The 109,813-nt window shown below is 64.1% G+C and carries 118 protein-coding genes, 2 tRNA genes and 2 pseudogenes (2 of these 122 only partly in view); 61 read left to right on the plus strand and 61 right to left on the minus strand.

The genetic code is table 11. The features are described 5' to 3' along the window. The 4 genes in view from SynRS9909_RS11280 to SynRS9909_RS11295 are tightly spaced (at most 14 nt apart) and all read left to right on the plus strand, a layout consistent with a single transcriptional unit that may run on beyond the window. Nucleotides 1-457 carry the 3' portion of an alpha/beta hydrolase gene (locus tag SynRS9909_RS11280; protein WP_007101612.1) on the plus strand. The gene continues 290 nt to the left of window position 1, outside the view, so the window shows 457 of its 747 coding nt (coding positions 291-747); its start codon lies off the left edge, out of view; its stop codon occupies nt 455-457. Then, entirely contained in the window at nt 457-1,227 is a 771-nt protein-coding gene (locus SynRS9909_RS11285; protein WP_007101611.1) for a methyltransferase domain-containing protein, read from the plus strand. Before SynRS9909_RS11280 ends, SynRS9909_RS11285 begins: the two co-directional genes overlap by 1 nt. Next, nucleotides 1,224-1,883 carry a dethiobiotin synthase gene (bioD, locus tag SynRS9909_RS11290; RefSeq protein WP_007101610.1) on the plus strand — a complete coding sequence of 220 codons (660 nt, stop codon included), beginning with the start codon at nt 1,224-1,226 and terminating at the stop codon, nt 1,881-1,883. The genes SynRS9909_RS11285 and bioD overlap by 4 nt, the downstream gene beginning before the upstream one ends. A 14-nt stretch (nt 1,884-1,897) precedes the next feature. Next, complete coding sequence (locus tag SynRS9909_RS11295) at nt 1,898-2,053, plus strand: hypothetical protein (RefSeq protein ID WP_007101609.1); 156 nt, start codon at nt 1,898-1,900, stop codon at nt 2,051-2,053. Nucleotides 2,054-2,058: 5 nt separating this feature from the next. Here SynRS9909_RS11295 and SynRS9909_RS11300 read toward each other — a convergent pair whose 3' ends face one another. Genes SynRS9909_RS11300 through SynRS9909_RS11310 form a run of 3 tightly spaced genes read right to left on the minus strand, consistent with a single transcriptional unit; the run spans nt 2,059 to nt 3,086 of the window. Next, a complete protein-coding gene (locus SynRS9909_RS11300) occupies nt 2,059-2,307 on the minus strand; it encodes a hypothetical protein (protein WP_038001855.1) in 249 nt (82 codons plus the stop codon). 40 nt (nt 2,308-2,347) lie between these two features. Beyond that, complete coding sequence (locus SynRS9909_RS11305; RefSeq protein ID WP_007101607.1) at nt 2,348-2,548, minus strand: DUF3143 domain-containing protein; 201 nt, start codon at nt 2,546-2,548, stop codon at nt 2,348-2,350. Next, nucleotides 2,517-3,086: a J domain-containing protein gene (locus SynRS9909_RS11310; protein ID WP_116431396.1), complete on the minus strand. Its 570-nt coding sequence runs from the start codon at nt 3,084-3,086 to the stop codon at nt 2,517-2,519. Before SynRS9909_RS11310 ends, SynRS9909_RS11305 begins: the two co-directional genes overlap by 32 nt. 59 nt (nt 3,087-3,145) lie before the next feature. On the opposite strand from SynRS9909_RS11310, the gene rsmG reads away from it, so the two are divergent. Further along, complete coding sequence (gene rsmG / locus SynRS9909_RS11315; RefSeq protein ID WP_007101605.1) at nt 3,146-3,898, plus strand: 16S rRNA (guanine(527)-N(7))-methyltransferase RsmG; 753 nt, start codon at nt 3,146-3,148, stop codon at nt 3,896-3,898. 29 nt (nt 3,899-3,927) lie between these two features. Here rsmG and SynRS9909_RS11320 read toward each other — a convergent pair whose 3' ends face one another. From SynRS9909_RS11320 to SynRS9909_RS14070, 6 genes are all read right to left on the minus strand, one after another. Beyond that, a complete protein-coding gene (locus tag SynRS9909_RS11320; RefSeq protein ID WP_038001103.1) occupies nt 3,928-5,148 on the minus strand; it encodes an aldo/keto reductase in 1,221 nt (406 codons plus the stop codon). Beyond that, nucleotides 5,145-5,540 (minus strand): ferredoxin, encoded by a 396-nt coding sequence (locus tag SynRS9909_RS11325; RefSeq protein ID WP_038001101.1) that lies wholly within the window; start codon nt 5,538-5,540, stop codon nt 5,145-5,147. The genes SynRS9909_RS11320 and SynRS9909_RS11325 overlap by 4 nt, the downstream gene beginning before the upstream one ends. 15 nt (nt 5,541-5,555) lie before the next feature. Beyond that, a complete protein-coding gene (locus tag SynRS9909_RS11330; RefSeq protein ID WP_007101602.1) occupies nt 5,556-5,948 on the minus strand; it encodes a DUF1257 domain-containing protein in 393 nt (130 codons plus the stop codon). Beyond that, nucleotides 5,948-6,151 carry a DUF2997 domain-containing protein gene (locus tag SynRS9909_RS11335; RefSeq protein ID WP_007101601.1) on the minus strand — a complete coding sequence of 68 codons (204 nt, stop codon included), beginning with the start codon at nt 6,149-6,151 and terminating at the stop codon, nt 5,948-5,950. Before SynRS9909_RS11335 ends, SynRS9909_RS11330 begins: the two co-directional genes overlap by 1 nt. Before the next feature lie 104 nt (nt 6,152-6,255). Beyond that, on the minus strand, nt 6,256-7,062 hold the full coding sequence (locus tag SynRS9909_RS11340) for a HEAT repeat domain-containing protein (protein ID WP_007101600.1): 807 nt from the start codon (nt 7,060-7,062) through the stop codon (nt 6,256-6,258). 15 nt (nt 7,063-7,077) lie between these two features. Beyond that, nucleotides 7,078-7,203: a hypothetical protein gene (locus tag SynRS9909_RS14070; RefSeq protein WP_255479150.1), complete on the minus strand. Its 126-nt coding sequence runs from the start codon at nt 7,201-7,203 to the stop codon at nt 7,078-7,080. Nucleotides 7,204-7,248: 45 nt separating this feature from the next. Here SynRS9909_RS14070 and SynRS9909_RS11345 point away from each other — a divergent pair, with 45 nt between their 5' ends. Continuing rightward, the gene (locus SynRS9909_RS11345; protein ID WP_007101598.1) at nt 7,249-8,550 is read left to right on the plus strand and encodes an MFS transporter; all 1,302 of its coding nucleotides are present in this window, start codon (nt 7,249-7,251) and stop codon (nt 8,548-8,550) included. 7 nt (nt 8,551-8,557) lie between these two features. Here SynRS9909_RS11345 and rlmN read toward each other — a convergent pair whose 3' ends face one another. The 7 genes from rlmN to rpsT all read right to left on the minus strand — a co-directional run bounded on the left by rlmN (nt 8,558) and on the right by rpsT (nt 20,649). Then, nucleotides 8,558-9,610, minus strand: coding sequence for a 23S rRNA (adenine(2503)-C(2))-methyltransferase RlmN (rlmN, locus tag SynRS9909_RS11350; protein WP_007101597.1), 1,053 nt, complete (start codon nt 9,608-9,610; stop codon nt 8,558-8,560). Continuing rightward, a complete protein-coding gene (locus SynRS9909_RS11355) occupies nt 9,607-9,759 on the minus strand; it encodes a high light inducible protein (protein ID WP_038001099.1) in 153 nt (50 codons plus the stop codon). Before SynRS9909_RS11355 ends, rlmN begins: the two co-directional genes overlap by 4 nt. A gap of 71 nt (nt 9,760-9,830) precedes the next feature. Further along, nucleotides 9,831-13,925: a DNA-directed RNA polymerase subunit beta' gene (locus SynRS9909_RS11360; RefSeq protein WP_007101595.1), complete on the minus strand. Its 4,095-nt coding sequence runs from the start codon at nt 13,923-13,925 to the stop codon at nt 9,831-9,833. A gap of 49 nt (nt 13,926-13,974) precedes the next feature. Beyond that, nucleotides 13,975-15,879, minus strand: a complete 1,905-nt coding sequence (locus tag SynRS9909_RS11365; protein ID WP_007101594.1) for a DNA-directed RNA polymerase subunit gamma — start codon at nt 15,877-15,879, stop codon at nt 13,975-13,977. Nucleotides 15,880-15,928: 49 nt separating this feature from the next. Further along, nucleotides 15,929-19,222, minus strand: coding sequence for a DNA-directed RNA polymerase subunit beta (rpoB, locus tag SynRS9909_RS11370; protein WP_007101593.1), 3,294 nt, complete (start codon nt 19,220-19,222; stop codon nt 15,929-15,931). 266 nt (nt 19,223-19,488) lie between these two features. Further along, entirely contained in the window at nt 19,489-20,274 is a 786-nt protein-coding gene (locus tag SynRS9909_RS11375; protein WP_007101592.1) for a TatD family hydrolase, read from the minus strand. Between the two features lie 72 nt (nt 20,275-20,346). After that, a complete protein-coding gene (rpsT, locus tag SynRS9909_RS11380; RefSeq protein ID WP_038001097.1) occupies nt 20,347-20,649 on the minus strand; it encodes a 30S ribosomal protein S20 in 303 nt (100 codons plus the stop codon). Between the two features lie 159 nt (nt 20,650-20,808). Between rpsT and hisD the strand changes: the two genes are divergently transcribed. After that, on the plus strand, nt 20,809-22,101 hold the full coding sequence (gene hisD / locus SynRS9909_RS11385) for a histidinol dehydrogenase (RefSeq protein ID WP_007101590.1): 1,293 nt from the start codon (nt 20,809-20,811) through the stop codon (nt 22,099-22,101). Between the two features lie 9 nt (nt 22,102-22,110). Here hisD and rpiA read toward each other — a convergent pair whose 3' ends face one another. Together rpiA and SynRS9909_RS11395 are read right to left on the minus strand one after the other, a co-directional pair. After that, nucleotides 22,111-22,806 carry a ribose-5-phosphate isomerase RpiA gene (gene rpiA, locus SynRS9909_RS11390; protein ID WP_007101589.1) on the minus strand — a complete coding sequence of 232 codons (696 nt, stop codon included), beginning with the start codon at nt 22,804-22,806 and terminating at the stop codon, nt 22,111-22,113. Nucleotides 22,807-22,863: 57 nt separating this feature from the next. After that, the gene (locus SynRS9909_RS11395) at nt 22,864-23,973 is read right to left on the minus strand and encodes a trypsin-like peptidase domain-containing protein (RefSeq protein ID WP_083774479.1); all 1,110 of its coding nucleotides are present in this window, start codon (nt 23,971-23,973) and stop codon (nt 22,864-22,866) included. A gap of 102 nt (nt 23,974-24,075) precedes the next feature. On the opposite strand from SynRS9909_RS11395, the gene grrP reads away from it, so the two are divergent. Both grrP and grrA read left to right on the plus strand, forming a co-directional pair. Further along, the gene (gene grrP, locus SynRS9909_RS11400) at nt 24,076-24,993 is read left to right on the plus strand and encodes an extracellular substrate binding-like orphan protein GrrP (protein ID WP_007101587.1); all 918 of its coding nucleotides are present in this window, start codon (nt 24,076-24,078) and stop codon (nt 24,991-24,993) included. 73 nt (nt 24,994-25,066) lie between these two features. Next, on the plus strand, nt 25,067-25,432 hold the full coding sequence (grrA, locus tag SynRS9909_RS11405) for a GrrA/OscA1 family cyclophane-containing rSAM-modified RiPP (RefSeq protein WP_007101586.1): 366 nt from the start codon (nt 25,067-25,069) through the stop codon (nt 25,430-25,432). Nucleotides 25,433-25,445: 13 nt separating this feature from the next. Here the strand turns inward: grrA and SynRS9909_RS11410 are convergent, their stop codons facing one another. After that, on the minus strand, nt 25,446-26,480 hold the full coding sequence (locus tag SynRS9909_RS11410; protein WP_007101585.1) for a mechanosensitive ion channel family protein: 1,035 nt from the start codon (nt 26,478-26,480) through the stop codon (nt 25,446-25,448). 39 nt (nt 26,481-26,519) lie between these two features. After that, nucleotides 26,520-29,198: a glycosyl hydrolase family 18 protein gene (locus tag SynRS9909_RS11415; RefSeq protein WP_255479151.1), complete on the minus strand. Its 2,679-nt coding sequence runs from the start codon at nt 29,196-29,198 to the stop codon at nt 26,520-26,522. Between the two features lie 193 nt (nt 29,199-29,391). On the opposite strand from SynRS9909_RS11415, the gene SynRS9909_RS11420 reads away from it, so the two are divergent. The 7 genes and pseudogenes from SynRS9909_RS11420 to SynRS9909_RS14075 form a co-directional block, all read left to right on the plus strand. Next, entirely contained in the window at nt 29,392-29,661 is a 270-nt protein-coding gene (locus SynRS9909_RS11420; protein ID WP_007101583.1) for a hypothetical protein, read from the plus strand. A gap of 97 nt (nt 29,662-29,758) precedes the next feature. Further along, on the plus strand, nt 29,759-30,922 hold the full coding sequence (grrM, locus tag SynRS9909_RS11425) for a cyclophane-forming radical SAM/SPASM peptide maturase GrrM/OscB (protein WP_050752489.1): 1,164 nt from the start codon (nt 29,759-29,761) through the stop codon (nt 30,920-30,922). 116 nt (nt 30,923-31,038) lie between these two features. After that, nucleotides 31,039-31,506, plus strand: a complete 468-nt coding sequence (gene rimP, locus SynRS9909_RS11430) for a ribosome maturation factor RimP (RefSeq protein ID WP_007101581.1) — start codon at nt 31,039-31,041, stop codon at nt 31,504-31,506. Between the two features lie 49 nt (nt 31,507-31,555). Further along, a complete protein-coding gene (gene nusA / locus SynRS9909_RS11435) occupies nt 31,556-32,947 on the plus strand; it encodes a transcription termination factor NusA (RefSeq protein ID WP_007101580.1) in 1,392 nt (463 codons plus the stop codon). Further along, on the plus strand, nt 32,944-33,225 hold the full coding sequence (locus SynRS9909_RS11440) for a YlxR family protein (RefSeq protein WP_038001092.1): 282 nt from the start codon (nt 32,944-32,946) through the stop codon (nt 33,223-33,225). Before nusA ends, SynRS9909_RS11440 begins: the two co-directional genes overlap by 4 nt. A gap of 62 nt (nt 33,226-33,287) precedes the next feature. After that, the gene (gene infB / locus SynRS9909_RS11445) at nt 33,288-36,599 is read left to right on the plus strand and encodes a translation initiation factor IF-2 (protein ID WP_007101578.1); all 3,312 of its coding nucleotides are present in this window, start codon (nt 33,288-33,290) and stop codon (nt 36,597-36,599) included. A 20-nt stretch (nt 36,600-36,619) separates the two neighbouring features. Next, a pseudogene (locus SynRS9909_RS14075) lies at nt 36,620-37,177 on the plus strand (low-complexity tail membrane protein); the annotation flags it as partial. 30 nt (nt 37,178-37,207) lie between these two features. Here the strand turns inward: SynRS9909_RS14075 and SynRS9909_RS11450 are convergent. Next, complete coding sequence (locus tag SynRS9909_RS11450; RefSeq protein ID WP_370587903.1) at nt 37,208-37,477, minus strand: DUF3493 domain-containing protein; 270 nt, start codon at nt 37,475-37,477, stop codon at nt 37,208-37,210. Between the two features lie 29 nt (nt 37,478-37,506). Here SynRS9909_RS11450 and SynRS9909_RS11455 point away from each other — a divergent pair. Both SynRS9909_RS11455 and SynRS9909_RS11460 read left to right on the plus strand, forming a co-directional pair. Beyond that, nucleotides 37,507-37,579: transfer RNA gene (locus SynRS9909_RS11455), tRNA-Thr, on the plus strand. A gap of 47 nt (nt 37,580-37,626) precedes the next feature. After that, nucleotides 37,627-38,742 carry a DUF389 domain-containing protein gene (locus SynRS9909_RS11460; protein WP_007101576.1) on the plus strand — a complete coding sequence of 372 codons (1,116 nt, stop codon included), beginning with the start codon at nt 37,627-37,629 and terminating at the stop codon, nt 38,740-38,742. Nucleotides 38,743-38,854: 112 nt separating this feature from the next. Here the strand turns inward: SynRS9909_RS11460 and psbA are convergent, their stop codons facing one another. Continuing rightward, complete coding sequence (gene psbA / locus SynRS9909_RS11465; RefSeq protein WP_007100687.1) at nt 38,855-39,934, minus strand: photosystem II q(b) protein; 1,080 nt, start codon at nt 39,932-39,934, stop codon at nt 38,855-38,857. A gap of 163 nt (nt 39,935-40,097) precedes the next feature. Here psbA and SynRS9909_RS11470 point away from each other — a divergent pair, with 163 nt between their 5' ends. The 4 genes from SynRS9909_RS11470 to SynRS9909_RS11485 all read left to right on the plus strand — a co-directional run bounded on the left by SynRS9909_RS11470 (nt 40,098) and on the right by SynRS9909_RS11485 (nt 41,569). Beyond that, nucleotides 40,098-40,238: a hypothetical protein gene (locus SynRS9909_RS11470; protein ID WP_007101575.1), complete on the plus strand. Its 141-nt coding sequence runs from the start codon at nt 40,098-40,100 to the stop codon at nt 40,236-40,238. A gap of 33 nt (nt 40,239-40,271) precedes the next feature. After that, nucleotides 40,272-40,625, plus strand: a complete 354-nt coding sequence (locus SynRS9909_RS11475; protein WP_007101574.1) for a hypothetical protein — start codon at nt 40,272-40,274, stop codon at nt 40,623-40,625. 105 nt (nt 40,626-40,730) lie between these two features. After that, entirely contained in the window at nt 40,731-41,108 is a 378-nt protein-coding gene (locus tag SynRS9909_RS11480) for a hypothetical protein (protein WP_007101573.1), read from the plus strand. A gap of 89 nt (nt 41,109-41,197) precedes the next feature. Beyond that, a complete protein-coding gene (locus tag SynRS9909_RS11485) occupies nt 41,198-41,569 on the plus strand; it encodes a hypothetical protein (protein WP_007101572.1) in 372 nt (123 codons plus the stop codon). Here the strand turns inward: SynRS9909_RS11485 and SynRS9909_RS11490 are convergent. Then, nucleotides 41,548-42,546, minus strand: coding sequence for an aspartoacylase (locus tag SynRS9909_RS11490; protein ID WP_007101571.1), 999 nt, complete (start codon nt 42,544-42,546; stop codon nt 41,548-41,550). The two genes, SynRS9909_RS11485 and SynRS9909_RS11490, sit on opposite strands and share 22 nt — an antisense overlap. Between SynRS9909_RS11490 and SynRS9909_RS11495 the strand changes: the two genes are divergently transcribed. The 3 genes from SynRS9909_RS11495 to SynRS9909_RS11505 are packed head-to-tail and all read left to right on the plus strand — an operon-like array spanning nt 42,545 to nt 46,097. Next, on the plus strand, nt 42,545-43,531 hold the full coding sequence (locus tag SynRS9909_RS11495) for a glutathione S-transferase C-terminal domain-containing protein (protein ID WP_007101570.1): 987 nt from the start codon (nt 42,545-42,547) through the stop codon (nt 43,529-43,531). The genes SynRS9909_RS11490 and SynRS9909_RS11495 overlap by 2 nt on opposite strands. Further along, nucleotides 43,528-44,190: a DUF2301 domain-containing membrane protein gene (locus SynRS9909_RS11500; RefSeq protein WP_007101569.1), complete on the plus strand. Its 663-nt coding sequence runs from the start codon at nt 43,528-43,530 to the stop codon at nt 44,188-44,190. Before SynRS9909_RS11495 ends, SynRS9909_RS11500 begins: the two co-directional genes overlap by 4 nt. Then, nucleotides 44,187-46,097, plus strand: a complete 1,911-nt coding sequence (locus SynRS9909_RS11505) for an ABC-F family ATP-binding cassette domain-containing protein (RefSeq protein ID WP_007101568.1) — start codon at nt 44,187-44,189, stop codon at nt 46,095-46,097. Before SynRS9909_RS11500 ends, SynRS9909_RS11505 begins: the two co-directional genes overlap by 4 nt. On the opposite strand, the gene SynRS9909_RS11510 is transcribed toward SynRS9909_RS11505, so the two are convergent. After that, complete coding sequence (locus SynRS9909_RS11510; RefSeq protein WP_038001088.1) at nt 46,078-46,563, minus strand: hypothetical protein; 486 nt, start codon at nt 46,561-46,563, stop codon at nt 46,078-46,080. The genes SynRS9909_RS11505 and SynRS9909_RS11510 overlap by 20 nt on opposite strands. A gap of 163 nt (nt 46,564-46,726) precedes the next feature. On the opposite strand from SynRS9909_RS11510, the gene SynRS9909_RS11515 reads away from it, so the two are divergent. Next, complete coding sequence (locus tag SynRS9909_RS11515) at nt 46,727-46,945, plus strand: CP12 domain-containing protein (protein ID WP_007101565.1); 219 nt, start codon at nt 46,727-46,729, stop codon at nt 46,943-46,945. 86 nt (nt 46,946-47,031) lie between these two features. Here the strand turns inward: SynRS9909_RS11515 and SynRS9909_RS11520 are convergent, their stop codons facing one another. Together SynRS9909_RS11520 and obgE are read right to left on the minus strand one after the other, a co-directional pair. Further along, nucleotides 47,032-47,214: a hypothetical protein gene (locus SynRS9909_RS11520; protein ID WP_007101564.1), complete on the minus strand. Its 183-nt coding sequence runs from the start codon at nt 47,212-47,214 to the stop codon at nt 47,032-47,034. Between the two features lie 93 nt (nt 47,215-47,307). Next, on the minus strand, nt 47,308-48,297 hold the full coding sequence (obgE, locus tag SynRS9909_RS11525) for a GTPase ObgE (RefSeq protein WP_007101563.1): 990 nt from the start codon (nt 48,295-48,297) through the stop codon (nt 47,308-47,310). Nucleotides 48,298-48,357: 60 nt separating this feature from the next. On the opposite strand from obgE, the gene SynRS9909_RS11530 reads away from it, so the two are divergent. After that, nucleotides 48,358-49,587, plus strand: a complete 1,230-nt coding sequence (locus tag SynRS9909_RS11530; RefSeq protein WP_007101562.1) for an ABC transporter ATP-binding protein — start codon at nt 48,358-48,360, stop codon at nt 49,585-49,587. Nucleotides 49,588-49,604: 17 nt separating this feature from the next. On the opposite strand, the gene SynRS9909_RS11535 is transcribed toward SynRS9909_RS11530, so the two are convergent. Beyond that, complete coding sequence (locus SynRS9909_RS11535; protein WP_186593847.1) at nt 49,605-52,004, minus strand: endonuclease MutS2; 2,400 nt, start codon at nt 52,002-52,004, stop codon at nt 49,605-49,607. Then, nucleotides 51,998-52,369 carry a VOC family protein gene (locus tag SynRS9909_RS11540; protein ID WP_038001842.1) on the minus strand — a complete coding sequence of 124 codons (372 nt, stop codon included), beginning with the start codon at nt 52,367-52,369 and terminating at the stop codon, nt 51,998-52,000. The genes SynRS9909_RS11535 and SynRS9909_RS11540 overlap by 7 nt, the downstream gene beginning before the upstream one ends. Nucleotides 52,370-52,497: 128 nt before the next feature. Between SynRS9909_RS11540 and SynRS9909_RS11545 the strand changes: the two genes are divergently transcribed. Then, nucleotides 52,498-53,805: an NHLP bacteriocin system secretion protein gene (locus tag SynRS9909_RS11545; protein WP_007101559.1), complete on the plus strand. Its 1,308-nt coding sequence runs from the start codon at nt 52,498-52,500 to the stop codon at nt 53,803-53,805. 120 nt (nt 53,806-53,925) lie between these two features. On the opposite strand, the gene SynRS9909_RS11550 is transcribed toward SynRS9909_RS11545, so the two are convergent. From SynRS9909_RS11550 to SynRS9909_RS11570, 5 genes are all read right to left on the minus strand, one after another. Then, nucleotides 53,926-55,626, minus strand: coding sequence for a TolC family protein (locus tag SynRS9909_RS11550; RefSeq protein ID WP_007101557.1), 1,701 nt, complete (start codon nt 55,624-55,626; stop codon nt 53,926-53,928). Nucleotides 55,627-55,655: 29 nt separating this feature from the next. Continuing rightward, complete coding sequence (locus SynRS9909_RS11555) at nt 55,656-55,898, minus strand: hypothetical protein (RefSeq protein WP_007101556.1); 243 nt, start codon at nt 55,896-55,898, stop codon at nt 55,656-55,658. Between the two features lie 11 nt (nt 55,899-55,909). Next, nucleotides 55,910-56,155, minus strand: a complete 246-nt coding sequence (locus tag SynRS9909_RS11560) for a hypothetical protein (protein WP_007101555.1) — start codon at nt 56,153-56,155, stop codon at nt 55,910-55,912. A 76-nt stretch (nt 56,156-56,231) separates the two neighbouring features. Then, on the minus strand, nt 56,232-57,233 hold the full coding sequence (gene hemB / locus SynRS9909_RS11565) for a porphobilinogen synthase (RefSeq protein ID WP_007101554.1): 1,002 nt from the start codon (nt 57,231-57,233) through the stop codon (nt 56,232-56,234). A 56-nt stretch (nt 57,234-57,289) separates the two neighbouring features. Next, a complete protein-coding gene (locus tag SynRS9909_RS11570) occupies nt 57,290-58,264 on the minus strand; it encodes a DnaJ C-terminal domain-containing protein (RefSeq protein WP_007101553.1) in 975 nt (324 codons plus the stop codon). A gap of 135 nt (nt 58,265-58,399) precedes the next feature. Here SynRS9909_RS11570 and SynRS9909_RS11575 point away from each other — a divergent pair, with 135 nt between their 5' ends. The 3 genes from SynRS9909_RS11575 to SynRS9909_RS11585 all read left to right on the plus strand — a co-directional run bounded on the left by SynRS9909_RS11575 (nt 58,400) and on the right by SynRS9909_RS11585 (nt 60,820). Further along, nucleotides 58,400-58,774, plus strand: coding sequence for a hypothetical protein (locus SynRS9909_RS11575; protein ID WP_007101552.1), 375 nt, complete (start codon nt 58,400-58,402; stop codon nt 58,772-58,774). 82 nt (nt 58,775-58,856) lie between these two features. After that, nucleotides 58,857-60,521: a SulP family inorganic anion transporter gene (locus SynRS9909_RS11580; protein ID WP_007101551.1), complete on the plus strand. Its 1,665-nt coding sequence runs from the start codon at nt 58,857-58,859 to the stop codon at nt 60,519-60,521. Nucleotides 60,522-60,562: 41 nt separating this feature from the next. After that, nucleotides 60,563-60,820, plus strand: coding sequence for a Nif11-like leader peptide family natural product precursor (locus SynRS9909_RS11585; RefSeq protein ID WP_007101550.1), 258 nt, complete (start codon nt 60,563-60,565; stop codon nt 60,818-60,820). On the opposite strand, the gene SynRS9909_RS11590 is transcribed toward SynRS9909_RS11585, so the two are convergent. Beyond that, nucleotides 60,813-60,974, minus strand: coding sequence for a hypothetical protein (locus SynRS9909_RS11590; protein WP_162858316.1), 162 nt, complete (start codon nt 60,972-60,974; stop codon nt 60,813-60,815). The genes SynRS9909_RS11585 and SynRS9909_RS11590 overlap by 8 nt on opposite strands. 398 nt (nt 60,975-61,372) lie before the next feature. On the opposite strand from SynRS9909_RS11590, the gene SynRS9909_RS11600 reads away from it, so the two are divergent. Together SynRS9909_RS11600 and SynRS9909_RS11605 are read left to right on the plus strand one after the other, a co-directional pair. After that, entirely contained in the window at nt 61,373-62,530 is a 1,158-nt protein-coding gene (locus SynRS9909_RS11600; protein ID WP_038001085.1) for a class I SAM-dependent RNA methyltransferase, read from the plus strand. A gap of 22 nt (nt 62,531-62,552) precedes the next feature. Next, nucleotides 62,553-62,771, plus strand: a complete 219-nt coding sequence (locus tag SynRS9909_RS11605) for a hypothetical protein (protein ID WP_007101547.1) — start codon at nt 62,553-62,555, stop codon at nt 62,769-62,771. Here the strand turns inward: SynRS9909_RS11605 and SynRS9909_RS11610 are convergent. Continuing rightward, entirely contained in the window at nt 62,737-63,153 is a 417-nt protein-coding gene (locus SynRS9909_RS11610; protein ID WP_007101546.1) for a phage holin family protein, read from the minus strand. The two genes, SynRS9909_RS11605 and SynRS9909_RS11610, sit on opposite strands and share 35 nt — an antisense overlap. Further along, nucleotides 63,150-63,629: a YqjD family protein gene (locus SynRS9909_RS11615; RefSeq protein ID WP_007101545.1), complete on the minus strand. Its 480-nt coding sequence runs from the start codon at nt 63,627-63,629 to the stop codon at nt 63,150-63,152. Before SynRS9909_RS11615 ends, SynRS9909_RS11610 begins: the two co-directional genes overlap by 4 nt. Nucleotides 63,630-63,729: 100 nt before the next feature. On the opposite strand from SynRS9909_RS11615, the gene smc reads away from it, so the two are divergent. Further along, nucleotides 63,730-67,341 (plus strand): chromosome segregation protein SMC, encoded by a 3,612-nt coding sequence (gene smc / locus SynRS9909_RS11620; protein WP_038001083.1) that lies wholly within the window; start codon nt 63,730-63,732, stop codon nt 67,339-67,341. Nucleotides 67,342-67,403: 62 nt separating this feature from the next. Further along, nucleotides 67,404-68,456, plus strand: a complete 1,053-nt coding sequence (locus tag SynRS9909_RS11625; protein WP_038001840.1) for a PRC-barrel domain-containing protein — start codon at nt 67,404-67,406, stop codon at nt 68,454-68,456. A gap of 3 nt (nt 68,457-68,459) precedes the next feature. Here the strand turns inward: SynRS9909_RS11625 and msrB are convergent, their stop codons facing one another. The 3 genes from msrB to SynRS9909_RS11640 form a co-directional block, all read right to left on the minus strand. Then, entirely contained in the window at nt 68,460-68,864 is a 405-nt protein-coding gene (gene msrB, locus SynRS9909_RS11630; protein WP_007101542.1) for a peptide-methionine (R)-S-oxide reductase MsrB, read from the minus strand. Nucleotides 68,865-68,892: 28 nt separating this feature from the next. Continuing rightward, nucleotides 68,893-70,152: a hypothetical protein gene (locus tag SynRS9909_RS11635; protein WP_007101541.1), complete on the minus strand. Its 1,260-nt coding sequence runs from the start codon at nt 70,150-70,152 to the stop codon at nt 68,893-68,895. A gap of 65 nt (nt 70,153-70,217) precedes the next feature. Further along, nucleotides 70,218-70,299, minus strand: a tRNA-Leu gene (locus SynRS9909_RS11640). Between the two features lie 110 nt (nt 70,300-70,409). Between SynRS9909_RS11640 and accC the strand changes: the two genes are divergently transcribed. After that, a complete protein-coding gene (accC, locus tag SynRS9909_RS11645; protein WP_007101540.1) occupies nt 70,410-71,753 on the plus strand; it encodes an acetyl-CoA carboxylase biotin carboxylase subunit in 1,344 nt (447 codons plus the stop codon). 9 nt (nt 71,754-71,762) lie between these two features. Here the strand turns inward: accC and SynRS9909_RS11650 are convergent, their stop codons facing one another. Next, nucleotides 71,763-72,092, minus strand: a complete 330-nt coding sequence (locus SynRS9909_RS11650) for a YggT family protein (protein WP_007101539.1) — start codon at nt 72,090-72,092, stop codon at nt 71,763-71,765. Nucleotides 72,093-72,169: 77 nt separating this feature from the next. Between SynRS9909_RS11650 and psbX the strand changes: the two genes are divergently transcribed. The 4 genes from psbX (at nt 72,170) to SynRS9909_RS11670 (ending at nt 74,340) form a co-directional block, all read left to right on the plus strand. Next, a complete protein-coding gene (gene psbX, locus SynRS9909_RS11655) occupies nt 72,170-72,292 on the plus strand; it encodes a photosystem II reaction center X protein (protein WP_007101538.1) in 123 nt (40 codons plus the stop codon). A gap of 81 nt (nt 72,293-72,373) precedes the next feature. After that, a complete protein-coding gene (locus SynRS9909_RS11660; protein ID WP_007101537.1) occupies nt 72,374-73,270 on the plus strand; it encodes a Ycf66 family protein in 897 nt (298 codons plus the stop codon). Between the two features lie 99 nt (nt 73,271-73,369). Further along, nucleotides 73,370-73,855 carry a hypothetical protein gene (locus SynRS9909_RS11665; protein ID WP_050752487.1) on the plus strand — a complete coding sequence of 162 codons (486 nt, stop codon included), beginning with the start codon at nt 73,370-73,372 and terminating at the stop codon, nt 73,853-73,855. Continuing rightward, nucleotides 73,852-74,340: a hypothetical protein gene (locus tag SynRS9909_RS11670; RefSeq protein WP_007101535.1), complete on the plus strand. Its 489-nt coding sequence runs from the start codon at nt 73,852-73,854 to the stop codon at nt 74,338-74,340. The genes SynRS9909_RS11665 and SynRS9909_RS11670 overlap by 4 nt, the downstream gene beginning before the upstream one ends. 40 nt (nt 74,341-74,380) lie before the next feature. Here the strand turns inward: SynRS9909_RS11670 and SynRS9909_RS11675 are convergent, their stop codons facing one another. From SynRS9909_RS11675 to SynRS9909_RS11685, 3 genes are read right to left on the minus strand one after another with little or no spacing between them, the layout of a single operon-like run. Next, on the minus strand, nt 74,381-74,578 hold the full coding sequence (locus SynRS9909_RS11675) for a chlorophyll a/b-binding protein (RefSeq protein WP_007101534.1): 198 nt from the start codon (nt 74,576-74,578) through the stop codon (nt 74,381-74,383). Nucleotides 74,579-74,587: 9 nt separating this feature from the next. Further along, nucleotides 74,588-76,579 (minus strand): ABC transporter ATP-binding protein/permease, encoded by a 1,992-nt coding sequence (locus tag SynRS9909_RS11680; RefSeq protein ID WP_050752622.1) that lies wholly within the window; start codon nt 76,577-76,579, stop codon nt 74,588-74,590. Nucleotides 76,580-76,604: 25 nt separating this feature from the next. Beyond that, on the minus strand, nt 76,605-76,946 hold the full coding sequence (locus SynRS9909_RS11685) for a histidine triad nucleotide-binding protein (protein WP_007101532.1): 342 nt from the start codon (nt 76,944-76,946) through the stop codon (nt 76,605-76,607). Nucleotides 76,947-77,047: 101 nt separating this feature from the next. Between SynRS9909_RS11685 and SynRS9909_RS11690 the strand changes: the two genes are divergently transcribed. Then, on the plus strand, nt 77,048-78,583 hold the full coding sequence (locus SynRS9909_RS11690; protein WP_007101531.1) for a YifB family Mg chelatase-like AAA ATPase: 1,536 nt from the start codon (nt 77,048-77,050) through the stop codon (nt 78,581-78,583). 5 nt (nt 78,584-78,588) lie between these two features. On the opposite strand, the gene SynRS9909_RS11695 is transcribed toward SynRS9909_RS11690, so the two are convergent. The 5 genes from SynRS9909_RS11695 to def form a co-directional block, all read right to left on the minus strand. Beyond that, nucleotides 78,589-78,726, minus strand: a complete 138-nt coding sequence (locus SynRS9909_RS11695; RefSeq protein ID WP_162858315.1) for a hypothetical protein — start codon at nt 78,724-78,726, stop codon at nt 78,589-78,591. Between the two features lie 106 nt (nt 78,727-78,832). After that, entirely contained in the window at nt 78,833-79,003 is a 171-nt protein-coding gene (gene rpsU / locus SynRS9909_RS11700; RefSeq protein ID WP_006043142.1) for a 30S ribosomal protein S21, read from the minus strand. 49 nt (nt 79,004-79,052) lie between these two features. Continuing rightward, nucleotides 79,053-79,670 (minus strand): DUF3747 domain-containing protein, encoded by a 618-nt coding sequence (locus SynRS9909_RS11705; protein ID WP_007101530.1) that lies wholly within the window; start codon nt 79,668-79,670, stop codon nt 79,053-79,055. A gap of 65 nt (nt 79,671-79,735) precedes the next feature. Then, nucleotides 79,736-79,933, minus strand: a complete 198-nt coding sequence (locus tag SynRS9909_RS11710) for a hypothetical protein (protein WP_007101529.1) — start codon at nt 79,931-79,933, stop codon at nt 79,736-79,738. A gap of 3 nt (nt 79,934-79,936) precedes the next feature. Beyond that, complete coding sequence (gene def / locus SynRS9909_RS11715) at nt 79,937-80,542, minus strand: peptide deformylase (protein ID WP_007101528.1); 606 nt, start codon at nt 80,540-80,542, stop codon at nt 79,937-79,939. Between the two features lie 92 nt (nt 80,543-80,634). On the opposite strand from def, the gene SynRS9909_RS11720 reads away from it, so the two are divergent. Further along, nucleotides 80,635-82,611: a prolyl oligopeptidase family serine peptidase gene (locus SynRS9909_RS11720; protein WP_007101527.1), complete on the plus strand. Its 1,977-nt coding sequence runs from the start codon at nt 80,635-80,637 to the stop codon at nt 82,609-82,611. Here SynRS9909_RS11720 and SynRS9909_RS11725 read toward each other — a convergent pair. Both SynRS9909_RS11725 and mtnA read right to left on the minus strand, forming a co-directional pair. Continuing rightward, the gene (locus SynRS9909_RS11725) at nt 82,535-83,200 is read right to left on the minus strand and encodes a class II aldolase/adducin family protein (RefSeq protein WP_038001835.1); all 666 of its coding nucleotides are present in this window, start codon (nt 83,198-83,200) and stop codon (nt 82,535-82,537) included. The two genes, SynRS9909_RS11720 and SynRS9909_RS11725, sit on opposite strands and share 77 nt — an antisense overlap. 11 nt (nt 83,201-83,211) lie before the next feature. Further along, nucleotides 83,212-84,318 (minus strand): S-methyl-5-thioribose-1-phosphate isomerase, encoded by a 1,107-nt coding sequence (mtnA, locus tag SynRS9909_RS11730; protein WP_007101525.1) that lies wholly within the window; start codon nt 84,316-84,318, stop codon nt 83,212-83,214. A 65-nt stretch (nt 84,319-84,383) separates the two neighbouring features. On the opposite strand from mtnA, the gene SynRS9909_RS11735 reads away from it, so the two are divergent. Then, a complete protein-coding gene (locus SynRS9909_RS11735; RefSeq protein WP_007101524.1) occupies nt 84,384-85,403 on the plus strand; it encodes a metallophosphoesterase in 1,020 nt (339 codons plus the stop codon). A 45-nt stretch (nt 85,404-85,448) separates the two neighbouring features. Here the strand turns inward: SynRS9909_RS11735 and SynRS9909_RS11740 are convergent, their stop codons facing one another. The 5 genes from SynRS9909_RS11740 to SynRS9909_RS11760 form a co-directional block, all read right to left on the minus strand. Further along, entirely contained in the window at nt 85,449-86,750 is a 1,302-nt protein-coding gene (locus SynRS9909_RS11740; RefSeq protein ID WP_007101523.1) for a SufS family cysteine desulfurase, read from the minus strand. After that, on the minus strand, nt 86,747-87,925 hold the full coding sequence (locus tag SynRS9909_RS11745) for a SufD family Fe-S cluster assembly protein (protein ID WP_038001073.1): 1,179 nt from the start codon (nt 87,923-87,925) through the stop codon (nt 86,747-86,749). The genes SynRS9909_RS11740 and SynRS9909_RS11745 overlap by 4 nt, the downstream gene beginning before the upstream one ends. 2 nt (nt 87,926-87,927) lie before the next feature. Then, nucleotides 87,928-88,716, minus strand: coding sequence for a Fe-S cluster assembly ATPase SufC (sufC, locus tag SynRS9909_RS11750; protein WP_038001071.1), 789 nt, complete (start codon nt 88,714-88,716; stop codon nt 87,928-87,930). A gap of 69 nt (nt 88,717-88,785) precedes the next feature. Next, nucleotides 88,786-90,228 (minus strand): Fe-S cluster assembly protein SufB, encoded by a 1,443-nt coding sequence (sufB, locus tag SynRS9909_RS11755; RefSeq protein WP_007101520.1) that lies wholly within the window; start codon nt 90,226-90,228, stop codon nt 88,786-88,788. 5 nt (nt 90,229-90,233) lie between these two features. Next, nucleotides 90,234-90,593, minus strand: coding sequence for a ferredoxin-thioredoxin reductase catalytic domain-containing protein (locus SynRS9909_RS11760; RefSeq protein ID WP_007101519.1), 360 nt, complete (start codon nt 90,591-90,593; stop codon nt 90,234-90,236). 256 nt (nt 90,594-90,849) lie between these two features. Here SynRS9909_RS11760 and SynRS9909_RS11765 point away from each other — a divergent pair, with 256 nt between their 5' ends. From SynRS9909_RS11765 to SynRS9909_RS11800, 8 genes are all read left to right on the plus strand, one after another. After that, nucleotides 90,850-91,923, plus strand: coding sequence for a class I fructose-bisphosphate aldolase (locus tag SynRS9909_RS11765; RefSeq protein ID WP_007101518.1), 1,074 nt, complete (start codon nt 90,850-90,852; stop codon nt 91,921-91,923). Between the two features lie 67 nt (nt 91,924-91,990). After that, nucleotides 91,991-92,632, plus strand: coding sequence for an iron-sulfur cluster biosynthesis transcriptional regulator SufR (gene sufR / locus SynRS9909_RS11770; protein WP_007101517.1), 642 nt, complete (start codon nt 91,991-91,993; stop codon nt 92,630-92,632). Further along, complete coding sequence (locus SynRS9909_RS11775) at nt 92,625-93,002, plus strand: hypothetical protein (protein WP_007101516.1); 378 nt, start codon at nt 92,625-92,627, stop codon at nt 93,000-93,002. The genes sufR and SynRS9909_RS11775 overlap by 8 nt, the downstream gene beginning before the upstream one ends. A gap of 30 nt (nt 93,003-93,032) precedes the next feature. Further along, on the plus strand, nt 93,033-93,653 hold the full coding sequence (locus tag SynRS9909_RS11780) for a phycobiliprotein lyase (RefSeq protein ID WP_007101515.1): 621 nt from the start codon (nt 93,033-93,035) through the stop codon (nt 93,651-93,653). A gap of 114 nt (nt 93,654-93,767) precedes the next feature. Beyond that, the gene (locus SynRS9909_RS11785; RefSeq protein WP_007101514.1) at nt 93,768-94,529 is read left to right on the plus strand and encodes a phycobilisome rod-core linker polypeptide; all 762 of its coding nucleotides are present in this window, start codon (nt 93,768-93,770) and stop codon (nt 94,527-94,529) included. Between the two features lie 161 nt (nt 94,530-94,690). Then, nucleotides 94,691-95,761: a DUF4912 domain-containing protein gene (locus tag SynRS9909_RS11790; protein WP_007101513.1), complete on the plus strand. Its 1,071-nt coding sequence runs from the start codon at nt 94,691-94,693 to the stop codon at nt 95,759-95,761. Between the two features lie 10 nt (nt 95,762-95,771). Next, nucleotides 95,772-95,957, plus strand: a complete 186-nt coding sequence (locus tag SynRS9909_RS11795; protein WP_007101512.1) for a hypothetical protein — start codon at nt 95,772-95,774, stop codon at nt 95,955-95,957. Nucleotides 95,958-96,046: 89 nt separating this feature from the next. Next, a complete protein-coding gene (locus SynRS9909_RS11800) occupies nt 96,047-97,441 on the plus strand; it encodes a phosphatidylserine/phosphatidylglycerophosphate/cardiolipin synthase family protein (RefSeq protein WP_050752621.1) in 1,395 nt (464 codons plus the stop codon). 32 nt (nt 97,442-97,473) lie between these two features. Here the strand turns inward: SynRS9909_RS11800 and SynRS9909_RS11805 are convergent, their stop codons facing one another. Together SynRS9909_RS11805 and SynRS9909_RS11810 are read right to left on the minus strand one after the other, a co-directional pair. Then, the gene (locus SynRS9909_RS11805) at nt 97,474-97,824 is read right to left on the minus strand and encodes a type II toxin-antitoxin system VapC family toxin (RefSeq protein ID WP_240307752.1); all 351 of its coding nucleotides are present in this window, start codon (nt 97,822-97,824) and stop codon (nt 97,474-97,476) included. A 5-nt stretch (nt 97,825-97,829) separates the two neighbouring features. After that, the gene (locus SynRS9909_RS11810; RefSeq protein WP_007101509.1) at nt 97,830-98,024 is read right to left on the minus strand and encodes a type II toxin-antitoxin system VapB family antitoxin; all 195 of its coding nucleotides are present in this window, start codon (nt 98,022-98,024) and stop codon (nt 97,830-97,832) included. A 122-nt stretch (nt 98,025-98,146) separates the two neighbouring features. On the opposite strand from SynRS9909_RS11810, the gene SynRS9909_RS11815 reads away from it, so the two are divergent. Genes SynRS9909_RS11815 through SynRS9909_RS11830 form a run of 5 tightly spaced genes read left to right on the plus strand, consistent with a single transcriptional unit; the run spans nt 98,147 to nt 99,557 of the window. Beyond that, entirely contained in the window at nt 98,147-98,401 is a 255-nt protein-coding gene (locus tag SynRS9909_RS11815) for a type II toxin-antitoxin system Phd/YefM family antitoxin (RefSeq protein WP_007101508.1), read from the plus strand. Further along, nucleotides 98,385-98,786: a type II toxin-antitoxin system VapC family toxin gene (locus SynRS9909_RS11820; RefSeq protein ID WP_007101507.1), complete on the plus strand. Its 402-nt coding sequence runs from the start codon at nt 98,385-98,387 to the stop codon at nt 98,784-98,786. Before SynRS9909_RS11815 ends, SynRS9909_RS11820 begins: the two co-directional genes overlap by 17 nt. Continuing rightward, on the plus strand, nt 98,783-98,905 hold the full coding sequence (locus SynRS9909_RS14080; RefSeq protein ID WP_255479152.1) for a hypothetical protein: 123 nt from the start codon (nt 98,783-98,785) through the stop codon (nt 98,903-98,905). Before SynRS9909_RS11820 ends, SynRS9909_RS14080 begins: the two co-directional genes overlap by 4 nt. A 35-nt stretch (nt 98,906-98,940) precedes the next feature. Then, the gene (locus SynRS9909_RS11825; protein WP_007101505.1) at nt 98,941-99,171 is read left to right on the plus strand and encodes a type II toxin-antitoxin system Phd/YefM family antitoxin; all 231 of its coding nucleotides are present in this window, start codon (nt 98,941-98,943) and stop codon (nt 99,169-99,171) included. Then, nucleotides 99,168-99,557 (plus strand): type II toxin-antitoxin system VapC family toxin, encoded by a 390-nt coding sequence (locus SynRS9909_RS11830; RefSeq protein WP_007101504.1) that lies wholly within the window; start codon nt 99,168-99,170, stop codon nt 99,555-99,557. The genes SynRS9909_RS11825 and SynRS9909_RS11830 overlap by 4 nt, the downstream gene beginning before the upstream one ends. 29 nt (nt 99,558-99,586) lie before the next feature. Here the strand turns inward: SynRS9909_RS11830 and SynRS9909_RS11835 are convergent, their stop codons facing one another. Continuing rightward, nucleotides 99,587-100,243: a LytTR family DNA-binding domain-containing protein gene (locus tag SynRS9909_RS11835; protein ID WP_083774519.1), complete on the minus strand. Its 657-nt coding sequence runs from the start codon at nt 100,241-100,243 to the stop codon at nt 99,587-99,589. A 34-nt stretch (nt 100,244-100,277) separates the two neighbouring features. Continuing rightward, on the minus strand, nt 100,278-101,402 hold the full coding sequence (locus tag SynRS9909_RS11840; RefSeq protein WP_186593726.1) for a sensor histidine kinase: 1,125 nt from the start codon (nt 101,400-101,402) through the stop codon (nt 100,278-100,280). A gap of 169 nt (nt 101,403-101,571) precedes the next feature. Between SynRS9909_RS11840 and SynRS9909_RS11845 the strand changes: the two genes are divergently transcribed. After that, nucleotides 101,572-104,961, plus strand: coding sequence for a VCBS domain-containing protein (locus SynRS9909_RS11845; protein ID WP_071933952.1), 3,390 nt, complete (start codon nt 101,572-101,574; stop codon nt 104,959-104,961). A 50-nt stretch (nt 104,962-105,011) separates the two neighbouring features. Then, entirely contained in the window at nt 105,012-105,992 is a 981-nt protein-coding gene (locus tag SynRS9909_RS11850; RefSeq protein ID WP_186593727.1) for a tetratricopeptide repeat protein, read from the plus strand. Between the two features lie 31 nt (nt 105,993-106,023). Here the strand turns inward: SynRS9909_RS11850 and SynRS9909_RS11855 are convergent. Then, nucleotides 106,024-107,612: pseudogene (locus tag SynRS9909_RS11855) on the minus strand (IS3 family transposase). A 34-nt stretch (nt 107,613-107,646) separates the two neighbouring features. Here SynRS9909_RS11855 and SynRS9909_RS11860 point away from each other — a divergent pair. After that, nucleotides 107,647-108,528, plus strand: coding sequence for a sulfotransferase (locus SynRS9909_RS11860; RefSeq protein ID WP_186593728.1), 882 nt, complete (start codon nt 107,647-107,649; stop codon nt 108,526-108,528). Further along, nucleotides 108,525-108,956, plus strand: coding sequence for a hypothetical protein (locus SynRS9909_RS11865; protein ID WP_038001062.1), 432 nt, complete (start codon nt 108,525-108,527; stop codon nt 108,954-108,956). Before SynRS9909_RS11860 ends, SynRS9909_RS11865 begins: the two co-directional genes overlap by 4 nt. On the opposite strand, the gene SynRS9909_RS11870 is transcribed toward SynRS9909_RS11865, so the two are convergent. Next, entirely contained in the window at nt 108,937-109,176 is a 240-nt protein-coding gene (locus SynRS9909_RS11870; protein WP_007101498.1) for a hypothetical protein, read from the minus strand. The genes SynRS9909_RS11865 and SynRS9909_RS11870 overlap by 20 nt on opposite strands. A gap of 112 nt (nt 109,177-109,288) precedes the next feature. Here SynRS9909_RS11870 and SynRS9909_RS11875 point away from each other — a divergent pair, with 112 nt between their 5' ends. Continuing rightward, nucleotides 109,289-109,813, plus strand: partial view of an alpha-D-glucose phosphate-specific phosphoglucomutase gene (locus SynRS9909_RS11875; RefSeq protein WP_007101497.1) — the 5' portion only. It continues 1,134 nt past the right edge of the window; only the first 525 of its 1,659 coding nucleotides appear in the window; it begins with the start codon at nt 109,289-109,291; its stop codon lies beyond the right edge, outside the window.

The raw sequence follows: 109,813 nt of genomic DNA on the forward strand, positions 1-109,813 counted from the left end.
GCCAGCCGGCGCCGCCGGTCGCGCGCTGCGCTCCGCCCTGATGGGGATGCACAACGCCCTGGGGAGCGATGGGGAGCGGGCCATGCTCGAACGCTTTCTGGCGCGTGCGGCCCTGCCCGCCCCGGCGTCGGCCCTGCCGCCAGGGCCATGGCAGACAGGGCTCACCCCAAACGGGCGGCGACGCCTCGATCAGGACCTGCAGCGGCTGCTGCACACCAGCGGCTTACCGGCGGGCTTCCCCCGGACGGCTCGGGTGCTGGTGGTGGACGCAGCCGATGATGCGATTGTGGCGCCGGAGGCCCGTCTGGAGCTGCTCGAGCAACTTCAGGACCATCTCGATCGCCCCCCCGAGCACTGGACATTGCACGATGCGGGCCACGCTCTGCTGGTGCCCGACCTGCTGGTTCGGGTGCAGCACTGGCTGGACGCGTCGCCGGCGCCGGGGCCGACGACGTGATGGAGCTCTCCCCCGGGGAGAACCCCTGGCGACACCAGGTGCTGCAGCGTTTTGACCGGGCTGCGCCCCATTACGTCGAGCATGCCGGACTGCAACGGGCCGTGGCCTGGCGTCTGGCCGGCCTCTGCCGCCGCCGACCGTTGCCACGTGGACACTGGCTGGATCTCGGGGCGGGGACGGGGATGCTGGCCGATGCCCTCGAAACCTTGCATCCGGGCCAGTCCGTTGGCCGCCTCGATGGCAGCGAAGCGATGCTGGCGCGCCAGAGCCAGCGGCATGACACGCAGAGGTGGGACCTGCAACAAGGGCTGCCACCCTGGCCTGATCGTCCCCAGGTGCTGGCCTCCAGCTTCTGCCTGCACTGGCTCGACGATCCCTGCCTGCGCATGCAGCAGTGGTATGAGGCGCTCGCCCCTGCCGGCTGGCTCGCCCTCGCCCTGCCGGTGAACGGCAGCTTCCGGCAGTGGCATCAGGCAGCCAGGGCAGCCGGACAGAGCTGCACCGCCCTACCTCTGCCAACCGCCACCAGCCTGCTCGAAGCTGTCCCGGCCAGAGCCGTGCGGCACCGGTCCCTGCATCGCTTCACCACACAGGCCCGCAGCGTGGCCGCCCTGCTGCGACCGATGCGCCGCGTTGGCGCCGGCAGCACCCCGGTGGAACCGCTGGGGGTGCGTGCCTGGCGACAGCTGGGCCGTCACTGGCCCGCCCCGGAGTCCGACGGACAGGTCAGACTGACCTGGATGATTCAGATCCTGCTGCTGCAGCGATGAGCGAGCGCCCCCGCGGTGCACCCCGGCTGGTGGTGTGCGGCACCGACACCGATGTAGGCAAAACCGTGGTGAGCGCGCTGCTGGTGCAGGGGCTGGGGGCCTGGTATTGGAAACCGGTGCAGAGCGGCCTGGAGCAGGGGGGGGATCGCGCCTGGCTGACGGCTGTGCTCCAGCTGCCGATGGAACGGCAGCTGCCGGAGGCCTATGCCTTTCAAGCAGCCGTCTCGCCCCACTGGGCTGCCGAGATGGAGGCGCAGATGATCGATCCGGACCGCCTCGTGCCACCCGAGACGAACGGCCACCCCCTGGTGATCGAGACCGCCGGGGGACTGCACGTGCCCCTCAATCGCCACTGGCTGCAGATCGATCAGCTGGAACGGTGGCACCTGCCGGTGGTGCTGGTGGCGCGCAGCGGCCTCGGCACGCTCAATCACACACTCCTGAGCCTGGAAGCGCTGAAGCGACGCTCCATCCCGGTGCTGGGCCTGTTCCTCAACGGCCCGCTGCATGCCGACAACCCCCGCACCCTGGAACAGTTCGGCGGTGTTCCGGTGTTGGCCCAGATGTCAAGACTTGATCCTCTCGATGCCGCCAGCCTGCAGGACACATGGCAACGGCAGGAGCTGGGGCCTAAGTTCGAGCGACTTCTGCTCTGACAGCACCCTCTGCCATGACCAGCCGCCAGACCTGGGCCACCGTGGCCGTGATCCTTCTCTGCGGTGGCATCCTGGTGCTGTTCACCGACGTGGAGGTCGGACTGGTCCGCTGGTTCAACTGTGGGCCACTGTCGACCAGCTCCGAAGACAGGAGCGAAGTCTGCCGCTGAAGCGCTCAACCCAGAGGCCTGGACCGCAGTGGACAGGACCCATGGCGCATGGCCACGTGGCGCACCGCCATCGGCAGCGTCCAGCCCTGGCGCAGCTGCTCATGGATCTGGTCGATCTGAGACGGTGACCAACCGGCCATTTCCAGCCGCACCTTGATCGAGGGCCAGAGGCCTTCAGCAAAAACATCCCGCCGTCCGAGGGCGGGCGTGATGAACCGCTTGGACAGGCGCGGAGAGGTGGTGGTTGCGGCCATGACGATCGGCCCGATCAACGCCCCCATCATGACGCCCCGATCAGGGACCGGCTCGCATCGCCGCCTCCACATCCAAACGGGGCAATCCGTAGGGGAAGGTTCGCTGTGAGCTGTGGCCAGAAGCCTGCCAACTGACGCAGAGATCCTCCTGCTCCAGACGAATCTCCGCCGACCACTCCGGCTGATGCCAACTCCACACGCAGGGATCGTCACCGCTGCGGCTGGCCCCCAGGCTCTCCAACCAGAGCTCCAGAGAGCGCAGAGAATGCTGATTCAGAGGGGTCTGGCCCGGCGGCAGGGCGGTCATCACGTCGGGAAAGCGGTTCGAACTGATCCCAAGTCTGCTCCTGCTGCAGCCAACTGGGCGCCACCTGAAGTTCCACACCCCGAAGCCAGGCACCGCCCACACCGAGCAGCAGACAAAGCAACAGAGCCGCCACCAGCATCACAATCGACAACCATTCCCCTCCCGAGAGCGGGCGGCGCACGCCGACGCTCCCCCAGCCGGAATCGGCAGAGACAGCATCGGGAGGCGACACGGGAGCCACGCTGACCGTTGCCTGCAGACCCGCGTCGTAACGGCGGCGCTGCACCGGATCGGCCAGCTGGGCGTAGGCCTCACAGAGTCGCTGAAACTCCTGTGCCGCCTGCTCCTGTGGTAAGGCGGTGGTGTCGGGGTGCAGCGCCTTGCTGCGGCGGCGAAACGCACGGCGCAAAGCATCGGGATCGGCCTCTGGAGGCACGGCCAACACGTCGTACAGGGTCCGGTTGTCTGCCACGCCCGGCTCAGAGCCTTCCACCGGCAGGCATCCTAGGGAGAACCGCCGTACGGAACGCCATGGCGACACCGTCCCGTTTTGACGGTCCCGGTCCCGATCTGTGGCAAGCCCTCGGCTGGACGCCGTCGACCTGGCAGCTGGAGCAGTTCGTCACCTTGCAGGAGGAACTGCGCAGCTGGAATCAACGGGTCAATCTCACCCGCCTGGTGGAGGGGGCTGATTTCTGGGTGGCCCAGGTGCTCGATAGTCTCTGGCCCCTGCTCAACGAACTTCAGGCCCCGCAGACGCCGCTCCGCTGCATCGATGTGGGAACCGGCGGTGGCTTTCCCGGCCTGGCGGTGGCGATCGCCCTGCCCGGGGCCCGGCTCACCCTGGTCGATTCCGTCGGTCGCAAGACCGCCGCAGTGATGGCCATGGCCGACAGCCTTGGTCTGGCTGATCGGGTGCAGGTGCGAACCGAACGGATTGAGCGCACGGGCCAGGACCCCGCCTGCCGCGGCCGCTTCGATCGGGCGATGGCGCGGGCCGTCGCCTCCGCCCCCGTGGTGGCGGAATATCTGGTGCCTCTGCTGCAGAAGGACGGCGAAGCGCTGCTCTATCGCGGTCGCTGGAGCGCAGCCGATGCACACCTACTCGGCAACGCCCTGCAGCCGCTCAACGCCAGTCTGCTGGCCTGTCAACAACGGGACCTTCCAGCTGACAAAGGACCGCGCCACCTGTTGCGGCTGCGTCCGCTGGCGACCTGTCCAGCCACCTACCCCCGCGCCGTCGGGATCCCTGCCAAGCTGCCCCTGGGCACCTCAGCGGACTGACAAACCGAAAGGCGATGGTGCGGCGGTGTTCAGGCGCTGGACAGCCTCTCGCTCACGACACCACCCACCCGGGTCCGTAGAGACCGCAAGATGGAGGGAATCTGCCTCGCCCAGGGGCTGGCGCCAACCGCAGCGAGCAGCTCCGCCTCCGACACGTTCTGATCGAGCGGATCAGCATTGGCACCAGGGAACCAATGGCTGCCTTGGCCGAGGAGGCCATAGCGGGCGCGGGCATAGCCCTCCAGCCCCCAGGCCTCCACCAGCCCATGCAGCCAGAGCAGCACTGGCACATTGATACCTCCAGGCGTCTGATCCCAGGACGGCAGGCCCCGATGCCAGCTCTCCAGCCAGGCGGATCCGAGGGCCTGCCTGGCGGCATCCTCCAGGCGCCGCTCCACCGGGGGCAGCAGCTGATCCACCTGATCGAGCCGATCCACCGCCTCCAGATGGAGGTCGAGATCGCCGGGGCAGGCGGCGCCAATGCTGATCGTGTGGACGCGGGGATCTCGCAGGCAGAACAGATCGTTGAACACGATCGGATGCAGGGGCTCACACAACGCCTGAAGACGGGGCGATGGCGTGTGCAGATGCCCGCCTTTGTCGGTGGGGCTGATGATGAACACCCCCATGTCGTGCTGCGCTGCCGCCTCGATCGCCGGCTCGTTGTCCTGGCGGATGTAATACCAATGCAAATTCACATAGTCGAAGGCATCACTGCGAATCGCCTCGACGATCAGATCAGTGGGTCCATGGGTGGAGAACCCGACATGGCCCACCCGGCCAAGCTGTTGCCAACGCCGCACCACCTCCAGGCAGCCGCCGGGGCGCAGGGTCTGTTCCAGATGGTCCGGCCGGTTGATGCCATGAATGGCCAGAAGATCGATCCGGGCCCCGCCCAGTCGTTCCACGCTGAGGCTGAGCTCCTGCTCGAAAGCCGCCGCATCGTTCCCGGGGGGAATCTTGGTCTGCAGAATCCGTTGCGCATCAGGCACCTGAGGCAGCGCCCAGCCCAGCTGGCGCTCGGAGCTGCCGTAATGGCGCGCGGTTTCCACATGGTGAAAGCCGCAGGCCACGGCGCGGCGCAGGGTGGCCTCCAGCTGTTGCTGCGACGCATGCGTGATCGCATCAGCGGCGAGATCGGTCCAGCTCTGCTGAAAGCGCATACCTCCCAAGGAAAGGATCGGCATCGGTAGCTCCGTCCTGCCGAAACGGCGGGTGGGCAGAGCGTGGCACCGCACGGTATTGCTCATGAGGCTCGGGGCCGTTGACGCTTCGGGCGCGCCAGCGAAGGAAGCCCCATCGGCAGCAGCTCCATAGCATCGAGGCGAGCCTTGAGCGCATCAAGCTCCTCAAAGGCGACCCAGTGAATGCAGTCCACCGGGCAGGTGTCGATCGCCTCCTGAATGCAGGCGGTGCTGTCGCCGTCCTGCCGGATCGCGCGGGAACGTCCGAGCCGCGGTTCAATTGCAAACGTATTGCCAGCCACGTGGGCGCAATAACGGCAGCCGATACACGCGGCCTCATCCACCCAAACGGCTTTCTCCCGAAGTGCTCCTCCCAGCAGCGGCTCCTGACCGTTGCGTGACTCAGGAGCAGTGACCGGGGCGCGGTAGGCAGCCGATGGTTCGATCGAAGAGGACACCGAGAGAAAGCCTGCTCAGGCGTCCCAACGGGTCACCACCAGCTCGATGGAACCGTCCTGACAGCTGCGCTGTTCACTCACCGTGAAGCCTTCATTTGTACTGGCCGTCAGCACGGTGTTGAGGGCATACCGCTGGGTGAGCCGGGAGAGGAAGCGCTCCACCGGCACGGGCTGGCGCCAGAGGTCGAGGTCCGTGACCAATTCATAGGCCCCGGTCGCGGCATTCCAACGGAACCCGAGATCGCCGCCGTCCTGCAGGGTCACGGCCAGGTCAGCGTCGATGGTCTGGCCGTGATAGCCGCGCACGGGGCGGGAACCGGATTCCGGCTCGTAACCAAGATCGCGCAGGGCAGCCATCAGCGGTTCACGCTGACGGAGCTCGGTTCTGACGGTGCTGAAATGGGACATCAGACGTGCTCGACAGGAACGGTTTGGATCTGTTGGGCGTTGGTGCTGTAGGCCTCAGGGGTGGATTCACGACGCACCACCGAACCCAGTGCCGCTTCAAGGCGTTCAGTGAGAGCGAGACAGGCCTCACCCTCCACTCCTTCGACTCGCTCTTCGACCCGACCATCGGCATGGATCCGGAATCGGAGTGTGCGCTGGGGCATGCACCATCACCATGGCAGCCAGGATGCTAGGCAAACTCAATCCGGGCTGACGCTCAGCTGTAACAGGAGCCGGCTTCTACGCCATCCGGCTTCTTCTGATTCGCTCAGAGCAACCCTTCGTCCACCAGGGTCTGCAGCCGATCGAGGATGTCAGGGTTCTCGAGCTGCTCCAGGGCCGTCCGGGCCTCATCACGCACCGACGTCTCCTGATCATGAAGCAGGGCATTCACCAAAGCTTCCACCACATCAGCTCGGCGCGGTTCCACCAATTGATCCACCAGTCGACCGAGCGCCCAGATGCAGTTGCTGCGCACCACCGGCTCGCTGTCGATCCGCAGACTGATGAGCAGCTGACCTGCGGCCAGATCGGCCTTGGCGGGTGAGGTGATGCCCGCCTCCGCCAATGACACGGAGGCCCACAGACGCACCGAGGCCACATCCACCTGCAGAGAACGGATCAGGGGATTGAGGACGGGAGCATCGGGGTAGTTCCCCAGGCTCCAGGCCGCGGCCTTGCGCACATAGGCATTGCTGTCGACCTCCAACAGCTGCAGCAATGAGGCCACAGCCAGCGGTGAGGGATTCCGTCCCAGGGCGTACACGGCACTCATACGCACCACCGGACAGGCCTCACGCAGCAAAGGCAACAGCAGAGGAACGGAGCGGGGATCCCGATGTTCACAGAACACCCTCAGACCCTGGAGTCGCTGCTCATGCCCCTGGGCAAGCCAGAGCAGGCCTTCATCGCATTCTCGGGCGATATGAAGCGCATCATCCTCAAGGTCCTCGACAGCAATGTCATCGAGGGGGTCCCCGAGGAGCTCCGCCGCCAACTCACGCGCCAACACATCGGGGTCAATCGACAGGTTGACCAACCCGTCATCAACGTCTGCAGTGCGTCGCTCAGCCATGCCGTGATCGTAATCTCAGCCGACCGGGGCCGGAGCCAGCATGTCGCCGGGGAGCCAGATGCGGGCGCTCACGGCAACAAGGGCTACGGCAAACAGGGCCACGATCAGCACGGGCAACAGGGTGGTGCGAAAAAAGGACATGGCGGCAAGGTTTTCGACCATTCTGCGCGGACAGCGAGCAGCAGCATGAGCGTCAGCACTGGCGAACGGCCCCCTTCCGAAGCACTTCAGGCGGGTGCCTGGCGCCGCATCCTGGCCGTCGGGGTGGAAGGCTTCGCCAGTGGGCTGCCCCTGATGTCGATCAGCACCCTGTTGCAGGGGTGGCTGACCGCCAGCGGTGTCCCCGTTGCCATGGTGGGCCTGCTCGGGCTGACGGAGTTGCCCTACACCCTGAAGCTGTTCTGGGCCCCGTTGATGGATCGCTGGGCGATTCCCTGGCCCGACCGGCGGCGGGGCTGGATGGCCCTGCTTCAGGTGCTCCTGGGGATCGGCCTCCTCAGTTTCACCCGTCTGCAGCCAAGCGCCTCGCAGGCGGTCGTGTTGACGATCGGGCTCACAGCCCTGGGGGTCGCCATCCTCAGCGCCTCCCAGGATGTGGTGCTGGATGCCTATCGCACCGATCTTCTGCCCCAGGCGGAACGGGGAGGAGGAGCCGCGGCGGCGACGCTCGGATATCGCGGTGCGATGTTGTTCATCGGCGCCGGAGGATTCCTGATCGCCGGCCGTTTCGGCTGGCAGGCTGCCTTCGCCACCGCCGGCCTTCTGATGCTGATGATCGCTCCGATCACCGTGCTGGCACCTCGGTTGCAGGCGATTCACCATCCCGTGCCCAACCTGCGTGAAGCCGTGCTCGGGCCAGCCCGTGAATTTCTCGGCCGCACCGGACCACGACGGGCCCTCCAGATCCTGGTGCTGGTGATGCTCTATCGCTGGCCCGATGGACTGCTGGGGCTGATGGCGGTGCCCTTTCTGATCCAGAGCGGCTTCGCGCCCGAAACGATCGGGGCCGTTCAGGGGGGCTGGGGGATCGGTGCTGCCATGGCCGGCACGGCGGTGGGCGGCGCCTGGTTCTCCAGGCTTGGCCTCAACCGAGCACTCTGGGTGTATGGCGTGATCGGCGCCTTCAGCAATCTGGCTTACTGGGCTCTGGCCCGCTTCGGGGGGGGCTTCCAAGGTCTGTTGGTTGCCGTGAGCGTGGAGAACTTCTGCAGCGGCATGGTGGTGAGCGCCTTCCTGGCTCTGCTGATGAGTCTGTGCAACCCGCGCTTTTCAGCAGCCCAGTACGCCCTGCTCTCCGGGATCTATGCCCTCAGTCGCTCCGTTCTGTCGACTCCCGGAGGCCTGATCGCCTCCCAGGTGGGGTGGAGCAGCTTTTTCGGCCTCACGGTCGCGGCCGCCGTGCCCTCGCTGCTGCTGCTCACGGTCGTGGCGCCCTGGCGAGAGCGATTGCCACGGGGAGCCTTCGATCCCGATCGGGATGACACCTGAACCCCGCTCAGAGCGAGCGCCGGCGGAGTTGGCCGCAGGCGGCGTCCTGATCAAGCCCGCGGCTGGCCCGAAGGCTGACGGCGACGCCGCGGCGCTCCAGGACCCGCCGAAACCCATTGATGCGTTCCGCTGAGGGGCGTTGAAAGGCTCCCTCCTCAATCGGGTTGTAGGCGATCAGATTGACGTGGCTCTGAAATCCACCGACCCGGTCGGCCAGCTCTTCGGCATGCGTTGGAGCGTCATTAAGACCGCCGAGGAGAATGTATTCAAAACTGACCCGGCGCCCGGTCAGCTCCAGGTAATGGCGACAGTCCTGCAGCAGGTCATCGTAGGGATAGGCATGGGCGGTGGGAATGAGTTCCTCCCGCAGGGCCTGATTGGGGGCATGCAAGCTGACCGCCAGCGTGAACTGGGCCCGGCCAAGGCGAGCCATCGCTAATTCGGCGAGCTGGGGCAGGGTGCGGGGCACCCCCACCGTGCTCACGGTGATGCGGCGCTGCCCGATGCCGAGATCGTTGTGCAGACAACGGATCGCCCCCAACACCGCGTCGATATTGAGCAAGGGCTCGCCCATCCCCATGAACACCACGTGGGAAGGGCGGCGATCCATGACCGCACGAACACTGAGCACCTGGTCGACAATTTCATGGGTCGCCAGGGAACGCTGCAACCCACCCTGGCCGGTGGCGCAGAACCGACAGGCCATCGGACAGCCGACCTGGCTGGAGACACAGACCGTGAGTCGCTGGTCGGTGGGAATGCCGACTGTCTCGATCAATTCACCATCATCGGTCTGCAACAGCAGCTTGGTGGTGGCATCCGCCGCCACACGCCGGTCCTGCTCCTGCAGTCGACCGATCCTGACCCCCTGCGCCTCGAGGGCGAGACGCCAAGCCTTGGGCAGCACGGTGATGGCAGCGAGAGTCTCGGCTCCCTTGGCATAGAGCCAGTCATGCAATTGCCGACCGCGAAAGGCGGGCTGCCCCTGGGCAACGGCCCACTGCTCGAGTTCCTCAGCACTGCGTCCGAGCAGGGTCTCAGGCCGCACCGGAACAGTCACCAGATCAGCAATCCATGCCCAAGCTTGAACTCCACAGCCACAAGGGCAATGAACCCGAGCATGGCAAGCCGACCGTTCAATTTCTCGGTGTGACCGTGAAAGCCGTAACGGGGCAGACGCCGCATCGGGCTTCGTGAAGGCTCAAGCATGGCTGATCAGCGGCGCGACCACCAGTCTGGACGGGGCAGGAGCTCTGATGTGAGCGCCGCAGGAGAGCGGCTCACTCATCACTGAGCAGCCCCTCTTCCTGCAGACCTTCCACCGCTTCCGCATCCACCACCTGTTCCTCAGCCAACTCCTCATCGCCGGCGGGGCGAGCGAAGGCGGCGAAATTACTGGAGGCATCGATACCGTGGCGGCTTCGGGTCGCTTCCAGATCTTCATCGCTGGGATCGTCGAGGACCGCAGCAGCATTGGTGGTGGATGCGGCCGGCATCTCCACGGTGTAATCCGGGCGCAGGTTTTGCATCCGGCGATAGCCGGCCGGATCTTCCGAGAGGATGTCGGGATGGGGGCCGGCCTCGGCGCGCAACTCCTCTTCAAAGCCACTGAAACCCGTGCCGGCAGGAATCAGGCGGCCGATGATCACGTTCTCCTTGAGACCGCGCAGCCAGTCACTCTTGCCCTCGATGGCCGCTTCCGTGAGCACCCGGGTGGTCTCCTGGAAGGAGGCGGCAGAGATGAAGCTGTCGGTGTTGAGGGAGGCCTTGGTGATACCGAGCAGCACCGGGGTGAACTCGGCCGGAGCGCCACCGGTGATCGCCATCGCCTGATTGGTGTCTTCCACCTGGCGCAGTTCAATCAGCTCGCCCGGCAGCAGGGTGGTGTCACCGGCATCTTCGACACGCACCTTGCTGGTCATCTGCCGCACGATCACTTCAATGTGTTTGTCGTCAATCGACACACCCTGAGATTTGTAGACGTTTTGCACTTCGGTCACCAGTCGGTGCTGAAGATTGGCAATCGCCTCCTGTGCCGCATCCATCAAAGGCTTGCGACTACGCAAATCCTCAAAGAAGCACTCGAGCAATTCGTGGGGATTGATCGGACCATCGGTGAGCAACTCACCGGCCGAGACCTGCTGGCCGTCGCTCACCATCACATTGCGACCGAGAAGAATCGGATATTCCGCCACAGCATCGTCGGCTTCGATCACCGTGACGGTGGTGGATTCATCGTCTTCCCCCTGCTTGATCTCCACCGTGCCGGGCTTCTTGCAGAGAATCGCTGATTCGCGCGGACGCCGCGCCTCCAGCAACTCCTCAATCCGGGGCAGACCCTGCACGATGTCGCCGGTCTTCTGACGTTCAAACACCAGCAGGGCAAGGCCGTCGCCCCGTTGGACAAGATCACCGTCGCGAACGTGCAGCACCGAATCGGGCGAGATCATGTAAGGACGCCCCAGGCGCAGGGTCACAGACTGGCCCTCCACAGCCTCCACCTCACCACAGCAACCAGCGGCCTGACCGGCGCTGATCTCATCACCGTCGACGATGCGCTGCCCCACGGTGACGGTGGGCGTGCCAGTGGTGCTGAGGCTGACCGTGTCCTCCTCCCGCTCCACGATCAAACGACGCACCGGTTCACCATCCAACTCTTCGGGCATCTGCACCACACCCTGCTGTTTGCAGAGAATCTGGGTGGTGGCCACCACATCGTTGGCTTTGATCGACTGCCCGTCCTCCACCTGCAGCTCGGTGTGCGTCGAGCCGTGGCTGGAGTCGGAGATGGTGTCACGCCGCACCAGGATGCTCTCCAGAATCACCAGCTGGAGACGCTCGATCGTCTTGGCCCGCTTGTCGGGAACGGCTTCCACATCCACCGTCATCTGCGGCGTGGTGTCGAAGGTTTCCAGCATCAACTGGGTGCGGAGCAGCTCCACGCCCTCCACCGACTTCACGAGTTCTCCGTCCTTGAACGCCAGGCGCTGAGAGGCTTTCACCCCCAGGTGGGGGCCCTTGGGTTGCTTCACATGGGACAACTCGGGCAAGTGCGCTTCATTGGGAATGGTGTATTCCTCAACGGGCCGCAGCAGCAGCCCCTTGCCCTCTGGAGTTTCCACGGTCTGAACAAAGACCATGGCATCACTGCTGATGCCTTTGGCAATCGTCTCACCGGGGTTCACCATCACACCGTCACCCTCAAAACGCTCCAGCGCTTTTTTGTCGGAGCAGAGGTGGAAACTGCCACTGCGCACGATGATCTCGCGCAGAATGTCATTCTTCTGCGTCACCGTCACAATGCCGGCGGTCTGGCTGAAGATGTCCTTCACCACCTCGGTACCGGCTTCGATCCACTGACCGTCTTCGATCATCAACAGGGAGATGTCCTTGTTGATCTCGTGGGTTTCCTGAGGAATCCAGAGCAGGGTGCCCCCCTTGTTCACCTCGTAACCGTTTTTGGCGGAACGCGCTTTCTTGATGGCCAGGCCGGGCGCAAAGCGCACCAGACCGCCCGTCTGCGTGCGGAAGCGATCGTCTGCCAGCTCAGCGACGACCTCACCATGGCCGATCTTGCTGCCGGGGATCGTGTTCAGGCGATAACGGGTGCCGTCTTTGGCCTCCAGATGCCAGATTTCACCGGCATGGGTGGATTCGCCCAGCAGCTTGAAATCCTTGAGCGTCATCGCCGTGGTGACGATCTGCACCTCGCGTGAATCACCGAGGGAGTCGCGCAAGCGCACATCACCGCCATATTCACTGGCCTGGCTTGCTTCGGCCAACACCTGCCCCTCGGTCACCTGGGCACGAACCTCCACAACCGGACGGGCATTGGGAGGCAGGTTGTAGACATCACCAGCCAGTACCCAGAGGCGTCCCAGCCTCTGGGCCTTGCGCGTGATGTTGCCCTGGCGATCCGTGACCTCTTTCGGCTGAATCACCTTCTCGTAGCGCACCTGACCGGCGAGATCGCAGATCACATCCTTGGTGGCTTTCTCCACACTCTTCTTCACCGCACCAGCGGCGATCTGAGCCACCGTCACGTCAGCAGGAATGTCCTGACCGTGATCAACGAACAGCAGCGAACCATTGGTGACTTCGATTTTCTGTGCTTTGCCCTTACCACCACTGGGCTTGATCGTGAGCGTGAAATCCACCTCGGCCTGCTGGGCATTGACGCCATGGGGGGTGCGGTAGGGGCGCAGCCTGGCCTTAGGACCGAACTCCACCGTGCCTTCAAGGGTGGAACGCACCACACCGGTTTCAGCGGTGGACACACCGCCGGTGTGGAAGGTGCGCATCGTGAGCTGGGTTCCCGGCTCACCGATGGATTGGGCGGCAATGATGCCAACGGCTTCACCGAGATCCACCAGCTCGTTGTGGGCCAGTGCCCAGCCGTAACACTTACGGCAGACCGAACGATTGGCCTCACAGGTGAGGGGCGACCGCACACTCACGGCCACCACACCGGCCGCCTCAAAACGCTTGGACAGCGGCGGATCGATTTCAGCATCACGTTCAGCGAGCACTTCACCATTCGCACCCACCACCTGAGCGGCAGTGAGACGACCGACCAGACGGCTGCCGAAACGGCCATCTTCAGCCTTCACCAGAATCGATCGGGTGGTGCCACAGTCGTCTTCCCGGACAATCACGTCCTGGGCGACGTCCACCAGTCGACGGGTGAGGTAACCGGAATCAGCGGTGCGAAGAGCCGTATCCACCAGGCCTTTCCGTGCCCCGTAAGACGAGATCACGTACTCGGTGACCGTGAGTCCCTCACGGAAATTGGTGCGGATCGGCAGGTCGATGATCTCCCCCTGCGGATTGGCCATCAGACCGCGCATGCCCACCAGCTGACGCACCTGCGACATATTTCCGCGGGCACCGGAGTTGGCCATCATCCAGACCGAGTTGAGCGGGTCGTTTTGGTTGAAGTTCTTTTTGACCGCATCCACCAGACGCTCATTGGTCTCGGTCCAGGTGTCGATCACCTTGGTGTGACGCTCCACCTCCGTGATCTCACCGAGGCGATACGACTCCTCCGTGGCCGTGATCAGTTCTTCCGCCTGGCCGAGCAGATCCTGCTTCGCTTCGGGGACCTTGAGGTCATCCACCGAAATCGAAACGGCAGCCTGCGTGGCATAACGAAAGCCCAGATCCTTCAGCTGGTCGGCCATGGCGGCCGTGGCAGCGGTGCCATGGGTTTTGTAAGCCCAGGCCACGAGCTGCTTCAACCCCTTCTTATCCACCACCCGATTGCGGAAGGGCGGCGGCGTTTTCGCCAGTGCTGGCGAGCTGGTCGTGGCAGCTGCAGCTTTCGCCTTGGCGGCCTTGCTGGAGGACTTGCGGGATTTGGAGGGGGTGGAGGTCATGAGCGCGATCGGATCGGAGTAAGGAGACAGACGTTGCGAAAGAAGGGCTTCAGGTGGCCGCCACCGCGTCGATGATCGTGTGATTCATCACCACACGGCCGACGGTTGTGAGGATGTAACGACTAATCAAGGCACCGTCTTCATCAAAACGATCGCGACGGAAACTCCACTGTTCAAAGCGTGTGCCATCGCTGAGGGTTTCGCTCTGGATGGGCTCTTCACGCTCGTCATCGTCCTCCACTTCACCGTTGAAGCGGACCCAGACCCAGTCGTGCAAACCGATGCGCTTGTCTTCAAAGGCATGAATCACATCTTCAAGTCCAGCGTAGGTGCGGGAGCGATCGCCGAACTCCACAGGCTTTTGATCGGGCTGTAACGCCGTCAGGTAGTAGGCGCCAAGCACCATGTCCTGCGACGGCGTGATAATCGGATCACCCGTTGCCGGAGACAGAATGTTGTTACTGGCGAGCATGAGCATGCGCGCCTCGGTCTGGGCCTCGATCGCCAGAGGAACATGCACGGCCATCTGGTCACCGTCGAAGTCGGCGTTGAAGGCAGGACAGACGAGGGGGTGGAGCTGAATGGCTCGTCCGTCGACCAGCTTGGGCTCAAAAGCCTGAATCCCCAGACGGTGCAGTGTCGGCGCGCGGTTGAGCAGGATTGGATGCCCATCGATCACCTCCTGCAGCACCTGCATCACCTCGTCATCGGCACGCTGAATCAACTTCTTTGCCGCTTTGATGTTGTTGACGATGTTCTGGCGGATCAGGCGATGGATCACGAACGGCTGGAACAGTTCGATGGCCATTTCCTTGGGAAGACCGCACTGATGCATCTTTAACTTCGGACCCACCACAATCACAGAACGACCGGAGTAGTCGACCCGTTTACCGAGCAGGTTCTGACGGAAGCGTCCCTGCTTGCCCTCAATAATGTCGCTGAGAGATTTGAGGGGTCGATTATTGGCACCAACGACAGTGCGACCTCGACGCCCATTGTCAATCAGGGCATCAACAGCTTCCTGCAACATCCGCTTTTCGTTGCGAACAATGATCTCAGGAGCAAGAATCTCCTGGAGACGCGCCAGGCGATTGTTGCGGTTGATGACCCGACGATAAAGATCATTGAGATCGGAGGTGGCGAAACGGCCACCATCGAGTTGCACCATCGGGCGCAGATCGGGCGGAATCACCGGAATCACATCCAGCACCATCCATTCTGGACGGGCATTGGTGGCGATGAAGTTGTCGATCACCCGCAGGCGTTTGATCAACTTGGCCCGCTTCTGGCCCTTGCTGCCGGCGATCTCCTCGCGCAGCTGCTCAGCGACGGCCTCGAGCTCGAGGTCTTCGAGCAGCTGCTTGAGAGCCTCAGCACCGATGCCCACAACGGGCTCGTTCTCAATCTCAGAATCCTCGGCGTAGATCTCGTCTTCGATCTCAAGCCACTCGTCTTCCGTGAGCAGCTGCTTGTATTTGAGATCCTTGTGATCACCGGGATCGAGCACCACATAGCAGTTGAAATACACGATCTGCTCCACATCCCGCAGGGGCATGTCGAGCAGGATCGCCACGTAGCTCGGGATCCCCTTCAGGTACCACACGTGAGACACAGGAGCCGCGAGCTTGATGAAGCCCATGCGGTGACGACGCACCCGGCTCTCGGTGACCTCCACGCCGCAGCGTTCACAGACGATGCCGCGGTGGCGCACCCGCTTGTACTTGCCGCAATGGCATTCCCAGTCTTTGGAAGGACCAAAAATCTTTTCGCAGAACAGCCCGTCCATTTCGGGCTTGAGGGTGCGGTAGTTGATTGTTTCGGGTTTGGTGACCTCACCCACCACCTGGCCATTGGGCAAGGTGCGCTGACCCCACTCCATCACCCGATCGGGGGATGCGAGCGTGATCTTGACGTAATCGAAGTGGTTTTCGGTGCGGAGGTTGCTGTTGGTCATGGGCGGTTAAGGGAGAAGGAGCGGTCTGTCGGTGTGAACATCGGATCCGTCAGTCTTCGTCGTAATCCGCAACCCCGAGTGATTCGTAGGTGGGACGACTGGGGGTGCTGCGACGAGGATTCACGTCTTGCATCAGATCCACTTCCTTGCCTTCATCGGTGAAGACCGCGATATCAAGACCGAGGGACTGCAGCTCTCGCATCAGCACCTTGAAGGATTCCGGAGTCCCAGGACGGGGGATCGGCTTGCCCTTGACGATGGCGTTGAGCGCCTCGTTGCGGCCCTGCATGTCATCGGATTTGACCGTGAGCAGTTCCTGCAGGGTGTAGGCAGCGCCGTAGGCCTCGAGCGCCCACACCTCCATCTCACCGAGGCGCTGACCACCCTGTTGGGCCTTACCACCGAGGGGCTGCTGGGTGACCAGGGAGTAGGGGCCAGTGGAGCGGGCGTGGATCTTGTCATCCACCAGGTGCACCAGCTTGAGGAAGTGGGAATACCCCACGGCAACAGGCTGATCAAAGGGCTCACCGGTGCGGCCGTCACGGAGCAGCAGCTTGCCGGGGTCATCCGGGTTGTAGATCCAGTCTTTGCCGGGCTGGCTCGCAGCCTCCTTCAAGAAAGCCTCCACGGTCTGCTGCGACTTCTCATCCCCATACATCTCATCGAAGGGCACCACCTTGACGCGGCAATCGAGGTTGGAGGCGGCCCATCCCATCAACAGCTCAAACACCTGACCCACATTCATGCGGCTCGGCACACCGAGGGGATTGAGAACAATGTCCACCGGGGTGCCATCGGGCAGGTAAGGCATGTCCTCCCGAGGAAGGATGCGGCTGATGATGCCCTTGTTGCCGTGGCGTCCGGCCATCTTGTCGCCCACCTGGATCTTGCGGCGCTGCGCCACATAGACCCGCACGACCATGTTGGCGCCAGGCGGCAGTTCATCGCCCTGCTCACGGGTGTAGATGCGCACGTCAACGACGCGGCCTCGTTCCGTGCTGGGAACACGAAGGGAATTGTCGCGGACGTCGCGGGCTTTTTCACCGAAGATCGCGCGCAGCAATTTCTCTTCCGGCGGCTGATCCGACTCCCCTTTCGGCGTCACCTTGCCCACCAGAATGTCGCCACTTTCAACGAAAGCGCCGATGCGAATGATGCCCATCTCGTCCAGGTTGCCGAGGCTCTCCTCGGCAACATTGGGGATTTCACGGGTGATCTCTTCAGGTCCGAGCTTGGTCTGCCGAGCCTCGATCTCATACTTCTCAATATGCACTGAGGTGTAGAGATCCTCATTCACCAGACGCTCACTCACCAGAATCGCGTCCTCGTAGTTGTAACCCTCCCAAGGCATGTAAGCGATCAGCACGTTTTGGCCCAGGGCAATTTCGCCACCTTCACAGGCGGAGCCATCGGCCAGCACCTGACCCACGATCACCGGATCGCCCTGGCGCACAATCGGGCGCTGGTTGAGACAGGTGTCTTGGTTGGAACGTTGATACTTCTGAAGGAAATGGGTGTGATCCACACCTTCCTCGTCACGCACAACGATGGCCGTGGCATCGACAAAGGTGACGGTGCCGTTGACGCGTGAGATCGGCACCATGCCGGAGTCGCGGGCCACCTGGGTCTCAAGACCGGTGCCCACCAATGGACGCTCGGGACGCAGCAGGGGCACAGCCTGGCGCTGCATGTTGGAGCCCATCAGGGCACGGTTGGCGTCGTCATGCTCCAGGAAAGGAATCAGGGAGGTCGCCACAGAAATCACCTGCACAGGCGAGAGCTGCACGTAATCCACCTGCTCCGGCGGCACTTTTTCAAAGTCCTGGCGATACCGCACAGGAATCAGATCCGCCAGGATCTGTCCCTCCGCGTCGGTGGCGACGTCACCGGGAGCGACCCGACACTCATCTTCCAGATCCGCAGAGAGATAGATCGGATCACCCTGCTTGAGCACACGACCGTTGTCGACTTTCCAGAACGGGGTTTCGATAAATCCGTACTCATTCACTCGTGCGTGGGTGGCGAGTGAATTAATCAATCCCGCGTTAGGGCCTTCCGGCGTCTCAATCGGGCAGAGGCGACCGTAGTGGGAGGGATGGATATCCCGAACGGCAAAACCGGCGCGCTCACGGGTGAGGCCGCCTGGGCCAAGGGCCGAAATCCGGCGCTTGTGGGTGAGCTCGGCCAGGGGATTGGTCTGGTCCATGAACTGGCTCAGCTGGCTGGAGCCGAAGAACTCCTTGATCGCCGCCACCAAGGGCTTGGGGTTCACGAGCTGGGCGGGAGTGAGCGAATCGGTTTCACCCACGGTCATCCGCTCCTTGATGATCCGCTCCAGGCGATTCAGGCCAACGCGCACCTGGTTCTGGAGCAATTCACCCACCGATCGCACCCGGCGGTTGCCCAGGTGGTCGATGTCATCCAGGCTGGCGCCACCCACATCCAGCTCGAGGTTGATCAGATAATCCAGGGTGGAGAGCACATCCTCGTGGGTGAGGGTGCGCACCGTATCAGGGATGGTGAGACGCAGCTTTTTATTGATCTTGTAGCGACCCACCCGACCAAGGTCGTAGCGTTTGGGGTCAAAAAAGCGGGTCTGGAGAAGCTGTTGCCCCCCACTCACCGAGGGAGGCTCACCCGGACGCAATTTCTTATAAAGCTCAAGCAGGGCCTGATCTTCCGAGCTGATGCCCTCATCATTCGCCGCCTCGATCGACTTGCGATAGTACTCAGGATGGCGCAGCTTGTCGACAACATCATTGTCGGACAACCCCATGGCACGCATGAGCACATGGGCATTGATCTTGCGCGTTTTATCAACGCGCACATGCAACAGATCGTTTTTATCGGTCTCGAATTTGAGCCAGGCACCCCGGTTGGGGATCACACTGGCGTTGTAGGTGCGACGACCGTTTTTATCCTGCTCATCCTTGAAATAAACACCGGGGCTACGCACGATCTGATTGACGATCACGCGCTCAGCACCATTGATGATGAAGGTGCCCCGCTCGGTCATCAGCGGCAGCTCGCCGATGAACACTTCCTGCTCCTTGATCTCCCCGGTCTCCTTGTTGACCAGACGGCAGGTCACATACATCTGAGACGCGAACGTTGCATCGCGTCGCTTCGCCTCCTCCACATCGTGGCGGGGACGCTTCAGCCGGTACTCGCTACCAACGAAATGAAGCTCGAGCTTACCCGTGTAATCGGTGATCGGAGAAAAACTCTCCAGCTCCTCAATCAGACCTTTTTCCAGGAACCACTTAAAGCTGGCCCGCTGCACCTCCACCAGATCGGGCAGGTAGGTGGCGGTCTTGGCGACCTGAATCGCGCTGCTGCTCATGCGGAGACCTGCAGTGAGTGAAGGGGAACAGAAGGCCTGAACGGACAGCCGGACGATCCAGGACACACCGAGACATCAAAGCGGCGGCAGCCTTCCTGGTGGGGAAGACACTGCCGCGCGCAGGGGTCTCAGAGATCTCGGGGGCGAACGGCTGACGTCGTCAATGCACCGGAAGGGAATAAACGCCTCGGGAGCCTCAGCACAGAAAACGCGCTTTGGCCAGGCCAATAAATCATCTTACACTTCCGCAGTCCGTGCCATCCAGGTCAGGGAAGGCCGAACAGACGGCGGGCATTGGCGCTGCTGATCCTGGCCACCTCCTCGAAAGACTGGCCCCGTAGTTCGGCCACCCGCGCCGCCACGGACGCAACGAAGGCCGGCTCATTGCGCTTGCCGCGCCGAGGCACGGGCGCCAGGAAGGGGCAATCGGTCTCTACCAGAAACCGATCCTCCGGCACCTGACAGGCACAGGCATGGGTGGCTTCTGCCTTGGGGAAGGTGACCGTGCCACTGAAGCTGATGTCAAAACCGAGTTCGAGAAACGCCTCCATCTCTTCCGGAGTTCCGCCCCAGCAATGCATCACCCCCCGGGGACAGGCGGCACGATCACGGCGTTCCCGCAGTTCGCGCAGCATCGGCTCGGCGGCATCGCGGCAGTGGATGATCACCGGCAGATTCAGCTCCACCGCTAGATCGAGCTGGGGTCTGAGAACGGCGAGCTGTTGGTTGAGGTTTGTCTCCCGATACAGATCAAGGCCAAGCTCACCGATGGCCACCACTCGAGCATCCTCCAGGGCAGCACGGCGAAGCAGGGCTGCGGTGCCATCGGTCCAGTGCTCCGTGTCGAGCGGATGGACACCAACGGAATAGCGGAGTTCGGGAAACCGGTCGGCAAGGGCGCGAATCGCAGGAATCTCACTGGGTTCGACACAGGCGTGCAACAGCGACACCACACCCGCGTCCCGCCAGCGCTGGGCAACCTCGTCGAGGTCCTGGTCAAAATTTCGAAAAACGATGTGACAGTGACTGTCAATCAGGGTGGGAGTCGTCACAAGGACCGGAAACGCGCCTTCCGATCCATTGTGACGACAACGATGAGGCGTTGAGGGAACAGCCCAGCCCGGTCAGCCTGCGCTGGTGGGCTCGATCGCTTTCCTCACCGCCGAGCTGAGGCGCGACTTCTGGTGAGCGCCGTTGTTGCGATGGAGAACGCCGCACTTCACAGCTTTATCGATTTTGCTGAAGGCCGCATTCATGCTGGCCTGAACCGTGGCCTTCGCCTCCTCGCCTGCAGTGGCGTCGTAGTCGGAGCAGGCCGTAAAGCAGCGCTTCATCAAGGTGCGCAGCGCCGATTTATACGACTTGTTGCGCAGGCGGTTGCGCTCGGCGATCTGAACGCGCTTCTTGGACGACTTGTTATTGGCCACAGAGGCGGAATAAGGCTTGACAATCAACGACCATAGCCCAGCGAGGTGCTCGCTTCAGGCGCGACACCCTCAGGCCAGACGAGGCAGGTTCTAGCTTGAACCGATTGCGTTCCCCTGCGTTCAGCGCCGATGACTCGAACGAGCAGCCAGGCTCCCTCCATGGTCACCCTGCGCTGCCTCAGCGAGGCTGGCGAAGCCGCCGCGGAGCTGGACCGCCTGGCGGCGCGCACCGGAGGCGAGGCCCAACAGGCCGCGCAGGCCACCGTGGACTCCATTCTTGAGCGGGTGCGTCGCGATGGGGACCGTGCCCTCGTGGAACTCACCCAGCAACTGGATGGTTTCAAGCCGGAACCGCTGCGCCTGGAGGCGGCAGAACTCGCGCAGGCCTGGGGGGCCACGCCCGCCAACCTGCGTGACGCCCTCGAACTGGCCCATCGCCGCATCCAGGACTTTCACGCCCGGCAGAAACCCCAGGACCTCGCCTTTGAAGGGGTGCACGGTGAGCGGCTGGGACGACGCTGGCGACCGGTGCAACGGGCCGGACTGTATGTGCCCGGTGGGCGAGCCGCGTACCCCAGCACGGTGTTGATGAATGCCGTTCCGGCGCGCACGGCAGGCGTGGAACGACTTGTCATGGCGACGCCGGCGAACCGAAGCGGCGAGGTCAATCCGGTGGTGCTTGCGGCGGCTCACCTCGCCGGTGTGCATGAGGTTGTGCGGGTGGGAGGCGCCCAGGCCATCGCCGCCCTGGCCTTCGGCACCGAAACCCTGCCCCGGGTGGATGTGATCACCGGGCCGGGCAACCTCTACGTGACCCTCGCCAAGAAAGCTGTGGTGGGCCAGGTGGGAATCGATTCCCTCGCAGGCCCCAGCGAAGTGCTGATCATTGCCGATCACACCGCCAGGCTCGACCATGTGGCCGCAGACCTCCTGGCGCAGGCGGAACATGATCCCCTCGCCGCCGCCATTCTGCTGACCACGGAAGCCGACCTGGTGGCAGCCCTGCCAGCGGAACTCGAACGGCAACTCAGCGACCACCCCCGGGCGGCAATCTGTCGTCAGTCGCTCGCAGACTGGGGTCTGGCCGTGGTCTGCGACACTCTCGAGACCTGCGCAAGCCTCAGCGATCGGTTCGCACCGGAGCACCTGGAACTGCTGGTGGAACGCCCGGAAGCGCTGGCTGATCGCATCCAGACAGCCGGGGCGATCTTCATCGGCCCCTGGTCACCAGAAGCTGTTGGGGATTACCTGGCCGGCCCCAACCACACCCTGCCGACCTGCGGCACAGCCCGGTTCAGTGGGGCCTTGAGCGTGGAGACCTTCATGCGGCACACCTCGATCATTGCCTTCAACCAAGCCGCCCTGGAGGCGACCGGCGGTGCCGTGATCGAACTCGCCCGCAGTGAAGGCCTCCACAGCCATGCCGATTCGGTCCAGCGGCGGCTGAGCTGAAGCCGATCCTCAGCCTTGCCGCTCGAGCCGGCGGACGCCGGCCACCCCATCGGTGACCTCACCGACCAGCACCTCATCGGCCAGATCCACAAACAAACCGTTCTCGAGCACGCCGGGAATGTTGTTGATCGTCTGCTCCAGAGCGCGGGGGTCAGCAATGCCTTCGCCGAAGCGCACATCCAGCACCAGATTCCCCTGATCCGTCACCACGGGACCGGCTTTGCGGGTGGCCATCCGCAGCTCTGCCGCCCCACCCAGGCTGGCGAGACGCGCCTGAACCTGCCTCCAGGCTCCCGGGAGCACCTCCACGGGCAGCAGAAAGCCCAGGTTGAGGCGGTCCACCAATTTGGTGGCATCCACCACAACGATGAAACGCTCGGCGCGAGCGGCAACCAGTTTCTCCTGCACGTGGCAGGCACCGCCGCCCTTGATCAGTTGAAACGCCGGGTCCACTTCATCGGCTCCGTCGATGGCCAGGTCGATGCGCTCCACCGCATTGAGACTGCGCAGCGGGATTCCCAGCTCAGCCGCCAACACCTCGCCTTGAAACGACGTGGTGACACCGACGATGTCGCGCAGCTCACCGGCGGCCAGCTTGGCGCCAAGACCCTGGATCATCAGTGCGGCCGTGGAACCGGATCCCAGGCCGAGCACCATGCCGTCCTGGATCGCATCCACGGCGGCGGCGGCCACGGCCTGCTTCATCTGAGTCTGAAGATCCACCGGCGTCGAGCGGAAACTGGCGAGACCGTAGCAAGGGTTTCAGCCCAGGCCCGGAAGCGGTTCCGGTCGCACTGAGAGTTGCAACGACTCGCCGTTGCGGAGCACCTCCAGGGGCAGCGGCTCGCCGATCTGCGCCTGATCCACCTCCTGAAGCAGGGTCTGGGGATCACTCACAGGGTGCTGTGCCGCCGCGACCACCAGATCACCGCGCCGGAGTCCCGCCCGCTGCGCCGGACTATCGGGAAGCACGGTCTGCACCAGGGCACCGGAACGCTCCGGCAGCTGCACCAGCGCATTGGGATCCCGGTTGTGCTCCCGCGCCACCCGGGCGGTGAGGGGCACCAGCTGAAGACCGAGATACGGGTGTACGACCTGACCATCGGCCACCAGTTGATCCACCACGCGCCGGGCGAGATTGATCGGAATGGCGAAGCCGAGACCGGCCCCGGGGCCAGAACGCACCAGGGTGTTGATGCCGATCACCTCGCCCGCCGCATTCACCAGCGGGCCACCGGAATTGCCCGGGTTGATCGCGGCGTCGGTCTGGATCAGATCGAGACGCTTATCGGAAAAGCCAAGGCTGCTGATATTGCGATGCAAACTGCTGACAATTCCGAGCGTGACGGTCCTTTCGAGGCCATAGGGGGTGCCCAAGGCAATCGCCCAGTCGCCCACCTGCAGGGCTTCGGAATCGCCGAGATGGGCCGCCACCGGTCGATCACCTGAGGGCAGCCGCACAAGAGCCAGATCCGTGACCGGATCCGTGCCGATCACCCGGCCATCCCGTTGCTCCCCATCGGGAAGCGTCACGGTGACGAGGTCGGCGCGCTCCACCACGTGGGCATTCGTGAGGATCAACCCCTTGGCGTCAATCACCACGCCCGATCCCTGGCCCCGCTCCCGTTCCGGACCCATCCCCGGTTCGCCAAGAAGATCGCGCAGCAGGGGGTCGATCAGGGTGGGGTCGTAGGGCTGACGCTGGACGCGGCGCTCGGTATCGATCCGCACCACAGCCGGAGCCACCTGCCGCACGGCCTCCGCCACGAAGCTATGGGGCGCATCCACCGCCGCAGCCACAGCAGCCGAGGGGCTGCCGGTCCAGAGCAGCAGCACCAGCCACAGAGCCACCAACCGAAGCAACCACCCCATCGTCAACGGCAAACACGGGAAACCCCACGCTAGGGGCCGGGTGAGCGTGGACGAAATCACCGGGAGTGCCTATCCATTGAGGGTTGTCAGCCCACGGGCTTCATGGCCTTGCTCCGCCGCCCACTCCTCACCTTGCTCGCCATGGGCAGCACCCTCCTCGTGGCCTGCCAGAAACCCAAGGCCAACGACACGACCCCAACCACGTCCACCAATCCAGACGCGGCTCCGAGTGGTCAGCTGCGCGCCGTGGTGATTGGCGATGAGCTGCCGATGGTCCGCAAGACCGACACGGGCTTCGACGGACTCAGCTTCGTGGTGCTGGAGGCGATCCGCGACCAGCTGAATGCGGAACAAGGCGAAGGCCAGGCCGCGGTGACCTTGACCACCGCCAACGCCGCCGATGTGGAGAGTGGTCTGGAGATGATCCGCAGCGGCAAAGCCGACATTGCCTGCGGTGTGGGCTTCTCCTGGGAACGGCAGAAACAGTTCGATTACACGCTCCCCTTCGCCTCCAGCGGCATCCGCCTGCTGGCCCCGACCACGATCGATGGCACCCCGCAAAGCCTGGAAGGCCAGACCATCGGTGTGGTCGCCAACAGCGTGGCGGCCTCCGTTCTGGCCAACAACGTTGAGAACGCCAGCTTCCAGAGTTTCGCCACTCCGGCCGAGGCCCTCAAAGCCCTGAAGAAGGGCGATGTGAAACTGCTAGCCGGCGACAGCCTCTGGTTACGGGCCAACCAGAACGAGGCTGCCCCGAATGACGTGATTGTGCCGGCCGTGCCCTACGCCAGGGCGGCGATCGGCTGCATCGTGGGCGAATCGTCCTCGTCCCTGCTCGACACCAGCAACATCGCCATTGGTCGCTTGCTGCAGGCCTACGTGGATGGCAACCCGGAAGCGCGCAAGGAGATCAACGCCTGGATCGGCCAAGGCAGCGCCATCGGTCTCACCGACAGGCAGATCGGTCACTACTACCGGATGGTGCTGTCAACGGCGGCTGAATTCCAGCCAACCCCTTGAGCCTGGCTCGAGCTGAACAATGCTTGGCTCGCGTCATTTTGTCGTTTCCTTCCATCCACCACCCGCCTCAGCCATGAACAAAGTCACCCTTCTCAGCTTCTGCACGTTGATGGCAGCCAGCGCGGTCTGGCAGCAGCCTGCCGCAGGCTCCGGAGTGTTCAGCCAGCCCGACTGGACCAATCCCCTGGAGCAGCGCATCCGCAGGCTCCCGATCAGCAAACCCGGGCTCGGTGATGCCAACACAACAACCCTGGCGCGTTACTGGGGCAACGGTGGCGGCAGGGGTTGGGGCAACGGCGGCGGCCGGCGCTGGGGGAATGGCTGGGGCAATGGTTGGCGCAACGGCGGCTGGGGCAATGGCGGCTTCCGGAATGGCGGCTGGGGGAACGGAGGAATCGGCTGGGGCAATGGCGGCGGCGGCGTGATCCTGAACTGGTGAGCCACCCTGGCGATCAGCCCTGGAGCAGGGTGCGGGTTGGGAACGGCATCGAGGCGCCACAGCGTTCGACGGCTGCCCCGATTTCCAGCAACACTTTCTGCTGCAGGGCCCAGGCCTCCGCCAGGCTGGCCCCCTTGGCGTGACAGACCAAGCGGAGATTGAGACTGGAATCGCCGTATCCGATGAAATTAACGGCCAGGGTGCGGACCGGATCCACATCGACATCCGCTTGGAGCCATGCCTCCAATTCAGCCGTGAGGGCTTGGATCTTCTCACGATCAGCGTAATTCAGACCAAATTCAATCCAGATCCTGCGGTGATCAATTTCACTGATGTTGATCACTGGCTTGGCACTGAAGATCGCATTGGGCACAAACAGTGGTTGGCGATCAACAGAACGAAGACGGGTGTAAAACCAGCTGATATTTTCCACCGTTCCCGACAGCCCATCAGAGGGCAGATCGATGAAATCTCCCACCACAAAGGGACGATTGACATAGAGACCAAGGCCGCTGAGGGAGTTGGAAATGATGCTCTGGGCACCGAAGCCGATGGCAGCGGCACCAAAACCACCAGCCGTGATCAACACGGCCGCTGAAATGCCAAGGATGCGCATCACCTGCAGAACCAGGATCAGAACCGCAAGACTGAGCAGCAGCTTGCCGAACACATCCAATAAAAAGATTCGATCCCTGGGCTGCATCCCGGGCAGCAGGTGTTCACCATAACGATCAGGTTGACGGCCGATCTCCGTTTTCCAACGCAGAAGCGTCCAGGAGACGCCGACCACCGCGAAGAAGGCACGGCTCTCGAGCCCATCACGGGGAAGGTCAATGATTTCAGGGTCGAGCAAGGTGCCGACCCACCAACCCAACGCCGCCAGGATGCAGGTGACACTCACACTGAGCCGACTGGAGAGCAGCAGGTTGCGGCGGAGCGAGCCTGACGCGAAACGCCCTGCCAGTAGGTCGATGCCAATCCAGAGAGCCAGGGCCAGCCCCAGGCCTGTGAGCGGAATCTGCAGGTCGAACGGTAACGGCGTGATCACAGCGGGCCGAGCGAAACGAGCGGACCCTACCAATGGCGCTCAGACCAGGGACGTGAAGTCACTGAGTCCGAATTGACCATCGCCACCGAGCACCGCGTCAAAGGACACCCCCCGATTCAGCACGTCCTCGGGCGCCACACCGGCGCGCAGCAGATCGGATGCGGCTGCAAGCAGACTGTCATCACCACTGCTGTCATTGGAAAGAGCCCAGAACATCAGCCCCCCCAGGCCCTGGGCTTCGACATAGGCCGCTTTGCCGGCGATGGTGGCCGCCGTTTCGACTGAACTCCAGACCCCGGTCTGTTCGTTGTAAGCGAAGGCCGCTTTGGCGTCGTCGTCCCAGATCAGGTCATAGGAGCCATCCTCAATGCCGGTGAGCAGATCCTTCTGGTCGTAGCTCCCGGCCTCGAAGGATCCCGGAGCCATCCGAGCGGCACCGCTCTCACCGAGTCCGTACCGATCTCCCGGGTCCACACCGCCCCAGGCGCGGGTGTAGGCAGGAGCGCCAAGCACCACCTTGCTGAGATCCACACCATTGGAGCGGAATTGCTCCACAGCCGTCAGCACGTCATAACCACCGGGGTCGTTGGTCATGGCCGCTTGATGACCGGTCAGCGACTCCCAACCACCATGGAAGTCGTATGCCATCACATTGTAGAAATCAACGGAAGGATCGATTCCCGGCAAATTGAGATTGGCCAGCTTGTCTGCTCCACCGGCGGTCGCAATTGAAATGGAATAGCTCTCGCCACTACGCTGCTCGAGCGCATCAAGTTTCTGACGCAAGAGAGACAGCGTCAGCGCAAAGTTGGCGCCATCCTCAGCGCTGGCAGCATTGCCAGCCAGCCCACCACCGCCGGGATACTCCCAGTCAAAATCAACGGTATTAAAGAAATCATACTTCTCCAATGTCAGAATCACATTGTCGGTGAACTGCTCCCGCCCAGCGGCATCATCCAGCGCGAGGCTGAATTCATCCGACAAGGTCCAGCCGCCAAGGGCAAGGCCGAGATTGAGGCTTGGATTCAGCTGCTTCAACAGATCCAACTGACGCAAATTGCCAGCCAATGCGGTGGAGCTGTCCCAGCCCACCGGCACTCCACGCACTGACACCGAGCCATCAGCGTTGGTGCTGACCTGAAAATCGCCACTGTCGCGATAGGCCTGCAGGCGACTCTCTGGCAAAGCCGACCACTCGGAAGCCGTGAAGGTGCGATTCACCTGCTCATCAACCGAGAAGCGTTTATCGGTGGCCGCCCAGACATCAAAGAGATTAATGTCACCATTGGCCTTGACATCAAAGAAACTGTAGTTGAGGTGGGTCAACTGTTCAGCCTTGATGTCCTGCACCAGGAAATCGCGGGCATAAATCCCCCATTCCTCGAAGTAGGCCACCACCCGCTGACCCTGATCAGTCATCGGCTTCGAGCTCGGGAGCTCTGGGCTCGGGGCATCCGGTGTCTCGGCCTCGAGCGGATCTTCTGAGCCGGGATCCGGCTGTTCTGGCACCGGCAGTTCTGGCGTGACTGCCACCGGCGGAGCCTCGGGCTCCGATTGTTCCGGCACTGGCGGAGCCTCACCGGCAAAGAACAACGCATCCGTGAGGGCTCCACTCGTCGGCAGGCCCTCGCTCTCCGCGTTGAAACTCACCTCGATGCTCGCACCGGCGGCGATGCTGCTGTTCCAGGACGCTGGCGTCAGGGTCACGCGGTACGTTCCATCCGCCAGTGCCTCAACCTGGGCATCCCCGGCCCAGCTCTGGAATGCACGATGCGGGGTGATGAAACTGATCGACCAGTCCTCCACCGCCTGATCGCCCGTGTTGGTGATCGTGAGTCGGCCGCTCATCCCGCCCCAGTAGAGAGTGCCCCCCACCGACACGCTCAGCGGATCTGCGGGGTCCATACCGCTGTGGTCCATGGCGCTGTGATCCATGGCGTTGTGGTGCATGGCGTTGTGATCCATGGGTTCCGATGGCGACAGCCCGAGAGCAACCTGCGACGTTGTATCGGTGCCGAGACGGGTCTGGGAACCATCGGTGCTCGCAGCACCGACAGCCTCTGGTGTGAGAAGAATTGTGCGATCGGCAAGGCTGAGGTCGGCGGCTTCAAAACCGAACACAGCCTCGAGATTGTCTTCCTCGATCTGATCAAAGTGGAACACGAGATTCCGCCCGACAAGGTCCGTGCTTTCCACGCCGACCAGGAGAACACTCTGACCCGATGGCTGCACGGAAATCAACAAGCCATCCGCGGTGTCAACCGCCGAAAGACGCTCTCGTGTGCCGAGATAGAGAAAATTCAACTGATCCCTGGAGGGATCAAAACCCTCCACCCGCTCCTGCACACCGAACTCATGGGAGCGCACATACACAGTGCGCTCCGGATTGGGCCATGTATTCCCAGGACCAACCCCCAATTCCCAGGAGAGCACGCCACCAATGTCCTCGCGCAGATGCTCATTACCAACCGGAGCGATGTTCTCCAAAGACAACTGATCCCATCGAATCGGCTGACCCGCCTCATCCAGGATCCTCTGATAATCAGCGTCCTGCCAAGGGTTCACGATCACAGCCGAGCCATCAGGGAGCTTGCCCAGGATCAAACCGTGCACGGAGATCTCACCGAAATCCAAACGGTCGCGCAAAGGGTCAAACCCGTGCAGATCGCTTCCAGAGGGATTGACACTGACGTCACGGCCTCCCAGCGAAAGAGACATCACAAGGCGATTCATCTGTTCCTATCTTCATCCTTCAGAGAGGAGGATTGCCACATCTCCAATAAAAGTTTCTGCCAACACTTTGCGGCGCCTCAGCCAGCATTCAGGCCATTCTCAGAAAGGCCTCGTCGCGCTGCCCGCGAGCAAGCGCCCATCATTCGGTTTAGCTTGCTGAGCGAGCAAGAGCACAGCCATGCCCGACCCCTCCAGCACCCGTCTCCGCTGCGAGCTCTGCCAGGTGGAGATCGACCGCCAGCCTGGACTCCCGGATCAGGTGCTGTTCAGCCGGGGGCCCAGCGGCAGCCGCAGCAAACTCTGGGCACGCGTCTGCCAGTACCTCACCTCCGCTGAACAGAAAGGACGTTGCATCAATCAGGACCCCATGCTGCGCGGCGAAGAAAAGCCTGGAGACCGCTACGAGGACCTACCGGCGATTGATCTGGGCAACCAAGCGGCGGGGTGATCCCTCCACCGTTGTGGACAGACCAGAGAAATCTCCCTAAGCAGGGACTGTGGCGGCCTGTGGGTGTGAGCTGATGATGGGAACGATGCCAACGGCCATGCCTCACCAGGTCGAACAAGCCAACCTGCAGACGTCCGACTGCGGGCCGATCGGCCTCCTGGTGATCCAGGCCACATCACTCTGCAATCTCGACTGCGACTACTGCTATCTCCCGGATCGACAGAAACGCCATCTCTTCGATCTCAACAAGCTCCCCACGCTGCTGCAACGCATCTACGAAAGCCCCTATTGGGGGCCGGAGCTTTCGATTCTCTGGCACGCCGGTGAACCACTGACCCTCCCGCCCTCCTATTACGACGAAGCGTCACGACTTCTGAAGCTCCACACGGCTGATCTGCGAGCACAAGGGGTGAGGATCGAACAACATGTGCAAACCAATGCCACGCTGATCAATCGCGAGTGGTGCGACTGCTTTCAACGCAACCAGATCATCGTGGGGGTCAGCCTCGATGGTCCCGAGGACATTCACGACGCCCATCGTCGATTTCGCAATCAACAGGGCTCCCATGCCCTCACCATGCAAGGAATTCGCACACTTCAAGAGCAAGGCGTGCCCTTCCATGCCATTGCTGTGATCACCAGCGCCGCTATGAAGGAGCCGGAACGGATGTATACCTTCTTCCGCGATCATGGCATTCATCAGCTTGGCTTCAACGTGGAAGAGCAGGAGGGCGTCCACACCCATTCGTCCATGCAAGGGCGCGATCGAGAAGAGCAATACCGACACTTTCTGACCTGTTTCTGGAACTACAACCGTCGCGATGGATTTCCGATCCATCTGCGCGAGTTTGACCAGATTCTTGGTCTGCTTCAGGGAGAGCAACGTTTGACTCAGAATGAAATGAATCGGCCCTACGCCATCCTCAGCGTGGATGCATCGGGCGCTTTCTCAACCTTTGACCCTGAACTGCTGTCTGTTCAAACAGAACGCTATGGGCTGTTCAACCTCGGCAACATCGACACCGTCTCGCTTGAGGCGGCGACCAACGCTGCAACCTTTCAGACGTTGTGGCACGACATGCGCTCTGGCATGCAGCGTTGCCGTGACAGCTGCGAGTACTTCGGCTTCTGTGGAGGCGGCAATGGCAGCAACAAATACTGGGAGCACGGCACCCTGAACGCCAGCGAGACCTGTGCCTGCCGCTTTTCCAGCCAGATTCCGGTGGACGTGGTGGTGGAACGACTGGAGGCGGAAGGCTGATCCACCCGAACGGCCATCGCCTACATTCGATCCAGGCCTGGTGAGTTCCTCTCTCCGGGAGGGTGATCCCTGCATCCACCATCGGGCCTGCGCCCGAGACACCTTCCCCGTCTGCCTTGCCCCATCCACTTCTGCCGGATCTCACCGCCGTGGCAGCCTCCACGGCTCAGGCCCACGGTTTCGAGCTGGCCGATGTGCAAGTGATGACGCACCTGCAGCCGATGACGCTGCAGATTCAGATCCGCCGCTCCAACGGTGATGACGTCAGCCTGGATGACTGCGCCCGGCTGAGTGCTCCCATGGGCGACGCGATCGACAACGCCGCCCTGCCCATCGAGGCGTATGTTCTGGAAATCAGCAGCCCCGGCATCGGAGATCAGCTCCAGACCGATCGGGACTTCCGGACGTTTCGCAGCTATCCCATCGAAGTGATCTATCGCGATGACGAAGGCGGGGAGCAACGGCAGCAGGGTTCCCTGCTCGAACGCACCGATGAGCACATCCATCTGAATGTTCGGGGCCGCATCAAACGGATCTCCCGTCAGGCGGTGATCGCCGTCCAGCTCACCAGTCCGTCGGGCTGAACCAGCAGCACTCTCGACCCTCCCCACCCCTTTCCACTGATCCGCACCGATGGCACTCGTTCTCCTTCCCGGCCTCAGCAACCTGATCGATGACATCAGCGAAGAAAAAAAACTGCCTCCCCAGGTGGTGGAAGCGGCTCTGCGGGAAGCCTTGCTCAAAGGCTATGAGCGATACCGCCGCACCCTGTATCTCGGGATTAGCGACGACCCCTTCGACGAGGAATACTTCAGCAATTTCGATGTCGCCCTCGATCTGGAGGAGGAGGGGTATCGGGTGCTCGCCAGCAAAATCATCGTGGAGGAGGTGGAAAGCGACGACCACCAGATCGCCCTTGCCGAAGTGATGCAAGTCGCCGATGACGCCCAGGTGGGCGACACCGTGGTGCTGGATGTCACACCGGAAAAGGAAGACTTCGGTCGCATGGCCGCTGCCACCACCAAACAGGTGCTGGCCCAGAAACTGCGCGATCAACAGCGCCGGATGATTCAGGAGGAATTCGCAGACCTGGAGGATCCCGTGCTCACGGCACGGGTGATTCGCTTCGAGCGCCAGTCGGTGATCATGGCGGTCAGCTCCGGGCTGGGACGACCGGAGGTGGAGGCTGAACTGCCGCGGCGCGATCAGCTGCCCAACGACAACTACCGGGCCAATGCCACCTTCAAGGTCTTCCTGAAGGAAGTGAGTGAAGTGCCACGCCGGGGTCCCCAACTGTTCGTCAGCCGGGCCAATGCGGGTCTGGTGGTGTACCTGTTTGAAAACGAAGTACCCGAGATTCAGGAAGGTTCCGTGCGGATCGTGGCTGTGGCACGGGAAGCCAATCCGCCCTCCCGATCTGTCGGGCCGCGCACGAAAGTGGCTGTCGACAGCATCGAACGGGAGGTGGATCCGGTGGGTGCCTGCATCGGCGCGCGGGGTTCGCGCATTCAGCAGGTGGTGAACGAGCTGCGGGGCGAGAAAATTGACGTGATCCGCTGGTCAGCCGACCCCGGGCAGTACATCGCCAATTCCCTCAGCCCGGCCCGCGTCGATGTGGTGCGTCTCGTCGACCCCGAAGGACAACACGCCCACGTGCTGGTGCCACCCGATCAGCTGAGCCTGGCGATCGGCCGCGAGGGCCAGAACGTGCGACTGGCAGCGCGATTGACCGGTTGGAAAATCGATATCAAGAACGCCGCCGAATACGACCAGACCGCGGAAGATGCGGTGGTGGCGGAATTGATCTCCCAGCGGCAGGAAGAGGAAGCCCTGCAGCGGCAAGCGGAGGAGCGACTCGCAGCGGAGCAGGCAGCCCGGGCCGAGGAGGATGCCCGTCTGCGGGAGCTCTATCCCCTGCCGGAAGACGCCGAAGATTATGGTGAAGACGAGACCGAGGCAGTGGCAGAGGAGCCTGCTGACAACGTCCAGGCCGATGGGGAAAACAACGAGGACGGAACCCGGTGAAGACTCCTCGCCCCGTCCTGCGTCGCTGCGTAGCCTGTCGTCAATTGCTGGATCGCCGCCAGCTCTGGCGCGTGATCCGCGACCACCGGGATGGGGTTCTCCTCGATGTTGGGATGGGCCGATCGGCTTATCTCTGTCCTAAGGAGACCTGTCTGGAGGAGGCGCGCCGACGCAAACGTTTGCAGAAGGCCCTGCGTTGCCAGGTGCCCGACAACGTTGTTGAGGTGCTGCAGGAGCGGCTCTCCCTTCATCAGGGCACAGCCGCTGAGGCAAGATGACCATTGGCCCCACCTGGGTGGAGCCCCGAGGCACACCGTGCCCGGACCGACCGGAGACCTGAATGACCAGCAGCGGCAAAGTCAGAATTTATGAGCTGTCCAAGGACCTTGGCCTGGACAACAAGGACGTGCTTGATGCCGCTGAAAAGCTGTCCATTGCGGCCAAGAGCCACAGCAGCTCCATCAGCGACGGGGAGGCCACAAAGATCCGCAATCTGTTGAGGCAGGGTGGCCAGGCCGCTGCAGCTGCTCCGAGCAAGCCCACTGCCGGCAAAGCCATCCTCTCCGTGCGCAAGGCGGAGGCTCCCTCCTCCCGGCCAACCCGACCGGCCGAGCCAGCCGCAGCGAGTCAACCGGAGGGCTCACGCCAACCGGCGTCACCTCAGAAGCCTGCACCGCAAAAACCCGCTCCCCAGAAGCCTGTCGCCCAGCAACCGCTGCCCCAAAAGCCTGTGGTCCGCCAGCCCCAGGCCAAACCGGCAGCTCCAGCGCCTGCGCCGGCCCGTCCGGCTGCTGCCAGTCCGAAGCCCCAGCCACCCGCCCCACGTCCGGCCGCGCCCAGCCCAAGACCGGTGCAGGCCAAAGGCGGCGGCGCCGGTCGACCGAGTGCGCCAGCACCGGTGAAACGCACCGCCCCGGCACCCCAGCGTCCTGCCAAACCAGAGCTGGTGGGTCGTCCCCAATCCAACAAGCCAGCGGCGGGCGCCCCGGCTCGCCCCCAGGGGCAGCGCCCGGGTGTCAGCCCCCGGCCCGTGGCTCCTTCGGCCCAGAACCAGCGCCCAGCGATGCCCCAGAGGCCGGGAGCGCCGCAACGACCGGGTGCACCGCAACGGCCAGGGGCGCCGCAGCGGCCGACGTCCCCTCGCGGTGGCGCCCGCCCCAATGCCGGGCGACCGGGCCAACCCCGTTCCGGTGGTGGTCTGGAGCTGGTGGGCAAACCGATCCGCAGGGATGGCCCTGGCGGCAGCGGTGCTAGCGGCAGAGACGGCAATGCCGGCGGCCGTCCCTCGGCACCGCTGAGGCCCGGTTCCCCCGGTGGCATGCGGAAGCCCGTGGCTCCGGGCGAGCTCATGCAGCTGCAGAAACCGTCCGGTCGCCCTGGGGCACCACCACCGCGCCGTCCGGACGGCACTGCAGTCGCCCCCCGCGGCCAGGGAGGCGAGGCAGGCAAGGCCGTGCCGCCGGTGAACCGGCCGAATGCCCCCTCACCGACCGCACCTCCCCGTCGCCCTGGTTACCGCCCCGGCCCTGGAGCCGGCGGTCAACGTCGCCCCGGACGACCCGATTGGGATGACAGCGCCAAGTTGGAAGCGCTGCGCAGTCGCTCCCCCCAGAAACAGCGGCAAAAAGTGCACATCATCGGGGAAAACGATGATGCACTCACGGCCGAAACCGGTGGTTACGCCGGCGAGCAGCAGGCGATGGTGCTGTCGGCGAGCCTGGCCCGCCCTGCCAAACCACGCTCCCAGCAGAAGGCCACACCCAAACCGGTGGCCGCCATGCGCAAGCGCCGCAAGGAAACCACCCGTCAACGGCAACGGCGTCGGGCCATGGAACTGCGCGCCGCCCGCGAAGCCAAACAGGTGCGGCCGGAGATGCTGATCATTCCGGAAGACAACCTCACGGTGCAGGAACTGGCCGACATGCTCAGTGTCGAAAGTTCCGAAATCATCAAATCCCTCTTCTTTAAAGGCATCATCGCCACGGTCACCCAGACCCTCGACATGCCGACGATCGAGACGGTGGCGGAGGAATTCGGCGTGCCTGTACTTCAGGACGACGTCGAGGAAGCGGCCAAAAAGACTGTGGAGATGATCGAAGAGGAGGATCTGGCCCACCTGATCCGCAGGCCTCCCGTGGTCACGGTCATGGGACACGTCGACCACGGCAAGACCAGCCTCCTCGATGCGATCCGCAAAGCGCGCGTGGCGGCCGGCGAGGCCGGTGGCATCACCCAGCACATCGGTGCTTACCAGGTGGAGATCGAGCACAGCGGCGAACCACGCCGCATCACCTTCCTCGACACACCGGGCCACGAAGCCTTCACCGCCATGCGCGCCCGCGGCACCAAGGTGACCGACGTGGCCGTGCTGGTGGTGGCGGCCGATGACGGTGTCCGCCCCCAGACCCTGGAAGCGATCAGCCATGCCCGGGCCGCTGAGGTGCCGATCGTGGTGGCGATCAACAAGATCGACAAGGAAGGGGCCTCACCCGACCGGGTCAAACAGGAGCTCTCGGATCAGAACCTGCTCGCCGAGGAATGGGGTGGCGATGTGGTGATGGTGCCCGTGAGTGCGATCAAGGGCGAGAACATCGACAAACTGCTGGAGATGATCCTGCTGGTCACCGAGGTGGAAGACCTGCAGGCCAACCCCGACCGCCTGGCGAAGGGCACCGTGATCGAAGCCCACCTCGACAAGGCCAAGGGCCCTGTGGCCACATTGCTGATTCAGAACGGCACCCTGCGCACCGGCGACGTGGTGGCGGCGGGGCCTGTGCTCGGCAAAGTGCGCGCCATGGTCGATGATGCCGGTGCCCGTCTCAAGGCAGCCGGACCTTCCTGCGCGGTCGAAGCGCTCGGTTTCAGCGAAGTGCCTACGGCCGGCGATGAATTCGAGGTCTACCCCGATGAGAAATCCGCCCGGGCTGTGGTGGGTGATCGGGCTTCCGATGCCCGCGCCACCCGCCTGGCCCAGCAGATGGCCTCGCGCCGTGTGTCGTTGGCGGCCATGTCTGGCCAGGCCAGCGAAGGGGAGCTCAAGGAACTCAACCTCATCCTCAAAGCGGATGTTCAGGGCAGCGTGGAGGCGATCCTCGGCTCCCTCGAGCAATTGCCCAAGGACGAGGTGCAGGTGCGCGTGCTGCTCTCGGCACCGGGTGAGATCACCGAGACCGATGTGGATCTGGCCGCCGCCTCCGGTGCCGTGATCGTGGGCTTCAACACCTCGATGGCCTCGGGCGCCAAACGGGCCGCAGACGCCACCGGTGTGGACGTCCGCGACTACGACGTGATCTACAAGCTGCTGGAAGACATCCAGATGGCGATGGAAGGCCTGCTGGAGCCGGAAATGGTCGAGGAATCTCTTGGCGAAGCCGAGGTTCGGGCCGTGTTCACAATCGGCAAGAGTGCCGTGGCTGGTTGCTACGTCACCAACGGCAAGTTGCAACGCAACTGCAAAGTGCGGGTGCATCGCGGCAAGGAGATCGTGTTTGCGGGCGATCTCGACTCATTGCGTCGCAACAAGGACGACGTTAAGGAGGTGGCCACCGGCTTCGAGTGTGGTGTGGGCTGCGATCGCTTCGCGAACTGGCAGGAAGGCGACCGGATTGAGGGCTTCAAGATGGTGACCCAGCGCAGAAAGCTCAGCACCTGACCCCTCGCCCCCAGCCACCCGTGAGTCCACGCCGCGAGCCCCTGCTCTGGCTTCAGCTTCTCGCCATCGGTGCGATTCCTCTGGAGCTGCTCCTTCTGCGCCTGGTTCTGGCCGGATCCGATCTCGGCCCCGTTCCGGCTCTGGAGCGTTTGCTCTGCTGGGGCTTGGCCGCCCTGGCACCAGGCTTGCTGCTATGGCGCCAACCCGCCGACTGGGGCTCCCTGCTGCTGGTGCGACTGCCGCTCGAAGGCCGCACGACGGAGCAACGGCAACTGAGCAGCCTCCAAGACCATGCCCTGGTTCGGTTCGGCGGCGCGGTCGGTGTGCTGACCCTGTTGCCCCTGTTCTGGTGGCTCGATCGGGATGCCCTGCTGGTGGAGACCCTCTCTCCACTCCATGGCAGCGCTCGCCTCACCTGTCTGCTGGTCGCCCTGCCGCTCCTGGCTTTGCTCGTGTGGCACTGGCATCAACTGATCCAGAGCATCTGGTTCCTCAGTCGGTCCGCCGAAAGCGTCGACGCGATCACGCCCCTCGACACCGCTGCACTGATGCGCTCCAGGATCTCTCCCGGACTGAGCGTGTTGCGGCTGTCAGCGCTGGAGTGGGACTCAGTCGAGGCGGGAGCGGTCGAACCAGAGCAATCCGGCGAAGAGAACAAGAGCCCCGAGTTGGATGCCGAGATCTCCGAGCGGAACGTCGTTGCCGCTGCTGAGGCGCAGGGCCATGACAGCGCTCCCCAGACCAGCGGAGCCGAAGAGGGCGAGCCAGAGGAGCCGACGGAGCCCCCGCCAGGGAGTGCGTGATTCCTGGAGCAAGCGCTGCCGGAGCACCGGGTCCAGTGTGCCTTTGCCCTTCTGATCGCCCAAGGGACTGTTCACGCAATGCTGAATGTTAAGTTCCTCCAAGTGCCGATGTAGCTCAGCTGGTAGAGCAACGCTTTCGTAAAGCGTGGGTCGCGTGTTCAAGTCACGTCATCGGCTTCCCGCCACCACCAGCCCAAACTGATTGCTGACCTTCCCTTTGTGGAATGCGCAGCAGTGAACCGCCCCGACTGGATCGTCTCAGCCGGGGGAATCAGCGTGATGCGGCCCTGAATGAGGCCTTTGTCGTCCTTTCCATCGGCGCCAGCCTGATTGCCACGCTGGGCCTTCTGGCCAACAGCGCCGATGTGGTGATCGGGGCCATGGTGGTGGCTCCCTGGATCAAACCCCTACGAGCCGGCGCCTTTGCGGTGCTGCTGGGCGACGTTCCGCTCCTGGTCCGAGCGCTACGGACCCTCCTGCTGGGCGCTGGCACCACCCTGGTGTTGGCCGCGCTTCTCGGCACGGTGGCCGGCCTGCCCCGGTTCGGCAGTGAGGTGATGGCGCGCACATCGCCCAACCTGCTCAATCTGGGGATTGCCCTGGTGGCCGGTGCGCTGGCCACTTACGCCAATCTCAGCAGGGATGCGGTGAGCTCCCTCGCGGGTACAGCGATCGCGGTGGCTCTTGTGCCTCCGGTGTGCGTGATGGGGCTGCTCCTGGCACATCAGCAATGGGCACTGGCGACCGGGGCTGGCTTGCTCTTTGCCACCAACCTGCTGGGTGTGCTCACCGGTGGCGTGGTCTTGATGGCCTGGAAGGATCCACTCCTGAGGCAACAACTACGTCGCAGTCACCTGAGCGTGGCCAACTTTGCCCTCACCGGCTTGCTCTTGATCCCCCTGGGAACCAGCTTCCTTGGGCTGCTGCGCAATGCCAGGCGGGAAAGCACCCGCGAAACGGTGCAACTCACGATCGAGACCTTTCTCAAACGCCAAACCGTGACCTTCGGCGAGGGCAAGGAAGTGGAGCTGGAGACACTGGAGATTGACTGGGATCCAAACCCGCCGGTCATTCGTGCGCTCGTACGGGTGACAGATCCGACTCTGCCAACTTTCAAACAGGTGTCGGCGGTTCAGGACGAAATCAACCGGCGTCAGCTCTATCGCTTCCAGCTGGTGGTGCAACGCACCGCGGTGGATGTGGTGGGCCCGGAAGAAGCACCCAATCCCAGCACGGTTGCTGAAGACAGCGTGTTGCAATCCATCCCACCAACGTTCCCACCGTTGCTTTCGCCGCCACCACTGCCGGCTGCACCGCCAGAGCCACAGCAGAACAATTGAAGATCCAACAGAGGGGAAGAATCCAACAAAAAGCCCCCACCTTGCGGTGAGGGCTTTCCGATTCAGTTGACCTGAATCGTTATTGTTCGCTAAGGAACGTTTTGACTTCAGATCAACCGATGGCGGGAGCCTGCAGAGCCACGGGGGTGGACTCAGCAGCAGCCAGGTCGAGGGGGAAGTTGTGAGCGTTGCGCTCGTGCATCACTTCCATGCCGAGGTTGGCGCGGTTCAGCACATCAGCCCAGGTGTTCAGGACGCGGCCCTGACCATCAAGGATGGACTGGTTGAAGTTGAAACCGTTCAGGTTGAAGGCCATGGTGCTGACGCCCAGGGCAGTGAACCAGATGCCGACCACAGGCCAGGCAGCCAGGAAGAAGTGAAGGCTGCGGCTGTTGTTGAAGGAGGCGTATTGGAAGATCAGGCGACCGAAGTAACCGTGGGCAGCCACGATGTTGTAGGTCTCTTCCTCTTGGCCGAACTTGTAGCCGTAGTTCTGGGACTCGCTCTCGGTGGTTTCACGCACCAGGGAGGAGGTCACCAGGGAACCGTGCATGGCGGAGAACAGGGAACCACCGAACACACCGGCCACACCCAGCATGTGGAAGGGGTGCATCAGGATGTTGTGCTCAGCCTGGAACACCAGCATGAAGTTGAAGGTGCCGGAGATGCCGAGGGGCATGCCGTCGGAGAAGGAGCCCTGACCGAAGGGGTACACCAGGAACACGGCGGAGGCAGCAGCCACAGGAGCGCTGTAAGCAACGCAGATCCAGGGGCGCATGCCGAGGCGGTAGGAGAGTTCCCACTCGCGGCCCATGTAGCAGAAGATGCCGATCAGGAAGTGGAACACAACCAGCTGGTAAGGACCGCCGTTGTAGAGCCACTCATCGAGGGAGGCCGCTTCCCAGATGGGATAGAAGTGCAGGCCGATGGCGTTGGAGGAGGGCACAACAGCACCGGAGATGATGTTGTTGCCGTAGATCAGGGAGCCGGCGACGGGCTCACGGATGCCGTCGATGTCGACGGGAGGCGCTGCGATGAAGGCAACGATGAAGCAGGTGGTGGCAGCCAGCAGGGTGGGGATCATCAGCACACCGAACCAACCCACATAGAGGCGGTTGTTGGTGGAGGTGACCCACTCACAGAAGGACTGCCAGCCATTGGCGCCGGAGCGCTGCTGAATGGTGGTGGTCATGAGAACGGGAAAGAAAACTCCGAAGAGCAGTTACGGAAGGGCAGGGATGCCCTGCCAAAACCGACTGTAACGGAAGATTGCGGGATGTGTGCGGCTGTTCATGAAGCGGGGCGGGGGCTTCAGGATCGCTTAAGGTTCTTACGTCAAGTCTCTGGAGACTCAAGTGGTTCTGATTCGCTGGCTTCATGCCGGGCGACGTCTCGAGGAGACCGTGCCGATCGCGCAAGCACGCCACAGGCGGCACGAGCTCGAAGCCCAGGGAGCCGTGATCTATTGGAGTGAGCGACTGGCCAGCCAGATCTGAACACCCAGACTGGGGCCTGTTCTCGATCGATCCATGGCCCGACGCGCCCCGGGGGATCGTCCCCACACCCGCCTGGCTGGAGTGGCCTGCCTCGCCGTGACCGTGCTGGGACTGAGCGCCTGTGACCGCGGCAGCAAGCCACCGAGCCAGGCCAGTCAGGCGGAAGCGATCAACCGCCTGGAACTTCGGATGGAGCAGTTGGAGCGTCGCCTCGGACAACAGCTCCCTCCCCCGACGGATCCAAGCGACAAAGCCCCGGCTGGACCGGTGAAATCCCTCACCCTGAGGGTCGGAACCGTCGATGACCGGCTCCGCATCTATTGGGCCGATGGCAGCACCAGCGACCTCCCCTGCACCAAAGAGCAATCCACCTGGGCCTGTGGCTGATCCAGAGCAGCGCAGCCACCTGAGGCAGCGAGCCGTCACATGCCGTCACAGGTCGGTCATCACCTCGTCAGGTCTTGGCCTGAACCACCAGGCAAGGTTGAATCCATGACAACTCCGACTCTGATCCGCACCGGTGCCGCCGGTCTTCTTGGCCTGATGGCGCTGGTGCCAGTGCCGCTCCGGGCCCAGAGCAACGGCGCTCTGCCCCTTGCTCAACCCAAGGCGGCGAACCTGGCGCGCATGCGCGCCGAAGCCCTCAACGGCGGGCTCTCGCTCTATCGCGCCGATCAATGCATGTATGAAACCGGGGCGCCGGCCTGCCTGCTCTCCAAAACCCAGCGGGGGTTTCTCTTCCGATTCCAAGGAGGAGCGCCGGGCTGGCAACAGAGTTCACCACCCGATCCATCCCTGGAAACCGAGGTGCTGGTTTCGCCCAGTGGCGATCAGATTCTGGCCGTGCCCTACAACGGCCCGATTCGCTGATCCATGCCCTGGACGCGGCGCCCGTATCACACTCAGTTGACAATTTCGTTGCTTGCTCCAATCAATGGGGGGCGATTTCTGCCCTCGCGATGAATTTCCGGTCCCTGTCCGCTGCTGCCGCCCTCGGTGGAGCCTCTTTGCTCAGCCTCACCGCCCCTGTTCAGGCCCAGGCGCCTGTGCCCGCTGCCCAGGTGCGTGCGCTCAACCTGGCCCGCAACACGGCCGTGCGTGAAAACGGTGGTCTCACCATGTACCGCCCCCAGCCCTGCATGTTCAACACCGGCGACGGCGGCGGCGAGTGCATGATCAGCAACACCGCCCAGGGCTTCACGTTCAAGTTCCTCGGCGGCAAGCCCGGCTGGCCCGAAAACGGCAGTAACCCCACCACCGAAACCGAAATCCAGATTGCACCCGACGGTCGCAGCGTCAATCAGATCATCTACAACGGCTCCCCCCGCTGAGCCCAGATCAGCAGATCCTGCAAAGCCCCTGGCGCCTCCGGGCTCAGGGGCCATTCCTCTTTTGAGGTGACACTGAGAGCAATCGCTTTTTCGGCATAGGCCGCCTCATTGATGAACACGGGCACCACACCGTCGGGCCCCGAATAGCTGATCGTGTCGCCGGCGGCCGTTAGAAACAGAGGGTCACCACGACGTATTGGCGACCAATCGCGCCCCTGCAGCTCAGGATGAATCAGGGCATCGGCGCGCCCCTGCGGATCACGAGGCAGGTCGAGACTGCCGAGATGGCGGTGCACCACCAAGCGCTCTGGGGTGAGCATGCGCCCGTTCCAGGCAGCAGCAATCAAGTGGAGGGCGGCTTGAAGCACCAGCTGGGTCTGCTCAATGATGCGCGCCGATAACACCATCTGCGGCACAGGACCGATCTCAATCACCAGACCGCAGGGCCAACGCTCCACCAGGAAACCCTGTTGGGCGGGATCCCCCTCATGCAGGTAAATCGGCAGGCCGAGCCTGGCTTGGAGAGCCGCGGCCAGAGCCAGATCCGGCAGACGCCGGCCGTACACCACCAGCGAGCTACCCATGGCCGCCGTGGTGCTGTGCAGATCCAGGGCGAGAACACAGGCCTCAGAGCCTCCAGGGCCGTAGCGATGCAGCAAGGCACGGGCCCGCTCGATTTCCTGATCCCGAGGCGCAGACGCATCCGGCTCCAGCCATTCGGGGCGGAAGCTCCGGTTCAGATCGCGGTCGACGTAACGGCGACCCAGGCGCTGGGCCTCCGGATTGCCGATCACGGGCACCACATCCAAACCGTGCGACTCCAGCAGGCCGGCAGAGCGCTCCCACTGCTGCAGCAGCCAAGGGGCGTTGACCTCGTTGCCATGGGTCCCTGCCACCACCAACACCCGCGGCCCCGCCATTCCGTCTCCTCCGGTATGGCCAGCGTCGCCGAGAATGCAGGCAAAAGGAAGCACCATGGCGATTCCGCCCGCAATCGTGGCCGGAGCCCGCGCCGGTTGGCACTGGCAGTGGAAGCGACTGATGCAAGGCCTGGCCCCGGCTGATGCCGCTGGCCACTACCGAAGACCAGCCAGCGATCGCAGCGTGGTGGCTGCTCCCGATCCAGCCGACCTGGCCGGGCGCAGCGGGGCCACCCTGCCCAGGTTGATCGTGGGACGCAGTTGCCCCTGGGCCCATCGCACCTGGCTGGTGCATCGCCTGCGTCGCCTTGACAGCACCCTCACCTTGCTGATGGCCCGGGCCGACCATCGCAAAGGGCTTTGGCGCCTGGATCCAGCCTGGCTGCACTGCGACACCCTGTTGCAGCTCTATCAACACTGCGGTTGCCCTCCCAGCCATCGAGCCACCGTGCCCGCCCTCGTGGATCCGGGCCGCAACGACAAGCATCCGGCCCGGCTGCTGGGCAATGACAGCGCGGGCCTCTGTCTGGCCCTGAACCGCTGGCCAGCCCCGCAGGATGCTCCCGACCTGGCACCAGAACCGCAGCGTGCTGCGATTGAGCGCTGGCAGACGCTCTTGCAACCTCGGGTGAATGACGGCGTCTACCGCTGCGGATTCGCGCGCACCCAGGCGGCCTATGACCAGGCCAGCGCCGCTCTGTTTGAAGCCCTGCAGGAGGTGGAGCAGGCCCTGAGTGGCGCTGGTCCCTGGCTCTGCGGTGATCAACTCACCCTGGCGGATGTGCGCCTTTTCCCTACCCTGATCCGCTGGGAGGCGGTCTATGCCCCCCTGTTCGGCTGCAGCGCCCAACCCCTCTGGACCCTGCCGGCACTCTGGCGCTGGCGACAGCGCTTCTATGCCCTGCCAGGGGTGGCCGACACCTGCGATGCCAGCATCTGGCGGCAGGATTACTTCGGCGCCCTGTTTCCCCTGCATCCGAGCGGCATCGTTCCCGCGGGATTCGAACTGAGCAAACTGGTGAAGGCCGTTCCGCCTGAATGAGCATGAGTGAGCCATCCGCCAGTGCCCTTGAACAAGACATATTCGAAGGGGTCTACGGCCGCTACCGCATCACCGCTGAGGATGCCCGAGAGGTTCAGCGCTACCGGCAATCGCTGCTGCTGTGCGGGATCGCCTTTGCCGGCGGCATGGGGCAATGGATGACCTGGGGGCCAGCCCATGTGGGGCTCTGGCTTCTGCCGCTGGCCACGGGTCTCGGCCTGGCCCTGCACTGGATTCACATCTATCTACGACCGTTGCACCGCGCGCTCCAGGGTCTCTGGGGGATCGGCTGCGTCGGCCTGAGCTGGCTGGCACTGCAGAGCGGTTCGGAACCGATGCTCGCCAGCGTCAGGGCCGAACCGGTGTGGATCTGGGCGATCGGCCCCTTCTTCGCCGCCCTGGCCGGGGTGGGCTTCAAGGAGTTCTTCTGCTTCCGCCGCCCTGAAGCGATCGGCCTCACCCTGCTCTTGCCCCTGGCCCTGCTGGGGCATCTGAGCGGCCTGATGGGTGCGGCGATGAGCGGCGGTCTCCTGGCGCTGGCGGCCGTTCTGCAACTGGTGCTGGCCCTGCGCAAATTCGGGGGGCCGGCTGCCGCGGATGTGGGCGATAAGAGCGTGTTTGCTTATCTGGAAGCACAGCGGATGGCCGGGAGCGCGTGAGTCTGATCAGCCTGGTGGGGGCGGCGAAGGATTTCGGCATCCGCACGCTCTTTGCCGATCTCACCCTGCACATTGGCGACCGGGACAGGCTGGGGCTGATCGGCCCGAACGGCGCTGGAAAGTCCACCCTGCTCAAGGTGCTGGCGGGGGTGGAGCCCCTGGGGTCCGGGGAACGCCGCTGCTCGCCGCGCCTGCGGATCGAACTGGTGGGGCAGGAGAGTGCGGTGCAACCGGGGCTGACCGTGCTCGAGCAGGTGCTCGCCGGCTGCGGTGAAAAGCGTGATCTGCTGCTGCGCTTCAACGCCCTCAGTGAAGCGGTGGCGGCCAACCCCAACGACGGAACCCTGTTGTCGGCATTGGGGCAGCTGAGTGAGCGCATGGATGAGGCGGAGGCCTGGGGCCTGGAGCAGCAATGCCAGGAAGTGCTGCAGCGCCTGGGGATCAGCGATCTGCAACGGCCGGTGGAAGCCCTCTCGGGTGGGTATCGCAAACGGGTCAGTCTGGCGTCAGCCCTGGTGGCCTGCCCAGACGTGCTGCTGCTGGATGAACCCACCAACCACCTCGATGCGGCTGCCGTGGAATGGCTGCAGTCGTGGCTTGATCGCTATCCGGGCGCCGTGGTGCTGGTGACCCACGACCGCTATGTGCTCGATCGGGTCACCAACCGGATGGTGGAAGTGGAGCGGGGTGAGGCCCGTAGCTATGCCGGCAACTACAGCACCTATCTGCAACGCAAAGCGGAGCAGGACGCGGCCGATGCGGCCTCTGCAGCCAGCTTCAAAAGCGTGCTGCGCCGCGAGCTGGCCTGGTTGCGCCAGGGCCCGAAGGCGCGAAGCACCAAACAGAAAGCGCGGTTGCAGCGGATCGAAGCGATGCGGGAAGCGCCGACCCGCCAGGCCCGCAAGCAGCTGGAGATGACGAGTGTGAGCCGGCGCATCGGCAAAATCGCCATCGAAGCGGAGCAGATTCGCGTCACCGCCGATGGCACACCGGATGGCACCGTGCTGCTGGAGGACTTCACCTACAGCTTCAGCCCGGAGGATCGGATCGGCATCATCGGTCCGAATGGCAGCGGCAAATCGACCCTGCTCGATCTGATCGCCGGACGACGACAACCCAGCTCCGGCCAGTTACGCCTGGGCGACACCGTCCACCTCGGCTATCTCGATCAGCACACCGAGGCCCTCAGCAGCGGCAAGGGTCTGGAACGCAAGGTGATCGACTTCGTGGAGGAAGCGGCCAGCCGCATCGATCTCGGCAGCGAGCAGCTCAGCGCGTCCCAGCTGCTCGAGCGTTTTCTGTTTCCACCCGCCCAGCAGCACAGCCCCCTCAGCAAACTCTCGGGAGGGGAGCGGCGGCGGCTGACCCTCTGCCGCTTGCTGATCCAGGCACCGAATGTGCTGTTGCTCGACGAGCCCACCAATGACCTCGACGTGCAGACCCTGAGCGTGCTCGAGGATCTGCTGGACGATTTCCGCGGCTGTGTGGTGGTGGTCTCCCACGACCGCTATTTCCTCGACCGCACGGTCGATCGCCTGTTCTGCTTCGAGCAGGGTCGCCTGGAGCGCTTTGACGGAAATTACAGCGCCTTTATGGACCAGCGGCGGGAGCAGGAACGGCTCGCCAGTCAGGAGCGACCCACCCCCAGCCGCCGCCCCGAGGCGCAGGGATCCTCAGCGAAGCCAGACCAGGGGCCACGGCGGCGCAGTTTCAAGGAATCGCGCGAACTGGAAGCCCTCGACCGGGAGCTGCCTGAGCTGGAGCAACGCAAGGCCGCACTGGAATCAGCGCTCAGCACGGCAGGGAGCGACGACCTCACCCGTCTGAGCGAAGAACTCGCCGCCGTGCATCAGCAGCTGGAGCAGACCGAAGAACGCTGGCTGGAACTCAGCGAACTGGCTCCCTGATCTCGGTGCTGACACCGCGGCGGCGGCGGCGAGGATGGGGAAGCTCCTGAAGAAGAGCTGGGTTCGGCCATTCACAGCTGAGCACCGGTGAGGATCGGCCTTGCCAGGGCGCCGGGCGCACGCGGCCACCGGCTGCTTCCGCCAGCTTCATCGCCGTGGGGCGGTAATCATCGGCGGAGCGATGCAGAGCCATCTGATCGCCCATCCGACGCAGATAGAGGTCGTGGGACCAGAGCACCTGATTGTGCTCAAACGCTTCGCAGGCCTGGATGATCGAGTCGAACCGCTGACTGACCAGACCGGAGGGTGCGCATTGCTTCCACTCCAGGATTTCGTGAAACGACAGCCCCGAGCGCCACTGCCGTTGCTCGGAGAGATAACAGAAGCATTCGGGCCCATTGATCCAGAACATCCGCCCTTCCTCGTCCATGAAATGACGGCCCTGCCGCTGCCTGATCCGAACCATGCCCTGCGCCTCAGCTTCATACAGAGCTGGTAGCGCCCATGGGCGAATCCTGACAAGTGGGCTGTTACGGAAAGGCAGTGGCACCTCACCCCCAGTGCTTCAAGGCGGATCAGCCGTATGGTGTGCGCGTTGCCTGCGTGCGGCGCTCACGACCGCGGATTTCATGAAATCAATCGACGAGCACATCCAGAAGGATCAGTCGGAAATCGAGGCTGCCCGCGCTGAGGGCAATGAAGCCAAGGTCCGTCATCTCACCGAAGAAATTCAGTCGCTTGAGGAGTACAAAGAGCACCATCCCGGCGACAACCACGACCCCACGTCGTTGGAGGTATATTGCGACGCCAATCCGGATGCTCCTGAGTGCCGGGTGTATGACGACTGAGTCGGCTCCCTGCCAGCACCAGCGTTGCGGACGCTGAACCCAGGGCCTGCAGGCAAGACCTGCAGGCTTTTGTTGTGGTCCGACGCTCAGAGCTCCTCGTCAAATTCAGACGGGCTGCCGGTGAGGGAACACACCACCGCCTCCTCATCTTTCATGGCACGCACCTCGGCGATCGGGCGCCCCATGCGGCGCAGTTCGTCGATCTGCTCTTCGGTCTGACAGCGGGCGATCACCGCACCCTGGGCATCGAAACAGGTGAAGAAAGTCATCCGTTCAGGACTCACTGCTCCCGTTATCGCCCTGAAAACGATGGCCCACAAGCGGGGATGTGAGCCGGAACACCGCCAAGAGAGGCTGCCGACTCAGACCCCGAGCTCCTGCCAGACCCGATCCAGCAAACGATCCAGCCCCTGGCCCATCGCTGCGGAGATAAGCAGCACCGGCCGACCGCTGGCCTGCTCCAAACGCATCACCTGCTCGTCGCGACCGGCCTCATCCAGCAACTCCAGTTTGTTGAGCACCAGCAGTCGGGGCCGCTCCACCAGGCCATGGCCGTAGGCCGCAAGCTCCTTCTCCACCACCCGCAGATCGCTGACGGGATCCTCTGAGCCACCGTCCACCAGGTGAATGAGCAATCGCGTGCGCTCGATATGCCGCAGAAAATCATGCCCGAGCCCCGCCCCCTGGGCTGCCCCGGCGATCAGGCCTGGAATATCGGCAAACACGGTGCCATCACCGGTGGGGCGGCGCACGACGCCGAGGTTGGGCACCAGGGTGGTGAAGGGGTAATCAGCGATCTTGGGCCTGGCGGCCGAGAGCACACTGATGAGGGTGCTCTTGCCGGCATTCGGCAAGCCGATGATCCCCACCTCGGCCAACAGCTTGAGTTCGAGCTGCAGCGGCCACTCCTCCCCATCGCGACCCTCCGTGCATTTCTCCGGAGCGCGGTTGCGATTGCTCAGGTAATGGGCATTGCCGAGGCCGCCACGGCCACCGAAAGCCACCACCAGCTGCTCACCCGGGTCCGTGAGATCGCCGAGCAGGATGCCGGTCGTGAGGTGGCGCACCTCCGTGCCGCAGGGCACCCGGATCACCAGATCCATGCCGGAGGCACCCGTGCAGCGATTCGGACCGCCGCGGCGACCATCCGCTGCAGGGAAGAGGCGCTTGTATTTGAAGTCGAGCAGGGTCTGCAGGTTGGCGTCAGCCTCGAGAATCACGTTGCCGCCATGGCCACCATCTCCCCCTGAGGGTCCTCCGGCCGGCACATATTTCTCGCGCCGGAACGCCACGATCCCATCGCCGCCGCGGCCCGCACGAACCGTGATGCGCGCCTGATCGATGAACTGCACAGGGAGCCTCGGGCGTGGCCAACCATCAACCCTAGGATCGCGGCGAACGGGACAAGAGCAGTGGCCGGGGTTCGCTTCGAGGCGCTCAGCAAGACCTACCCGGCGCGCGCCGGCGGAGAGCCGGTTCCGGTGATCCGCAGCCTCGATCTGGCGATCGATGACGGTGAATTTCTGGTGCTCGTGGGCCCGTCTGGCTGTGGCAAAAGCACCCTGCTCAGGCTGCTGGCCGGACTCGACACGCCCAGCGCCGGCGAAATCCTTGTCGGAGACAGACCGGTGAGCCTGCTCAGACCGGCGCAGCGCGATGTGGCCATGGTGTTTCAGAGTTACGCGCTGTACCCCCATCTCAGCGTGCGCGACAACATCGGCTTCGGCCTGCGACGCAGCCACCCCCGCACGTTCTGGCAACAGCTGCGGGATCAGGGGCATCGCAGCACCCGTCACCTGCCCAGCCCGCTGCGGCTGTCGTCCCCACGCGAACACCGCATCGAGGCACGCACCAGGGACGTGGCCCGAGCCCTGGAGCTGGAGCCTCTGCTCAATCGCCGCCCCAAGGAACTCTCCGGCGGGCAGAAACAACGGGTGGCGCTCGGACGGGCGATGGCGCGCCAACCGGCCGTGTTTCTGATGGATGAGCCCCTCAGCAACCTCGATGCCAAGCTGCGCGCCAGCACCCGCACCCAGATCGTGGATCTGCAGCGGCAACTGGGCACCACCACGCTGTACGTCACCCACGATCAGGTGGAAGCGATGACGATGGGCCACCGGATTGCGGTGCTCAACCAGGGGCGCCTGCAGCAGCTGGGCACCCCGATGGAGCTCTACCGCTGGCCATCCAACCTGTTCGTGGCCCAGTTCATCGGCAGCCCGCCCATGAACGTGCTGCCGATCCGCGTGGCTTCAGGCAACACTTTGCTCCTGGGAGAACGTCGCCTCAGCCTCGAAGGCCCCCTCAGTGCCGCCCTGCCCGCTCTGGAGGGGCAGCAGCTCTCCGCTGGTCTTCGTCCTGAGCAGCTGCGCCTGGCCCCGGCCACCAACCGCAATCTGCCAGCGGAAGTGAGCCACAGCGAAGTGCTGGGCAACGAACAACTGCTCACCTGCCGCCTGCTCGATGGCCAGCATCTCGTGCAGGTGCGGGCCGATCCGGATCTGACGGTGCGCAGCGGCAGCCGGGTCCACCTCGAACCCGATCCAAACGGCTGGCGCCTTTTCGATCAGCACGGTGAAGCGATCCCGGTGCCTGACACCGCCCCACCAGCCCCCCGTGAACCCACCCTGCCGGAGCTGTAGGCCCCAGGCATGAGCCCTCAGCGAGGCCAGACCACACTGCAACCGGCACCGCCGTCTCCCTGCTCGGCATCACACACCTTCTCCACATAGGGCACGGTGCCCAGCCAGGCACGCAGGCCCCGTTTGAGGCGGCCACTGCCGACGCCATGGATCACCCAGACCGGCCCAGAGGCACTGCGCAGCACCTCCTCCACCGCCGACTCGGCTTCATGCACGCGCATGCCGCGCACATCGACGGTGTTGCGGGAGGTGCGCACCTGGGCGCCACCCCCCCCGGCACGGGCCTTGACCTTCACCACAGGCGGTGGCGGCGCGGGGCGACGGCCATCCAGGCTTTCCACCGCCGCCAGATCCACTGTGCTGCGCAGCACCCCGCAGCGGACGCTGAGCTGACAACCATCGTCGGAAATGGCGAGCACTTCGGCCGCTTTGCCCAGGGACAGCAAGCGGATCCGCTCCCCCACCTCAGGGCGCCAATCGCGATGCTCACGCCGTTCCGGGCGGGGTTTGTGGTCGGCCTCCAGACGCCGCAGGCGTTGACCCGCCTGCCGCGCTGTTTCACCATCCGCCTTGCCGTCGCGCAGCCGCCGGATCAACCGCCGCACCTCCTTCTGACCATCACGAATCGAGGTCTCCAGGCGCTGGCGGCCCTGCTCCTGGCGCTGAGAAGACTCCTGCCGCTGCCGTTCCCAGCGCGCCAGCAGTTCTTCATGCAGCAATTCCGTGCGGGCCAACAGGGCTGCCGCGTCCTCCGCCGCCGCCTGCTGGCGCTGACGCTGATCCTCCAGCCCGCGGATCACAGCATTCACATCCCCCTCGGCACGAGGGGCCAGAAGCTCCTGCGCCTGCGCGATCACGTCAGCATCCAGACCCAGGCGCGTGGCGATCGCCAGGGCATTGCTGCGACCGGGAATGCCCCAGAGGAGGCGATATGTGGGTGAGAGGGTGTCGCTGTCGAAGGCGACCGAAGCGTTCTCGAAGCGGGGATCGCTGTATTTGAGTGCCTTCAGTTCCCCGAAGTGGGTGGTGGCGATCGTGAGACGGGCCCGATCGGCGAGGCTGCGCAGCAGCGCAGTCGCCAAGGCGGTGCCTTCGCTGGGATCGGTGCCGGCCCCCACCTCATCGAGCAGCACAAGCGCCGGTGCCGCTCCGCTGTGGAGCGCCTCGAGGATCCGCCCGATCCGCTTCACATGGCCACTGAACGTGGACAGGCTCTGCTGCAGCGACTGCTCATCACCGATGTCGGCCAGCACCTGGGCACACCAAGGCAACGAGGGGCGGCCGGAACAGGGCAGCCACAGACCGGCTCGGGCCATCAGAGCCGCCAGGCCAATGCTCTTCAGGGTGACGGTCTTGCCGCCGGTGTTGGGGCCTGTGATCGCCACCACCCGCAGGTGGCTCGACACCTCCACGCTGATCGGCACCACGGCACCACCGCCTGCGCGGCGCTCCTGCCACACCAGCAGGGGATGGCGCAGGTCGTGGAGCACCAGGGGCGCCTCCGGGTCGGCCTCCAGCTGCGGCGGCACGGCGCCGAGCCACTGGCCATAGCGAGCCCGCGTCAGGCTCAGGTCCAACACCAGCAACACCGCACCGAGGCGGGTCAGCGCCTCCCCCTCCGCCGCGACAGCGGCGCTGAGCTCGGCGAGCACCCTCTGCTCCTCCTCCCGAATCCGTCCCTCCAGGTCGGCGAGGCGATTGCCGAGATCCACCACCTGACGGGGTTCCACAAACACCGTGCTGCCGGAAGCGGAGCTGTCATGCACCATGCCGGGGCATTGGGCCACAGCCCCCGCCTTCACCGCCAGGACCGGCCGACCATGCCGCTCGGCGATCACCGTGTCCTGGAGCTGGGATGCCCAGCGACGGATCACCTCCTGCAGCCGATCGCGACGCTGCTGGCGCACGGTCTGCCACTGGCCCCGCAGACCCGCCAACACCGCACTGGCGCGATCGGCCACCCGCCCCCCCTCTTCAAGGGAAAACTTCAGGCGCTGCTCGAGATCGGGAAGGGTGGCCACATCCTTCAGCAGCGCCGTGCAGCGGGGACGCAGCTCCGGGTCATCGATCTGACGCCGCAGGCGCCGAGCCGCCGCCAGGGTGTCGGCGACCGCCAGGAGCGCCTCACCATCCGCGGTGCCCCCCTTGCAACAACGCAGCAGCACCGGCTCGAGATCATGCACCCCCTGAAAACTGAGGCCCCCGTCCACCACCCCATCCAGACCAGCCAACTCGATGCTGCGCGCCAGGCGCTCCCGGCTCTCGCGCAGGTCGGATGGCAGCGGCTCATCCAGGCATCGCCGTTGCCCGGCTGCCGTGCTGGCGAACTGGGCGAGGTGCTGACAGAGGCGGGGCCACTCGAGCAGCTCCAGGGTGTCGTGCCACAGATCAACGCGGCGATCAGGCCCGCTCAACAGCCGATCCCCCCCGGCGGTTCGTAGAGCATTTCCAGCCAGTTCCCCTCGGGATCCTGCAGATAAAAAGAGGCTGTGCCATCGCGGTGATCATGCACGGCGCCAACCGACACGCCAGCGGCCTGGAGCCGGTCGTGCACCGCATCCACCTCAGCCCGATCGCGGAAGTGGAAGGCGAAATGGGGACCGGCGGCCCTGTACTCCGGACTCAGCAAGGCGATTCCAGCCGATCGGTCGGGCCACTGGAGATAACACCAATCGGCTGCATCCCAACTCAGCGTCAAGCCGAGCTGCTGATAAAAGGCCTTGGCCCGAGCCATGTCCTCGACCCGCACCGCCACGTGCCCGAGGCGATGCACCGCCTCCATTGGACTCTCAGCCATCGGCTCGCTGAACGATCGCCGATCCATTCTCGGGCCTGGCCATCGCATTCCGGGGCCTCCCGCCTGCACGACAGAGTGTTTTGCGGGAAGATGGCTCAAGCCGAACGACTACGGTGACCAGCGGCGGCCTCAAGAGCTGGCTAATCGAACAATCGCAGGACAGCTACGGTCAGGTGCGCCTAAGCCTGATCGGCCTCTGGAGCCTCACCGGCCTCTGGGCTTTGTTCTGGCCGGTCCCCACCGAAGTCACCGGCCGCGGCGTGATGATCGTTCCCGGCGGCGCCACCCTGATCGACAGCCGGGCTGAAGGGCAAATCCGTCAGCTGAATGTCTCGGTGGGCGATGCCGTGCGCCGTGGCGATGTGCTGATGGTGCTGGATCAACCGGCACTCGAACAACAGCTGCAGCTGCAGAAAAAAGACCTGCGCGAGCTGATCCAGATCAATGCCGACCTCAATCGCCAGGACGCCATCCGGCTCACTGATGCCCGTCTGGTTCGTGACACCGCCCTGCGGCAGCTGGATCGCGAACAAGCACAACTGGAGCAACTGCAGGCCACCTACGCCCAGAAGCAAGCCGATTTTGCCCATCTGGCCCAGCGCGAGGTAGTGGCGCCTCTGGCCAAGGAGGTGGTGGCCACCTCGGATCGCAACACCCAGCTCACCGTGGACCTCGACAACCTCGCCATCCGGCGCAAGGAGGTGGTGAATGCCTACAGCAAGGTGCAGCTGGCGATCGACACCGAACAACAGCAGCGGCGCTTCCGCATCGACAATCTGCGCCGGGAGATCACCGTCACTGAGGCCAAGCTGCGATACCAAGCCGACTTGATCGCCAAACGGGACGGCACCGTGATCGACCTGCAGGTGATCCAGGGCCAGACCGTCAAACCAGGGCAGCGGCTCGGCACGATCAGCAATACCGCCGCAGAGCGGACTGGCCAATCCCCTGAGTTGCAGGCTGTGGCCTACTTCCACCCGGCCGATGCCCGTCGCCTCCAACCGGGGCTGGGAGTGGAGGTGGTTCCCGACTGGCAGCAGCGCGGCCGCTTCGGGGGGATCCGTGGTCGGGTCAGCCGGGTGAGCCTGCTGCCCGCCACCCCGGAAGACATCAACACCACCGTCGGCAATCCGCCCCTGGCTGAATCGCTGGTGTCAAAAGGCCCGGTGATCCGCACGGAGATCGACCTGGGCACCAGTGCCAGCAGCTTTGACGGCTACCGCTGGACCCTGTCCAAAGGCAGCAGCGTCTTCCCGATCCGTGAAGGCCTCACGCTCAAGGCCCATTCCTACGTGGAGTGGCGCACCCCCGTGAGCTATGCGCTGCCGATCCTGCGGGACCTCACCGGCTCCTACCGCACACCCCGCCTCGATCAACAACAGGATCAACCGGACAGACGCCAGCGGGGGACCCTGCCATGAGACGGGAATGGCCCTTTCTCGCCCTCGCCCTGGTGCTGCTAGTGGTGCTGCTTCAGGCCGATGCCCCCGAGGTTTGGTTCTGGTTCATCGCCCTGCTCGTGCTGCTCACCTGGCGCACGCTCAACCTCCGCTACCGGACACGGCTGCGTCAGATGGCGGAGCGACGGAAGAAGCGGGTCGAGGCGCAGAAAGAGGAAGCGCGGATGCATCATCAGGGCCGCTCGGCAGAGTGATCGAGACCGAGGGCGTTGCGGCGACCGGCTGGAGCTGCCGCAACATGCGGGCGTAGCTGATGTTGGAGAGGGTCATCGACTCAGCGATCCCCTCCATCGACGCCGTCAGCAGAGTGATCGTGTCGCTGACATCGGTGTAATCAGCCAGACCGAGTTCATAACGGGCCCTGGCATCGCGGAACGCCTCTCTGGCCGCCTGGTAGGAGGCTTCCGCCGCCACCAGCTGACTGAGCGACGCGCGGTAGTCGTAGAAGGCGGTTTCCAGCTCCTGACGGATGCGATTGCGTTCCGCCGCCAGCTGCTGCAGCACCGCCTCCGCAGCCGAACGGCTGGCTGTCGCTTCCGCCGAGGCGGTGCCTGCATCAAAAAAGCGCCAGTGCAGGCGCAATCCCGCGATCCAATCGGCGCGCTGACTGGACATCTGGGGGGTGTTCATCGCTTTGCAGCAGCCCTCCAGATCGATCACCGGCTTGGTGAGCAGATCGGTACCGCCGCCGCCTGACGCGAACAGTTCCAGACGGGGCAGCAGGCGGGCCTGGCGTCGCTCCGCCTGGTTCAGCAGGGCCAGCCGCTCGGAGGCCAGCGTCTCCAGGGCCGGATTGGCGGTGAGACCATCCACAACCGTGCGTTCCAGATCCAGGGGCCAGGCGGGCTGAAGGTCCACCTGCAGGCGGGCGGTGAGCTCGGTGCCGAAGGCGACGTTGAGGCGATTGGTGAGGGCCTGACGGCGGCTGAGCTGGAGCGCCTCTGCCTGTTCCAGGCGGAAGCGGCTCTGCTGCAGCGCAGCCTGGGCGCGCAGCAGATCCAGGCGGGGCACCAGACCGGAGCGCTTCAAGGCCTCCACTTGCTGCAGCAGGAGCTGGTCGTTGCGCACCACGGCGGCACGGATGCGCCTGAGCTGACCGGCCAGCTGCAGGTTGTAATACGCCTCGCTCACCTCCAGTTGCAGGGCCCGCAGACCATTGGCATAGGCCTCGCTTGCCGCCTGCAGGCGCTGATCCTCCTCCGCCAGGGCGGCACCACGCTCAAAGCTGATCAGCTCCCAACCCAGCTCCAGTCCGGCCCAGGCTGTGCCCAGATTGGCCTGGATCCGATTCCAGCCATCGGTGTCCACCAGGAAGGGCGAACCCGGCGGATAAATGCCGGTGTTGCCCTCCAGCACCTTGTTGTAGATGCTGGCCTGGGAAAAGGCCCCACCAAGGGAGAGCCCCAGACGCGGCCAATAGCGGCCCTCCACAGCGCGCACGAGGCCCAGACGCTCCTGAATGCGCGCTCGCTGCGCCGCCAGCTCCGGATTGTTGGCGATCGCCACCGCAATCGCCTCCTTGAGGCTGAGCACCAGCAGCTGGCGTTGCTGCTGCTGGGCCGGGGTGGCGGGGCGCGCCTGGGGGGCGGGAGCCTGAAGGGCGGGCTGCTGCAGATCCGCCGGCGGAACGGTCTCGGCCGCCCCCCGCAGGGCCCCATCGAGCAGCAGCAGGTCGCGATCAAAAGCCGCAAGCGAGCGCAGGAGCCCGGGAGAGGGTGGCAGGGAAGCCGAGGCCGCCTGGGGAGACGCTGCCCCAGGGGCTGCGAACAGCGGGCTGGCCATGGCAAGCGTGGCCGCAACGACAAACCGCTTCATGACGACCGTTGCTGGTTCTGGGCGGCCTGGGCCTGCAGCCGCTTGGCCCGCTGGGCCATGTCATGCAGACCAACGCTGGTGCGGGCCAGACAACCGATCGAGAAACAGATGCAAGCGCTTCCCAGCAGACCCCAGTGCACCCGGTTGGCATCCGCATGCAGTTTGGTCACCATCAACAGCACGACCACTGCCGCCGCCCAGGGCAAGCCGATGATCAGCAGCACGGTGGAACGAGACATCGGGCCGACTCTCAGTGCAGCATCAGATGCTCGATCTGGCGCTGGGCAGCACTGCGGCGTCGGTTGAGCTGGGACAGCACCCACGACACCTTGCAGACACAACCGATCGAGAAACAGATCGAGGCGCTGCCCAACAGACCCCAGCCATGACCATGCAGACCGAAATCCTCAGCCATCAGCAGACGCAGGGCCAGGATCACCATCAGGGAGGAGGCGATCCAGGGACCGTGCACCCAGAGCAGGAGATAGCGCGCCATGGACAGGCCTCAGATGCCAGCGATGCTGCAGGATGACAGTGAACCCGACGGCTGCCAAGCCGAAAGGAGGTGGACCTCAGCCCTGACGCAACCAGCTGGCGGCATCGCAGGCGTGATAGGTGAGGATCAGGTCAGCACCGGCGCGTTTGAAACTGAGCAGCGTCTCGAGCACCACGGCGCGCTCATCAATCCAGCCCCGCTCCGCCGCCGCCTTCACCATCGCGTATTCACCGCTCACGTTGTAAGCTGCGATCGGCAGCTCGGTCTCCTGGCGCAGGCGCTGGATGATGTCGAGATAGGCCAGGCCTGGTTTCACCATCATGATGTCGGCGCCTTCCTGCTCATCGAGCTGGGCCTCGGTGATCGCCTCGCGGGCATTGGCCGGATCCATCTGATAGGTGGCTTTGTCTTTGGGGATCGGCTTGCCGCTGGACGTCCGCGGCGCTGAATCCAGGGCTTCGCGGAACGGTCCGTAATAGGCCGAGGAGTATTTGGCCGTGTAGCTGATGATGCCCACATGGGCGTAACCAGCGTCATCCAGAGCTTCCCGGATCGCGCCGACCCGCCCATCCATCATGTCGCTGGGTCCGATCAGATCAGCGCCGGCCTCGGCCTGCATCACAGCCTGCCTGCAGAGCTGCTCAATCGTTTCATCATTCAGCACCACGCCCTCGGCACTGACGATGCCGTCATGGCCATCGCAGGAATAGGGATCGAGGGCCACGTCGGTCATGATCGCCATCTCGGGGAGCTCCTGCTTGAGCTGGCGAATGGCCCGCGGAATCAGACCATGGTCGTTGAAGCACTCGGCGCCATCCTCCGTTTTGAGCCCCTCCGCCACCTTCGGGAACAGCACCACGCAGCGGATGCCCAGATCCCAGGCCCGCTGCACCTCGCCGGTGAGCTGATCGAGACTCCAGCGATTAGCCCCCGGCATGGCGCCGATCGGCTCCACCTGTGTGCCTTCATGCACAAACAGGGGATAGATGAAATCAGCCGCCTGCAGGTGATGTTCACGCACCATGGCGCGCAGAGCCGGGGTGCGGCGCAGACGGCGCGGGCGGTAGGGGAGATCCATCGAGGCGCGGTGGACGGGGGCTGAAAGGTTAGGCCCTGCCTCGGCCGCGACCTGGCTCAGAGGCGCGCCGATGACAACCAGTTGCGACGCGGATCCTGAGCGCGGGCCTGGCGCAGTTGGTCGAGCAGCTGCCGCTCCTCGGCCGACCAGGATTCCGGCCACTGCAGGCTGAGGGTCAGCAACAAATCGCCGCGGCCTGATTTCAGGGGCCAGCCCTTGCCCTTCAACCGCAGACTGCGCCCAGGTGCGGTGCCGGCGGGAATGGTCACGTCCGCCTCGCCATCCGGAGTCATCACGGTGATCGTGCCACCGAGGGTCAGCTCATCCAAAGCAACCGGCAGCTCAGCGCGCAACTGGTCGCCATCGAGCCGCCACACCGGATGGGGCTGGACCTCAAGATTGAGGTAGAGATCACCGCGTCGCCCGGTGCCAGGCTGCGAGTTGCCCTTGCCCTTGAGACGCAGGCGCGACCCATTTTTCACACCCGCCGGAATCCGCACCTGCACGCGCTCGTCATTCACCGACAGGGTGCGCTCACTGCCGCGGAACGCTTCAGCAAAGCTGACTTTGACGCTGGCTTCGGCATCCAGATTGATCGGCTGACGCTGTTGGGCTCCGCGAGGGAAGCCACCACCTGGAAATCCCGACCCGCCGCCAAACCCACCGGGGAAGCCAGCGCCACCACCAGCACCTCCGAAACGGCCGAGCAGGTCATTGATGAAATCGTCGAAGTTGCCGTAACGGCCGAAATCCACATCAAAACCAGCCCCGCCGGCACCTGGGGCACCACCGCCAACCTGATTCCAGTACTGGCCGAACTGCTCATAGCGGCGCCGTTTTTCCGGATCGGAGAGCACCTCATAGGCCTCGCTCACCTCCTTGAATTTGGCCTCAGCCGTTGCGTCACCGGGATTCACATCCGGGTGATACTGGCGCGCCAATTTGCGAAACGCCCGCTTGATCGCATCAGCATCGGCGCTGCGATCAACCCCGAGCACCTTGAAGTAATCGCGGTAGCCACTGCCGGCCATGACGGTTCCAATGGCCCTTGGCCTGATGCGTGTCTCATCGTCTCAGGAAACATGACGTGCTGAGCAGGCACGGATGGAGGGAAGCCCGAACGCCAGTGTCCCCTGCTTACGATTCGGCTCTCTCACGCTGGCCTGATGCGCACTGTGCTCTTCTCCAGCCTCGGCGGACTGGCGCTGATGCTGGCTCCTGCGCTGGCAGCCTCCAACCCGTCAGGCCCCAATCCAGTGAGCCTGGCGGAGCGTCTCAGCGAAGCCAAGGTGGTGTATTACGGCTCCTGGCGCTGCCCGGCCTGTCAGGCCCAGACGCGACTGTTCGGCGAAGAAGCCGCTCCAAGCCTGCCCTATGTGGAGTGCGCCAAGCCGAAGGAGCTACCGGATCAGGCGAAAGCCTGCGTCGCCGCAGGCATCCGGGCCTATCCCACCTGGATCCTGCCCAGTGGGGAACGGCGCGAAGGCGTGCAGAGCCTGGAGGAGTTGGAGGTCTGGATCAGCCAGCCGAACCAATCCTGAGCTATCCACCGGCTGTATCCCGCCACAGGGCGATGTCAGCGGTCTGAATCCTGCAAAGAATGGCTACAGCGGTGCTTGAACCATGGCAGCCCGGTGGCGAGGCCTCAGCATCCATGGCCTCGACCCAAGCCAGTGGCGTGGTGATCTGCTCGGAGGCCTGACGGCCGCGGTGGTGGCGTTGCCTCTGGCCCTCGCCTTCGGCAATGCGGCCCTCGGGCCTGGGGGGGCGATCTCCGGCCTCTACGGCGCCATCGTCACCGGGTTCCTGGCGGCGCTCTTCGGAGGCACGCCGGCTCAGGTGAGCGGCCCGACCGGCCCGATGAGTGTGACCGTCGCCGGTGTGGTGGGAAGCCTGGCGGCCGTGGGCGTCTCCCGGGAGCTGGGCGGTGGTGCACTGCTGCCGTTGGTCATGGCGGCCGTCGTGATGGGCGGCCTGGTGCAGATCCTGATCGGGCTGCTGGGCCTGGGTCGCTACATCACCCTGGTGCCCTACTCGGTGGTGTCGGGCTTCATGTCGGGCATCGGCGTGATCATCCTGTTGCTGCAGATCGGCCCTTTGCTGGGCATCGCCAGCAGTGGCGGGGTGGTGCAGGCCCTCAGCCAGGTCGCCGGCGCATTCCACCCCAATCCGGCAGCGCTGACAATCGGAGCCATCACCCTGCTGGTGGTGTTGTTCACACCCGCCTCCCTGAGCCGCTGGCTGCCCTCTCCCCTGCTGGCCCTGGTGTTGGTCACGCCCCTGTCGCTGCTGCTGTTCGGGAAAGACCAGCTGCCGCGGATCGGCGCCATTCCCGAAGGCGGGCTGCAGATGGCCTGGCCCGACTGGCATCAGCATCTGCCCGTGCTCGTGCAGGCGGGCGTGATGCTGGCGCTGCTCGGCTCGATCGACTCCCTGCTCACCTCCCTGGTGGCCGACAACCTGACCCGCAGCCGCCACCGCTCCAACCGGGAGCTGATCGGCCAGGGGATCGCCAACACCGTGGCGGGACTCTGCAGTGGCCTGCCGGGGGCAGGCGCCACGATGCGCACGGTGATCAATATCAAATCCGGCGGGCGCACACCGCTCTCGGGCATGACCCACTCGCTGGTGCTGCTGGTGGTGCTCCTGGGGGCAGGACCACTGGCCGCAGGCATACCCACGGCACTGCTGGCCGCGATCCTGATCAAGGTGGGGCTGGACATCATCGACTGGGGCTTTCTGCTGCGGGCCCATCGCCTCTCGCGCAAGACCGCGCTGGTTATGTGGGGCGTGTTGTTGATGACCGTGTTCTGGGATCTGATCGGCGCGGTGCTGGTGGGCATGTTTGTGGCCAATCTGCTCACGATTGAGTCGCTCACCGCCCATCAACTGGAGGGCATGGCCGTGGGTGGAGAGGATCTCGATCTGGAGGAAGCCCGGTTGATGGAGCACTGTGGCGACGACCTGCTGTTGTTCAGCCTGCAAGGCCCCCTGAGCTTCGGTGCCGCCAAGGGCATCAGCGAACGGATGATGCTGGTGCGCCATTACAGGATGCTGATTCTCGACATCGGCAAAGTGCCCCACCTGGGTGTGACCGCCGCCCTGGCCCTGGAACGGATGGTGGAGGAAGCGCGCCAGCATGGCCGCACCGTGCTGGTGTCGGGGGCCTCGGGCAAGGTGCGGCAACGCCTGCGGGAATTCGGAATCCACGACCTGGTGAGCAGCCGTCGCGAGGCGCTGCGACGGGCAGCCGATCAGCTGGGCGGGGATAACGCATCCTTTAGCTGAAGCCCCAAAGATGGAGTTCCAACCCATTTGTGGGCATCGTCATGAGTCAGCAGAATCTGGACCGTTTTCTGAAGCAGGCCGCCTCTGATCCCAGCCTCACCGCCAAAGTGCAGGCGGCCAGAACGCCGGAGGAACTGATTCAGGTGGCCGCCGACCATGGCCATGAGCTGCATCACGCCACGGTGGTGCGTCACAACCTGCACAACATGGCCGGCATGAGCGACGAGGAGATCACCGCCATGGGGAACAAGATCTTCGAGCAGAACTTCGGCGACGTGTTCATCGGTCGCTTCATCTGAGCGGATCGCCGGGCGAGCGCAGCGCCTTGGACTCGCCCGCTTCCAACTGGTCTTTGCAGCTCGAGCAGAGCAGATGGCCCTTGTTGCGCCAGAAGCTGCGGGTGGAGCGCTCAATGTCCTTGCCGCAGATCAGGCAGCGGAACAAAGGGCTCATGGGAATCGAGGCGAAACCAACACCCTGAATCTGCAGAGCCGGGCCCAACCCAGCGGTGCCTGCCGTTACCGATCCAAGAGTTGAGGGGGCCTTCCAGCCCCCGCGAGTCATTTGGGTGATAAGGCTGACCTCACCCCATCTCCCTTATTGGGTCAGGCAGCCACAGGGGCGGTCTGACGGGAGAAACGAACGATGTTGTTCGCAGTTACGGGTTTGCTCTCACCGAGCAGGCTTCAGTCACCCTCCTCATGCCCCGTCGAAACCATTGCAGCCCCGGGAAGGGGGAATGGAGCTGAGCGGAATCGAACCGCTGTCCGAAACACTGGTGTGGATCACCTAGTCCGATCAAGATCGGACCTTGTCATTGTGACAGCAGTGGTGACGGAGAGCACAGGATCGTGGGGAGGGAGAACCGTCCTGGGCACCAGAGGATCCCCGCCGTGGCAGTGCTGCCCCAGGGACTCGAGGAAGCGGGAGCCCAGGAGCTGATCGACCTGGGGGCCAAGGCCGTGAGACCGCTGCGCCGCGCCGCAGCCTTCGAAGCCGAGTTGGCCTGCCTCTATCGGCTGCACCTGCAGTGTCGGCTGCCCTTCAGGCTGCTTCGAGAGCTGAGCCGCTTCCCCTGTGATGGCCGCGACTCGCTGTATCACGGCGTTCAGAACAGCGTCGACTGGGAGCGCTGGCTGCATCCCTCCATGAGCTTTCGGGTGGATGCCACCGGCAGCGCCCAAGGGCTTAACCACAGCCACTACAGCGCCCTGCAAGTGAAGAACGCGATCGTGGATCGCCAACGGGAGTTGTGGGGCGAACGCTCCTCCATCGACCTGGAGGAGCCCGACCTCCATCTCCACCTGCACCTCGGCAGGGGCGACGCTGTGCTCAGCCTCGATGGCTGCGGCGGCAGCTTGCACAGGCGTGGCTACCGGGCGGCCATGGGTGCCGCACCGCTCAAGGAAAACCTGGCCGCTGGGCTGATCCGGCTCACGGGCTGGGACGGCACCACGCCCCTGGTGGATCCGCTCTGTGGTTCCGGAACCCTGCTGATCGAAGCCGCGTGCTTGGCCCAGCAACGGGCTCCGGGACTGAACCGCAGCTTTGCCCTCGAAGGCTGGGCCGATTTCGATGCTGAGCTCTGGCGCGACGAATGCGAGCGGGCCCGGAGACGCAGCCAGCCCCAGCAGCCACTAGCGCCCATTCTGGGCTGGGAACAGGATGCCGCCATTGCCGAGCAGGCCCGCAGCAACGTGGCTGCCGCCGGTCTCGAGGAGTCGATCCGCATCCACACCGGTGATTTCCGTGCGCTGTCCGTCCCGGCGGGGCCTGGAACGCTGGTGTGCAATCCGCCCTATGGCGAACGCATCGGCGCTGGTGACGATCTGGAAAGCCTGTATGCCGACTTTGGCCAGGTGGTGAAACGGGAAGCCTCCGGCTGGGAGCTCTGGCTGTTGAGCGGAAACCCGCAACTCACCGGCGCTCTCCGCATGAAGGCATCGCGGCGGATCCCCATCAGCAATGGCGGGCTCGACTGCCGCTGGTTGCACTACGCCATTCGCTGAGACCCTCCGCTGACAACCGAGAATGCGCAGCGGAGCCGTGCCCTTGGCGCTCTCTTTCAATGTGGACAATGCGATCCCCAACCTCAAAGGACTGGATCCAGGTCTTGCCGTTCAGCTGGCCCAGAACTGTCAGAGCATCGTGTTCATCGCCGTGATCCTGAATCTGCTGCTGCAGGGGCTATCACTGCCACCGATCTGTCGATGGCTCAACGGCCCACCAAGGCCCGAGTGGTCTTCATGAGGCCGGCCATCGTTTCCTGGAGATAGGGCCCCTTGGTATAGACCCCACCCAACCGCAGCAGCACGCCGCTGATCACCAGATTGGCTGCCGCGAAAGCGAGCATGGCGGACACCCAAGTCCATCCCTGCACCAACACCAACCACAGCAGCAACGCAATCTCGGCCGACACCAGCGCGGTGAGCAGGGAGGCCAGGCCAGCGGCGAGCAACACCAGTCCGATGATCAGGCGCCGTTTTTCGCGATCCACCTCCTTCAGGGCGATCCGCACATGCAGATCGAGCAGGGAGCCGGCGAGAGCCGTCATGCGGGCGGCCGCGCCGAGACGTCTGGAGCGGGGGCTGTCGGTGGCGGAGCCACCACCATCGGCTGGGAACGAGGTCATGCCGAGCGTCGACCACCGGTGAGCAGGGAGCCCAGCAGCATGCCGACACCGGCAGCAACCGCCAGGGCGAGCAGGGGCCGCTCACGAACGGGACGCTCGATCCGAGGACGAAGGGTCTGATTCAACTCATCGAGCAGCTGTTCCAGCTGGCGCTCCAGAGGCTCCAGGCTGTCGGCCAGATTGCGTCCACGCTCACCGGCCACATGCAGCATCTCCTCGAGCTGGGGCCTCACCACGGAAGTAGCCCGTCCGGTTTGCTCCGCAATCACCCGCGCCGCCTCATCCAGGCTGCCCCGGGTGGCTTCGAGCGCATGGCTGGCCACCTCAGGCCAGCGCCGCTGGATCTCCGGTATCAAACTGTCGAAGCGATCGCGGAAGCGTTGAGCCAGGCTCTCCTGCGACGTCGGCGACTCCGTTGCATCCGGCGCCGGGGCCTGGGAGCTCGAATTCTGTGCGGTGGCGTCTGACGATTCCATCGTTGTCCCTCGCGTCGTCCGCAGAATAGGGGTGATGGAACAGTCTTGAGCTTTTTCAGGGGTCCGCTACTTTTGAATCGCTGACAGCCCTGTTGTCCTGTTGGTTCACATCAATCAGGTCGGGTTGACGCACTTCAAGTCCTTCGGGGGGACGATGTCGATCCCCCTGGAACCGGGCTTCACGGTGGTGACCGGCCCGAACGGTTCGGGGAAGAGCAACATCCTGGACGGGGTGCTCTTCTGCCTCGGCCTCGCCACCAGTCGCGGCATGCGCGCCGACCGCCTTCCCGATCTGGTCAACAGCGGCGTTCTCAAAGCCGGCAAATCGGCCGAAACCAGCGTGAGCGTGCGCTTTGACCTCTCCGACTGGCAGCCCGATGCCGCCGAGGAGGGGCTTGAGCCTCCGGCCGAAGGTCCCTGGATCCGTGCTGATCAGAGGGAATGGACCGTGACGCGCAAACTGCGCGTGATGCCAGGCGGTTCCTACAGCAGCAGCTACAGCGCCGACGGGGAACCCTGCAATCTCCAGCAGCTGCAGACCCAACTGCGCCGCCTGCGGATCGATCCGGAAGGGAGCAATGTGGTGATGCAGGGCGATGTGACCCGCATTGTGTCGATGAGCAACCGCGAGCGCCGCGGTCTGATCGATGAGCTGGCCGGCGTCGCCCTCTTCGACAATCGGATCGAACAGACCCGCCGCAAACTCGACGATGTGCAGGAACGGCAGGACCGCTGCCGGATCGTGGAGCAGGAACTGCTGAGCGCCCGCCAGCGCCTCGAAAGGGATTGCGCCAAGGCCCGCACCTATCAGTCGCTGCGCCAGCAACTCCAACTCGGACGCCAACAGGAACAGGTGCTCAGCTTTGAGGCTTCAAAGCAGGACCTGGAGCAGCAACGGGAACGGCAGCAGCAGCTCGGAGAGCAGCTGATCCGCGACCGCGAGGCCCTGGAACGCGGTGAGGCCGAACTGCAGGAGGCCGCCCGTGCTCTGCAGACCCTTCAGGAGAGCGTCAAGGCGCTGGGGGAAGACCAGTTGCTCGGTGTGCAGGCGGAGCTGGCAGGTCTGGAGACCACCGGCCGGGAGCTGGAGCGACAGGCGCAGCAGCAGCAACAGGAGGGGGAACGGCTGCAGGGGCTGCGTCATGACCTCGCCAATCGACGCCAGCGCCTGCGGGACGACGCCAGAGAAGCCTCCCAGGGGACCGACACACAGGCCCTGGACGAGGCCGAACAGGTGTGTCGCGATGCGGAAGCGGCAGTGGAGGTGTCGCGTCGACGCCTCGGTGACGTGGCCGGGCGGTCCGGACACTGGATCGAGGAGCAGCGGCAACGCAGTGGACGTCGCCTGGAGCTGCAGAACCAGCTCACGCCCCTACAGCGGGAGCAGCAACAACTGCTGGAGCGCTCACTCCAGGACGAGGAGCGGCTGAGCGAACTGCAGGCGGAGCTGGACAGCGATGGCGCCGAAGACCGGCGGGTGCAGGACGCCCTGGAGCAGCTGGATCGGGAATGGCAGGCCCTGCTTCAGGACCTGCAGGCGGGCCAACAGCAGGTGCAGGCCCTGGTGGACGCGCTGGCGGTGCAACAACGCACCCGCGCACGGCTCGAGCAGGAACAGGGCAGGCTCGAACGGGAGATCGCCCGACTGGACAGCCGCCGGGAAGCCCTGCAGGAGAGCCGCGGCACCGGCGCCCTGCGCCTGTTGCTGGAGGCGGGGCTCGATGGCATCCACGGACCGGTGGCGCAGCTGGGGGAGGTGGAGGAGCGACACCGGCTGGCTCTGGAGGTGGCCGCCGGCGCCCGTCTCGGCCAGGTGGTGGTGGATGACGATCGGATCGCCGCCCGCGCCATCGAGCTGCTCAAGAGTCGCCGGGCCGGGCGGCTCACCTTCCTGCCCCTCAACAAAATCCGTGCTCCTGGCGGCGGCAGTGGTGGAGCGGCCATGGCCCGGGCCCGCCGCCCCGATGGCGCCCTGGGGGGAGCCGGCCTGATCGGCCGGGCCGTGGAGCTGGTACGTTTCGAGCCGATCTATGCCGATGTGTTCGCCTATGTGTTCGGCGACACGCAGGTGTTCTCCGACCTGACCAGCGCCCGCCAGCAGCTCGGGCGGCAACGCGCCGTGACGCTGGATGGCGAGCTGCTGGAAAAGAGTGGTGCCATGACGGGTGGCAGCGTCTCCCAGCGCAGCGGCGGCCTCAGTTTCGGTGTGAGCAGCGACAGCGACGACGCCGCTCCCCTGCGGCAACGCCTGCTCGAGCTCGGTGAAGCTCAGGTGGCCAGTCAGCGGGAGGAGCAACGGCTTGTGGCGGCCCTGGAGAGCGCCAGACCCCAGCTCCGCGAACGGGAGCAACGCCAGGCTGCGCTCGAGGCGGAGCGAAGCGCCGCTCGACGTGCCCATGCCCCCCTGCTGGAACGCACCCGTCAGCGTCATCAGCGTCAGGAGACGCTGCGCAGCAACCAGGCCGGGCTTCAGGAACGGCTTGGCGTTCTGCAGGCCACGATCACACCCCTGCAGGAGGAACTGGACAAGCTCCTTCAGCTGGAACAGGAGGCACAGAGCCAGGGTGACGCCGGCAACTGGCAGCAGTTGCAACACGACCTGGAGGCGGCCGATGCGGCACTGGCGGCGGCACGACAGCGGCGGGATGGCCTGCTGCAACAGCAACGGGAACGCCAGCTCGCGATCGAACGGCTGGCCGATCAGGAGCAGGTGCTGGCGGCTGAGGAACAACGGCTGCAGGAGGCGGTGCAGGCCCTGCAGGTGACCCACCAGCGCTGGAAGGGCGAGCAACAGGAGCTCCATGAGCGCCGCCAGGTGCTGGAACAGCGCCAACAGGAGCTGCAGACCCGCTTCGGGGAACAGCGCCGGGCCCGCGATGAAGCGGAAGCCGCGGTGGCGGAACAACGCCAACGCCTGCAACAGACCCGTTGGGAGCTGGAGCGGCTCCAGGAGGAGCAGCAGTCGCTGGCGGAACACCTGCGCAGCGGCGCGATCCGCCTGCAGGAACTGGAGGCCGCCCTGCCGGATCCCAGGCCCGAGATCCCCGATGCGCTGCGTGCCGCCGGACTGGAGCTGCTTCAGGCCAGTCTGCAGCAGCTCCAACAGCGCATGGAAGCGCTCGAGCCGGTCAACATGCTGGCGCTGGAGGAGCTCGCCGAGCTGGAACAGCGCCTCGGCGACCTGGGGGAACGGCTGGATGTGCTCAGCCAGGAGCGGGAGGAACTGCTGCTGCGGATCGAAACCGTCACCACCCTGCGACAGGAGGCCTTCATGGAAGCCTTCACCGCCGTGGATGGCCATTTCCGTGAGATCTTCGCCAGCCTCTCTGATGGCGATGGCCACCTGCAGCTTGACAATCACGAGGATCCGCTGGAGGGAGGCCTGACCCTGGTGGCCCACCCGAAGGGCAAGGCCGTGCGGCGCCTGGCGGCGATGTCGGGAGGAGAAAAATCCCTCACCGCCCTCAGCTTCCTGTTCGCGCTGCAGCGGTTTCGGCCGTCACCGTTCTATGCCCTTGATGAGGTCGACAGTTTTCTCGATGGCGTGAACGTGGAACGGCTCGCCAGCCTGATCGCTCGCCAGGCGGAACAGGCGCAGTTTCTGGTGGTCAGTCACCGTCGACCGATGATCGGCGCCTCCCAGCGCACGATCGGCGTGACCCAGGCCCGCGGTGCCCACACCCAGGTGGTGGGTCTGCCGGATGCGGCCTGAACCCCTGAACGCGACGCCTTGCGTCAAAATGGTTGGATTGCAAGCCACGGCTGGGCCAGGATTTGAGCGCGTCCCCCTCCACGAACGACCCCCTGGCCACGGTGCCAAGCGACAGGCTGTGGCTCCGCTCCGAGCTGATGGGCACCCAGGTGATCACCCGCGACACAGGCCGTCGCCTCGGCGTGGTGGGCGAAGTGATCGTTGACATCGACGGGCGGGAAGTGGTGGCGCTCGGCCTGCGCGACAACCCCTTAACCCGCTTCCTGCCGGGCCTTCCCCGATGGATGCTGCTCGATCGGATCCGCCAGGTGGGCGACGTGATCCTGGTGGACTCCGTCGATTCGCTGAGTGAATCCTTCAACCCGGAGCGCTACAGCCGGGTGATCAACTGCCAGGTGATCACCGAATCCGGCCAGCAGCTCGGCCGCGTGCTCGGATTTTCCTTCGATATCGAAACCGGCGAACTCACCACCCTGGTGATGGGTGCCCTGGGCGTTCCCCTGCTGGGCGAAGGGGTGCTGAGCACCTGGGAGATTCCCGTTGATGAAATCGTCAGCAGCGGCGCTGATCGGATCATCGTGTATGAAGGCGCGGAGGAGAAGCTCAAACAACTCAACAGCGGCTTCCTCGAAAAGCTTGGCGTCGGCGGACCGAGCTGGGAAGAGCAGGAGCGGGAGCGTTATCGGGTCAACGTGGTGCCGGTGGAAAATCAACTCAGCTCAGGGCAGCCAAGCGAACAGGAGCAACGCCGGCTTCAGGCCTCCACCGCCGAACCTCTGGCCATGGAAGAGGAACTGGACTATGTGGAGCTGGAGGAGCGACGCGTTGAACGGGCTCCGCGCCAGCGCTATCTCGACGAGCTTCCGGAGCCATTCCCCGAGCCGGCCGCTGCCCGTTTTGATGACCGCCCCGATCCCTACGACGATCGCCGCTGGAATCAGGATGAACCGCTGCGATCGCTGGAGCGGGAGCCGGAACGGCGACCGGAGCCGGAGCCGGATCGCTTCTCAGCGCGCCCCCGACCAGCGGCACGGCGGCCGGTGGAACCGGTGGGCGATCCCCTCGATGTGGAACCGCTGGATGACACCAGGGAGATTCTCGACGATCCCTGGTGACGATCAGGAGCGTTCCCTGAACTGCAACGAGGCGCTGTTGACGCAATAGCGCTGCCCGGTGGGAGCAGGGCCATCGCTGAAGACATGGCCGAGATGGGCGTCACAGCGGGCGCAGTTGATCTCGGTGCGCACCATGCCGTGACTGCGGTCTTCGCGGGTGGTGATCGCCCCGGCACTCACCCCATCCCAGAAGCTGGGCCAGCCGGTACCGGAATCAAATTTGGTGTCGGAACTGAACAACGGCGCGTCACAACAGATGCAGTGATAGAAGCCATCGCCTTTGTGATTCCAATAGGCACCGGTGAAGGCCCGCTCCGTTCCTCCCAGACGCGCCACCTGAAACTGCTCTGGCGTCAGCTGGGACTGCCACTCCTCCGGTTGACGCTCCACACGCTCTTCCGCTGGCATCGGGTCTGGATCGGTTGCGGCCCGGACCCTAGTCGGAAAGGGCCCGCGGCAGCAGCGCTCGGATTTCACCGGCCAGAGCGGCGACCGCTCCGGGTTGGCCGCGCAAGCTACGCAGGTCGTCGCGCATGCCCTGAAGGCGGTCGGGAGCCGATAACCAGGCCTCGGCTTCGGCGGCGATCGCCTCGGGCGTGATCGCCCCCACACGCTCCGGCACCACCATCCGCCCAGAAGAGATGTTGGGCCAGGCCAGAAAGCCGTGATGGCGCAGCCGCCAGGCGCTCAGCAGCACGCCGATGCACCAGCGCAATCCAGGCAGTCGGGCGATCAACCCCAACCAGCCATCCCAGGCCTGCATCACCCCGAGGTGCTGGGTCGGCACCAACACGATCATCGGAACCCCCAGGGCCCCGAGCTCCGCCGTGTTCGCGCCCACCGTGGTGAGGGCCAGGGCGCACTGACTCAAGGCCCCGTGAGCCGGTGGGTCTTCCTGCAGTTCGATCACGGTGCCTGCCCGCGTGATCAGGCGCCGACCGGAACCGTCAGCTGCAGGAGCTGCCAGGGCGTCCACCGCCGCTTGATACCCCGCCGCGATCGGATTGGCCCGGCCGGCATAGCGCACCAATTCCTCGGCGCTGGTGGTGGGCGCCACGGGCAGCAGAAAGCGACACTCGGGGCGTCGCGCCGCCAGACGGTCGGCCGTCTCCAGGAGGAACGGCACGCCAACGCAGAGCTTGGCCCGCTTCGAGCCCGGCAGCAACGCCACCCATTCACCCTTGGGCAACGGGGACGACTGCCGCGCATGACTGGAGAGATCGGCCATCAGATCGCCGATGACACGACATCGGGGCTGAAAACGGCTGGGCAACTGGTCACGCACAGCGGCCCCCATGGCTGCAACCCGATCATTCCAGCGAGGCCAACGGGCCACCCATTCGGCGTAGGTGATGTGGCGGTAACGGAGCCGGGCCGACAGCAGCACGCTCCAGAACTGATCACCGCCGAGAAACACCACCACACCGCGACTGGGCCAGGCGCCGTAGCGGCCGGGTCGCAGCAACAGGGGCCAGAACTGCTCTGCGGCGGTGATGCGATCAAACAAGCCCCAGCGGCTGGCCACCTGCGCTTCGGTGCCGGTGGCATTGGGGCAGGGCACCAACACCAGGCGCAGGCTGATCGGCGACCACGGCGCCCGGGGCCTCAGCACCAGGGAGCGGTGCAGCGCATCGGCCAGGGGGCGCACCCAGGTAGCCAGTTCTCCAGGACCATTAGACACCAGCACGATGCTCAAGGCTGCATCCCCAGGTCTCAACTGAGGGAACGACTGCAACGGCCTGAATGGGTTGTGAATAGAAATGCGGATGGCGAGACTTGAACTCGCAAGGCCGAAGCCACACGCCCCTCAAACGTGCGTGTCTACCAATTCCACCACATCCGCGTGGCTGACGTGATCGCGCGGATCGCGTCGATGAAGGATCATACCGGCTCGGGGTTCAGGGCCCTGGCCACCAGCGCTGATACGATCCGCGCTGGCCTGGATGCTGCGGGATGCCCATCGGCAAAGTGCTGATCGCCAACCGCGGCGAGATTGCCCTCCGGATTCTGCGGAGCTGCAGAGAGCTGGGAATCGCCACTGTGGCCGTGTACAGCACAGTGGATCGGAACGCGTTGCATGTGCAACTCGCCGATGAAGCCGTGTGCGTGGGTGAGCCGGCCAGCAGCAAGAGCTATCTGAATATCCCGAACATCCTCGCGGCAGCGACGTCACGCGGCGTGGATGCGATCCACCCCGGCTATGGCTTCCTCGCCGAAAACGATCGCTTCGCGGAAATCTGTCGCGATCACGGCATCACCTTCGTGGGCCCGTCCCCCCATGCGATTCGTTCCATGGGTGACAAAGCCACGGCCAAAAGCACCATGCAACGGGTTGGCGTGCCGACCGTGCCAGGCAGCGAGGGCCTGCTGGCCACGCCGGAGGAGGCCGCCGAACTCGCCGCCGAGATGGGGTATCCGGTGATGATCAAGGCCACCGCCGGGGGCGGCGGCCGGGGGATGCGACTGGTGCCGGGCCCCAACCAGTTGCAGAGCCTGTTCAAGGCAGCCCAGGGGGAGGCGGAAGCGGCCTTCGGCAACCCGGGGCTCTACATGGAAAAATTCATCGATCGGCCCCGTCACGTCGAGGTGCAAGTGCTGGCCGATCGCCACGGCAACGTGGTGCACCTTGGTGAACGGGACTGCTCGATTCAACGCCGTCACCAGAAGCTGCTGGAGGAAGCCCCCAGTCCAGCCCTCGATCCGGAACTGCGTCGCCGCATGGGCGAAGCCGCCGTTGCCGCCGCACGCAGCATCCAATACGAGGGAGCCGGAACGGTGGAGTTCCTGCTCGATCGCAACGGCGGCTTTTACTTCATGGAGATGAACACACGCATCCAGGTGGAGCATCCCGTGACTGAGATGGTCACCGGCATCGACCTGATCGCTGAGCAGCTGCGCATCGCTGGCGGTGAAGCGATCAGCGTCCGCCAGGACGCCATCGTCCTGCGGGGCCATGCGATCGAATGCCGGATCAATGCCGAAGACGCCAGCCATAACTTCCGACCCGCACCAGGACGGATCACCGGTTGGCTTCCCCCCGGTGGCCCTGGCGTCCGCGTCGACAGCCATGTGTATACCGGTTACGACATCCCTCCCTTCTACGACTCCCTGATCGGCAAGCTGATCATCTGGGCTCCCGATCGCGACAGCGCCTTGAAACGCATGCGTCGCGCCCTCAATGAATGTGCCATCACCGGGATTCCCACCACCGTGGACTTCCACCTGCGCCTGCTGGATCGGCCTGAATTCCAGCGAGGTGATGTGCACACGAAATTTGTGGAGCAGGAGATGCTCTGACGATCCAGCTCAGGCCACAGCCATCGATCGCAGCATCCATTGCGAGATCAGCCCCTGCTGACCCACCAGCAGTTCACGCACGAGGCTGAGCAGCCCCACCCAGATCACCGGCGTCACATCCACGCCACCGATGGGCGCCACGAGGCGACGCGTCGGCACGAGCAGCGGCTCGGTGGGCCAGGCCACAATGGCCCAGAAGCCGGAATGCCAGTCCACCTGGGGATACCAGGTGAGCACGATGCGCACAATGAAGCAGAGGGACCAGGCCGCGAGCAGCAAGCCGAGCACCAGGTGCAACAGGGGCAGCGGGGCAAGCGACACAGGCGTCACAAAGCTCAAAGCAGGAGAGCGTTCATCGTAGAAAGTCGCCCATGATCTCTAGGATCGCCATTGCAAGGCCTCCACGCCGCCCCGACATGACACCCTCCCTCGCCAACTTTCTGAGCAGCCTCGTGTGGGGCACCGTGATCGTGGTCATTCCTGCCGGCATCGGCCTTTTCCTGCTGAGCCAGACCGACCAGGTCGACCGCAAGCTCTGATCCCCCCTGACGCGGTTCGTAGACTGAGACGAATCCGACTGCTTGGCAGTCTGAAGACAGCCGTCGCCAGGGGGCACATCTGTGGTTAATGCCAGTCTGAACTGGGCCAGCATCGTTGGGATCGTGCTGGCCGTTGGCGGCGCGATGCTCTATTTCATGCGCAGCTTCAAGCCAGCGCTGGCGAGGGACTACGACGTGTTCTTTGCCGCCATCGGACTGCTCTGCGGTGGAATCCTCTTCTTCCAGGGCTGGCGCCTGGACCCGATCCTGCAGTTCGGTCAGTTCCTTCTGGCCGGCACCACCGTGTTCTTCGCCTACGAAAGTGTGCGTCTGCGCGGCGTCTCGACGGAACAGGCCCGACGCTCTGCCTACTTCGAGGACGAGCCGGCGCCGCCGCGCAGTCCGGCGGGTGGCCTCGGGGGAGAATGGAACTCTCCCTACGACCGCTTCGATGAGGCGCCGCCCCTGCGCCGCCGTTTCCGCGGTGTGGACGATGAGCAGGAGGATGAAGAAGCGCCAGAACGGGACTTCTACCGACCCCGGCGTGCCTCCCGGGCGGCCATTCCTGAGCAGGCGGCTAGTCGCCGCCGTGGCCGCGATGAATCGGAATCCAGCTGGGGGGACGAGTCGGAGCGGGAACGGCGCATGGCCCGCTTCGGCCGCAACGATTCCGACCCGGCAGCGGAGCGATCCAACTTCGGCGAGCGGCGCAATCTCCGCAAGGATCAACGTCGGGGCAGTCGTCCCACGTCATCCAGCAGCACCAGCGCACGCGGACGGCGCGAACCGGAAGACGCCAGTTTTTCCCCCAGCTCCAGCCGCCGCACAGTGAGTGATCGGCCGACACCATCGATCGATCGGCAGCCCAGCAGCGAGGGCAAACCCAGCCGAGCTTCATCCGCAGCTGCTGCTCCCTCCGAGCGGCCCACGCCCCGCAGCTCTCGGCCCCGCGACAACAGCTCCCGTTTTGACGACTGACGCTCACGCACAGCCCACGGCACACATCCCGTGCGGCGCCTGAAGAGGAGCTGTCAGCCCTACGGCGCACTCGCACTGTTTGCCGCACTCCTGGGCCTCATGGGATGCACGCCTCGGGTCCAAAGGCTTCCCGGCGGTGGAGTCGAACGCTCTCAGCAGGAGCCGGCCTTGAGTGGCAATGGCCGACTGCTGGCCACCGTGACGGAGCGACGGGGACGACCCACCGTGCAACTGCGTGATCTGCGCAGCGGCGCCGTCCTGCCCTTGCGTCATCTCAGCCGCCACCAACCCCACAGTTCCCCCTCCCTGAGCTGGACTGGGCGCTATCTGGCTGCAATCACCCAGCGCGGCCAGCGCCGCCTCGCCCTGATCGAAGACCGCCTCACGGGCCGTGCCCATCCGATCCGCCTCCCGAGCGACCGCGAGCCGGCACGACTCAGCCTGTCGCCGGATGCCCGAACCCTGGCCCTCCAGGTGGCCGTGCAAGGGCGGTGGCGACTGGAGCTGATCGATCTGGGCGCCATCCTCGAACCGGACCGATCGGCGGGGGAGCGTTTCAGCGGCCCCCTCCAGCCGACGCCATGAAGACAACCACAAGTCTTGGCGGCAGCCTGTTGTTGATCCTGACCCTGAGTGGCTGTGGCGGGGACTCCATCCGGCCCTTGCACAGCCTGAACAGCCGTTTGGCCGAAAGCGCCGAGACCCGACGGGATCCAAGCCTGGGGCAAGGATGGTTAGCGAGCCTGAGCAGTCGCGGCGGGCGGGAACGGCTCGAGCTGATCGACCTGCGCAACGGTCAACCGGTGCCGGTGCCGGGCCTGAATCGCGCCGATGCCCAACCGATCAGCCTCAGCGTCAGCGGCGATGGAGAGCGTCTCGCCCTCGTGCATCAGCGCGGCGACAGCACCGAGCTGATGCTGTATCGCCGCTCTGTCGGCATCCTGCAGCGACTGGAACTGAACCCAGCCGGGGTTCCCCGCGCCGTGAGTCTGGATGGGCCCGGACGCCAGTTGGCTGTGCAGGTGAGCCGCAACGGCCGCTGGGAAGTTGATCTGATCCAACTGCCCTGAGCACAGCCTGGCGGGATCTGACCGCCTCTGACGGCCTCAGTCAGGGCACCAGGCCAGCCCAGTGCAAAAAGGTGTCGTGGCTGATCGCCTCCACGATCAAAACCGCCAGGAAGCCGATCATGGCGAACCGTCCGTTGATCCGTTCCGCATAGGCGCTCCAACCAAAGGCAGGCACATCGGTTGTGGTGGCGCTGGTGCCGGTGTCTGCGGTTGTGGCTGAATCGCTGTTCAAGGTCATCCCACCGGATCAGGAACGGGTCACGTCATAGCTGGCCGTGGGCATTATGCGCCAGTCGCCATTGCCGATCAGCTCCAGCACCGTGTCGTGAAAGCTGACCAGGGTGGGTCGGTGACCGACGCTGATGAAGGCAAGATCACGATCCAGCAACAGCTCATAGAGATGCTGCTCGGTCTTGACATCCAGGGCACTGGTGGCCTCATCGAGCACCACAAAACGCGGCGCATTGAGCAGCAGCCGACCGAAGGCCAGGCGCTGCTGTTCTCCAAGGGAAAGAATGCGTTGCCAGTCTTGCTTCACATCAAGATCGGGGTAACGACTCACCAGCTGAGGCAGACACACCTGCTCGAGCACGGCTCGAAGCTGGTCATCGCTGAAGCGACCCTCATCGGCGGGATAGCAGAGCTGCTCGCGCAGAGAGCCCAACAACATGTAAGGCTTCTGAGGAATGAACAGCAGATCGCCGGTGGGTGGGCGCTCCACACTGCCCTGCTCGGGCGACCAGAGACCACTCACCATGCGCAACAGGGAGGTTTTGCCGCAACCGGAAGGTCCCACCACCAGCAGCTTGTCGGACTCGCCCACACTGAGGGTGAGATCACGGATGATCGGCTGCGACCCACCCGGTGGCACGAGATCAGCGTGATCCACCAGGATTGAATCGCGCTCACTGATCCGAGCCAGACCACTGGTGGGCGCCAGCAAGCTGACCTGCTCAACCTTGGACTGGAAGCCTTCAAGGCGACTGATCCCAGCGGTGAACTGAGCCAACTCCTCGATCTGGTTGACAACAAAGAACAGGGATGACTCCACCATCCCAAAGGCGAAGTTCGCCTGAATGAAACTGCCATAATCAATCTCACCAGCGAAGTAAGGCGCCGCCAACACCAGATAAGGGAAAAAATTACTGGCATAGCCGATCGATCGACGCATCACATCGATCACCACCCGCCAGATGATCAACAGATTGAAGTTCTGCACCACCGAGCCCAGACGGCGCTGAGACTCTTCCTGCTCCGGCTTCTCACCGGCGTAAAACGCAATCGATTCGGCATTATCGCGCACATGCACGAGGCCGTAGCGGAAGTCAGCCTCGTAACGGAGTTGATCAAAGTTGATTTTCACAAGCTTGCGACCCGCTACCACCAGAACGGTGGTCGCAAAAGCGGCATAGGCAAACAGGGAGAAGGTGAGGGTTGTGCTGATACTCCAAAGAATCAGGATATTGAGCGAAAACGTCAGCAGCGCATCAAAAATTCCGAGCGTGAACTGCAAGCTCTGAGCCGTGAACGCCCTTGTATCGTCGGTGATCCGCTGATCAGGATTATCGATATCAGTGGCTTGCTCATCATTGGGATTGAGCACGTAATAAGCCCGATTGCTCATGTAATCAGCAATCAGACTGCGAGAGAGCCAGTCACGCCAGATGATGCCCAGCTTGAGGGTGAAAAAGATCTGAGACACCCTGATCGGCAGGGCCACCACAAAACAGCTGGCGTAAATAATCAGAATCCGATAGAAGCCATCCTGCTGCTTGGCCACCAACGCATTGGTGAGATCCCGAGCGATGAAACTGATGCCCGCATTGATGCCATTCACCGCGAGCAGCATCAGCACGATCACGGCCAGGAGCAACCAGTGCAACCAGCGACGGTTGCGCAGCTGCTGGCGCATGGCCAGGAAACTGGCCGCACCGATCAGGAACAGGGCGCCGAACACCCAGCCCCACCAACCACCCCAGATGGTGCTCAGCGTTCCCAACACCCCACCGAAATACTTTTCGGTGATCACCGGTTGCAGCTGATTCAGCAGCTGCATCAAGCCGGTGAGCAGCAGCAGCACAATGCCGCCGACACAGAACAGCAACGAGACCAGCAACCAGATGAACTGGCCACCGGAAGCCTGGTCGAGCGGAAGGAAGAAAGGCTGTGCCAGGTGGCGCAGCTTGGCCAACTGGCGGCGCAACCCCTCAAAGGGGGCCGAACGGGGGGACGTCGTCATGACGACATTCTCACGGAGCCTGAGCTCAGCCGGGAGGCCAGGCCAGGGGACGGCCACCGATCACGTGCACATGGAGATGAAACACGGTCTGGCCAGCCTCGGCGCCGCTGTTGATCACCGTGCGCCAGTCCTCCAGGCCCTCCTGCTTGGCCACCTTGGCCGCCACGAGCAACAGGTGCCCGAGCAGGGCGGCATCGCTCTCGGTCGCCTCGCGCAGGCTCTCGATCGGTTGACGCGGAATCACGAGCACATGCACCGGCGCCTGGGGCGCGATATCGCGGAAGGCCAGGCAATGGTCGTCGCCATACACCTCATCGCAGGGAATCTCGCCCCGCAGGATCCGGGCAAAAATCGTGTCCTCAGCCATGGTGTTGCGGTGACATGGGGTGGGATTGAGATGGTGTTGCGACGGCTCAGGGCAGGGGGTGTGACAGGCGGGGCATCCAATCCCTGCACCGCTTTCCCTCAATGCTGGCACGCTGCCTGAGCGCATCCATCGTCGGCCTCGACGCCCGTCCAGTGACCGTGGAGGTGGATCTGGCGCCAGGCCTGCCGGGCCTGCAGCTGGTGGGGTTACCTGATGCGGCGATTCAGGAATCCCGCGAACGGGTGCGCGCTGCACTGCGCAACAGCGGCTTCCGGGGCCCTCTGGTGCGCGTGGTGGTGAATCTGGCGCCGGCGGATCTACGCAAGGAGGGACCGGCCTTCGACCTGCCGATCGCCCTGGCTCTGCTCGTGTCCAGCGGCCAACTCGATGCCCCCCTGCTGCACAACCTCTGGTGCGCCGGCGAGTTAGGCCTCGATGGCAGCCTGAGGCCCTGCCGGGGCATCCTCGCTGTGGCCAGCCTTGCCGCCACCCGGGGAGCCAGAGCCCTGGTGGTGCCAGCAGCGAACGCGGCAGAAGCGGCCCTGGTGCCAGGTTTGCGGTTGCTGTGTGCCGAGTCGTTGGCCAACACCGTGGCCATGCTCAGGGGCGAGCAGCCCTGGCACGATCGACCACAACCGCTGCAGGTGCCCGGTGTGCAGCCAGCTCCAGCGGCTACACCCGCTCCGGTGGTTGGCCAGGCTGTGGCTCAGCACGCCCTGGCCCTCGCGGCCGCCGGGGGCCATCACCTCCTGATGGTGGGGCCGCCGGGGTGCGGCAAGACGCTGCTGGCTCGCCACCTGCCCCAGCTGCTCCCCCCTCTGACGGAGCAGGAATCGCTCGAGATCACGCGCCTGCACTCGATTGCAGGGGTGCTGCCGGAACCGATCACTCTGTTGCAGCGTCGACCGTTCCGCGCTCCCCACCACAGCTGCTCCGTGGCCGCGCTGCTCGGGGGCGGCAGCAATCCGAAACCAGGGGAATTGAGCCTCGCCCATGGTGGCGTGCTGTTTCTTGATGAACTGGCCGAATTCCCGCGGGCCCTGCTCGATCAGCTGCGCCAACCGATCGAAGAGGGTGTGCTGTGGCTGAGCCGCGCCCGACTGAAATGCGCGTTTCCCTGCCGGCTGACCCTGGTGGCGGCCACCAACCCCTGTCCATGCGGCTGGGATGGTGATGCCGCCCACCCCTGCCGCTGCCGCCCCACGGAGCGGCAGCGCTACTGGAACCGCCTGTCGGGCCCACTGCTCGACCGACTCGATCTGCAACTGAGGCTGCATCGCCTCCCCGCTCGGGATCTGCGACGCAGCCTGGACATGCCGGAGCCTGAAGACTCGGAGGTGCTGCAGCCGGAGAGAATCCAACGGGCCCGGCAACGCATGCAGCAGCGCAATCCTGCGGGCTGTCTCAACAGCAGCCTGAGTAGCGCAGCACTCGGGCGCATCGGCCAACTCTCCACGCAGGCCGTGGAGTGCTGGGAACAGATCGTGAGCCAACGCCAACTCTCCGCCCGCAGCGGCTTACGTCTGCTGCGGGTGGCCCGAACCCTCGCCGACCTCGAAGACAAAGACGCTGTGGGCAAGGGCCACCTTGCGGAAGCCCTCTGCTTCCGCAGTTTTGATCAGTTGATCAAGACCTGAAGGCCTTAACGCTTAGGAGCGTCGCGATAGGGCTGGGCGCCGATCGGGGGAGGCTGATGCTGCTTCTCCTCCCGGGGATTCCCCAGAGCATGCGAGAGGCTGTCGCCGAACCAATGGCGTAGGCCTTTGAGTGTGAAATCCATGATCACCTCCCAGACTGCGTAGCTTCAGTCTGGAAGTTTTGTCAGCGGACGCCAACAGGTGATCATGCGCATTTCCGACCGCCGCAAGCCTTGCATTCAGGCTTGATCAGCGACGGCGGCGACGCTGCTGTGCCTTGCGCTTGTACTTCTCAATCGGGGTCTCGTGATGACGCAGACGCTTGAGGTCGGCAAAGATTCCGGCCTTGGACACCTGACGCTTGAAGCGACGCAGCGCTGATTCGATGCCTTCGTTTTCTCCGACCGTGACCTGAGTCATGCAATAAGCAAGGTTGTCCAGCCAATCAATGTAGCAACCAGCCGGAGGTTCACGGATTGGCTGGCGGCATGGGTTCAGCAGCCGCCGGGGCTGGCTCAGCGTCGGCACCGGGCCAGGACTCGCGGTAGACATACAGATGGCCAAGGGTTTTCTTGCCGTACTGACGACGACGCAACGACCAGCCCGGCTCCATCACCAGTTGCAGGAAGTCGCTGCCGGGGCCACCGGTACGGGCGATCAACAGGGTGGGCTGGGAGGGATCACGGGTGGGCACCGCCAACAGCTCCACATCGGAGCCCGTCTTCACCACCGACAACCGATATCGGGTTCCCAGGTCATCAGCGCCGATCCGCAGGGAGTAGCCGTTGCCATCGATGTAGCGGTTGCAGATTCCCGTGAAGTCAAAGGTGGCCAGCAGCGGATCCACCACGGCAGGCGAAGAGCCGGAGACGGCGTAACAGGGTCGTTTGCTGCTGCGCTGCTCGTAGATGTTGAGCTGCGCCGATTCCCCCTTGCCGATCGGGGCGGCCACCAGGATGAAGCGGGTCTCCTCCACGGGAACGGCCGTGAACAACGATCCCTGCGCCCGCACCGATGGGCTGGCGACCATCGCCAGAGAACCGGCGGCCAAAGCGGAAGCGAGGGCTGTGGAGAAAAAACGGACCATCCGGTAGGGGAAGGAACTGGACTGGACCGGATCGTAAAAGTCAGGGCAAGAAAGAGCGATGCCGCTCAGGCCGGTTTGTTGAGACGAATCGCAACCAGAAGGGAGCCCACGGTGGCTGGAGCGCTGACGCCCAGAATCCAACCGGTGGTGACCTGACCCAGCTCCGGGTTGCCATAGGCCAGCTCGAACACCGATCCGGTGGCGGCGATGCCCAGCACACAGGCCAGGGCGAGAAAAACGCCGGCAAGAGGTTTCATCGGCATGACTCAGGCCAGCGGGCGAACATCAACAGCCTTGAACCCATGCTCGTTGAGCTCCCGGTTGCGATTGCCTTCATCGGTGACGCGATCCACGAACAGCACCCCCTTGAGATGGTCCATCTCGTGCTGAATGCAGCGGGCCATCAAGCCATCGGCCTTCATGGTGCGGGGGCGGCCCATTTCATCCCGGTAGCTGAGCTGGATGGCGCTGGGACGCACCACATCCAGGTACACCCCGGGGATACTGAGGCAACCCTCTTCATAGGTGTCGACGGAGGCACTGGCGCTGGTGATCTCAGGGTTGATCAGCACCAGCGGAGGCGCAGCGGCATTTTCGATATCCAGATCGATCACCAGCAGCTGTTTGTGCACACCCACCTGCGGCGCGGCCAGGCCGATGCCCCGGGCGGTGTACATGCTGCGCAGCATGTCGCGGGCCAGATCCCGAACCGCTGCATCCACCTTGCTGATGCGCTTGGCAGGTTGACGCAGCACCCGATCGCCAAGGGTGTGGATCTCAAGCGGAGGCACGTCCAGAGGTTCCTTGGTCACCGCGACGGCAGTGCCACTGCGTTCGGCTGTCCGGGCCAGCTGGGCGAAGCTTCGAGCCAAGATTCCGTTCTCCGCGGGTCGTGAGCGTGGCTTGATCTTAGGCAGCTCAGCCGGTCAGCCTCAGGGCTAAAGCCGCCACCGCAGCGCCCGCCATGCCCACCCCCCTGGCCGCCCGGATCGCCCTGGGCCGATCACCGGTTCTGCGGGAGCCCCGCCTGATCGGCGACTGGGTGCTCTGGCTCGAGCAACGCCCCCAGGACAGGGGGCGCACCACCGCCCTGATCCGCCGCTGGGGTGCCGATCCCCAGGCCATGCAGGAACTGACACCAGCGCCGATCAACCTGCGCAGCCGCGTGCACGATTACGGCGGCGGCGTTCTGGCCGCATCCAGCGATGGCGATCAGTTGCTGCTGGTGTGGATCGATGATCAGGACGGCTGTCTGTGGAGCCAGAGCTGGTGCGGCCTGACCGCAGCGGAGGCCATGACCCTGACCGCCCTGGGGCCAGCCCGCCGTCTCAGTCGGCCCGGCGCCGTGCTGGCCGATGGTCAGATCGATGCCGGCCGCCGGCGCTGGCTGGGGATCGGCGAACGAGATGGTCGGGACTGGCTGGTGAGCGTCGCTCTCGATGCCGAGGAGCAGGAACCGGAGGTGGTGCACCAAGCGCAGGATTTCGCGGGCTACGCCTGCTTGAGCCCGGGCGGTGATCGCCTCGCCTGGGTGGAATGGCAGCAACCGGCCATGCCGTGGGACGCCAGCCAGCTCTGGGTCTCGGAGCTCGATAGCGAAGGCCGGATCATCGAGCCGGTCCTGATGGCGGGAAGCCGCAGCGACGCTGGTGGGCAGCCTGTGTCGGTGTTTCAACCGCTGTGGCTCCCGGATGGACGGCTGGTGGTGAGCGACGACAGCAGCGGTTGGTGGAATCTGATCCACACAGAACCAACGCCGGATCTGCACGCACCGCAATGGCAGCGACCCTGGCCGATGCGGGCGGAGACCGCCATGCCCCAGTGGGTGTATGGCATGCGCACCACCGCCTGGGATGGGGAGCAGCTGCTGGCCACGGTCTGCAGCGAGGGGACGTGGGCTCTGAAACGACTGGACGACAACGGTGAGGTGGGCACCATCGCGCAACCGTTCGACGACCTGGCCGGCCTGCAGGCCCATGAGGGACGGGCCGTGGCGATTGCCAGCAACAGCCGCACGGGGCAAGGATTGCTGGAACTTGATCTGGCCAGCGGCCACTGGCGCCACCTGCCGGCGATGGAGGCGGTGCTGCCCGCTGAGGCGATCAGCGTGGCCAAGCCGCTGTGGTTCAACGGGGCCGGCGGTGAACGCACCCATGCCTGGTACTACCCACCCAGCACGAGCACCGACGGCGCGGCTCCCCTGCTCGTGAAGAGCCACAGCGGCCCCACCGCCATGGCCCGCCGCGGCCTCAGCCTGGGCATCCAGTTCTGGACGTCACGCGGCTGGGGCGTGGTGGATGTGAACTACGGCGGCTCCACCGGATTTGGACGCGCCTACCGGGAGCGGCTGAAGGGAGGCTGGGGCGTGGTGGATGTGGAAGACTGCGCCGCCGCCGCTCGGGCCCTGATCGCCTCCGGTGCAGCCCATCCCGATCAGATCGCGATCGAAGGCGGCAGTGCCGGCGGCTACACCACCCTGGCCTGTCTCTGCTTCACCGAGGTGTTCGGCGTGGGGGCCTGCCGTTATGCCGTAAGCGACCTCAATGCCATGGCCAGCGACACGCATCGCTTCGAAGCGCGCTATCTCGATGGTCTGGTGGGTACCTGGCCAGAGGAGCGGAGCCGTTATGACGCCCGCTCACCCCTGCAACACGCCGAACAGATCCGCTGCCCGGTGATCTTCTTCCAGGGTTTGAAGGATCGGGTGGTGCCACCGGAGCAGACGGAGCGCATGGCAGCGGCGCTGCGAGCCAATGGGGTGCCGGTGGAGGTGCACACCTTCGCGGCGGAGGGGCATGGCTTCCGCGACAGCCAGGTGCAGATCGACGTGCTGGACGCAACGGAACGGTTCTTCCGCACCCATCTCAGGCTTCCGGATCCGTCTGGCCGTAGTGCAAACCGCGGAACTGAGCATGCACCGCCGCCATCTGGGCGGCCGTGAGCTGGGGAGGTTCGCCGAGCTGCAACGCCTGGAGATACATCCGCGCCAGGGTTTCCACCTCGATGGCGACCCGCAGCGCCTGATCGAGATCGGATCCCAGGCTCACCAAACCATGACGGGCCAGCAGACAGGCCTGACGATGGCGCAGGGCCTCCACCGCATGGCTGGACAGCTCCGCCGTACCGAAGGTGGCATAGGGGGCACAGCGAACGTCATCGCCCCCCGCCACAGCCACCATGTAATGAAACGGGGGAATCGGCCGGTCATGACAGGCCAGGGCGGTGGCATGCACGGGATGGCAATGGAGCACGGCCATCGCCTCCAAACGGGACGCCAGCACATCCGCATGCAGCCGCCACTCCGAGGACGGGCGCCGTTGCGGCTGGTCGGGCTGCAGCGGCTGGCCCGCCAGATCCAGGGCCACCAGATCGCCCGGCTCCATCTGCTCATAGGGCAGGGAGCTGGGGGTGATCAGCATGCCGCCGGGAAGGCGCAGCGAGAGATTGCCGGAAGTGCCCTGGTTGATGCCGCTGGCCTGCATGCGCCGCGCCACAGTCACCAGCTGCTCGCGCAGCTCCTGTTCGCTCATGGAGGTCAGCATCAGGCGTAGAGATTGCGCAGGCCTTCTTCACTGGCGGGTGCCACGCCCCGTTCGGTGATCAGCGCCGTCACCAGGCAGGCTGGGGTCACGTCAAAGGCGGGATTGAAGCCCTCGCTGCCATCGGGGCTGAGTTGCACGGTGGCCAGCTCACCGGAGGCCGGCCCGCCATCGACGCGCCCCTGGATGTGGGTCACCTCCCGGGCACTGCGGGCTTCGATCGGGATTTCCGCCACACCGTCGTCGATCGTCCAGTCGATGGTGGAGGCGGGCAGGGCCACATAGAAAGGAACGTGGTTGTCGTGGGCGGCGAGGGCCTTGAGATAGGTGCCGATCTTGTTGCAGACATCGCCGCGGCGGGTGGTGCGATCGGTGCCCACGATCACCGCATCCACCTGACCGTGCTGCATCAGGTGGCCACCGGCGTTATCGACGATCACGGTGTGGGGCACCCCCTCCCGGCCCAGTTCGTAAACGGTGAGGGAGGCACCCTGATTGCGCGGCCGGGTCTCATCCACCCAGACGTGGATCTTCAGGCCGGCGCGATGCGCTTTGTAGATCGGCGCCAGAGCCGTTCCCCAATCGACCGTGGCCAGCCAGCCGGCATTGCAGTGGGTGAGCACCTGGAAGGGCTGATCCTGCCGCTCCGGCGGACGGGCCGCCGCTAGCTGTTTGAAGATCTCCAGGCCGTGCTCGCCGATGGCCTCGCACATGGCCACGTCTTCCTCGGCGATGGCCGCAGCTTCTGCCTTGGCCGCCTCGGCCCGCTCGGCCGGCGGCAACGGCGCCACACGATCACGCACCCGCTCCAGAGCCCAGCGCAGGTTCACCGCCGTGGGCCGAGTGGCATTGAGCTGCTCAAACGCGGCCGCCAACGCCGTATCGCTCGGATCCACCTGCAGGGCCAGCATCAGCCCATAGGCACCGGTCACGCCGATCAGGGGCGCGCCACGCACCACCATCGTGCGAATCGCCTCAGCCGCTTCATCGCAGCTGCGCAGGGTGCGGGTGGTGAACTGATGCGGCAACTGGGTCTGATCGATCACCCCGATCGAGCCGCCATCGGGCTCCAGCCAGATCGTGCGCCAGGGCTTGCCGTCGATCTTCATGGGGTGCGCTGCCGGGGCGAATGCTCCATGCTGCCCGTCAACCGCACCAGTCGCCCGTCAGCCCCATGCCCCTGCGCCGCCGCCAGCTGCTCCAGCTCGCCGCCGCCGGCGCGGGCAGCGGTGCCTGGTGGCTGCTCGGGCAACAACAGCAGCCAGCCACGGCGGCCCCCAACCGCACCCCTGATCTGCGCCTCGGCCTGATCAGCGACCTCAACGCCAGCTACGGCTCCAGCAGCTACATCCCGCAGGTGAACCAGGGTCTCCGGCAGCTGCTGGCACTGCAACCGGCCCTGGTGGTGTGCGCCGGCGACATGGTGGCCGGCCAGAAGCGTGGCCTGAGCGCCGGCCAGCTGGATGGGATGTGGGAGGGCTTTGCCCGCACGGTGCTGGCGCCAATCCGCCAGGCCGGCCTGCCCTTCCTGCCGGCCGTCGGCAACCACGATGGCTCCCCCGGCTTTGAGGCCGATCGGGCAGCGGTGCGCCGCTTCTGGACGCCGCGGCGCCAGGCCCTCGGCCTGCGGTTTGTGGATGCGGGCGATTTTCCCTTTCACTACAGCGCCCTGCAGAGTGATGTGTTCTGGCTGGTGTGGGATGCCAGCGCCAGCCGCATCCCCGCCAGCCAGCTCAGCTGGGCCCGCCAGCAGTTGACCAGCCCGGAAGCGCGCCAGGCACGGCTGCGGCTGGTGGTGGGCCACCTGCCCCTGGTGGGTGTGAGCCAGGGGCGCGACCGTGCCGGCGAAACCCTGGATCAGGCCGCAGCCGTGCAGAGCCTGCTGGAGCAGGGCCGCGTGCAGGCCTACATCAGCGGCCACCAGCACGCCTGGTTCCCCGCCCGGCGCGGCCAGCTGGATCTGATCCATCTGGGGGCGATGGGCAGCGGCCCCAGACGGCTCCTCCAGGGGAACATTCCTCCCCAGCAGACCTACACCACCCTCGACATCCACTGGGGCAACAGCTCCCTGGTGGAGACCACCTACGCCGTGACCAGCGGCCAGCCCGTGGCCTGGAGCCGCCTACCCGCCACCTTGATGGGCCGCGCCGGCGGCCTCAACCGCAACGTTCAGGTGCGATCGATCCGCCGGTAGCCGAACGAATCCGGCACCTGGGGCTGGCTGAACCCAGCGATCCGTTCAGCTGTGCTCCCGCAGAAAACGGATCGTGCCCTGCAGCTCCTCGGCGAAGCGATCGATTTCCGCCAACGTGGTGGTGAAGCTGAGACTGGCCCGGGCCGATGCCGTGACGCCGTAAAGGCGATGCAGGGGCTGGCAGCAGTGGTGGCCACTGCGAATGCAGATGCCACTGCAATCGAGCAGCGCGGCGATGTCGTTGGCATGCACCCCATCCACCAAGAAAGTGGCGAGAGCGCCACGACCAGGCTGCTGCTCCGGGGTGGGGCCGAGGATGCGCACACCGTCGATCGCCTCGAGCCGGCGGAACAGATGGCGGGTGAGCTGGGCCTCCCAGGCCTGAATCGTCTCCAGCCCCAGGCTCTGCAGGTAGGTGATCGCCGCCCCCATGCCGATCGCCTCACCAATCGCCGGCGTCCCGGCTTCAAATTTGTGGGGGAGCTCCGCCCAGGTGCTGTGATCCAGGAACACGTCCTGGATCATCTCGCCACCACCAAGGAAGGGGGGCATCGCCTCCAGCAGGGCCTCCGACGCCCAGAGAAATCCCATGCCGGTGGGGCCGCAGAGCTTGTGGGAGGAGCCCACAAGGAAATCAACGCCAAGGGCGCCCACGTTCAGCGGCTGATGTGCCAGGCTCTGACAGGCGTCGAGGAGCACCTTCGCGCCCTGCTGCCGGGCCAGAGACACCACCTCCGGAACGGGATTGCAGCAGCCGAGGGTGTTGCTGATGTGCACCAGCGAAACCAGCCGGGTGCGCGCGCTGAGCTTGGTGCGCAGATCCTCCAGATCAAGGCGGCCGGATTCGGTGAGGCCCACATGGCGCAACACACAGCCGGTGCGCTGCGCCAGCAACTGCCAGGGCACCAGGTTGCTGTGGTGCTCCATCACGGTGAGGAGCACTTCATCGCCCTCTTTGAGATTGGCGTCTCCCCAGGAGCGCGCCACCAGGTTGATCGCCTCACTGGCATTGCGCGTGAAGACGATCTCGTGGGAGCTGGCGGCGGCAATGAAACGCGCGGTGATCGTGCGCGCCGCCTCAAACGATTCGGTCGCCCGGGCGCTGAGCTGATGGGCGCCGCGGTGCACATTGGCATTATCAGCGCTGTAGAAGTGCTGCAGGGTCTCGAGCACCACCCGGGGCTTCTGACTGGTGGCGGCGTGATCGAGGTAGATCAGGGGCGTCCCATCCGGGGTGGCCTGGGCCAGGATCGGGAAATCGGGGCGCGTGCGCTCGGCCAGATCGATCACCGGAGCCACCCGCTGCGCCGAGGCATCGACACCAGAACGATCGGCGCTGGCAATCATGACGTCACCTCCGCCAGCAGACCATCCATCACCCGCCAGACGGAGGCCGTGGCCGGCAGTTGATCCACCACCTCCTGGCAGTAACCGCGCAGGAGCAGGCCAGCCGCATCAGCAGCCGCAATCCCTCGGCTCTGCAGATAGAACAGCTCGTCGTCCTGCAACTGCGACACGGTGGCGCCATGGGCGCAACGCACGTCGTCGGCAACGATCTCGAGTTCGGGCTTGGTGTCGATCCGGGCCCGATCCGACACCAGCAGATTGCGACTGAGCTGGGCCGCATCGGTGCGCTGAGCCTCGCGGGGCACCTGAATCGCCCCGTTGAAGATGGCGTGGGAGCGACCACCGGCCAGGCACTTGTGCAACTGATCAAGGCCGCCATCCGGCCCGTTGAAACGCACGGCCGAATGGGTGGCCAGCTGCTGATCCCCACTGGTGACCGCCAGGCCGCGCAGGGTGGTGCTTGCGGCTCCATCCACCTGCACCACACGGGGTTCCAACCGGGCGAACGTCCAGCCCTTGACCACGGAAGTAAGGGAATAGGAGCTGCGCGGCTCCTGCTCGACAGCGCAGTGGACGAGCAGGGAGGGGTGGCCATCGGCACAGGCGATCAGGCCGTGCCGCAAGGTCGCTTCCTGACCGAGATGCACCTCGAGCAGATGGCTGTGGGCCGTGGCTCCCGCCCCGGGACAGACCTGCAGCAGTTCCAGCTCGGCTTTCTCTTCCAGCAAGAGCAGCACCCGGGTCGCGGTGAGGCCATCGCCACCGGCCATCACCAGCTCCAGGGGCGGTACGGCTCCACGAATGCCCAGAGCGAGCACCTGCCGGGCCGAAGCGTGATTGAACTCCACCGGCCAGTCAGCCGCGCAGGCACAGCGATCGAGCGTGTGGCCAAGGGCCTGCTCCAGCTCAGCCGGTTGGAGAACCCGCACGCCCTCCGGCAGGGACACCCCTTCGAGTGGATCGCCCACGCCATCGAGAACCAGCCGCAACACCGACGGTGCCGGGTCAGGCCAAGCTGTTGGGGTGGGGGTGGCACTGAGGGGCAGGTGGGTCAACGCCTCCAACCGCTTCAGGTCGGTGAGTCGCCAGGCCTCCTCACGTCGGGTGGGGAGCCCCATCCGTGCGAGGGCCTCCCTGCCCCGCTGCTGCACCGGCGCGAGCACTGTGCGCGTCATCGTCAGGCCACCCCCTGTGCGGCCAATTCCCGGTCGACCCAGTCGTAACCGGTCTGTTCCAACTCCAGGGCCAGCTCCCGACCACCGGTGCGGAGGATCCGCCCAGCCGCCATCACATGGACGTAGTCGGGGGTGATTTCATCCAGCAAACGCTGGTAGTGGGTGATCAACAGCGTGGCGTTATCAGGACCGGCCAGCTGATTGACTCCAGCCGCCACAATGCGGAGCGCATCGATGTCCAGGCCGGAATCCGTTTCATCGAGAATGGCCACCACCGGCTCCAACAAAGCCATCTGAAGGATTTCATTGCGCTTCTTCTCTCCGCCGGAGAAGCCTTCATTGACGCTGCGCTCCAGGAAGGCGGGATCCATCTGCACCACCTGGAGCTTTTCGCGCACATGGTCTTCAAACTCGAAGGTGTCGAGCTCATCCAGCTCCCGGCATTGACGCCGGGCGTTGGTGGCCACCCGCAGAAATTCCAGGTTGCTCACACCGGCGATCTCCACTGGGTATTGGAAGCCGAGAAAGACCCCCAATCGGGCGCGTTCTTCCGGCTCCAGTTCAAACAGATCGCGGCCGCGATAGCGCACCGTTCCAGCGGTGACCCGGTAGGCGGGATGGCCTGCCAGCACTTTGGACAGGGTGCTCTTGCCGCTGCCATTGCGACCCATCACGGCATGGATCTCACCAGCACGCACCTGCAGATTGACGCCCTTAAGGATCGGCTGATCCTCCACGGAGGCGTGAAGATCGGAGATCTCGAGAAGCAACTCAGCGTCGGGTCGGATCACGTCGGGGAAGCAGAAAACTGGAGGGACTGATAGGGAAGCAATGGAGAACAAGTGGTTTCAGGCCAAGCCTCAACCCACCGAACCCTCGAGCTTGAGAGCGAGCAGCTTGTCGGCCTCAGCGGCGAATTCCATCGGCAGCTGATTGAAGACATCGCGGCAGAAGCCACTCACCATCATCGACACCGCCTCTTCAAAGCCGATGCCACGGCTCTGCAGATAAAACAGCTGGTCTTCTGAAATTCTGCAGGTGCTGGCCTCATGCTCAATCGCCGCCTGGGGCTGCTGCGAGCGGATGTAGGGATAGGTGTTGGCTGCCGCCTGGTCGCCGATCAACATCGAATCGCACTGGCTGTAATTGCGAGCCCCCTTGGCCGAGGGGGCCATCTGCACCAGGCCGCGGTAGCTGTTGCTGGAGCGACCAGCGCTGATGCCTTTGCTCACGATCGTGGAACGTGTGCGCGGCCCCACGTGAACCATCTTGGTGCCGGTATCCGCTTGCTGGCAGTTGTTGGTGAGCGCCACGGAGTAAAACTCGCCAACGGAGTCGGCACCCTGCAACACACAACTGGGATATTTCCAGGTAATGGCTGATCCAGTTTCCACCTGGGTCCAACTGATGCGACTGCGCGCACCTCGACACTGCCCGCGTTTGGTCACAAAGTTGTAAATACCGCCCACACCATTCTCATCACCGGCGTACCAGTTTTGAACGGTGGAATATTTGATGGAAGCGTCATCGAGGGCGACAAGCTCCACCACAGCCGCGTGCAGTTGGTTGGTGTCGAACATCGGCGCGGTGCAACCCTCGAGATAACTCACCGATGCACCTTCTTCGGCCACGATCAGGGTGCGCTCGAACTGACCGGTATCGCCGGAATTGATCCGAAAATAAGTGGAGAGCTCCATCGGGCACTCCACGCCCTTCGGAATGAACACAAAGGAGCCGTCACTGAAAACAGCGGAATTGAGCGCCGCAAAATAGTTGTCGTTACTGGACACGACGGTGCCCAGATAGCGTTCAATCAACTCCGGATGTTCTTTCACGGCTTCCGCAAAGGAACAGAACACAACACCGTGCTCCGCCAGCTTCTCTTTATAGGTAGTGGCGATCGACACACTGTCGAACACCGCATCCACGGCCACATTGCTGAGGCGCTTTTGCTCATTGAGAGGAATGCCGAGCTTCTCGAAGGTTTCAAGAAGCTTCGGATCCACTTCATCGAGGCTGCTTTTCTTCTCCTGAGGCTGCTTCGGCGCCGCGTAATAAATGATGTCTTGATAGTTGATCGGCGGGTATCCCAGCGCTGCCCAGTCGGGCTCCTCGAGGGTCAGCCAGTGGCGGTAGGCCTTGAGCCGGAAATTGAGCAAAAACTCCGGCTCGCCTTTCTTGGCCGAGATGAGGCGCACCACATCTTCACTGAGGCCCTTGGCGATTTTGTCAGTGGCAATATCAGTGACAAAACCGTATTTATACGGCTGACTGACGAGATCGCGAGTGGAGACACTGGTCATGGTGATTATCCCGCTGAAGCGTGGATCTCCTCGGTGCTGATGGTCTGGGCATCACCGCGGAAAGGGTTGTCTTCGGTGAGGAAGAGCATGCAGTGGCACTCCTTGCGTTCCCGCATCGGCACACAGGGGCAGTTCCAGAAGGCCTGCGACACCTCCGCTTCCTTGTCTTCGTAGTGACGGCAGGGGCAGAGAGCACCGCCAAGCTCGTCCTTGTGCCGGGCAAGACCCTTGAGCACCACAGCGGTCACACCTGGATCACTGCAGAAATAAGTGCCGGTGCGCTGGGCATAGGTTTCGGCGAATTTCCGGATCACCTCAAGGCTTTCGGCCGTGGGTTCCGGGTTTCCAGCGGACGGGTCGGTCATGAGGCTCGAACGGGAATGCGGATGGCTGGGGCAGAACCAAAACGATGGAGGCGGAGACGATCGACCGGCCAACAAATACGAAACGTTCGTGTTTCGTTTCTGGAGCCTAGGGCAAAGGTCCGTCCACCGACGGCTCGCGCCATTCTCACCCGTGGTCCGCCGCCGTGTGGCCCGGTGCGCGGGCCCATGTCGTCTGGGCACTGACGGAACAGAACAACGTTTCTAGGTTTCGGCGTGAACGCCCAAGACTGACCCCATGGCTATCGCGAACCGTTCCGCTGCGGAGTGGCTCGGCCCCGAGGCCGAGCTGATCCTGCAGGCTCCCGCCAGGGTCGATCAGCAACGCCTCCATCTTCCCGGCCCCGACGTCGTCGATCGCTTCGCCCTCTCCGATCGCAGCCCCCAGGTGCTGCGCAGCCTGCAGCAGCTCTATGGCAGTGGCCGCCTGGCGAACACCGGTTACCTCTCGATCCTGCCGGTGGATCAGGGCATCGAGCATTCCGCCGCCCACTCCTTCGCCCCGAATCCCGACTACTTCGACAGCGAGGCGATTGTGGAGCTGGCCGTGGAGGCAGGCTGCAACTCCGTTTGTTCCACGCTGGGGGTGCTGGGTTCGGTGGCGCGGCGCTGGGCCCATCGCATCCCCTTCATGGTGAAGCTGAACCACAACCAGCTGCTCACGGCTCCGAACGTGCACGAGCAGATTCTGTTCGCCTCCGTCGACCAGGCCTGGGACATGGGCGCCGTGGCCGTGGGTGCCACCATTTATTTCGGCAGCGACGACTGCAACCGGGAGCTGCAGCAGATCGCCGCCCTGTTCGAGCACGCCCACGACAGGGGCCTGGCCACAGTGCTCTGGTGTTACCTGCGCAATCCGATCTTCAAACAGCCTGAGGCGGACTACCACCTTTCCGCTGACCTCACCGGCCAGGCGGTGCATCTGGGCGTCACCATCGGCGCCGACATCATCAAACAGAAATTGCCCGCCAACAACGGCGGCTACCCGGCCGTCGCCAAGGCCCTGGGCCAGTCGTTCGGCATGACCGACGATCGGATCTACAGCGAGCTCTGCAGCGACAACCCGGTGGATCTCTGCCGCTACCAGGTGCTCAATTGCTACGCCGGCCGGATCGGGTTGATCAACAGTGGTGGCGCCTCCGGCAGCGATGACCTGCATGAAGCGATCCGCACCGCCGTGATCAACAAGCGCGCCGGTGGCAGCGGTCTGATCATGGGCCGCAAAGCCTTCCAGAAACCGCGCGCTGAAGGCGTCAGCCTGATCCAGGCGGTTCAGGACGTGTATCTGAGCCCCGAGGTCACCATCGCCTGATCCAACCATGACTGGACCCGTCAACCGCCGAAATGGCGTGGCATCGTGTGAGCACGACGCTTGACCCATGGGCGCACACGCTCAGGTTCCCACCCGTGAAACCACCCTCACCCTGCTGTTGCGGCAGGGTGAGATGAGTGCGGCCGATCTTGCGGAGCAGCTTGGGATTTCGGTGCAGGCGATGCGCCGCCACCTGCGCAGCCTTGAGGACGACGGCCTGGTGGAGTCGAAACCGATGCCGGTGGGTCCTGGTCGCCCCTCCAACCTCTGGTGCCTCACCAGCCGCGGCCGGCAGCATTTCCCCGATGGCAGCGAACACTTCGCCCTCGGTCTGCTCAATTCCATGGCGGCCACCCTTTCGCCAGAAGCGATGGCGTCCCTGCTCAGCCAGCAGACGCTCGAAAAGGCGAGTCGCTACCGGCAGCGGGTCGGTTCCGGTCCGCTGCAGGACCGGATTGCAGCCCTTGCAGACCTGCGGCGCCAGGAGGGCTACGTCACCGAGCTCAGCCGCGATCCCGACAGCCAGGGTTGGTTGCTGAGCGAATTCCACTGCTCCGTGCAACGCATCGCTGAGGAATATCCGGCGCTGTGCGACCAGGAGCTCCAGCTGATCCGCCACACCTTCCCCGACTGCCGGGTGGAACGGGTGCACTGGCGACTGGAAAAGGGCCATTCCTGCGGTTTCCGCATCACTCCGCACCATGGCTGATGCGGAAACCGCAGGAACAACCAGTCCTCTCGATGGCGACGCGATCGCCCGAATCGATGCCACCCAGCTACCGATGCGGGAGCGCCATCACCTGCGGCTGATCGCCCATTGCCTCGCCAGTTTTCAACACATGGCCGGCGCCGCGCCACGGGGACCGCTGCCCTCGGCCGAGCAACAACAAACCTGGATCCAACGCCAACCGCCCCTGCTGGGTGATCCCGGCTTCGCGCAGCTGCTGCTCAAGCAGTTCGCCAGCGCCGCCCGTCAACTCGAGCAACTGGCGGAGCAGCGTCAGTGCACACCCCTGGAGCTGACCCTGGAGGATCTGATCTCCGAAGCGGAACGCCACCACCGGCTGCGATCATCCTGAATTGGCCGAGACGCCCGTCCGCGACGCTCCATGACCCTCGTCATCCCCGACGCCCTCAGCTTCTTTCAGCGGAGCAGTGGCCGCTGGCGCTCCCAGCGCAGCGTGCATCACCTGCTCCATCGCCGCGCCGAGGCGGGCGGCTCGCTGATCGTGGTGGACGACCTCAGCGCCGATGATCCCCGCCTGCGCACCATGGCGGCACAACAAGGGCAGGATCCCGACCGGCTGGTGGGTGGCAGCCGGGTGCGCTGGAGCGCCTCAATGGCCTGGGATCAGGAGGGTGAGGCCCACGACGGCGAAAGCGTGATCGGCCTGATCCCCGACGGGGCCGATGGACGCTCCGGTGTGTTGCTCAGGGATCTGGGCTACGCGGAGAAAGCCCCGGCCACCTCCCGCTTCTGGATGGACGAGCTGGACGGCCTGCTCTTGAGCACCGACTACGAAACGATGAGCGTGTGGGAGCGCTTCAGCTTTGCCGGCCCGGATGTGCGCCTGCGCTCGAGCACGGTGGAGGGGCTCTCCAACAACGCCTCCTTCTGCCTGGAGCTGCGGGTCAGCGACAGCGATCCGGCCGACACGCGCGCTGATGAAGCTGCAGGGAGTGAAGCGACGACCACGACGTCGGCAGCGCTCTCACCCCTGGGCTGGTGAGCCCAACCTGTCGCCACGGCGACGACTATTACGGACTGTGAGTGCTGCGCGCTCCAGCCAGGGCCTCCCCAAGCCCTACTTCTACGATCGCCAACGACGGTTGCTGTAGCTCGCGTGGCCCTTCCCCTTCTGAAGTACGCGCCCACAACGCAGAACTCCCGCGTGGAGGCCTATCGCGTGGGTTCGGACGAGGATCCCAAGGCCGTGTCCATGGACAAGGCCATGGACCGGGAAGATCAGAATTTCGTGATCGAGGCCGCCTACCGCCAGATCTTCTTCCACGCCTTCAAAGTGGATCGGGATCGGACGCTGGAATCCCAGCTGCGCACAGGGCAGATCACCGTGCGTGACTTCATCCGCTCCCTCTGCCTCTCGGACACCTTCAACCGCAGCTTCTACAACCTCAACAGCAACTACAAGGTGGCACGCCATCTGGTGGAGAAGCTTCTGGGCCGCACCACCCATGGCCAGTCGGAGGAGATCGCCTGGTCAGCCGTGCTGATGACCCGGGGTGTGCGGGGCATGGTCGACGACATCCTCAACAGTGAGGAATACATGGAGGCCTTCGGTTACGACACCGTGCCGTATCACCGCAACCGGGTGGTGGGCTCCCGTGAGGTGGGTGAAACCCCCTTCAACATCACCTCGCCCCGCTACGACGCCTACTACCGCGGCATCCTCGGCTTCCCCCAGATCGTTTACACCGGCTCGGCCAAGTCGCTGCCCGCCCGCGCAGCCCAGCGCCGCGGCGGCTACCCCGAGGACTACATGGCCTGGGTGCGCAGCCTCCCCGCCATGCGCACCAGCTCGTCCGCTGCCTCCTCAGCCAGCATCGACTACATGGCCAAAGTGCCGTACCGCAGCGTCGGCCGCTGATCGGCGCAACCATGGCATTCGCGGGGGCCCAGACCCCCGCTTTTTTTGGCATCAGCGCCGCAGACCAGGTGGTCAGAAGATGCTGACCGCAAGGGAATGCGGTGAACGCAATCCGGATCTTTGCCGCAAACTGATCCCAAAGAAACCTGGAGATTCTCTCCGTGACGCAAGCCCTCTCCTCCCTGGCCCGCCTGACGCTGCGTCAACTGCGCCAGATGGCCAGCGATCTCGGGGTGACCCTTTACAGCCGCAAGAGCAAGGAAGACCTGGTGTCGGCCATTGCCGAAAAGCAGGAGCGTCGCGGCGGTGACCTCAAGGCGATCGAAGCCGAGCTCCATGCGCCCTCCAAGCCGGAGTCGAACACCCGGGTGGTGTTCCTGCCCCGCGATCCCCAGTGGGCCTATGTGTTCTGGGAGATCTCCGACAGCGACCGCCGCCGCGCCCAGAGCGACGGTGCCGCCCACCTGAGCCTGCGGCTCGCCGATGTGACGGGCATTCAGGACGGCAGCGCCCATCCCCACACCCTGCAGGAAGTGCCGGTCGACAGCCACAGCACCGAGTGGTATTTGCCAGTTCCTCTCTGCGATCGCGACTACCGCGTCGAGCTGGGCTACCGCCAGGGCAGCACCTGGATCTCCCTCGCCTTCTCCTCAGTGGCCCGGGTGCCCGCTCTGCACCCCAGCGATCAGATTCTTGATCAGTTCGTGCCCTTCAGCCTCGATGCCACCCCTGTGGCCCAGCCGACGCCGGTGGCACCAATCGAGCCGAGCGACAGCGGCCTGCATGAACGTCTGTACCAGAGCGCCACAACCCACTTCCGCAGCCGTCGTGTCGGTTCCGAGGTGCTGCACGAGCGCGATCGCAACGAAGCCGATCAGTACGGACTCAACGCATCCGGCGCCGGCCTGTGGGCCAGCGGCCGCAACGACTCCGGTCTGGGCGGCGTCGCCCCGCGTCAGCGTGCCTTCTGGCTCGTGGCCGATGCGGAACTGATTGTGTATGGCGCCACCGATCCCTCAGCCCGCCTGACCATCGGCGGTGAAGACGTGCCCCTGTCCAGCGACGGCACCTTCCGCATCCAGGTGCCCTTCCGTGATGGCGAGCAGGTGTATGCGATCGAAGCCACCGCAGCCGATGGTGAGCAGAAGCGCAACATCACCCTCAACTTTGAGCGCGTCACCCCGGAAGACAACAGCAACCCCGCCAGCGAAGCCAAAGCCGAGTGGTTCTGACGCGGTGGGCATGAACTCAACCACAGCCCTGCGCTGGTTCGTGGCCATCACCCCCCTAGCGGGGGCGATGGCTTTTCCCATCGTGGTGCCCCTCACCATGGCCCGGGTCGGCATCGGCGCCGGCGTGGCCGTGGCGTTGGTGCTGAGCAGCCTCTGGTTCGTGGCGATGTTGCGCACCGCTGAGATGCCCCACTGAGCATCACTCCAGCCAAGGAGCACCAGCGGGCAGGGGAATCCTTCCTGTAGAGCGCGCTGGCTTGCATGGGATGGCTGAACCGGAACCTGATGGGAGGCCTCGGCGCGGTGGGCTTGGCGCTGCTCACGGCCAGCTGCAGTCAGCCGGGGCAGCTGCTGGGCCAGACACCGCCGGAACCACCGCTGCCGCCGGGCATCAACGTGGCCTTTAACCATCGCGATGGCGCCCGCTACCGCAGCCCGCTCACGGGCCAATGGCGCAACGGCGACAACCTGGAGCAGCTGGTGATCAAGGCGGTGGAGACGGCCCGCTCGGAGATCCTGGTGGCGGTGCAGGAGCTGTCGCTGCCGAGGATCGCCCAGGCCCTGGTGGCGGCCCAGGCGCGGGGCGTGCGGGTGCAGGTGGTGCTGGAAAACACCTACAGCACGCCCTGGAGCGAACAGCACCTGGCCGACCTGCCGCCCCATGGCCGTCACCGGCTGGAACAGCTGGAGGCCCTGGCCGATCGCAACGGTGATGGGGTGCTCAGCGCCGAAGAACGCCACAACGGCGATGCGGTGGCGATCCTGACGCGGGCCGGGGTGCCCCTGATCGATGACACTGAAGACGGCAGCAAGGGCAGCGGCCTGATGCACCACAAAGTTGTGGTGATCGACCGGGCGGTGGTGCTCACCGGCAGCGCCAACTTCACCAGTTCCGGCCTGCATGGCGATGCCGGTGCTGCGAGCACACGCGGCAATGTGAACCACCTGCTGCAAATTGAGAGCCCGCAACTGGCAGCGGTGTTTGCAGCGGAATTCGCGCGGATGTGGGGCGATGGGCCCGGTGGTGGTCAGGACAGCCGCTTCGGGCGCGGCAAAGACAGCGGCGGTGTGGAGACGGTGCAAGTGGGCGCCACCCGGATTGAGGTGCTCTTCGCCCCCCACGCCAAAGCCGATCCCCACCACGGCCTGCGGCTGATCGGGGCGCAACTGGCGGCAGCGCAACGGAGCATCGCCATGGCCCTGTTTGTGTTTTCAGCCCAGGAGTTGGCGGATGTGCTGCGGGAGCGGGTGGAGCAGGGGGTGGAGGTGCGCCTGCTGGCGGATCCGGGCTTCGCCAGCCGCTCCTTTTCGGAAGTGCTCGACCTGCTCGGCGTGGCCCTGCCCGATCGCTTCTGCAAGCTAGAGGCCGGCAACCAACCGTTCGAAACGCCACTGCAGGGAGTCGGCACCCCTCGCCTGGCCCGCGGCGACAAGTTGCACCACAAGTTCGCCGTGATCGACAACACAACCGTGATCACGGGCAGCTTCAACTGGTCACCCTCGGCAGCGCACCAGAACGACGAGACCCTGCTGCTGATCCACTCACCCATGCTGGCCGCGCATTTCAGCCGAGAGATCGATCGCATGTGGCGGGGCGCCGAACTGGGGATCACGGCGCGGATGCAGCGCAAGCTGGACCGCCAGCGAGCCCGTTGCGGCAGCGGCGAACAGCGGCAGTGAGAGGCCGCCCGCCATTGGTCATGATCGGGCCTTCAGGCTGGGCTGATTCCCAGGGCGTGCGCCAGGTCGGCAAGGCGACGGTCCTGCGTCCAGAGGGTGCAGTGGGAGAGTTTTGCTGAGGCGAGGAGCTGGGCATCCACAAAGCCAATACCACGTCCCATCAACTCGTGTTGCTCGATCAGGATCAGCACTTCCGCCGGGCTGGCCACGCGGGCAGCCGGCAGGCCCTGGAGGAGTGTGAGTACGCGGCTGCGATCGCGAAGGTTCCCGCAGGCGAGTTCACCGATCACCCAGGGATGGATCAACACAGCATTCTCCTGGAGGGCTGCCATGAGCTGCGGCATGCCGGAGCGGAGGTGATCCACCCAGATGGAGGTGTCCACAAGGATCAAGCGGCGCTCCTGCGACGAGGCACCGGCTGCAGATCCGGCTGGCTACCCGCGAGTGCCGCCAGGCGGCGGGCGCTCTCGCGCTCCACCAGGGCCTGCAGGGCTTCCTTGAGCAGATGCGTGCGCTCGAGATGACCACAGAGCTCCTGGGCCTGCGCGAGCAACTGATCATCGAGGTTGACGGTCGTGCGCACAGGCCTCACTCCAGCCAAAGCATCATTTTAAGCATCATCTGATGAGGCGCGACTTCTGCTGAAACCTCACGGGAGGCTCCGTGACCGATCCACCTACGCTGTACAAATATGATGTACAAACCATGATGCAAGTTTCCGTCTCTCACCTGCGCCAGAACCTGCCCGCCTACCTGAAGCGGGTGCAGGCAGGAGAGGCCATTCAGATCACCTCCCGCGGCAGGGTCATTGCCCGCTTGGAGGCCGAACACGATCCCGCCCAGGCAGCCCGCCAGTGGCTGGAGGAACTGCAGGGCCGCGTGACGTTGGTGGATGTGGTGTCTCCGCTGGTACCAGACCTGGCTGATGCGGCTTGGAGTGGAGATGCCGACCATCTGTGACACCCACATCCTGTTGTTCTGGGCCCATGAGCCCCATCGGCTCTCGCCCCCAGCCCGGCAGGCTCTTGAACTGGGTCGCAACAAAAAACAGCTGGCGATCGCCGACATTTCGCTCTGGGAGCTGGCCCTACTGCATGAACGTGGGCGTCTGGTGCTGCCGGCGGACGTCTCGGCCGACTTCTACGTGAGGCAACTCCTCTCAGCCCTGCGGCTGGAGGTGCTGCCCATCACTCCTGAGATTGCCCTGCTGTCACGCAGTGACCTGTTTCAGCACGGAGATCCAGCCGATCGCCTGATCGGCGCAACGGCCTTGCAGCTGGGTTCGCGACTGATCACCGCTGACGCCAAGCTGCGCGAACTGCCGGCATTGGACACGCTTTGGTGAGCACGACGTTCAAGACTGAACCACGCAACAGCGACCTGGAGCTGAAACAGGAGCGTGACTGGTGGCGGCCACCGGAACGCCAGCAAGCGCGAAGCGGCAGTGGCGAACAGCGGGGGTGAGGGGCCTAGCCTGACTAGGTAGACCAGACCAGGATATGGATCAACGCTGCGTCAACGTTCAGGAGGCCAAAACCCAGCTCTCGGCGCTGTTGGCCAGGGTCGAGGCCGGCGAGCGCATCGTGCTGGCCCGCCACGGCAAGCCCATCGCCCAGCTGGTGCCCCTTGATCCCAGCCCGCGCCGGCAACTCGGCTTTTTGGAAGGGCACGTGGATGATGCCTTCTTCGACCCCCTGACCGAGGACGAACTGGAGCGCTGGGGCGTATGAAGCTGCTCCTCGACACCCATGTGCTGCTGTGGGCCCTGCTGGAACCGCAGAAGCTCTCCTTGACGTTGCGTAACGCTCTGGAAGAGAGCGACAACACCCTCGTTGTGAGCGCAGCATCCGCCTGGGAAATTGCGACCAAATGGAGGCTGGGAAAACTGCATCACGCCCGCTCCGTCGTCGAGAACTACGCTATGGCCCTGCATCGCCTGGCAGCGGTCGATCTGCCGATCAGCACGGCCGTGGCACGGCAAGCCGGCCTTTGGGATGTGCCGCACCGCGATCCCTTCGATCGCCTGCTGGCCGCCCAGGCCATCGCAAACGAACTTGTGCTGGCCAGCTCCGATCAGGCGTTCGCCCTGTTCGAGGGATTGGTGACCCTGCGATGAGCTGCTCTGCAGAAGGCTGCGGGAACGCATCACTCCGCCAATAACTCCCGCAAGCGACGGTAGGCGGTAGCACCGATGGCCAGGGGCTGCTCAAAACCGTGAAAGTGGAGCAGATGCAGGGAGCGCGACACCCGCTCAAAGGATTGCAAGCGGCGGCTTTGAATGATGGTGGAGCGATCCAGGCGTTGGAAGCTGTCGGCTGGCAGCAGGGCTTCCCATTCGCGGATGGGTCGCCGCAACACGATCGGATCGCGATCCTGGAGCTGCAGATGGGTCTGCACCCGCATGCCCACCACCCAGAGCACCTGATCGAACGCCACAAATTCTTTGCCGTGCGCGAGGGAAGCTTCCAGCCAGAATCCACCTTCTGAAGAGGTGTTGTGCGGCAGCGCTGGCGACTTCTGCAAACGCTCCAGGCAACGCGCCAACCGCTCTGGGCGGATCGGCTTGAGCAGATAATCACGCACGCCGGCATCAAAAGCTGAAACGGCAAAATCGCTGTAAGCGGTGGTGATCACCACCGCGCAACTGGCCGGCAGCAGAGGAAGCAGCGCGGAGCCATGGTCCGCACCCAGGCGCAGATCGAGAAACACCAGATCAGGCGTATGAGCGCGAAGGGCCTGAATCGCCTGATTCAGCGAACGGGCTCTGGCCTGCACACGCACTGAGGGCGAAGCGCCAAGCATCGCCTCAAGGTGCTGCAGGGCACTGGGCTCATCGTCAATCAAGAGTGCGTGGAGGGGGTGCACCGGCTTGAATGGGAAGGGAAAGGGTCACCATGACAGAGCCACTCTCGTTGGTCACGGTGAGCTTGGCGGCATCGCCGTAGTGCAGTTGCAGCTGCCGGCGGATGAACTCCAATCCATAGCCACCGCGGTCGGAGTCTTGCCAAGAACCACTGTTCTTCACCTGCAACAGCATCTGACCGCCCTGCCGTCGACACACCACAGACACCTGCAAGGCTTGATCATCGGCAGGGCTGCCGTATTTGAAGGCATTTTCCACCAGGGGCTGGAGCACATTGCGCGGCAGCCGAAGCGGTAACAGCTCAGCATCCACTTCCTGCCGGTAGTCCAAACCATCACTAAAACGCAGATCCTGCACGGCGAGATAACTTTCCATGGCGTGCAACTGGCGATGCAAGGGCTCCAGCGCATCACCCGGCTCGGTGGCATAACGCAAGTAATCCGCCAGCCCCGCTGCCGCATCGAGCACCCGATCTGGATCATGCCGGCAGGCAACGATGGCATTCAGCCCATTCATCAGAAAATGGGGCTGAAACGCCTCATGGAGTGAGCGAAACTGCAGCTGCAAGGCAGTGCGCTCCTGCTGATACCGAAGGAGCTCACTGCGCCGTAAATCACGGATCGCCATCAGGAAGGCATACAGGCTCGCCCACATCAGCAGACGCATGGACATCGACAAAGAATAGAACGAAAATCCATACCAGAAAGATGGTCGTGCGACCGAATCAACACCCCACAAAACCCACTGAAGAGCCAAAGAAAAGACGATCGCGAAGACAGCACAGAAGCCCAGCACCACAAAGAAGCGCCGCCACCCCCGCAAGCCAGGCCGCAATCCAACCAAGCGGTGCAACCAACTACAGAACAGAAAACCACTGATCAACCGGGCTGCAACAAACCAGTCCGGGGGAACAATCTCAGGGCGGAGTGTTTTCAAAAAGGCAGAGAATGCCACCAAGGTGGCAAACCAGTAGGCCAGATTGAACCCAGCGAACCAGTATCGCCGCAAACGATGAGACCAGCCCAACGAAGCAGTCGCTGAGGGGTCAGACATGGAAGGAGCAACCCAGTTTGGCCAATGACAATACGGCCGGATCAACGCTTCTGCGGGGGCGCAGGCTGATCAAAAACAGAAGCAACAGAACCAATCCGGAACAGCTGATGCAAGACTGGGAAAAATCACCCCCTGCAGAGCGGGTAAAAATTGTAAATTTAATTCTACAAAGCAACTCGGGTCGCTCATTTCTCTTCGCAGGAGAACCGCAGGCATGACAACCTCCTGGCAGCCACTTGGATCAACAACCTTTGATGGAGCAGCCAACAGCGAAGAATTTGGCTCCTCAGTTAGCGTTTCTGCGAATGGTAGCCGCATTGCCATTGGCGCACCTAAAAGAGACACGAATGGCAGCAGCGCAGGGGGCTTTGCGCAGGGAAGCGTCGAAATTTACGAGTGGGATGAAGCGAATAGTCAATGGGCAAACATTGGCACTCTCGAAGAAACAACAAGCCAAGACGAACTAGGAACATCTGTAAGCCTTTCAGCCGACGGCAATTGGCTTGTTGTTGGAGCACCATACAACGACAGCGAAGGGACAAGCTCAGGACGTATTCGCACTTACCAGTGGAACAATGAAGCGTGGACGCATCGAGGCGATATCCCGGGTGAGACGGGAGCAGAGCGATCTGGGTCATCCGTCAGCATCGCAGCCAATGGAGATAACATTTATATTGCGATTGGTTCTCCATTCAGCAAGGGGGATTTAAGTAATCAGAAAACGAGCTCAGGGCAAGTCCGCATCTTCAAATGGGATGGCAACTCGGCATGGGACCAACTCGGAAATGACATCAATGGCGAATCCAACAGCGATTTCTCAGGAACCTCTGTCAGCCTTTCAGCAGATGGATCACGAGTCGCCATTGGTGCCCCATCTAACGATGAGAATGGCTCAAATTCTGGGCACGTTCGTATCTACGAATGGGATGGCAACTCGGCATGGGACAAACTCGGAAATGACATCAATGGCGAATCCAGCATCGATTACTCAGGAACCTCTGTCAGCCTTTCAGCAGATGGATCACGAGTCGCCATTGGTGCCCCAAAGAACGATGGGAATGGCTCAAACTCTGGGCACGTTCGTATCTACGAATGGGATGGCAACTCGGCATGGGACCAACTCGGAAATGACATCAATGGCGAATCCAGCAGCGATTACTCAGGAACCTCTGTCAGCCTTTCAGCAGATGGATCACGAGTCGCCATTGGAGCCCCAAAGAACGATGGAAACGGCTCAGATTCTGGGCACGTTCGCATCTACGAATGGAATGGAGGCGAAGAGGCATGGAATTTAGTTGCTGACATTGACGGAAATAATGGCGATCAATTAGGTACTGCAGTCAGCCTTTCAGAGGACGGCAAAGCCATCGGCGCAGGTGGTATCCAAGCCAATGGTCCTGGGATAGCAAGACTTTATGTATCTCACAACAATGCTCCCGCTGGCACCGATAACAACATCACAATTAATGAGGACGGCTCACACACTTTTGCTGCCTCTGATTTCGGTTTTACCGATACAGATGGCAACAACCTGAGCGCTGTCATCATCGCCAGCCTCCCGGAAGCTGGCTCCCTCAAACTCAATGGCACCGCGGTCACCGCTAACCAATCCATCACTGCCGCTGACATCACAAGCCTGGTCTTCTCACCAGCAGCTGATGCCAACGGCACCGGTTACGCCTCCTTCACCTTCCAGGTGCAAGACAACGGCGGCACCGCCAATGGAGGCGTTGATACTGATCCATCCCCCAACACCATCACCTTCAACGTCACCGGCGCCAACGATGCTCCGGTGGTCACAGCCATCACCTCCAACAAAACCGAGGACGATACCTCCTACTCCATCGATCTCCTCGCTACCGCATCAGACGCTGATTCCTCCGATTCTCTCGCCGTTGCCAACCCATCAGCCGCCGCTGTTGATGGCAACAACAACAGCATCTCCATTCCTTCTGGCGCTCTCTCACTCTCCGGTCAGAACCTGACCGTTGATCCCAACGCCTTCGATAACCTCGACAACGGTGAATCCGTCGTCATCACCTACTCCTACGACGTTTCTGACGGCAACACTTCCACCGCCAATTCAGCCACCATCACCATCACCGGCGTTGATGATCCAGCCGTTATCACTGGCAGTTCGTCTGATTCCACGCAGCCCCAGGAAATTCAAGATCCCCAAGCCACGGTCGCCCAAACATCATTCCAAGCCACCCTCGTGTCCACCAATACGGTCACGAATCAACTTGCAATCCAAGCGGCACTCGCAACCGGCATCAGCTTAAGCAATGTGGCGATTGACTTCGAGCTCACCCTGGAAGAAGGCTTGGATGATGTGAACGCCACGATCCCTCTCGCTGAACTCCTTGGCGATCTCACACTCACCAACACCGATGGAAAACGCAATCCCAACAAACACCTCATTTATTACTCCATCGATTCAACGGGTAACCTCTCACCCCTGTCCTACGACCCTCTCACAGGTGCCGGCGCCCGTTTCTACGACACCAACAATGACGGCATTGCCGATTTACTCTCGTTGAAACTGATTGATGGCGGCTTCGGCGATAAGGATGGCATCAAAAATGGTGTCATCGTAGATCCATCCACACCAGCTGTTGTAGAGATCAACCCAGCTTTCACACAGCAAGCCAATGGCTTCCTTCGTGTCAGCGATTCCACCGATGCAGCCCCAGTTGCCTTGGCGCTCAAAGCATCGCTGATCGCCCGCAGCTCCCCTGCCACAACAATCGGCTATGTGATCCTCAACGCCGGAGAAGAAGCCTCAATCGTTAACAATCTGAGCGGCTTCAAAGAACGCGCCACCACCTTGTTCACAACGCTCGAATCTGACGACGCGATCGCCGATCATGACATGCGCTTTGAACGGGACCTCTTACTCCGCAACGGACAGAGTGTGCGCTTCTTTGCGATCACCGACGGCAGCCTCGCTGAACTCAGCAGTCTCAGTGATTCGCGCTTTTCCTTCCTCGACAACACCGTTCATGCCGATACCGGCACGGCATCGATCGGCGGTGGCAGCGGAAGAGTGTCCTTCGAGCTTTCCCTTCAGAGCGATCAGAACCTCAGCGCTCTGATCGCCCAGGAGCAAACTGTGGCTCCCCTGCTCGATTTCACCGCATTCAGCGAAACAGACACAATCACCGGAGCCATCATTCAAGCCCGCGAGGCAGAGCATGACGCCATCACCGGCTTCTACCGCGTGCTCAACACCAGCGGCAGCGTGAGAGCGGCTGATGGCTCCCTACTAACGCCGGGAGATGCCGGCTACGCCGCCGCGGCCCTGCGCGACGCCAATCAGGTCGCGACATTCAGCGACCTTTCCGTTGCCGATGGTCAATCGACATCGACAGACTTCAGCCTGCAAGACAGCGGCACGTTCGCGCCCTTTGCCCAGGTGAACGGCCACACCTTCTTTGCCTTCGCTGAAGCCAATGCCGATGGCCTCTCTCACTTCCGCTCCCTCGGCACCAACCTCTTTGGCCTGGAAGACCAACTCGGTGGTGGTGATCTTGATTTCGATGATCACATCATCGGCTTCAATATCTCCGGGTTGACTCGCAGCGATCAAGCCGCCGTGGCCTGAGCGGTATCCGCGCGGCTTCGGGATACTGCATCAACGCCCCTCCCGTTGCCTTGACCGTTCTCCAGCGCGCCAGTCAGCACGCCCAGCGTGGCGAATGGGCCCAGGCGGAGGCGCTCTGCCGTGAGGTGCTCGCCAGCGGTGCCGACACCGCTGCGGCCCTGGCCCTGCTCGGCGCCATTCAACACGCCAGCGGGCGCCACCAGGACGCGATCGCCAGCCTCCAACAAGCGCTGCAGCTGAACCCCGGCAACGCACTCGCCCTGGGCAACCTTGGCGCCGCCCAGCAGGAGCTGGGCCAGACCGAAGCGGCGATCCACTCCCTGCAGCAGGCCCTGAAGCTCCGGCCCGATTTCGCGATCGCCCTCACCAACCTCGGCCTCTGCCTGCAGAGCCGCGGCGATCATGAGGCGGCGATGGCCTGCTTCGCGCGCAGCCTCCGGCTCCGGCCCGGCAATCTCCGGGTGCTGCAGGGGCTGGGTTGGTCTCAGCTGCAGGCCGGCCATCCCGACGCCGCCATCGACACGCTGCAGCAGGTGCTCGCCCAGGCGCCACACGCTGCCGAAATCCGGCTGATCCTCGCCAGCGCCCAGCGGGAAGCCCGGCAGATCCAGGCCGCCGATCAGAACTTCCGCCGCTGCGCCACAGAGCCCCATGCCTCGGCCGCCGTGGTGGCGGCAAGCCTGGAGCACTTCACCGTGACGCGCCAGGCCAACGCCCTGGAGCAGCTGCTCGACAGCAGAGGTCAGGGCGTCAGCGATCCAGTCGCGCAGGTGTATGCGGCAGCCCTGGCCCTGCAGCGCCAGCAGTTCTCCAACGCCCGAGCCATCAGCGACCAGCTCAACAGCGACGCGATCACCGCCCTGCCGCCCACCGCCCGGATCCGCCACTGGAGCACGCGCGCCTGGCTGGACGACCACAGCGGCAACATCGACGCGGCCATGGAGGCCTTCCTGGCGGCCCAGCAGGATCCGGCCTACGACCCTCTCGATCCGGACGCCCAGCCCAGACGCATCGCCGCCTACCGCCGGTGACTGCCAGCAAAGATGACGCCCCTGCTGCTGTTCAAGCAGCCATCCTCAACGTAGCTGGACTGGGGTCAAGTTCTGTTGGTGGTGGATTGATCCAGACCACCTCTGGTTGACGCCAGCAGCGTGTGGATCGTGACCACCGGCGTGGGTGTCGCTTGCGCGCTTGCTCGTACACGACAGCGCGATGTCGACAGATCTCGATGGCCTGACCGCTATGGCGTTGATGGGGCGTCACGAACTTGATGCCGCTGTGGCGGTGCCGATGGTTGTACCAGTCGACAAACGACGCGACCCACTGGCAGGCCTCGTCCTTGCTGGCAAATGGCCGTCTCGGGTAATCAGGCCGGTACTTCGCTGTGCGGAACAGCGATTCGGAGTAGGGGTTGTCATTGCTGACGCGCGGCCGTGAGAACGACCTGAGCACACCCAGTTCTTCCAGCCGGCTTTCCAGCGTCGACGCACGCATGGCATTGCCGTTGTCAGCGTGGAGGATCAGCGGTTGGCGGCGCCTCTTGCTGATCTTCTCTCTCAAGCAGGCTCTGCTCACCAGATCCGCTGCAATGGCTGGATCCTCGCGCTCGGCGACATCCCAGGCCACAACCTTGCGGCTCCAGACGTCAATCACCAGGTAGAGGTACAGCCAGATCCCGCGCACGGTGGTGGGCAGGTAGGTGATGTCCCAGCTCCAAACCTCATTTGGACCAGCGGCCCTCAGCCGTGGCACGGGTCTTGGTTCTTGTGGTGGCCGTGCACGACCCCGCCGGTGAACCTGACCGTGAGCGTGCAGCACCCGGTAAAAGCTGCGTTCCGAACCGATATAAAGCCCGCGATCGGCCAGGACCGGCACGATCTGGCCTGGCGGCAGCGCTGCAAATTCAGGTTCGTTGCAGGTGAGCAGGATCCGTTGGCGTTCCTCCTCACTGAGGCGGTGAGCGACGTGGCGGTGGCTCCCCTTGCGCCGGTCGACGCCATCACCGTCACCAGCAAACTGACGGCGCCAGCGCTGCAGCGTGGTGAGCCCCACGCCGAGCAGCAAGGCCAGCTCACGGGCTCGGGCACCATTGGCCATGCCCTCATCAAGAATATCCAGGGCCTTCCGGCGATCGTCGGGTGACGTCAATCGTCCCCGTCCTCTCCCCAGAAGGCCTGAATCTTTTTTGAGGCGATCAGCAGTGCAGCCGCCTCCGCCAGGGCTTTCTCCTTGCGGCGCAGCTCCTGCTTGAGCCGCTTGATTTCCTTTTGATCCTGGGCGCGGAGCCGTTCAAGCTCCTTCTGCTCTTTCAAGGTGAGCACTGGTTTTTCGTTGGCATCCTGCGATGCCTGACGCCAGCGCTCTACCTGCTCCGGGAACAAGCCCCGCTCGCGGCAGTAGGCACTGAGCTCGGTGGCGTTGAGCCCAGCGGTCTCGAGCACCACCGTGAACTTATCGGTGGCGCCCCAGCCCTCAGGATCCTTCTCGGATGCCGGCACCACCTCTCCCTGCAACCGCCAGGCCTTCCTCCAGTTGTAGAGGGTGACCACGTGAATGCCCAGCTCTGCTGAGATCTGGGCCACGCTCTGCCGCATCGGCGGACTCATCCGCCTTCTCACATCAGCCTTGACGGCCTCGCTGTAGCGACGCATTGCTCTGCTCCATCAAGCCCCCTTGGTGATCGAAATGGAGAGGCGTCAACTTTCCTGGCAGAGGGGGCGCCAGCTCGCCGAGCAACTCGCCCAGCGGCGCCTTTCCCGAGGCCAAGCCCCATCCGCCATCGATCCGGGCCGGGAGTCCCAGCGCCGGCCACCGGTATTTCTGATGGGCTTCCCCCGCTCCGGCACCACCCTGCTCGACACCATCCTGCGCTCCCATCCCGCCATCGATGTGGCGGAAGAAAAGCCGGGGATCGCCGCTCTGGAGATCCACCTGCAGGAGACGCGGGGGTGGTCGATCGAGCAATTCGCCCGCCTGGACGAGCACGACCTGCAGGACCTGCAGCAGCTCTACTGGCAGGGCATGGCCCCCTTCTGGGACAGCTCACAACCGGTGCTGATCGACAAACTGCCGCTGCACATCTGCGCCGTGCCCCTGATCCAGGCCGTGTTCCCCGACGCCACCTTTCTGCTGGCGATCCGCAACCCGCGCGACACGGTGCTCTCCTGCGTGCAGCAGACCTTCGCCGCCAACGACGCCATGCTGCACCTGCGCTCCCTGCCCGAGGCAGCCCGCTTCTACGACCGGGTGATGACGGCCTGGCTGCACGTGCAACGCCAACTCGATCCGGCGGTGCAGGTGATCCGCTACGAGGATCTGATTGCCGACCTACCGGCGACGATCCAACCCGTTCTCGACCGCCTCAACCTGCCCTGGGACGAGCGGCTGATCGCCTTTCAACGCACCGCCAGAGACCGGGACCTGATCAACACCCCATCCGCCGCCCAGGTGGTGCAACCGCTTTACAGCAGTTCCATCAACAAATGGCGCCGTTACCGCCACTACTTGGAACCCTGTGACCGCTTCCTCGCCGCCTGGCTCGATCACTGGGGTTATGGGTTTGAATGAGCCGGAGCGAAGGACACCCGTTGCAACTGCGCGCCCCATCCCTGCTGATCGGCCTGTTGCTGGTCGCCCCCCAGGCGCTGGCGGGGATGGAGCTGGTGCAAGTGGAGTATGTGCCTTTTCCCAGCAAAGATGAACTGCGCACCATCCAGCTCAAGGCCTTCGACTGCTCCAGAGAGAACAGCGCTGAGCCCTGCGAACGCACCCGCGCTCTCGCCGATCCACTCATGGATCACCCCCGCCTTCCCGCTGCCTGCAAAGACGCGGTGTGGGAACTGCTCCAGGTCGCCAAACCGGCAGCGAGCAACAGCTTTCAACGCCGCGACGCGATCGATAAGCCAGCCCGCCGGCTCACCGTGGTCTGTGCCGACCCAGTGAAGCCGAAACCATCAGCACCGAAACCCGGCGCTCCTAATCCCAGTCAAACGTGAAGCGCTGACCAGGCATCAGCCGGGTCACTTCCGCCTGGATTTCCGCCATCAGCTGCGTGCTGATCAAAGGGTGGTTCTTGATCTCGCGCACCAGCTCCTGCACATCCTCGGGCGTGAGGCCATGGCTCGACACCATCGCATCGAGGCGCTGCTTGACGCTCTGCAGCACCAGCAGCTGCTCGTCGCTCAAGGGAGCCGCGTTGGGATGGTCGATCTTCATGGCGTGGGGAGCGGACCTGCCACCGGCAAGGTAGCTACGACAACTGGTTGCGCCCAACACGACCCCAGCGCCGGATCATGTTTAGGTTCCCGGTAGCGATGCGGCGCGTTTGATGACGACCTCAGCCCCGGCGGAACCGACCCAGCGCCAGGTGCGGCTCGATGCGCCCTTCACCGATCAGAAGCCGGGAACCTCAGGGCTGCGTAAGAGCAGCCAGCAGTTTGAACAACCCCACTACCTGGAAAGCTTCGTGGAAGCGGTGTTCCGCACCCTCCCCGGCGTGCAGGGGGGCACGCTGGTGGTGGGTGGCGATGGGCGTTACGGCAACCGCCGCGCCATCGACGTGATTCTGCGCATGGGCGCGGCCCACGGCCTCAGCCAGGTGATCCTCACCACCGGTGGCATCCTCTCCACCCCGGCCGCCTCCAACCTGATCCGCCAGCGGCAGGCGATCGGCGGCATCATCCTCTCCGCCAGCCACAACCCCGGTGGCCCCAATGGGGATTTCGGCGTGAAAGTGAACGGTGCCAACGGTGGCCCCACGCCGGCCGCCTTCACCGATGCGGTGTTCGCCTGCACCACAACCCTGGAGCAGTATTCGATCGTGGATGCTGCGCCAATTCCCCTCGAAGCTCCC

This window comes from Synechococcus sp. RS9909, assembly GCF_014279595.1.
GTDB lineage: Bacteria > Cyanobacteriota > Cyanobacteriia > PCC-6307 > Cyanobiaceae > Synechococcus_C.

Excerpts from the sequence above, each read along its gene's own strand:
- SynRS9909_RS11830 (WP_007101504.1), top strand. The coding sequence starts at position 99,168 with ATGAAGCTGCTCCTCGACACCCATGTGCTGCTGTGGGCCCTGCTGGAA.
- SynRS9909_RS11735 (WP_007101524.1), top strand. The coding sequence starts at position 84,384 with ATGCCCCTGCGCCGCCGCCAGCTGCTCCAGCTCGCCGCCGCCGGCGCG.
- mtnA (WP_007101525.1), bottom strand. The coding sequence starts at position 84,318 with ATGAAGATCGACGGCAAGCCCTGGCGCACGATCTGGCTGGAGCCCGAT.
- SynRS9909_RS11795 (WP_007101512.1), top strand. The coding sequence starts at position 95,772 with ATGAACTCAACCACAGCCCTGCGCTGGTTCGTGGCCATCACCCCCCTA.
- SynRS9909_RS11345 (WP_007101598.1), top strand. The coding sequence starts at position 7,249 with ATGAGCGTCAGCACTGGCGAACGGCCCCCTTCCGAAGCACTTCAGGCG.
- SynRS9909_RS11720 (WP_007101527.1), top strand. The coding sequence starts at position 80,635 with ATGCCCACCCCCCTGGCCGCCCGGATCGCCCTGGGCCGATCACCGGTT.
- accC (WP_007101540.1), top strand. The coding sequence starts at position 70,410 with ATGCCCATCGGCAAAGTGCTGATCGCCAACCGCGGCGAGATTGCCCTC.
- SynRS9909_RS11560 (WP_007101555.1), bottom strand. The coding sequence starts at position 56,155 with ATGGCGCGCTATCTCCTGCTCTGGGTGCACGGTCCCTGGATCGCCTCC.
- SynRS9909_RS11570 (WP_007101553.1), bottom strand. The coding sequence starts at position 58,264 with ATGGCCGGCAGTGGCTACCGCGATTACTTCAAGGTGCTCGGGGTTGAT.
- sufR (WP_007101517.1), top strand. The coding sequence starts at position 91,991 with ATGGGCGCACACGCTCAGGTTCCCACCCGTGAAACCACCCTCACCCTG.
- SynRS9909_RS11490 (WP_007101571.1), bottom strand. The coding sequence starts at position 42,546 with ATGGTGCTTCCTTTTGCCTGCATTCTCGGCGACGCTGGCCATACCGGA.
- SynRS9909_RS11285 (WP_007101611.1), top strand. The coding sequence starts at position 457 with ATGGAGCTCTCCCCCGGGGAGAACCCCTGGCGACACCAGGTGCTGCAG.
- SynRS9909_RS11300 (WP_038001855.1), bottom strand. The coding sequence starts at position 2,307 with ATGGCCGCAACCACCACCTCTCCGCGCCTGTCCAAGCGGTTCATCACG.
- SynRS9909_RS11585 (WP_007101550.1), top strand. The coding sequence starts at position 60,563 with ATGAGTCAGCAGAATCTGGACCGTTTTCTGAAGCAGGCCGCCTCTGAT.
- SynRS9909_RS14070 (WP_255479150.1), bottom strand. The coding sequence starts at position 7,203 with ATGTCCTTTTTTCGCACCACCCTGTTGCCCGTGCTGATCGTGGCCCTG.
- SynRS9909_RS11520 (WP_007101564.1), bottom strand. The coding sequence starts at position 47,214 with ATGACTTTCTTCACCTGTTTCGATGCCCAGGGTGCGGTGATCGCCCGC.
- SynRS9909_RS11710 (WP_007101529.1), bottom strand. The coding sequence starts at position 79,933 with ATGCCGATGAAACCTCTTGCCGGCGTTTTTCTCGCCCTGGCCTGTGTG.
- SynRS9909_RS11870 (WP_007101498.1), bottom strand. The coding sequence starts at position 109,176 with ATGAAGATCGACCATCCCAACGCGGCTCCCTTGAGCGACGAGCAGCTG.
- SynRS9909_RS11475 (WP_007101574.1), top strand. The coding sequence starts at position 40,272 with ATGGCCCGACGCGCCCCGGGGGATCGTCCCCACACCCGCCTGGCTGGA.
- SynRS9909_RS11775 (WP_007101516.1), top strand. The coding sequence starts at position 92,625 with ATGGCTGATGCGGAAACCGCAGGAACAACCAGTCCTCTCGATGGCGAC.
- SynRS9909_RS11340 (WP_007101600.1), bottom strand. The coding sequence starts at position 7,062 with ATGGCTGAGCGACGCACTGCAGACGTTGATGACGGGTTGGTCAACCTG.
- SynRS9909_RS11500 (WP_007101569.1), top strand. The coding sequence starts at position 43,528 with ATGAGCATGAGTGAGCCATCCGCCAGTGCCCTTGAACAAGACATATTC.
- grrA (WP_007101586.1), top strand. The coding sequence starts at position 25,067 with ATGAACAAAGTCACCCTTCTCAGCTTCTGCACGTTGATGGCAGCCAGC.
- rpiA (WP_007101589.1), bottom strand. The coding sequence starts at position 22,806 with ATGAAGCAGGCCGTGGCCGCCGCCGCCGTGGATGCGATCCAGGACGGC.
- SynRS9909_RS11355 (WP_038001099.1), bottom strand. The coding sequence starts at position 9,759 with ATGCTTGAGCCTTCACGAAGCCCGATGCGGCGTCTGCCCCGTTACGGC.
- SynRS9909_RS11335 (WP_007101601.1), bottom strand. The coding sequence starts at position 6,151 with ATGCCCCAGCGCACACTCCGATTCCGGATCCATGCCGATGGTCGGGTC.
- SynRS9909_RS11540 (WP_038001842.1), bottom strand. The coding sequence starts at position 52,369 with ATGGAGGCGGTGCATCGCCTCGGGCACGTGGCGGTGCGGGTCGAGGAC.
- hisD (WP_007101590.1), top strand. The coding sequence starts at position 20,809 with ATGGTCACCCTGCGCTGCCTCAGCGAGGCTGGCGAAGCCGCCGCGGAG.
- SynRS9909_RS11800 (WP_050752621.1), top strand. The coding sequence starts at position 96,047 with ATGGGAGGCCTCGGCGCGGTGGGCTTGGCGCTGCTCACGGCCAGCTGC.
- SynRS9909_RS11415 (WP_255479151.1), bottom strand. The coding sequence starts at position 29,198 with ATGTCTCTTTCGCTGGGAGGCCGTGACGTCAGTGTCAATCCCTCTGGA.
- SynRS9909_RS11550 (WP_007101557.1), bottom strand. The coding sequence starts at position 55,626 with ATGGCCAGCCCGCTGTTCGCAGCCCCTGGGGCAGCGTCTCCCCAGGCG.
- SynRS9909_RS11705 (WP_007101530.1), bottom strand. The coding sequence starts at position 79,670 with ATGGTCCGTTTTTTCTCCACAGCCCTCGCTTCCGCTTTGGCCGCCGGT.
- SynRS9909_RS11845 (WP_071933952.1), top strand. The coding sequence starts at position 101,572 with ATGACAACCTCCTGGCAGCCACTTGGATCAACAACCTTTGATGGAGCA.
- grrM (WP_050752489.1), top strand. The coding sequence starts at position 29,759 with ATGCCTCACCAGGTCGAACAAGCCAACCTGCAGACGTCCGACTGCGGG.
- SynRS9909_RS11485 (WP_007101572.1), top strand. The coding sequence starts at position 41,198 with ATGAATTTCCGGTCCCTGTCCGCTGCTGCCGCCCTCGGTGGAGCCTCT.
- grrP (WP_007101587.1), top strand. The coding sequence starts at position 24,076 with ATGGCCTTGCTCCGCCGCCCACTCCTCACCTTGCTCGCCATGGGCAGC.
- SynRS9909_RS11615 (WP_007101545.1), bottom strand. The coding sequence starts at position 63,629 with ATGGAATCGTCAGACGCCACCGCACAGAATTCGAGCTCCCAGGCCCCG.
- SynRS9909_RS11330 (WP_007101602.1), bottom strand. The coding sequence starts at position 5,948 with ATGTCCCATTTCAGCACCGTCAGAACCGAGCTCCGTCAGCGTGAACCG.
- SynRS9909_RS11695 (WP_162858315.1), bottom strand. The coding sequence starts at position 78,726 with ATGGATTTCACACTCAAAGGCCTACGCCATTGGTTCGGCGACAGCCTC.
- SynRS9909_RS11665 (WP_050752487.1), top strand. The coding sequence starts at position 73,370 with ATGGGATGCACGCCTCGGGTCCAAAGGCTTCCCGGCGGTGGAGTCGAA.
- sufB (WP_007101520.1), bottom strand. The coding sequence starts at position 90,228 with ATGACCAGTGTCTCCACTCGCGATCTCGTCAGTCAGCCGTATAAATAC.
- SynRS9909_RS11860 (WP_186593728.1), top strand. The coding sequence starts at position 107,647 with ATGGAGAGGCGTCAACTTTCCTGGCAGAGGGGGCGCCAGCTCGCCGAG.
- SynRS9909_RS11680 (WP_050752622.1), bottom strand. The coding sequence starts at position 76,579 with ATGACGACGTCCCCCCGTTCGGCCCCCTTTGAGGGGTTGCGCCGCCAG.
- SynRS9909_RS11515 (WP_007101565.1), top strand. The coding sequence starts at position 46,727 with ATGAAATCAATCGACGAGCACATCCAGAAGGATCAGTCGGAAATCGAG.
- SynRS9909_RS11820 (WP_007101507.1), top strand. The coding sequence starts at position 98,385 with ATGCCGACCATCTGTGACACCCACATCCTGTTGTTCTGGGCCCATGAG.
- SynRS9909_RS11670 (WP_007101535.1), top strand. The coding sequence starts at position 73,852 with ATGAAGACAACCACAAGTCTTGGCGGCAGCCTGTTGTTGATCCTGACC.
- SynRS9909_RS11760 (WP_007101519.1), bottom strand. The coding sequence starts at position 90,593 with ATGACCGACCCGTCCGCTGGAAACCCGGAACCCACGGCCGAAAGCCTT.
- nusA (WP_007101580.1), top strand. The coding sequence starts at position 31,556 with ATGGCACTCGTTCTCCTTCCCGGCCTCAGCAACCTGATCGATGACATC.
- SynRS9909_RS11480 (WP_007101573.1), top strand. The coding sequence starts at position 40,731 with ATGACAACTCCGACTCTGATCCGCACCGGTGCCGCCGGTCTTCTTGGC.
- SynRS9909_RS11780 (WP_007101515.1), top strand. The coding sequence starts at position 93,033 with ATGACCCTCGTCATCCCCGACGCCCTCAGCTTCTTTCAGCGGAGCAGT.
- SynRS9909_RS11745 (WP_038001073.1), bottom strand. The coding sequence starts at position 87,925 with ATGACGCGCACAGTGCTCGCGCCGGTGCAGCAGCGGGGCAGGGAGGCC.
- SynRS9909_RS11360 (WP_007101595.1), bottom strand. The coding sequence starts at position 13,925 with ATGACCTCCACCCCCTCCAAATCCCGCAAGTCCTCCAGCAAGGCCGCC.
- SynRS9909_RS11865 (WP_038001062.1), top strand. The coding sequence starts at position 108,525 with ATGAGCCGGAGCGAAGGACACCCGTTGCAACTGCGCGCCCCATCCCTG.
- psbX (WP_007101538.1), top strand. The coding sequence starts at position 72,170 with ATGACACCCTCCCTCGCCAACTTTCTGAGCAGCCTCGTGTGGGGCACC.
- SynRS9909_RS11815 (WP_007101508.1), top strand. The coding sequence starts at position 98,147 with ATGATGCAAGTTTCCGTCTCTCACCTGCGCCAGAACCTGCCCGCCTAC.
- SynRS9909_RS11740 (WP_007101523.1), bottom strand. The coding sequence starts at position 86,750 with ATGATTGCCAGCGCCGATCGTTCTGGTGTCGATGCCTCGGCGCAGCGG.
- SynRS9909_RS11835 (WP_083774519.1), bottom strand. The coding sequence starts at position 100,243 with ATGCTTGGCGCTTCGCCCTCAGTGCGTGTGCAGGCCAGAGCCCGTTCG.
- SynRS9909_RS11555 (WP_007101556.1), bottom strand. The coding sequence starts at position 55,898 with ATGTCTCGTTCCACCGTGCTGCTGATCATCGGCTTGCCCTGGGCGGCG.
- SynRS9909_RS11725 (WP_038001835.1), bottom strand. The coding sequence starts at position 83,200 with ATGAGCGAACAGGAGCTGCGCGAGCAGCTGGTGACTGTGGCGCGGCGC.
- SynRS9909_RS11765 (WP_007101518.1), top strand. The coding sequence starts at position 90,850 with ATGGCTATCGCGAACCGTTCCGCTGCGGAGTGGCTCGGCCCCGAGGCC.
- hemB (WP_007101554.1), bottom strand. The coding sequence starts at position 57,233 with ATGGATCTCCCCTACCGCCCGCGCCGTCTGCGCCGCACCCCGGCTCTG.
- SynRS9909_RS11675 (WP_007101534.1), bottom strand. The coding sequence starts at position 74,578 with ATGACCTTGAACAGCGATTCAGCCACAACCGCAGACACCGGCACCAGC.
- SynRS9909_RS11495 (WP_007101570.1), top strand. The coding sequence starts at position 42,545 with ATGGCGATTCCGCCCGCAATCGTGGCCGGAGCCCGCGCCGGTTGGCAC.
- SynRS9909_RS11295 (WP_007101609.1), top strand. The coding sequence starts at position 1,898 with ATGACCAGCCGCCAGACCTGGGCCACCGTGGCCGTGATCCTTCTCTGC.
- SynRS9909_RS11690 (WP_007101531.1), top strand. The coding sequence starts at position 77,048 with ATGCTGGCACGCTGCCTGAGCGCATCCATCGTCGGCCTCGACGCCCGT.
- SynRS9909_RS11460 (WP_007101576.1), top strand. The coding sequence starts at position 37,627 with ATGCGCAGCAGTGAACCGCCCCGACTGGATCGTCTCAGCCGGGGGAAT.
- rpoB (WP_007101593.1), bottom strand. The coding sequence starts at position 19,222 with ATGAGCAGCAGCGCGATTCAGGTCGCCAAGACCGCCACCTACCTGCCC.
- SynRS9909_RS11420 (WP_007101583.1), top strand. The coding sequence starts at position 29,392 with ATGCCCGACCCCTCCAGCACCCGTCTCCGCTGCGAGCTCTGCCAGGTG.
- msrB (WP_007101542.1), bottom strand. The coding sequence starts at position 68,864 with ATGCCAGCGGAAGAGCGTGTGGAGCGTCAACCGGAGGAGTGGCAGTCC.
- SynRS9909_RS11510 (WP_038001088.1), bottom strand. The coding sequence starts at position 46,563 with ATGGTTCGGATCAGGCAGCGGCAGGGCCGTCATTTCATGGACGAGGAA.
- rsmG (WP_007101605.1), top strand. The coding sequence starts at position 3,146 with ATGGCGACACCGTCCCGTTTTGACGGTCCCGGTCCCGATCTGTGGCAA.
- SynRS9909_RS11610 (WP_007101546.1), bottom strand. The coding sequence starts at position 63,153 with ATGACCTCGTTCCCAGCCGATGGTGGTGGCTCCGCCACCGACAGCCCC.
- SynRS9909_RS11320 (WP_038001103.1), bottom strand. The coding sequence starts at position 5,148 with ATGAGCAATACCGTGCGGTGCCACGCTCTGCCCACCCGCCGTTTCGGC.
- bioD (WP_007101610.1), top strand. The coding sequence starts at position 1,224 with ATGAGCGAGCGCCCCCGCGGTGCACCCCGGCTGGTGGTGTGCGGCACC.
- SynRS9909_RS11580 (WP_007101551.1), top strand. The coding sequence starts at position 58,857 with ATGGCAGCCCGGTGGCGAGGCCTCAGCATCCATGGCCTCGACCCAAGC.
- SynRS9909_RS11685 (WP_007101532.1), bottom strand. The coding sequence starts at position 76,946 with ATGGCTGAGGACACGATTTTTGCCCGGATCCTGCGGGGCGAGATTCCC.
- SynRS9909_RS11825 (WP_007101505.1), top strand. The coding sequence starts at position 98,941 with ATGGATCAACGCTGCGTCAACGTTCAGGAGGCCAAAACCCAGCTCTCG.
- rpsU (WP_006043142.1), bottom strand. The coding sequence starts at position 79,003 with ATGACTCAGGTCACGGTCGGAGAAAACGAAGGCATCGAATCAGCGCTG.
- SynRS9909_RS11365 (WP_007101594.1), bottom strand. The coding sequence starts at position 15,879 with ATGACCAACAGCAACCTCCGCACCGAAAACCACTTCGATTACGTCAAG.
- SynRS9909_RS11605 (WP_007101547.1), top strand. The coding sequence starts at position 62,553 with ATGCGCAGCGGAGCCGTGCCCTTGGCGCTCTCTTTCAATGTGGACAAT.
- SynRS9909_RS11395 (WP_083774479.1), bottom strand. The coding sequence starts at position 23,973 with ATGGGGTGGTTGCTTCGGTTGGTGGCTCTGTGGCTGGTGCTGCTGCTC.
- psbA (WP_007100687.1), bottom strand. The coding sequence starts at position 39,934 with ATGACCACCACCATTCAGCAGCGCTCCGGCGCCAATGGCTGGCAGTCC.
- SynRS9909_RS11575 (WP_007101552.1), top strand. The coding sequence starts at position 58,400 with ATGCGCACTGTGCTCTTCTCCAGCCTCGGCGGACTGGCGCTGATGCTG.
- SynRS9909_RS11590 (WP_162858316.1), bottom strand. The coding sequence starts at position 60,974 with ATGAGCCCTTTGTTCCGCTGCCTGATCTGCGGCAAGGACATTGAGCGC.
- infB (WP_007101578.1), top strand. The coding sequence starts at position 33,288 with ATGACCAGCAGCGGCAAAGTCAGAATTTATGAGCTGTCCAAGGACCTT.